The organism is Cloacibacterium normanense (genome assembly GCF_002943105.1).
In the GTDB taxonomy this organism is placed as follows: Bacteria; Bacteroidota; Bacteroidia; order Flavobacteriales; family Weeksellaceae; genus Cloacibacterium.
In genome coordinates this window covers 115,344-230,686 of sequence record NZ_PTPZ01000004.1, presented here as the reverse complement: position 1 = coordinate 230,686, position 115,343 = coordinate 115,344, and the positions used below count along the sequence as shown (strand labels likewise).

100 protein-coding genes, 1 tRNA gene and 1 riboswitch (2 of these 102 cut by a window edge) are annotated in these 115,343 nt (G+C 32.5%); of the genes, 55 read left to right on the top strand and 46 right to left on the bottom strand.

The annotated features are described in order from the left end of the window. Nucleotides 1–1,556 carry the 5' portion of a BamA/TamA family outer membrane protein gene (locus C3729_RS08765; protein WP_104793820.1) on the bottom strand. The gene continues 1,006 nt to the left of window position 1, outside the view, so 1,556 of the gene's 2,562 nt are visible here — the first part of the coding sequence; the start codon lies at nt 1,554–1,556; its stop codon lies beyond the left edge, outside the window. On the opposite strand from C3729_RS08765, the gene C3729_RS08760 reads away from it, so the two are divergent. Both C3729_RS08760 and C3729_RS08755 read left to right on the top strand, forming a co-directional pair. Beyond that, the gene (locus C3729_RS08760) at nt 1,542–2,270 is read left to right on the top strand and encodes a TrmH family RNA methyltransferase (RefSeq protein ID WP_069796918.1); all 729 of its coding nucleotides are present in this window, start codon (nt 1,542–1,544) and stop codon (nt 2,268–2,270) included. The genes C3729_RS08765 and C3729_RS08760 overlap by 15 nt on opposite strands. Nucleotides 2,271–2,392: 122 nt before the next feature. After that, nucleotides 2,393–3,322, top strand: coding sequence for a diacylglycerol/lipid kinase family protein (locus C3729_RS08755; protein ID WP_104793819.1), 930 nt, complete (start codon nt 2,393–2,395; stop codon nt 3,320–3,322). Nucleotides 3,323–3,326: 4 nt separating this feature from the next. On the opposite strand, the gene C3729_RS08750 is transcribed toward C3729_RS08755, so the two are convergent. From C3729_RS08750 to C3729_RS08725, 6 genes are all read right to left on the bottom strand, one after another. Beyond that, complete coding sequence (locus C3729_RS08750) at nt 3,327–4,184, bottom strand: mechanosensitive ion channel family protein (RefSeq protein ID WP_104793818.1); 858 nt, start codon at nt 4,182–4,184, stop codon at nt 3,327–3,329. Nucleotide 4,185: 1 nt separating this feature from the next. Beyond that, nucleotides 4,186–4,689, bottom strand: a complete 504-nt coding sequence (locus tag C3729_RS08745) for a phosphoribosyl-ATP pyrophosphatase (protein WP_104793817.1) — start codon at nt 4,687–4,689, stop codon at nt 4,186–4,188. 11 nt (nt 4,690–4,700) lie between these two features. Beyond that, entirely contained in the window at nt 4,701–5,012 is a 312-nt protein-coding gene (locus tag C3729_RS08740) for a phage holin family protein (protein WP_104793816.1), read from the bottom strand. Between the two features lie 82 nt (nt 5,013–5,094). Then, nucleotides 5,095–5,439 carry a YtxH domain-containing protein gene (locus C3729_RS08735; RefSeq protein ID WP_104793815.1) on the bottom strand — a complete coding sequence of 115 codons (345 nt, stop codon included), beginning with the start codon at nt 5,437–5,439 and terminating at the stop codon, nt 5,095–5,097. Between the two features lie 123 nt (nt 5,440–5,562). After that, complete coding sequence (gene cmk / locus C3729_RS08730; protein WP_104793814.1) at nt 5,563–6,237, bottom strand: (d)CMP kinase; 675 nt, start codon at nt 6,235–6,237, stop codon at nt 5,563–5,565. A gap of 80 nt (nt 6,238–6,317) precedes the next feature. Beyond that, nucleotides 6,318–6,767: a hypothetical protein gene (locus tag C3729_RS08725; RefSeq protein ID WP_104793813.1), complete on the bottom strand. Its 450-nt coding sequence runs from the start codon at nt 6,765–6,767 to the stop codon at nt 6,318–6,320. Between the two features lie 205 nt (nt 6,768–6,972). On the opposite strand from C3729_RS08725, the gene typA reads away from it, so the two are divergent. The 3 genes from typA to C3729_RS08710 all read left to right on the top strand — a co-directional run bounded on the left by typA (nt 6,973) and on the right by C3729_RS08710 (nt 10,798). After that, on the top strand, nt 6,973–8,775 hold the full coding sequence (gene typA / locus C3729_RS08720; protein ID WP_104793812.1) for a translational GTPase TypA: 1,803 nt from the start codon (nt 6,973–6,975) through the stop codon (nt 8,773–8,775). Between the two features lie 34 nt (nt 8,776–8,809). Next, nucleotides 8,810–9,901, top strand: coding sequence for a redox-regulated ATPase YchF (gene ychF, locus C3729_RS08715; protein ID WP_104793811.1), 1,092 nt, complete (start codon nt 8,810–8,812; stop codon nt 9,899–9,901). 108 nt (nt 9,902–10,009) lie between these two features. Continuing rightward, the gene (locus C3729_RS08710; protein ID WP_069798490.1) at nt 10,010–10,798 is read left to right on the top strand and encodes a TIGR00266 family protein; all 789 of its coding nucleotides are present in this window, start codon (nt 10,010–10,012) and stop codon (nt 10,796–10,798) included. A gap of 57 nt (nt 10,799–10,855) precedes the next feature. Here C3729_RS08710 and C3729_RS08705 read toward each other — a convergent pair whose 3' ends face one another. After that, nucleotides 10,856–11,560, bottom strand: a complete 705-nt coding sequence (locus C3729_RS08705; protein WP_104793810.1) for a DsbA family protein — start codon at nt 11,558–11,560, stop codon at nt 10,856–10,858. A 173-nt stretch (nt 11,561–11,733) separates the two neighbouring features. Between C3729_RS08705 and C3729_RS08700 the strand changes: the two genes are divergently transcribed. From C3729_RS08700 to C3729_RS08690, 3 genes are all read left to right on the top strand, one after another. Next, on the top strand, nt 11,734–13,611 hold the full coding sequence (locus C3729_RS08700; protein ID WP_104793809.1) for a DNA topoisomerase IV subunit B: 1,878 nt from the start codon (nt 11,734–11,736) through the stop codon (nt 13,609–13,611). Between the two features lie 64 nt (nt 13,612–13,675). Then, complete coding sequence (locus C3729_RS08695) at nt 13,676–16,279, top strand: DNA gyrase/topoisomerase IV subunit A (RefSeq protein WP_104793808.1); 2,604 nt, start codon at nt 13,676–13,678, stop codon at nt 16,277–16,279. Between the two features lie 10 nt (nt 16,280–16,289). Next, nucleotides 16,290–16,931, top strand: a complete 642-nt coding sequence (locus C3729_RS08690) for a rhomboid family intramembrane serine protease (RefSeq protein ID WP_104793807.1) — start codon at nt 16,290–16,292, stop codon at nt 16,929–16,931. Between the two features lie 695 nt (nt 16,932–17,626). Here C3729_RS08690 and prmC read toward each other — a convergent pair. Then, nucleotides 17,627–18,439: a peptide chain release factor N(5)-glutamine methyltransferase gene (gene prmC / locus C3729_RS08680; protein ID WP_104793805.1), complete on the bottom strand. Its 813-nt coding sequence runs from the start codon at nt 18,437–18,439 to the stop codon at nt 17,627–17,629. Nucleotides 18,440–18,523: 84 nt separating this feature from the next. On the opposite strand from prmC, the gene C3729_RS08675 reads away from it, so the two are divergent. The 3 genes from C3729_RS08675 to C3729_RS08665 are packed head-to-tail and all read left to right on the top strand — an operon-like array spanning nt 18,524 to nt 20,029. Further along, on the top strand, nt 18,524–18,898 hold the full coding sequence (locus C3729_RS08675; RefSeq protein WP_104793804.1) for an STAS/SEC14 domain-containing protein: 375 nt from the start codon (nt 18,524–18,526) through the stop codon (nt 18,896–18,898). A 24-nt stretch (nt 18,899–18,922) separates the two neighbouring features. Continuing rightward, nucleotides 18,923–19,480 (top strand): hypothetical protein, encoded by a 558-nt coding sequence (locus C3729_RS08670; protein WP_104793803.1) that lies wholly within the window; start codon nt 18,923–18,925, stop codon nt 19,478–19,480. Between the two features lie 42 nt (nt 19,481–19,522). Continuing rightward, complete coding sequence (locus C3729_RS08665) at nt 19,523–20,029, top strand: pyridoxamine 5'-phosphate oxidase family protein (protein ID WP_104793802.1); 507 nt, start codon at nt 19,523–19,525, stop codon at nt 20,027–20,029. 45 nt (nt 20,030–20,074) lie between these two features. Here the strand turns inward: C3729_RS08665 and pdeM are convergent, their stop codons facing one another. From pdeM to C3729_RS08625, 8 genes are all read right to left on the bottom strand, one after another. Beyond that, entirely contained in the window at nt 20,075–20,713 is a 639-nt protein-coding gene (pdeM, locus tag C3729_RS08660) for a ligase-associated DNA damage response endonuclease PdeM (protein ID WP_104793801.1), read from the bottom strand. A gap of 21 nt (nt 20,714–20,734) precedes the next feature. After that, nucleotides 20,735–23,212, bottom strand: a complete 2,478-nt coding sequence (locus C3729_RS08655) for a ligase-associated DNA damage response DEXH box helicase (protein ID WP_104793800.1) — start codon at nt 23,210–23,212, stop codon at nt 20,735–20,737. Nucleotides 23,213–23,279: 67 nt separating this feature from the next. After that, nucleotides 23,280–24,875, bottom strand: coding sequence for an ATP-dependent DNA ligase (locus C3729_RS08650; protein WP_104793799.1), 1,596 nt, complete (start codon nt 24,873–24,875; stop codon nt 23,280–23,282). 3 nt (nt 24,876–24,878) lie between these two features. Continuing rightward, a complete protein-coding gene (locus C3729_RS08645) occupies nt 24,879–25,916 on the bottom strand; it encodes a ligase-associated DNA damage response exonuclease (RefSeq protein ID WP_104793798.1) in 1,038 nt (345 codons plus the stop codon). A 63-nt stretch (nt 25,917–25,979) separates the two neighbouring features. Continuing rightward, nucleotides 25,980–26,570, bottom strand: a complete 591-nt coding sequence (locus C3729_RS08640; RefSeq protein ID WP_104793797.1) for a ferritin-like domain-containing protein — start codon at nt 26,568–26,570, stop codon at nt 25,980–25,982. Between the two features lie 100 nt (nt 26,571–26,670). Beyond that, complete coding sequence (gene yaaA, locus C3729_RS08635) at nt 26,671–27,432, bottom strand: peroxide stress protein YaaA (protein WP_104793796.1); 762 nt, start codon at nt 27,430–27,432, stop codon at nt 26,671–26,673. Between the two features lie 245 nt (nt 27,433–27,677). Continuing rightward, complete coding sequence (locus C3729_RS08630; RefSeq protein WP_104793795.1) at nt 27,678–28,289, bottom strand: L-threonylcarbamoyladenylate synthase; 612 nt, start codon at nt 28,287–28,289, stop codon at nt 27,678–27,680. 59 nt (nt 28,290–28,348) lie between these two features. Beyond that, nucleotides 28,349–28,421 (bottom strand) — tRNA-Met (locus C3729_RS08625). A 222-nt stretch (nt 28,422–28,643) separates the two neighbouring features. On the opposite strand from C3729_RS08625, the gene C3729_RS08620 reads away from it, so the two are divergent. From C3729_RS08620 to C3729_RS08605, 4 genes are all read left to right on the top strand, one after another. Then, nucleotides 28,644–30,056 carry a CotH kinase family protein gene (locus C3729_RS08620; RefSeq protein ID WP_133159966.1) on the top strand — a complete coding sequence of 471 codons (1,413 nt, stop codon included), beginning with the start codon at nt 28,644–28,646 and terminating at the stop codon, nt 30,054–30,056. A 179-nt stretch (nt 30,057–30,235) separates the two neighbouring features. After that, a complete protein-coding gene (locus C3729_RS08615; RefSeq protein WP_104793793.1) occupies nt 30,236–30,595 on the top strand; it encodes a BlaI/MecI/CopY family transcriptional regulator in 360 nt (119 codons plus the stop codon). Nucleotides 30,596–30,661: 66 nt separating this feature from the next. Beyond that, nucleotides 30,662–32,554: a M56 family metallopeptidase gene (locus C3729_RS08610; RefSeq protein ID WP_104793792.1), complete on the top strand. Its 1,893-nt coding sequence runs from the start codon at nt 30,662–30,664 to the stop codon at nt 32,552–32,554. 57 nt (nt 32,555–32,611) lie between these two features. Next, on the top strand, nt 32,612–33,472 hold the full coding sequence (locus tag C3729_RS08605) for a GLPGLI family protein (protein WP_104793791.1): 861 nt from the start codon (nt 32,612–32,614) through the stop codon (nt 33,470–33,472). Between the two features lie 63 nt (nt 33,473–33,535). Here the strand turns inward: C3729_RS08605 and fsa are convergent, their stop codons facing one another. Both fsa and C3729_RS13230 read right to left on the bottom strand, forming a co-directional pair. Further along, the gene (gene fsa, locus C3729_RS08600; RefSeq protein WP_069798232.1) at nt 33,536–34,189 is read right to left on the bottom strand and encodes a fructose-6-phosphate aldolase; all 654 of its coding nucleotides are present in this window, start codon (nt 34,187–34,189) and stop codon (nt 33,536–33,538) included. Nucleotides 34,190–34,231: 42 nt separating this feature from the next. Further along, the gene (locus C3729_RS13230) at nt 34,232–34,378 is read right to left on the bottom strand and encodes a hypothetical protein (RefSeq protein WP_165785749.1); all 147 of its coding nucleotides are present in this window, start codon (nt 34,376–34,378) and stop codon (nt 34,232–34,234) included. Between the two features lie 67 nt (nt 34,379–34,445). Between C3729_RS13230 and pepE the strand changes: the two genes are divergently transcribed. Next, nucleotides 34,446–35,138, top strand: a complete 693-nt coding sequence (gene pepE / locus C3729_RS08595) for a dipeptidase PepE (RefSeq protein ID WP_104793790.1) — start codon at nt 34,446–34,448, stop codon at nt 35,136–35,138. Between the two features lie 79 nt (nt 35,139–35,217). Here pepE and C3729_RS08590 read toward each other — a convergent pair whose 3' ends face one another. Beyond that, nucleotides 35,218–35,628 (bottom strand): acyl-CoA thioesterase, encoded by a 411-nt coding sequence (locus C3729_RS08590; protein WP_104793789.1) that lies wholly within the window; start codon nt 35,626–35,628, stop codon nt 35,218–35,220. 137 nt (nt 35,629–35,765) lie between these two features. On the opposite strand from C3729_RS08590, the gene dnaA reads away from it, so the two are divergent. The 3 genes from dnaA to C3729_RS08575 all read left to right on the top strand — a co-directional run bounded on the left by dnaA (nt 35,766) and on the right by C3729_RS08575 (nt 38,521). Then, nucleotides 35,766–37,217 carry a chromosomal replication initiator protein DnaA gene (dnaA, locus tag C3729_RS08585; protein WP_104793788.1) on the top strand — a complete coding sequence of 484 codons (1,452 nt, stop codon included), beginning with the start codon at nt 35,766–35,768 and terminating at the stop codon, nt 37,215–37,217. Between the two features lie 97 nt (nt 37,218–37,314). Next, nucleotides 37,315–37,773: a low molecular weight protein-tyrosine-phosphatase gene (locus tag C3729_RS08580; protein ID WP_104793787.1), complete on the top strand. Its 459-nt coding sequence runs from the start codon at nt 37,315–37,317 to the stop codon at nt 37,771–37,773. A 49-nt stretch (nt 37,774–37,822) separates the two neighbouring features. Further along, on the top strand, nt 37,823–38,521 hold the full coding sequence (locus C3729_RS08575; RefSeq protein WP_104793786.1) for an SAM-dependent methyltransferase: 699 nt from the start codon (nt 37,823–37,825) through the stop codon (nt 38,519–38,521). A 2-nt stretch (nt 38,522–38,523) separates the two neighbouring features. Here the strand turns inward: C3729_RS08575 and C3729_RS08570 are convergent, their stop codons facing one another. Further along, nucleotides 38,524–38,949, bottom strand: a complete 426-nt coding sequence (locus C3729_RS08570; protein ID WP_104793785.1) for a hypothetical protein — start codon at nt 38,947–38,949, stop codon at nt 38,524–38,526. 155 nt (nt 38,950–39,104) lie between these two features. Further along, entirely contained in the window at nt 39,105–39,578 is a 474-nt protein-coding gene (locus C3729_RS08565; protein WP_104793784.1) for a DUF962 domain-containing protein, read from the bottom strand. 98 nt (nt 39,579–39,676) lie between these two features. On the opposite strand from C3729_RS08565, the gene C3729_RS08560 reads away from it, so the two are divergent. Further along, nucleotides 39,677–40,381, top strand: a complete 705-nt coding sequence (locus C3729_RS08560) for a class I SAM-dependent methyltransferase (RefSeq protein ID WP_104793783.1) — start codon at nt 39,677–39,679, stop codon at nt 40,379–40,381. 3 nt (nt 40,382–40,384) lie between these two features. Here the strand turns inward: C3729_RS08560 and C3729_RS08555 are convergent, their stop codons facing one another. Then, on the bottom strand, nt 40,385–40,798 hold the full coding sequence (locus tag C3729_RS08555; RefSeq protein ID WP_133159965.1) for a hypothetical protein: 414 nt from the start codon (nt 40,796–40,798) through the stop codon (nt 40,385–40,387). Between the two features lie 309 nt (nt 40,799–41,107). Beyond that, on the bottom strand, nt 41,108–43,141 hold the full coding sequence (gene metG / locus C3729_RS08550; protein WP_104793781.1) for a methionine--tRNA ligase: 2,034 nt from the start codon (nt 43,139–43,141) through the stop codon (nt 41,108–41,110). A gap of 363 nt (nt 43,142–43,504) precedes the next feature. On the opposite strand from metG, the gene C3729_RS08545 reads away from it, so the two are divergent. The 17 genes from C3729_RS08545 (at nt 43,505) to C3729_RS08465 (ending at nt 67,666) form a co-directional block, all read left to right on the top strand. Further along, nucleotides 43,505–46,228, top strand: coding sequence for a SusC/RagA family TonB-linked outer membrane protein (locus tag C3729_RS08545; RefSeq protein ID WP_104793780.1), 2,724 nt, complete (start codon nt 43,505–43,507; stop codon nt 46,226–46,228). 20 nt (nt 46,229–46,248) lie between these two features. Further along, nucleotides 46,249–47,841: a RagB/SusD family nutrient uptake outer membrane protein gene (locus C3729_RS08540; RefSeq protein ID WP_104793779.1), complete on the top strand. Its 1,593-nt coding sequence runs from the start codon at nt 46,249–46,251 to the stop codon at nt 47,839–47,841. Nucleotides 47,842–47,864: 23 nt separating this feature from the next. Then, nucleotides 47,865–48,989: a SusE domain-containing protein gene (locus C3729_RS08535; RefSeq protein WP_104793778.1), complete on the top strand. Its 1,125-nt coding sequence runs from the start codon at nt 47,865–47,867 to the stop codon at nt 48,987–48,989. 13 nt (nt 48,990–49,002) lie between these two features. Beyond that, nucleotides 49,003–50,340, top strand: coding sequence for a SusE domain-containing protein (locus C3729_RS08530; RefSeq protein WP_104793777.1), 1,338 nt, complete (start codon nt 49,003–49,005; stop codon nt 50,338–50,340). Nucleotides 50,341–50,465: 125 nt separating this feature from the next. Beyond that, nucleotides 50,466–52,628 carry a glycoside hydrolase family 97 protein gene (locus tag C3729_RS08525; RefSeq protein ID WP_104793776.1) on the top strand — a complete coding sequence of 721 codons (2,163 nt, stop codon included), beginning with the start codon at nt 50,466–50,468 and terminating at the stop codon, nt 52,626–52,628. Between the two features lie 73 nt (nt 52,629–52,701). After that, a complete protein-coding gene (locus C3729_RS08520; protein WP_104793775.1) occupies nt 52,702–54,543 on the top strand; it encodes a glycoside hydrolase family 13 protein in 1,842 nt (613 codons plus the stop codon). Between the two features lie 31 nt (nt 54,544–54,574). Then, nucleotides 54,575–55,897, top strand: a complete 1,323-nt coding sequence (locus C3729_RS08515) for an MFS transporter (protein ID WP_104793774.1) — start codon at nt 54,575–54,577, stop codon at nt 55,895–55,897. Nucleotides 55,898–56,020: 123 nt separating this feature from the next. Then, nucleotides 56,021–56,743, top strand: coding sequence for a pirin family protein (locus C3729_RS08510; RefSeq protein ID WP_104793773.1), 723 nt, complete (start codon nt 56,021–56,023; stop codon nt 56,741–56,743). 325 nt (nt 56,744–57,068) lie between these two features. Next, complete coding sequence (gene purM / locus C3729_RS08505) at nt 57,069–58,058, top strand: phosphoribosylformylglycinamidine cyclo-ligase (RefSeq protein WP_104793772.1); 990 nt, start codon at nt 57,069–57,071, stop codon at nt 58,056–58,058. 69 nt (nt 58,059–58,127) lie between these two features. Continuing rightward, nucleotides 58,128–58,700: a phosphoribosylglycinamide formyltransferase gene (gene purN / locus C3729_RS08500; protein ID WP_104793771.1), complete on the top strand. Its 573-nt coding sequence runs from the start codon at nt 58,128–58,130 to the stop codon at nt 58,698–58,700. 64 nt (nt 58,701–58,764) lie between these two features. Beyond that, nucleotides 58,765–60,279, top strand: coding sequence for a bifunctional phosphoribosylaminoimidazolecarboxamide formyltransferase/IMP cyclohydrolase (gene purH / locus C3729_RS08495; RefSeq protein WP_104793770.1), 1,515 nt, complete (start codon nt 58,765–58,767; stop codon nt 60,277–60,279). A gap of 109 nt (nt 60,280–60,388) precedes the next feature. After that, nucleotides 60,389–61,627, top strand: a complete 1,239-nt coding sequence (gene purD, locus C3729_RS08490) for a phosphoribosylamine--glycine ligase (protein ID WP_104793769.1) — start codon at nt 60,389–60,391, stop codon at nt 61,625–61,627. A gap of 252 nt (nt 61,628–61,879) precedes the next feature. Beyond that, on the top strand, nt 61,880–63,409 hold the full coding sequence (guaA, locus tag C3729_RS08485; RefSeq protein WP_104793768.1) for a glutamine-hydrolyzing GMP synthase: 1,530 nt from the start codon (nt 61,880–61,882) through the stop codon (nt 63,407–63,409). A gap of 67 nt (nt 63,410–63,476) precedes the next feature. Further along, a complete protein-coding gene (locus C3729_RS08480) occupies nt 63,477–63,983 on the top strand; it encodes a hypothetical protein (RefSeq protein WP_260204505.1) in 507 nt (168 codons plus the stop codon). Nucleotides 63,984–64,092: 109 nt separating this feature from the next. Continuing rightward, nucleotides 64,093–65,226, top strand: coding sequence for a porin (locus C3729_RS08475; protein ID WP_165785747.1), 1,134 nt, complete (start codon nt 64,093–64,095; stop codon nt 65,224–65,226). A gap of 57 nt (nt 65,227–65,283) precedes the next feature. Further along, nucleotides 65,284–66,276 (top strand): hypothetical protein, encoded by a 993-nt coding sequence (locus C3729_RS08470; RefSeq protein WP_104793766.1) that lies wholly within the window; start codon nt 65,284–65,286, stop codon nt 66,274–66,276. 37 nt (nt 66,277–66,313) lie between these two features. After that, nucleotides 66,314–67,666 (top strand): DEAD/DEAH box helicase, encoded by a 1,353-nt coding sequence (locus C3729_RS08465; RefSeq protein ID WP_104793765.1) that lies wholly within the window; start codon nt 66,314–66,316, stop codon nt 67,664–67,666. 33 nt (nt 67,667–67,699) lie between these two features. Here the strand turns inward: C3729_RS08465 and C3729_RS08460 are convergent, their stop codons facing one another. The 4 genes from C3729_RS08460 to C3729_RS08445 form a co-directional block, all read right to left on the bottom strand. Continuing rightward, nucleotides 67,700–68,659 (bottom strand): tetratricopeptide repeat protein, encoded by a 960-nt coding sequence (locus C3729_RS08460; RefSeq protein ID WP_104793764.1) that lies wholly within the window; start codon nt 68,657–68,659, stop codon nt 67,700–67,702. Nucleotides 68,660–68,680: 21 nt separating this feature from the next. Then, nucleotides 68,681–69,340: a GDSL-type esterase/lipase family protein gene (locus tag C3729_RS08455; RefSeq protein ID WP_104793763.1), complete on the bottom strand. Its 660-nt coding sequence runs from the start codon at nt 69,338–69,340 to the stop codon at nt 68,681–68,683. A 45-nt stretch (nt 69,341–69,385) separates the two neighbouring features. Beyond that, nucleotides 69,386–70,756 carry an aminotransferase class V-fold PLP-dependent enzyme gene (locus C3729_RS08450; protein ID WP_104793762.1) on the bottom strand — a complete coding sequence of 457 codons (1,371 nt, stop codon included), beginning with the start codon at nt 70,754–70,756 and terminating at the stop codon, nt 69,386–69,388. 86 nt (nt 70,757–70,842) lie between these two features. Then, entirely contained in the window at nt 70,843–72,006 is a 1,164-nt protein-coding gene (locus tag C3729_RS08445; protein WP_104793761.1) for an iron-containing alcohol dehydrogenase, read from the bottom strand. 123 nt (nt 72,007–72,129) lie between these two features. Here C3729_RS08445 and C3729_RS08440 point away from each other — a divergent pair, with 123 nt between their 5' ends. Continuing rightward, a complete protein-coding gene (locus C3729_RS08440) occupies nt 72,130–74,676 on the top strand; it encodes a phosphoenolpyruvate carboxylase (protein ID WP_104793760.1) in 2,547 nt (848 codons plus the stop codon). A 76-nt stretch (nt 74,677–74,752) separates the two neighbouring features. On the opposite strand, the gene C3729_RS08435 is transcribed toward C3729_RS08440, so the two are convergent. Continuing rightward, nucleotides 74,753–76,348: a S8/S53 family peptidase gene (locus C3729_RS08435; protein ID WP_104793830.1), complete on the bottom strand. Its 1,596-nt coding sequence runs from the start codon at nt 76,346–76,348 to the stop codon at nt 74,753–74,755. A 105-nt stretch (nt 76,349–76,453) separates the two neighbouring features. Between C3729_RS08435 and C3729_RS08430 the strand changes: the two genes are divergently transcribed. Genes C3729_RS08430 through C3729_RS08420 form a run of 3 tightly spaced genes read left to right on the top strand, consistent with a single transcriptional unit; the run spans nt 76,454 to nt 79,078 of the window. Beyond that, nucleotides 76,454–77,578 (top strand): DegT/DnrJ/EryC1/StrS family aminotransferase, encoded by a 1,125-nt coding sequence (locus tag C3729_RS08430; protein ID WP_104793759.1) that lies wholly within the window; start codon nt 76,454–76,456, stop codon nt 77,576–77,578. A gap of 36 nt (nt 77,579–77,614) precedes the next feature. After that, complete coding sequence (galE, locus tag C3729_RS08425; RefSeq protein ID WP_104793758.1) at nt 77,615–78,634, top strand: UDP-glucose 4-epimerase GalE; 1,020 nt, start codon at nt 77,615–77,617, stop codon at nt 78,632–78,634. A gap of 6 nt (nt 78,635–78,640) precedes the next feature. Beyond that, nucleotides 78,641–79,078, top strand: a complete 438-nt coding sequence (locus C3729_RS08420) for an adenylyltransferase/cytidyltransferase family protein (RefSeq protein ID WP_069798309.1) — start codon at nt 78,641–78,643, stop codon at nt 79,076–79,078. Nucleotides 79,079–79,114: 36 nt separating this feature from the next. Here the strand turns inward: C3729_RS08420 and C3729_RS08415 are convergent, their stop codons facing one another. From C3729_RS08415 to pnuC, 4 genes are all read right to left on the bottom strand, one after another. Next, nucleotides 79,115–81,631, bottom strand: coding sequence for a TonB-dependent receptor domain-containing protein (locus C3729_RS08415; protein ID WP_411266655.1), 2,517 nt, complete (start codon nt 81,629–81,631; stop codon nt 79,115–79,117). Nucleotides 81,632–81,772: 141 nt separating this feature from the next. Then, nucleotides 81,773–82,810 carry an endolytic transglycosylase MltG gene (gene mltG, locus C3729_RS08410; RefSeq protein WP_104793756.1) on the bottom strand — a complete coding sequence of 346 codons (1,038 nt, stop codon included), beginning with the start codon at nt 82,808–82,810 and terminating at the stop codon, nt 81,773–81,775. An 87-nt stretch (nt 82,811–82,897) separates the two neighbouring features. Then, entirely contained in the window at nt 82,898–83,692 is a 795-nt protein-coding gene (gene dapF, locus C3729_RS08405) for a diaminopimelate epimerase (RefSeq protein WP_104793755.1), read from the bottom strand. 60 nt (nt 83,693–83,752) lie between these two features. Continuing rightward, the gene (pnuC, locus tag C3729_RS08400; RefSeq protein WP_104793754.1) at nt 83,753–84,415 is read right to left on the bottom strand and encodes a nicotinamide riboside transporter PnuC; all 663 of its coding nucleotides are present in this window, start codon (nt 84,413–84,415) and stop codon (nt 83,753–83,755) included. Between the two features lie 208 nt (nt 84,416–84,623). Here pnuC and C3729_RS08395 point away from each other — a divergent pair, with 208 nt between their 5' ends. The 8 genes from C3729_RS08395 to C3729_RS08355 all read left to right on the top strand — a co-directional run bounded on the left by C3729_RS08395 (nt 84,624) and on the right by C3729_RS08355 (nt 95,400). Continuing rightward, nucleotides 84,624–86,165, top strand: a complete 1,542-nt coding sequence (locus C3729_RS08395) for an APC family permease (RefSeq protein ID WP_260204504.1) — start codon at nt 84,624–84,626, stop codon at nt 86,163–86,165. Nucleotides 86,166–86,218: 53 nt separating this feature from the next. Continuing rightward, a complete protein-coding gene (locus C3729_RS08390) occupies nt 86,219–87,238 on the top strand; it encodes a WD40/YVTN/BNR-like repeat-containing protein (protein ID WP_104793753.1) in 1,020 nt (339 codons plus the stop codon). Nucleotides 87,239–87,693: 455 nt separating this feature from the next. Then, the gene (hemN, locus tag C3729_RS08380; protein ID WP_104793751.1) at nt 87,694–89,052 is read left to right on the top strand and encodes an oxygen-independent coproporphyrinogen III oxidase; all 1,359 of its coding nucleotides are present in this window, start codon (nt 87,694–87,696) and stop codon (nt 89,050–89,052) included. 83 nt (nt 89,053–89,135) lie between these two features. After that, the gene (locus tag C3729_RS08375) at nt 89,136–89,897 is read left to right on the top strand and encodes a hypothetical protein (RefSeq protein WP_104793750.1); all 762 of its coding nucleotides are present in this window, start codon (nt 89,136–89,138) and stop codon (nt 89,895–89,897) included. Between the two features lie 297 nt (nt 89,898–90,194). Then, on the top strand, nt 90,195–93,086 hold the full coding sequence (gene secD / locus C3729_RS08370) for a protein translocase subunit SecD (RefSeq protein WP_104793749.1): 2,892 nt from the start codon (nt 90,195–90,197) through the stop codon (nt 93,084–93,086). Between the two features lie 100 nt (nt 93,087–93,186). Next, complete coding sequence (locus C3729_RS08365) at nt 93,187–94,437, top strand: TCR/Tet family MFS transporter (RefSeq protein ID WP_104793748.1); 1,251 nt, start codon at nt 93,187–93,189, stop codon at nt 94,435–94,437. A gap of 28 nt (nt 94,438–94,465) precedes the next feature. Continuing rightward, nucleotides 94,466–94,825, top strand: coding sequence for a twin-arginine translocase TatA/TatE family subunit (locus C3729_RS08360; RefSeq protein ID WP_069798325.1), 360 nt, complete (start codon nt 94,466–94,468; stop codon nt 94,823–94,825). Further along, nucleotides 94,825–95,400: a phosphatase PAP2 family protein gene (locus tag C3729_RS08355; RefSeq protein WP_104793747.1), complete on the top strand. Its 576-nt coding sequence runs from the start codon at nt 94,825–94,827 to the stop codon at nt 95,398–95,400. The genes C3729_RS08360 and C3729_RS08355 overlap by 1 nt, the downstream gene beginning before the upstream one ends. Before the next feature lie 9 nt (nt 95,401–95,409). On the opposite strand, the gene rlmH is transcribed toward C3729_RS08355, so the two are convergent. Continuing rightward, nucleotides 95,410–95,883, bottom strand: coding sequence for a 23S rRNA (pseudouridine(1915)-N(3))-methyltransferase RlmH (rlmH, locus tag C3729_RS08350; protein ID WP_104793746.1), 474 nt, complete (start codon nt 95,881–95,883; stop codon nt 95,410–95,412). Nucleotides 95,884–95,976: 93 nt separating this feature from the next. Here rlmH and C3729_RS08345 point away from each other — a divergent pair, with 93 nt between their 5' ends. Next, nucleotides 95,977–96,921 carry a YihY/virulence factor BrkB family protein gene (locus tag C3729_RS08345; protein WP_185117738.1) on the top strand — a complete coding sequence of 315 codons (945 nt, stop codon included), beginning with the start codon at nt 95,977–95,979 and terminating at the stop codon, nt 96,919–96,921. A gap of 61 nt (nt 96,922–96,982) precedes the next feature. Here C3729_RS08345 and C3729_RS08340 read toward each other — a convergent pair whose 3' ends face one another. Both C3729_RS08340 and cdd read right to left on the bottom strand, forming a co-directional pair. Then, a complete protein-coding gene (locus tag C3729_RS08340; protein ID WP_104793745.1) occupies nt 96,983–98,899 on the bottom strand; it encodes a TonB-dependent receptor in 1,917 nt (638 codons plus the stop codon). A 113-nt stretch (nt 98,900–99,012) separates the two neighbouring features. Continuing rightward, nucleotides 99,013–99,219: riboswitch (cobalamin riboswitch) on the bottom strand. Nucleotides 99,220–99,300: 81 nt separating this feature from the next. Further along, on the bottom strand, nt 99,301–99,780 hold the full coding sequence (cdd, locus tag C3729_RS08335; RefSeq protein WP_069798332.1) for a cytidine deaminase: 480 nt from the start codon (nt 99,778–99,780) through the stop codon (nt 99,301–99,303). 108 nt (nt 99,781–99,888) lie between these two features. Between cdd and namA the strand changes: the two genes are divergently transcribed. Next, nucleotides 99,889–100,941: an NADPH dehydrogenase NamA gene (gene namA, locus C3729_RS08330; RefSeq protein ID WP_104793744.1), complete on the top strand. Its 1,053-nt coding sequence runs from the start codon at nt 99,889–99,891 to the stop codon at nt 100,939–100,941. 43 nt (nt 100,942–100,984) lie between these two features. On the opposite strand, the gene nhaA is transcribed toward namA, so the two are convergent. The 3 genes from nhaA to C3729_RS08315 form a co-directional block, all read right to left on the bottom strand. After that, entirely contained in the window at nt 100,985–102,157 is a 1,173-nt protein-coding gene (gene nhaA / locus C3729_RS08325) for a Na+/H+ antiporter NhaA (RefSeq protein WP_104793743.1), read from the bottom strand. Nucleotides 102,158–102,159: 2 nt separating this feature from the next. Then, the gene (locus tag C3729_RS08320) at nt 102,160–104,364 is read right to left on the bottom strand and encodes a RelA/SpoT family protein (RefSeq protein WP_104793742.1); all 2,205 of its coding nucleotides are present in this window, start codon (nt 104,362–104,364) and stop codon (nt 102,160–102,162) included. 133 nt (nt 104,365–104,497) lie between these two features. Beyond that, nucleotides 104,498–104,938, bottom strand: a complete 441-nt coding sequence (locus tag C3729_RS08315; protein WP_104793741.1) for a hypothetical protein — start codon at nt 104,936–104,938, stop codon at nt 104,498–104,500. A 241-nt stretch (nt 104,939–105,179) separates the two neighbouring features. Here C3729_RS08315 and dacB point away from each other — a divergent pair, with 241 nt between their 5' ends. Both dacB and C3729_RS08305 read left to right on the top strand, forming a co-directional pair. Beyond that, on the top strand, nt 105,180–106,529 hold the full coding sequence (gene dacB, locus C3729_RS08310; protein ID WP_104793740.1) for a D-alanyl-D-alanine carboxypeptidase/D-alanyl-D-alanine-endopeptidase: 1,350 nt from the start codon (nt 105,180–105,182) through the stop codon (nt 106,527–106,529). A 32-nt stretch (nt 106,530–106,561) separates the two neighbouring features. Then, complete coding sequence (locus C3729_RS08305; RefSeq protein ID WP_104793739.1) at nt 106,562–107,713, top strand: sensor histidine kinase; 1,152 nt, start codon at nt 106,562–106,564, stop codon at nt 107,711–107,713. Between the two features lie 137 nt (nt 107,714–107,850). Here C3729_RS08305 and C3729_RS08300 read toward each other — a convergent pair whose 3' ends face one another. The 7 genes from C3729_RS08300 to C3729_RS08270 all read right to left on the bottom strand — a co-directional run bounded on the left by C3729_RS08300 (nt 107,851) and on the right by C3729_RS08270 (nt 114,041). Then, nucleotides 107,851–108,402, bottom strand: coding sequence for a hypothetical protein (locus C3729_RS08300; RefSeq protein WP_133159964.1), 552 nt, complete (start codon nt 108,400–108,402; stop codon nt 107,851–107,853). Nucleotides 108,403–108,446: 44 nt separating this feature from the next. After that, a complete protein-coding gene (locus tag C3729_RS08295; RefSeq protein WP_104793737.1) occupies nt 108,447–110,054 on the bottom strand; it encodes a M1 family metallopeptidase in 1,608 nt (535 codons plus the stop codon). Between the two features lie 60 nt (nt 110,055–110,114). Continuing rightward, nucleotides 110,115–110,639: a hypothetical protein gene (locus C3729_RS08290; RefSeq protein WP_104793736.1), complete on the bottom strand. Its 525-nt coding sequence runs from the start codon at nt 110,637–110,639 to the stop codon at nt 110,115–110,117. 138 nt (nt 110,640–110,777) lie between these two features. Then, nucleotides 110,778–111,962 carry a sigma-54-dependent transcriptional regulator gene (locus C3729_RS08285; RefSeq protein ID WP_069798348.1) on the bottom strand — a complete coding sequence of 395 codons (1,185 nt, stop codon included), beginning with the start codon at nt 111,960–111,962 and terminating at the stop codon, nt 110,778–110,780. Nucleotides 111,963–112,002: 40 nt separating this feature from the next. Beyond that, a complete protein-coding gene (locus C3729_RS08280) occupies nt 112,003–112,458 on the bottom strand; it encodes a hypothetical protein (RefSeq protein WP_133159963.1) in 456 nt (151 codons plus the stop codon). A gap of 32 nt (nt 112,459–112,490) precedes the next feature. After that, nucleotides 112,491–113,378 carry a glycosyltransferase family 39 protein gene (locus C3729_RS08275; protein ID WP_104793734.1) on the bottom strand — a complete coding sequence of 296 codons (888 nt, stop codon included), beginning with the start codon at nt 113,376–113,378 and terminating at the stop codon, nt 112,491–112,493. A 9-nt stretch (nt 113,379–113,387) separates the two neighbouring features. Next, nucleotides 113,388–114,041 carry a YggS family pyridoxal phosphate-dependent enzyme gene (locus C3729_RS08270; protein WP_104793733.1) on the bottom strand — a complete coding sequence of 218 codons (654 nt, stop codon included), beginning with the start codon at nt 114,039–114,041 and terminating at the stop codon, nt 113,388–113,390. 88 nt (nt 114,042–114,129) lie between these two features. On the opposite strand from C3729_RS08270, the gene C3729_RS08265 reads away from it, so the two are divergent. Together C3729_RS08265 and C3729_RS08260 are read left to right on the top strand one after the other, a co-directional pair. Next, nucleotides 114,130–114,459 carry an ArsR/SmtB family transcription factor gene (locus C3729_RS08265; protein ID WP_104793732.1) on the top strand — a complete coding sequence of 110 codons (330 nt, stop codon included), beginning with the start codon at nt 114,130–114,132 and terminating at the stop codon, nt 114,457–114,459. A 187-nt stretch (nt 114,460–114,646) separates the two neighbouring features. Beyond that, nucleotides 114,647–115,343, top strand: the 5' portion of a protein-coding gene (locus C3729_RS08260; protein ID WP_104793731.1) for an arsenite methyltransferase. Its footprint extends 143 nt past the window's final position; 697 of the gene's 840 nt are visible here — the first part of the coding sequence; the start codon lies at nt 114,647–114,649; its stop codon lies beyond the right edge, outside the window.

Sequence of the window (115,343 nt, the reverse complement as noted above, 5' to 3'; positions counted from 1 at the left end):
AGTCGGTGAGAAATCACTTCATTCACGGTGATGAAATAATTCAAACCAGCGTTCACGTTGATTCTGTCCATCCCAATATTATTCTGTACAGAAGCACCTAAATTCACTGTAGAAACAGGAGAATATTTGTTTGGAACAAATTTTTCGGTGTTAAAGGGCAAGAGCAATCTTGGGAAATTCAGCCCAAATTGCAGGGAATATTCAGAAGCGTTAAACAACGAATTAGGATTTTTTTCATCGTAAACCGTACCAAAGGTTCCAGAAACACTTCCCGTAAAGTTTTCGGCGCCACCAAAAACATTTCTTGCCGTCAATTCGGCAGAAGGAGAAAACCCGAAGTTCAAAATTTGAGAATAATGTAAATCGAGCGCGGTTTTAAAATTGTATTTCGGTAACGGAATGAGTTTGTATTTTACATTGATAATCGTATCATTCGGATTACTGTATTTGTCTGGAGAAGCTTTATAACTGGCAATGCTGAAATTATTAAGCGCTAAGAAATTTCTTTTGGTAAGGTCTAGGTTTTTTTGGTTGTAAATTTCACCTTTTTTCAACGTAATCGGTCTCCAAAGTGCTTTTACCTTATATTGGTCATCTATTCTTTTGATGATGGCATTTTCGTATTCTTTTACGTCTACATTGGCAGTGTCGGTAAGTTTTTCTAAATATTGAATTTCTACGTTACCAATGGTGTATTGTTTGTAAGGTGTTTTGAGCGTGTCTTTCAAAATATCCATGGTGAGTGGAACTTGCTTTCTGCTTTGCAAAGTGTCTGCTGTAAAATAAATTTCGCCACCATCTCTATTGAAGCTATAATAACCTTTTTCTTGCATGAGTTCGGTAATTCTTTTGACCTCGTCTTCTAATTTTTCTTGGTCTAGAATAGCTCCTGATTTTACTTTAGATTCTGTAATTTTTTGTTCGTAAATATTACGGATGTTTTCGTAGGGAATATTGTAGTAATATCCGTTGATATAAGTAGGATCTTTGTACGTGATTTTGTAATTGGCTTGCGCTTTTTTTGCCGCCGAATCAAGTTTGTGAGAAAAATCTACATGAGCGTCCCAGAATCCTTTATACACCAAGAATTTTTTAATGGAATTAGCACTAGTTTCGGTTTTTCCTTGCTCTAAAATGATAGGAGGTTTCCCTAAAGAATGCCAAACTCTGTTCCAAAACAAACTATTGCCCTTCAATTCTGGATGATTGTATTTTACATAAAGAGAATCTCTGAGTTTTTGATTTCTCATTTGTCTCGGAAACGTTTGATACTCGTTTAGAATGCTGTCATATTTCGCATTCGCCATGTTATAAATCCATAAACGAGTAGGGAACAAATAGAGGTCTTTTTTATTGGGTTTTTGACTGACAAAATTCGGGATTTCTTCATCGAAATCTTTTCGGTCTACATATTCAAAATTATTTTTCGTCAATAAATACTCACCATTCGGAACTTTCTTGGTACTGTTACAAGCGTAAAGAAACCAAACGAGGATTGCAAAAGATAAAAATATGTGGTATTTTTGAAAATATTTAAAAAAATGCTTACTGCTCATAAAATAAAAGTTTTTCAGTCTCTGGACAAAAAGAAGTTCAGACAAAAATACAATTTGTTTTTGGTTGAAGGTAACAAAATAATCCAAGAGTTGAAACATTCTTCTTACAAAATTCAAGAAATTTTTTCTATTCAACCCGAAGATTTATCCTTCCCCGAAACAGAGATTCATCCGATTACAGAACGTGAACTGAAGAAAATTAGTTTTCTGCAAACACCAAAAGATTCTGTAGCGGTAGTAGAATTGCCTTCTCCTGAAATGCTAGAGCAACAGAAAATACAGATTATTTTAGACGGAATTCAAGACCCGGGAAATCTGGGAACCATCATCAGATTGGCGGATTGGTTCGGAATTGAGCAGGTGATTTGCAGTCAAGACACCGTTGATGTGTACAATCCAAAAGTGATTCAGTCCACCAAAGGTTCTTTTGCCAGAATCAATGTGGTGTATACCGATTTAACTGAATATTTGGCTAAAACAGACGCTGTAAACATCGGAACAGATATGGTAGGCGAAAATATTTATCATTTTGATTTTCCTGAAAAATTCAATCTTATTTTAGGCAATGAAGGAAACGGAATGCGACCAGAAGTTGAAAAATTGGTTTCCCAAAACATTACCATTCCACGATTCGGACAAAAACAATCTACAGAAAGCCTCAATGTTTCGATGGCGACAGGAATCATTCTAGGGCAGATTTTTTCTAAAATTTAGGGATTAGGATTTAGGATTTAGGGATTAGGAATTAATTTTGAGAAAAATGTTTATCTTTAAAAGCTAATTTTATATCAATTTTTACCTCAACCTTTACCTCAACTTTACCTTTACCTCTTTCAATGCCAAAAATCGCCTTTTTCATCAATCCTACGATTAGACATTTCAAGAAAATTGAAATTGACATTCAGCATCATTTTCTCAATCAAGACTATCAGTTTTTTATTTCAGAATATTCTGGGCATTTTTTAACCTTGCCAAAACGTGCGGTGGAAGAAGGTTTTACGCATTTTATTGCAGTAGGTGGAGATGGAACGCTGAATGAGATTGTGAATGGCATAATAGAAGCATTTCGTACAGAAAATGGCTATGATTGGGAAAAAATTTCTCAGATAAAAATTGGGATTTTACCATCAGGAAGCGGAAATGATTTTATCAAAAATCTAGGTTATCAAAATATAGAAGAATTGCAATTTCTTATTGCAAAAGATTCTTCCATACTTGTAGATGTAGGTTTTGCAGAATTTCTGAGCCGAGAAAAACAAAAAGCAGAACGTTTTTTCATCAATGTTTCAGATGTAGGAATTGGGGGAGAAGTAGTCATCAGTAAAGAAAGATTGCCTTTGGTTTTTCCGGGCGACGTGAATTATTTCATCGCCATTCTTTCTACTTTTTTAATGTACAAAAAGAAAACCATCAAGGTCACCGCCAAAGATTTTACATGGCAAGGAAAAGTGCTGAATTATGTAGTAGCCAATGCCAAATATTTCGGGAATGCTATAGGAATTGCTCCTCATGCAGAGATTTCTGATGGCGAATTTGCCATTACCAATGTGGGAGACATCAGTTTGTTAGATTACTTTAGAAATATTGGAACGGCTAAAAAATGCAAAAAAATCAATCATCCACAAGTTTCTTATACTTCGGCTCAGGAAGTTTTCATCGAAAATGCAGATGGTCTAGCTCTAACCATTGATATGGACGGAGAATTCATCGGTTATGCACCGGTAAAATTCACTTGTCTCCAAGAAAAATTGAGATTCTTGAAATAAAAAATTATTCTTTTACTGTTTTTCTTTCATCATCAGGATTGGGAGAATTCTCTTCGATTTGAATGTCTTGTTTTTTGATGTAATGAATAACCTTGAACAATATTTCAGATTTTAAACTGTTTCCGGGAGCGTTTACATCCGTCGTTTTGAACCAATAAGCGCCACGCAATTTTATTTTTTCGCCATCTATTTCCTGTACATAAACACTGGCGTGAGGATTTTTCTCTACTTCTTCAAACGAATTGATGATGTGTAAAATATCCTTCATTACTTTTTCTAAATCTTCGGAATAATCTACATTAATGAAGAATTCACTTCTCAAAAGTTGATTGTACGTGAAGTTTTCAAGTGGATTTTTAAGAATAATGGAATTGGGAATGAAAACATCTTTACCGTCAAGAGTTTTAATATTGGTTTCTCTGAGCGACATTTTTTTTACTCTTCCTCTCATTCCTTGCACTTCGATTAAATCACCGATTCTAAAAGGTCTTCTAAACGCCATAAGAATTCCTGCCAAGAAATTTTCGCCAATATCTTTTAAGGCAAAACCTACAATAAAAGTGGTGAGCGCTGTTCCTGCCAGAATTTTATCGGTAATGTTTCCGTAGCCCAAAATTCCCAAACAAACGATAACCAAAAAGATGGTGAGGATAAAAGAAACGATATTCACCAAGAAATCTGTAACGATAGAATCTTTTGATTTTTCGTCTATGAATTTAGTAACAACTTTTGAAAATAGTTTAATGGCGAAAATTCCCGCAATAAAAACCAAAATTGCCAACAAAATTGCAGGCAATTGACCAAGGAAATTTTCCCATGAATGTTGTATGGTAGTTCTAAAATCTACAAATTCCTTTTCCATATTATAAAATTTCTTCTAGGCTTTTTAAAACTTCACGTTCTTCGTATTCTTCTAATTTTTCTCTTAAAAATTTTAAAACCATGGGAGCCAAATAAATAAGCGCAATGCCGATTAATTTTTTCTTCCAACTGGTATGATAGAGGTTCTTCTTCGCAAAATTGGTCACTACGGCTGCCAATCCTATTTTGATGGCGTTTTCGGCGATGCTTCCTACTACGTTTTGAGTATTGATGCCAATTTTTTCTTCGCCGTATTGATTGATTTTGGTTTTGATATAATTTTCGGAAGCGCCACCAGTTGCAAAACTTAGAATTTCGGCTGGTTTCAGTTTTAATCGGTGTTCTCCGTTTTCGTCGGTCTTATCGACTAAAAATTGGTCGGTGAATCCATGAGTGATGGCACTTAAACTTTCTTTAGGATTTTTAAATGCTGCGATATCTTCCAACTCGGCAATTTCTTTTCTTAAAGTTTCCTTGCGTTTTCTTAAGTCTTCTAAGTTTTTCATGTCATGGAGTTTTAATCGTTAAACAGCATTTCTATGGCCTTGTTGGTAATGAATTTTTTAATGTAATTTCTCATTAAAAAGACCAATAAAATGAGCAATAAATAGAATCCTGCAAGAATGAGGAAGCCATAAGCAAAGTTGTGGAGCCAATTTCCTAAGAATAAACCTAAACTCACGTTTAACAAAAAGATAAAGAAAATGGCAAGAACAGAGATAATCATTACAGGTACTGAAACTCCAATGATTTTAAGAGATTTCTCGGTAGCATCTAGCTTTACGAGTTCTATTTTTTTTTCTGCGTAATCTTTGATGAGGTCTATCATGGCAAATTTCTTTGTTTAAAGGTACAAAAAAAGGAACTTTTATAATAAGTTCCTTTATAAAATTTTATAAAAACTTTACAGATTATTTTAAAGCATCTAGCTCTGTTTCTACTTCTTTTACTACTTCCGAAGCTTTATTGGCTGCGGTATGTTTGTATTTTTCGTAGCTATCTTTTACGCTAGAAACTACTTTATCTAAATTTTCTTTTGCCTTGTCTGATAGATTTCCGTATTCCGACTTTACTTTTTCAGATACTTTATCATATTCGTCTAATGCTTGATCTTTTAAATCATTTGCTTTAGCTTTTAGTTTTTTTCTGGTTTCTTTACCTTCTTCTGGAGCGTAAAGCATTCCTAGAACTACACCTACTGCAGCACCTGCTAGAAGACCTGCAATAATTCCTGCTGTATTTTTACCTTTTCCCATTTTGTAATAATTTAGTGTTAATAATTTATTTTCGTTTACCTCTTCATTCGCACAACTTCTATACCAAATATAAGGAAAATTTTCACAAATTTATGTTAAAATTGTATGAATAGATTCTATTTTTTATTTCGAAATATATGATAGAATCAATGCTATGGTTTCTTCTTTGTTCAGTAAAGTATTGTCTATCAAGATGGCATCATCTGCTTTTTTCAGCGGAGCTACAGCTCTTTCGCTATCGATTTTATCTCTGGTTTTTAGGTTTTCGTAAACTTCTTCTCTAGAAATATCTACGCCAGAATTTTGCAGTTCTAGATGTCTTCTTTTGGCTCTTTCTTCTGGACTGGCGGTGATGAAGAATTTATAATCTGCATTAGGCAAAATAACAGTTCCTATGTCTCTTCCGTCCATAATTACGCCACCTTTTTGAGCCAAATTTCGTTGAAAATCAAGTAAAAAAGCTCTTACTTCTGCTTGTTTTGCAATAAGGCTTACATGGTCAGAAACTCTAGGTTCACGAATTTCTTTATCAATGTTTTTGCCATTGAGGAAAAGCTCTAAAACGCCATTGTTTAAAATAAATTCCAAATGAATTTGCTCAAATTTTTCAAAGAGTGACTTTATGTCTATTTCTTGGCTGTCATTAAGGCAGTTTTCTAAAGCGAAATACGTGATTCCACGGTAGAGTGCACCTGTATCAATGTGGATGAGGTCAAGTTTTTGGGCAATCACTTTAGAAATTGAACTTTTTCCGGTAGATGAAAATCCGTCAATAGCAATAACTGGTTTTTTGTTCATGCTACAAATTTCGTTAAAGTTTTTTGAATTTGAAAATAATCAAAAGAAAAACCTTTTTGTGGTTGCTGAGTTTTTATCTTTTAAAAGGATTTATTTTTTGGATAGCCATGATAATAGTTAACTTCTATAATGAACGCTTTTCCATTGTTTGTTCTTTTAAAATTTTTTAGTCCAAGAGAATCCAAAATGCGATTTCCATGATTTAATATCAATTTGTCTAATGGTGAAAACTTTAAATAGATATTTTTGTCATAATCTTGGGGTAAATCTCCATCAAAAACAGTGTAAATCATTTGTTTTGAAACTTCACTAGTTTTTGTAATCTTATTAGGATAGAATTCGTAATAACTTCGAAATCCTAAACTATCAACCGAAGCATAAATATGTTGAATGTTGTTTTTTTTACTTTCGTTGTAAAATTTCACTTTCCCATAATGTGTATCGATTTTATCAACAAGTGTTTTGTTGCTTGAGCAAGAAACAAATAGAATTTGTAAAAGTATTATTCCAAAAAAACGTAGGTTGGTCATTTCGTAAAGTTAAAAATTACAACAAACTTGCAGACTTGCAAAGTTACCAAACCAAATATACAAAAGTTTTCTTGCTATTGATTTTCTAAAATCTAAAGTCTCAAAATGATTTCATTATCAATGTTTTAACGAATTGTTAATCTTGTATCTTCATACTTCCATCTTCCAATTTTTTTCACTACTTTTGCACCTTCAAAAAATATATATGCAAAATATCAGAAACATCGCAATTATTGCCCACGTAGACCACGGGAAAACCACATTGGTAGACAAAATTATCCATGCTACTAATGTTTTCAGAGATAATCAAGAATCTGGAGATTTAATTATGGATAATAATGATTTAGAAAGAGAAAGAGGAATTACCATTCTTTCTAAAAATATTTCGGTTACTTATAAAGATACTAAAATTAATGTAATCGACACTCCTGGTCACGCCGATTTTGGTGGTGAAGTAGAACGTGTTCTTAAAATGGCTGATGGTGTATTGTTATTGGTAGATGCTTTCGAAGGACCTATGCCACAAACTCGTTTCGTTTTGCATAAAGCTTTAGAATTAGGGCTTAAACCTATTGTAGTTATTAATAAAGTTGACAAAGAAAACTGTCGTCCAGACGAAGTTCATGATAAAGTTTTTGATTTATTCTTTAACCTAGATGCTACCGAAGAACAGTTAGATTTCCCTACTTTCTATGGTTCTTCTAAACAAGGTTGGTTCAATACTTCACTAGAACCTACGGATAATATTTTACCAATTTTAGATGGCATTTTACAATATGTTCCAGCTCCAAAAGTAGAAGAAGGGAACTTACAAATGCAAGTAACTTCTCTAGATTATTCTTCATTTTTAGGAAGAATTGCAGTAGGTAAAGTAACCAGAGGTTCTATCAAAGAATCTCAGTGGATTGGTCTTGCACAAGAAAATGGCAATATCCTTAAAGGTAAAGTTAAAGAATTATATATTTTTGAAGGTTTAGGCAAGAAAAAAGTTACAGAAGTTCAAGCAGGTGATATTTGTGCAGTAGTAGGTTTTGATGCGTTCCAAATTGGAGATACTTTCGTAGATTTAGAAAATCCAGAACCATTGACTAGATTGTCTATTGACGAGCCTACGTTAAACATGACATTCTCTATCAACAATTCTCCTTTCTTCGGAAAAGACGGTAAATATGTAACTTCTAATCACTTGAAAGAAAGATTAGAAAAAGAATTAGAGAAAAACTTAGCATTAAGAGTAGAACAAACCGAAGATGCAAATACATTCCTAGTTTTTGGTAGAGGTATTCTTCACTTATCTGTTTTAATTGAAACCATGAGAAGGGAAGGTTACGAGATGACGATTGGTCAGCCACAAGTAATTCTTCACGATGTAGATGGAGAAAGCCACGAACCATACGAAAGTTTAGTAGTAGATGTTCCAGAAGAGTATGCTTCTAGAGTAATCGATTTAGCTACACAAAGAAAAGGTGACCTTCACATCATGGAAACCAAAGGAGAAATGCAACACATGGAATTCGAAATTCCTTCAAGAGGTTTAATCGGATTGCGTTCTCAGATGTTGACGGCAACTGCAGGAGAAGCGATTATGGCGCACCGTTTTACAGATTATAAACCTTTCAAAGGAGCGATTCCTGGTAGAAATAATGGAGTTTTGGTTTCTAAAACTCAAGGTCCATGTACAGAATATTCTATCGCGAAACTTCAAGATAGAGGTAAGTTTTTTGTAGATCCGGGCGAAGAAATTTATGCAGGAATGATTATTGGTGAACAAAACAAACCTGGAGACTTAGTCGTAAATATTGTAGAAGCAAAACAATTGAATAACATGCGTGCTGCTGGTAAAGATAAAGACGGAAACATTGCTCCAAAAATCTTATTCTCGCTAGAAGAGTGTATGGAATATATTCAAGCAGATGAATGTATAGAAGTTACTCCAAACTTCATCAGAATGCGTAAAAAAATCCTTTCTGAAGAAGATAGAAAACGTGCGGAAAGAAACGCGAAATAAAATTAGAACTTCAAATTTCAAATAATAAATTACAATGAAATGTGGAATTGTAGGTTTACCAAACGTAGGTAAATCAACCTTATTTAACTGTCTTAGCAACGCCAAAGCACAATCTGCGAACTATCCGTTTTGTACAATCGAACCTAACTTAGGAACAGTTTCTGTACCAGATCCTCGTCTTTTTGAGTTAGAAAAATTGGTAAATCCAGAGCGTGTTTTACCAGCAGTGGTAGAAATTGTAGATATTGCAGGTTTGGTAAAAGGTGCTTCTAAAGGGGAAGGTTTAGGAAACCAGTTTTTGGCAAATATCAGAGAATGTGAAGCGATTATTCACGTTTTAAGATGTTTTGATAATGGAAATATCGTTCACGTAGAAGGTTCTGTAGATCCAATGAGAGATAAAGAAATCATCGACATAGAACTTCAGTTAAAAGACCTTGAAACACTTGGTAAAGCAGTTGAAAAAGCTAAAAAATTCATTAAATCTGGTAAAAAAGAAGATATTTTAACTTACGAAACGCTTCAGAATTTGCAAAAATTTGTTGAAGACGGTAAAAACGTAAGAGAATTCCCTACAGATGATTTTACTCAATCGATTATTGATGAGGTTCACTTGTTAACCAAAAAGCCTGTGCTTTACGTTTGTAATGTTGATGAAAATTCTATAAAAAACGGTAACGAATGGATTGCTAAAATCGAAGAAATGGCTGCTAAAGAAAACGCTGAAGTAGTTGTTTTAGCCGCACAAATCGAAGCTGATATCAATGAACTGGAAACTTTCGAAGAAAGACAAATGTTCTTAGAAGAATTAGGTCTTGAAGAACCAGGAGTTAACAGATTGATCAGAAAAGCATACGATTTATTGCACCTTCAAACGTATTTTACAGCTGGAGTTAAAGAAGTAAGAGCTTGGACAATTGGTAAAGGTTGGACTGCTCCACAAGCTGCTGGTGTAATTCACACTGATTTTGAAAAAGGATTCATTAGAGCAGAAGTTATCGGTTATGATGATTTCGTGAGCTATGGTTCTGAAGCGAAAGTAAAAGAAGCTGGAAAGATGAGAGTAGAAGGAAAAGAATACATCGTAAAAGATGGTGATGTAATGCATTTCCGTTTTAACGTGTAAAATTTTATAAGGAAAAACTTAACTATATTAAATCGAGCAAAGTAATTTGCTCGATTTTTTTGTAACGATTTCAATGGTTTCAAAACTAATTGTAAAAAAATAAAAATAATGAACAATCACGAAATAGACTACAAAATTCACGGTGAAGAATTGCAATGTGTTGAAATAGAATTAGATCCACAAGAAGCAGTGATTTCTGAACCTGGAAGTTTTATGATGATGACAGATGGTATCCAAATGGAAACTCTTTTTGGCGATGGAACAGAAACTGGCGGATTATTAGGAAAACTATTTTCTGCAGGAAAAAGATTGTTGACAGGAGAAAATCTTTTCATGACGGTTTATACCAATACTTCTTATCAGAAAAGACAAGTGACCTTTGCTGCGCCTTATTCTGGGAAAATTATTCCTCTAGATTTGTCTGATTTAGGTGGAAAAGTGATTTGTCAAAAAGATAGTTTTCTTTGTGCTGCAAAAGGCGTTTCTGTAGGGATAGAATTTCAAAGAAAATTAGGAACCGGGCTTTTCGGAGGAGAAGGTTTCATTATGCAGAAACTAGAAGGAGACGGAATGGCATTTGTGCACAGTGGTGGTTATGTGGTAGAAAAAGTATTGCAACCCGGTGAAATTTTAAAAATAGATACTGGTTGTATTGTAGCCTTTACCCAAACCGTTTCTTACGATATTCAGTTTGTTGGCGGAATTAAAAATACCATTTTTGGTGGAGAAGGTTTATTTTTTGCACAATTACAAGGTCCGGGAAAAGTTTGGATTCAGACGCTTCCTATCAGTAGATTGGCAAGCAGAATTTTACAATATGCAGGTCCTTCTGGAAGAAGAGAAGAAGGAAGTGTGTTAGGGAAATTAGGAAATATGCTCGATGGAGACGGATTTTAATATTTAACTATTGATTTCAAAAATAAAAGCGAACTTTTTAAGGTTCGCTTTTTTATTTTAATCGCAATTTCCATCTATGTCGCAAGAATCTCCAGAATTGATGAGTTGTAAACCTTTGTCACCATTTGAAAACTCTTCCCAAGTTTTTTCTAATGCTTCCAAGAACAATTCAGGTTGTTGTGCACCAGAAATTCCATATTTGTCATTAATCACAAATAAAGGAACTGCATTAATTCCTAATTGTGCAGCCAATTGTATATCTTGTTTCACGAGATAACCCAATTCATCAGATTGTAAGGCGTTTTTAGCCTCATCTTCATTGATTCCTATAGATTTTGCCAACTGAATCAATGTTTCCTCATCATCGATGTTTTTTCCGTCTAAAAACTGTGCTTCAAAAAGCGCTTCTTCCATTTCATTGGCTAAATTTTTAGTTTTTGACAACTGAATCAGCAAATGTGCTTTGTAAGAATTAGCCACTTTAGAATCATCAAAATTAAAGTCGATTCCCGCTTCTTTTCCAGCCATTGCTGCACCTTCATGCATGGCTTTTGCTCTTTCTATGGTAATTCCTTTCGCTTTCGCAAAATATTCATATGGACTCACTTCTGGCTGCGTTACCAATTGTGGGTCTAATTGAAAACTGTGCCAAGTGATTTCTAATTTTTCGGCGTGAGGAAATTTTTCTAATGCTTTTTCAAATTTCTTTTTTCCTACAAAGCAAAACGGACAACGAACGTCACTCCAAATATTTATTTTCATAATTTTCCTAATTTGAACTACAAATATAGTTTAGTTTATACGCTATTGCATTGATGTATGATAAATTCTCGCTAAAAAAAACTTTTCCACAAAATTTCTTCCATAAATTTAGTTTCGTTAAATTTGTGAGTTATTGGTTTTAATTAACTTTCACGCGGTAAAGCAGGAAATATATGAGTGAGAATCTACAGGTAAATTATTCAGAAGAAAACATACGAACGCTCGATTGGCAGGAACACATTCGTCTTCGTCCTGGTATGTATATTGGGAAACTAGGAGACGGTTCTTCTGCAGATGATGGGATTTATATTTTGTTAAAGGAAATCATTGATAACTCTATCGATGAATTCCGTATGAAATCTGGAAAAAGAATCGAAATTAAATTAGATGAAGGTAAAGTTACCATCAGAGATTATGGTCGTGGTATTCCTTTAGGAAAAGTTGTAGATGCAGTTTCTAAAATGAATACAGGTGGTAAATATGATTCTAAAGCTTTCAAAAAATCTGTAGGTCTTAATGGTGTAGGTACTAAAGCGGTAAATGCACTTTCTGATTATTTTAGAGTGCGCTCATTCCGTGATGGAAAAATGAAAGTGGCAGAGTTTTCTAAAGGAAATATCACCGAAAACCATCCTGAAACCGATACTTCAGACAGAAACGGAACCGAAATTTCTTTCATTCCTGATTACAGTATTTTCACGCATTTTAAATTCAGAAAAGAGTATATCGAAAGAATGCTTCGCAATTACGCTTATCTGAATCCTGGTCTTAAAATTATCTTTAACGGAGAAACGTATTACTCTGAAAACGGATTAAAAGACTTGTTAGAAGAAGAATTAGAAGGCGAAATTCTGTATCCAATTGTTCACTTGAATGATGAAGACATCGAACTCGCGATTACCCATTCTGATAAATCACAAACCGAAACCTATTTCTCCTTCGTAAACGGACAAAATACTACACAAGGTGGAACACACCTTAATGCTTTCCGTGAAGCGTATGTAAAAACGATTAGAGAATTTTTCAACAAGAACTTTGAAGCAGCAGATATTAGAAAATCTATTATTGCCGCTATTTCGATTAATGTAGAAGAACCTGTTTTTGAGTCTCAAACCAAAACCAAATTGGGTTCAAACGATATTGGTCCAAATGGTCCTTCTGTAAGAACTTTTATCATTGATTTCTTAAAAAATAAACTTGATAATTTTTTACACAAAAATCCAGAAGTTGCCGAAGCAATTTTAAGAAAAATCATCATTTCTGAAAGAGAAAGAAAAGAACTTTCGGGAATTCAGAAACTGGCGAGAGAAAGAGCGAAAAAAGTTTCGCTTCACAATAAAAAACTGAGAGATTGTAGACAACACTACAATGACCAAAAAGCTTCTAGAAAATCTGAAACCATGATTTTCATTACTGAGGGAGATTCTGCTTCTGGTTCTATTACCAAATCAAGAGATGTAGAAACTCAAGCGGTGTTTTCATTGAAAGGAAAACCTCTTAACTGCTATGGTTTGACCAAGAAAATTGTGTATGAAAACGAAGAATTTAACCTTCTTCAAGCTGCACTAAATATTGAGAATAGTTTAGAAGATTTGCGTTATAATCATGTTATCATTGCTACTGATGCCGATGTAGACGGAATGCACATTCGATTGTTGATGATTACGTTTTTCTTACAATTTTTCCCTGATTTAATTAAAAATGGACATTTGTATATTTTGCAAACTCCACTTTTCAGGGTGAGAAATAAGAAAGAAACCAGATATTGCTATTCTGAAGAAGAACGTTTGAAAGCACTGAATGAATTAGGCAAAAATCCAGAAATCACCCGATTCAAAGGTTTGGGAGAAATTTCACCTGATGAATTTAAACATTTCATAGGGAAAGATATTCGTCTAGAACCAGTAGTCATTGGTAAAGACAGTACCATTAATGATTTGTTAGAGTTTTACATGGGTAAAAACACTCCAGACAGACAAACTTTCATTTTAGAAAACTTAGTGGTGGAAGACCCAGATATTGATAAAAAAGAGGTTCTGAACGACGCATAATTGTTTCTAAGAATTGGAAATATTTGAAAAAAGCAAACAAAGAAGGTAAAACGCAAGGTTAATAATGGAAGGACACGAGCACAAGGAAGAATCCTTAAAAAAAGTATCAGGTTTATATAAAGATTGGTTTCTAGATTACGCTTCTTACGTAATTTTAGACAGAGCCATTCCGTCTATTTATGATGGTTTTAAGCCAGTACAGCGTAGAATTATGCATTCTATGCGCGAATTAGAGGACGGTAGATATAATAAAGTTGCCAATATTGTAGGAAATACCATGAAATACCATCCTCATGGTGATGCTTCTATTACGGATGCAATGGTGCAAATTGGCCAAAAAGAATTGCTCATTGATACTCAAGGAAACTGGGGAAATGTCTACACCGGAGATTCTGCAGCGGCAGCCAGATATATTGAAGCAAGATTGACTCCTTTTGCTTTGGAAGTGGTTTTCAACCCGAAAACTACAGAATGGAGCAAGTCTTATGATGGTAGAAATAATGAACCGATTGATCTACCTGTAAAATTCCCCTTGCTTTTGGCTCAAGGTGTAGAAGGAATTGGGGTAGGACTTTCTACCAAAATTATGCCTCATAATTTTAATGAACTTTTAAGTGCTTCTGTAGCTTATTTGAAAGGCAAAAAATTTGAACTCTATCCAGACTTTCAAACGGGAGGTTTATTAGATGTTAGCAATTATAATGATGGGCAACGTGGCGGAAAACTCCGTACTAGAGCCAGAATTATTCAAAAAGATAAAAACACCCTTTGCATTACCGAGCTTCCTTTTTCTAAAAATACAGGCGATTTAATAGATTCTGTAATCAAAGCCAACGAAAAAGGGAAAATCAAAATCAAAAAAATTGAAGACAATACTTCTGATAAGGTAGAAATTAATATTCATTTAGCGAATGACGTTTCTCCAGACAAAACCATAGATGCGTTATATGCTTTTACCGATTGCGAAGTCTCTATTTCGCCAAATGCGTGTGTTATTGTAGGCGACAAACCAGAGTTTCTTTCGGTTTCTGAAATTCTCAGAAGAAATACAGACCACACTGTTTCTTTGTTGAAAAAAGAATTAGAAATAGAACTCCATGAACTCGAAGAAAAGTGGCATTTTGCAAGTTTAGAAAGAATTTTCATTGAGAATGAAATTTACCAAGAAATTAAAGGTAAAAACTCAAAAGAAGAAGTTTATGAAGCGATTGATAAAGCACTGAAACCTTTTATTAAAAAGCTAATGAGAGAAGTTACGGTAGAAGATATCATCAAGTTGACGGAACTTCCTTTCATGAGAATTTCTCGTTATGACAGAGATAAAGCCGAAGAAAATATCCTCGCTCTAGAAAGTAAAATGGAACAGGTGAAACATCACTTAGCGAATTTGATTGCTTATGCCATCGATTATTTTACCAATATTCAGAAAAAATACGGAAAAGACAAAGAACGTAAAACAGAACTTAGAGTTTTTGATAATATTGATGCTACCAAAGTCGTTTTGGCTAACGAAAAATTCTATGTCAATAGAGAAGAAGGTTTCATTGGAACTTCGCTTAAAAAAGACGAATACGTTTTTGATTGTTCGGATATTGATGACATCATCACTTTCCAAAAAGATGGAACAATGAAAGTGGTAAAAGTAGAAGCCAAAACTTTCATCGGGAAGAATATTGTACACGTTGGCGTTTTCAAAAAAGGAGACAAACGTACCGTTTACAACATGATTTATCGTGAAGGAAAAGAAGGTCCTTACTACATGAAACGTTTTTCTGTAACAGGTGTTACCAGAAATACGGATTACAAATTGGCTTCAGACAAAAAAGGTTCGGAAATGTTGTATTTTTCTGCCAATCCAAATGGTGAAGCAGAAACGGTAACTGTTTTACTAAAGCCAAATTCCAGAGTGAGAAAAAATAAAATTGAGATTGATTTCTCAGAATTGGCGATTAAAGGAAGAGATTCCAGAGGAAATCTCGTAACCAAATATGCAGTGAAGAAAGTCGATTTAAAAGAAGAAGGCGTTTCTACTTTGGCTCCTAGAAAAATTTGGTTTGATGATACGGTTCGCAGACTGAATGCTGACGGAAGAGGTACATTATTGGGCAGTTTCAAAGGTGATGATAAGATATTAACCATAAATCAAAATGGTGAAGCCAAATTGGTGACTTTTGACTTGCTAAATCGTTTTGATGACGAATATTTAATTCTCGAAAAATGGAAGCCAGAACAACCGATTACGTGTATCTATTTTGATGGCGAAAAAGGAATCTATTTCATCAAACGTTTCTTGCTGGAAAACACTACAAACGTTCAGCATTTTATGCCAAGTGAACATCCGAAATCTTTCGTAGAATTTGTGGGAACTTCTGATGGTTGTACTGCAGAAATTATCTTCCCGAAAGATAAATCAGGCAAAGAAAAAGAGCCAGAAATCATCAATATTGATGAATTTATCGCCGTGAAAGGTATTAAAGCCATCGGAAATCAGTTTATCAAAGAAAAAGTAAAATCTATTAACATCACTATTCCAGAACCTTTGGAAGATGAAATTATTGAAGCAGAGGAATCTGAAAGTGAAGAAGCTAATGCAGATTCTGAAGTTAATGAAATTCCAGAAGAAGGTCAAATCGGAGATTTGTTCTCCATTGATGAAAATAATGAATAATTAAAAAAGTATGCATCCAATATTATTAATAATCATTGCCATTACTGTAGTCATCAGTATTATGGGATTCCAAAACATTCAACTTTTTGAAAAATATAAGTTCAATGTTTCTGCGATACAAAATCGAAAAGAATACATCAGACTGCTTTCTGCAGGATTTCTTCATGCAGATTGGGGACATTTGTTTTTTAATATGTTGACGCTGTATTTCTTTGCACCAATCGTTTTATATGTATATGGTATTTCAGGATTTTTGTTGGTGTATTTAGGCTCAATTGTTATTGGGAATTTATTTTCTTTGTATTTGTATAAAAGACAAAGTTGGTATTCGGCAATTGGAGCGAGTGGTGGCGTTTCTGGGATTTTATTTGCAGCAGTAGCTTATGCGCCCAACGAAATTGAAGTAAATTTCTTGCCTGGTTATATTTTTGGAGCCTTATATTTTGGGTATTCGGTTTACATGATGCTTAATCCAAGACCGCATGATAATATTGGTCATGCTGCACATTTAGGTGGTGCTGCTTTTGGATTGGTTTACGCGGTTGCGCTAGAACCAGAAATCGCCATGAATAATGCAGTTTATTTGCTTGTGATGTCACTTCCTTTGATTTACATGAGCTACCAAGTTTTTGTGAAGAAGAAAATTGGGTAGAATTTTTATTGATTTTATAAAATTTAAGATGATTAGTTTTGAATATAATCGCAAGAAAATGTTTTTGTGGATGTTATTTTCAATTTTAATCATTTTACTTTTTTCTTATGATTTTATAAACGCTGAAGATTTAACTTCAAAACGACCAGAATCATACAGCAAATACAGTTATGTAGGACATTTTTTCTATAAAAGTCCTAATTTATTAAGGTTTTTTTGTGGTTTTATTGTTTTTTTATTTTTGTACTTTTTTGTTTCGTTGATAAGAAAAATTATTAAAGGGAACGTTTTTTATGAAAATAGAAATGGTTTTTTAATCTGTGGTGATGTGAAAATCGTTAAAATTTCAGACATAAAAAATTTTGATGTAAAAAAAATCAATAGAAATATTTACATAAGAATTCACCTTAAAGATTCAAAAAAATTCATTAAAGAAGAAACAAATTTCTTGAAAAAATTAAATTTCCACTTAGTAAATTATACTGAAAAAACACCATTAATAATGAGTGTGGATTTTTTTCAGGAAAAACCAGATCTAATCCTAGATAAATTAAAGAAACTTGTTTTCAATTCTGAACTGAAATGAATTAATTTCAATAAATCATTAATTGTAAAATATAAATGATTTTTGTCCAATTGTGTAATTTATTTATAGATTATTCTGTGAAAATCTGTGTGATTTGTGAGAGATTAATCTATTTTTTTCCCATCACAAATCTATCATTTCCCGATAAATCTTTTATCAATTCGCTTTCTGAGAAATTTCTGAATAATTCGAGCGTTTCTTTTCCTAATTTTTGATTGATTTCAAGGAAAAATAAACCGTTTTCATTGAGATGATTTTCACAGTCTTTTGCAATTTTTCGGTAGAAAATAAGTGCATCAGAAGTTGGTGAAAATAAAGCGATATTGGGCTCAAAACCTTTTACCGAATCTTCGATTTCCGTATTTTCATCTATGCCTATGTAGGGAGGATTTGAGATGATCACATCATATTTTTCGGTCAAATTTGTATTCAGATAATCTGCTTGTAAAAATTTAATTTCAGTTTCATAAAAGTCTGCATTTTTTTGGGCAATTTCAAGTGCTTTTTCAGAAATATCCATCGCTGAAATTTCCGCATTTGGGAAATGTTTTTTCAAAGTAATTGGGATAATTCCGCTTCCTGTTCCAACGTCAAGAATTTTAAAATCTCGAATCTCGAATCTCGAATCTCGAATCTTATTAATCGCCAATTCTAGCAATTCTTCTGTTTCAGGACGAGGAATTAAGACGTTTTCGTCTACAAAAAATCTATTTCCATAAAATTCTGTATATCCCAAAATCTGTTGATATGGTTTTCCTTTTTTGAGTTCTTCAGTTACTTTTTTGAATTCCGCAGCTTGATTTTCTACTTTTCTTTCTTGAAAATCTTCTAAGAAATATCGGTAAAGAATTCTGCTTTCCTCTTTGGAATAAATAGTCGCTAAAACTTCGGAAAACGAGGGGAAATAATCTTGAAATTGCATTTTACAAAATTATATAAATTATCCTAAATATTCTGTAATATGTTTCGGAGCTTAATCTCTGAAATTTGTCAAAAAATAAAAGTAATGATTACTAGAATCAAAGAATTACCAGATAATATGGTGGGCTTTTTAGCCACGGACGAAGTTTCAGCAAAAGATTTTATAGACGTAGTAATGCCAGAAGTAGAAAAATTTATCGAGGAAAAAGATAAGTTGAATTACATGTTGGTCATCGAAACTGATTTAGCGAAATTTTCTATAGGAGCATGGTTTCAAGATGCTTTGATGGGAGTGAAAACTATAACCAAATGGCATCGAGCAGCTATTGTATATGATTCGCAATCTATACAAAATTTTACAGAAGTTTTTAGCAAAATTATGATTGGCGAGTTCAAAGGATTTGATAAAAAAGATTACGATACAGCCGTAAAATGGACTTCTGAACAAATTGACCTTTAATTTTTAACATCAAAAACTCTTGCTATGAACGAAAATAAAAATCCTCAAATTACCGTAACCAAAAGCAGTTCTGTTTCGGAAATTCTACTTGAAAACGACAACAATGCTAAAGAAATTTTTAAAAATTTAAAACAAAATCTCTACAACGTAGAGCATTGGAACTTGGTTAAAGACAAGGAACATTGTCATTTTCAACTCTGCAACAAGCATGGAGAAGAAAAAACGGGAAAAATAGAAAATGGCGACCTGATTAGAATCTGCGTGACCGATGAAAATCAGAAAACTACTTGCTATGATTGGTTTCAAATAAGAGATTTAGAAGAAACCAATTTTCCAGACGAACAAATCATTAGTTTTCATCTCAATCCGATGATGAGTTCTCAATTGGTCATTGAAAAAAAGAATAGAAGCAAAAAACGCTTGGCTATTAATTCTTTTTCTATTAGAAGATTGAGAAATAAAATTATAACAGAAATAGAAGAAACCAACGAAATGATTAATCTAGAAACGGTGAATTTTTATCACAAAATCAGAAATCTTTTCTTAGGATTTAATGGAATTTTAAACATTAAAACGTATTAAACAACACAAATACATTATATCAATCACCAAATCACAAAATTTATGTCAACCCAAAATTTATTTCAAAAAGAAGCTATAGAAAAGCTTAAAGAGCTTTCAGAAAAAGCGAGAACGTGTATGTTTGTGACCGAATTAGACCAATTACCATCCAATTCTAGACCGATGAGTTTGCAAGAATGCGATGATGAAGGAAATCTTTGGTTTATTTCGAGCAAAGAAAGCAATAAAAATATGGAAATCGAAAGAGATCCTAGAGTTCAACTTTATTTTATGAATAATAGCGACAGCGAATATCTTTCTGTATATGGCAAAGCGTTTATCTATGATGATAAATCTACAATAGAAGAAAAATGGAGTGTATTTGCCAACGCTTGGTTTGATAGCAAAGATGACCCGAATGTTTCTATTCTGAGAATTGCTCCAGAAGATGTTTATTATTGGGATACTAAAGCTGGTAAACTCGTTACTTTATTGTCATTTGCTACTGCGATTGTTACTGGTAATAAAACCGATAACAGTGATGGAGTAGAAGGACAAATTTCAATCTAGAAGCACTCAATATATATCGAAGTCCGCAATTTATTGCGGGCTTTTTTACCATTCAATTAACTTTTCACCGGTAATAATATATTTTTTAAAAGTGGAATTTTGCTTTTTCTCAAAATTGGTGTCAAGTCCCGTAAATTGAGAGAATGCAGGCAAAATAATTTGATTTTCCGAGACTAAAAAGCATGGAAATTTTAATTTCTGTCTGTTTTGTGCCATTAAGGTAACGCCTGGATGAATGTGCCCACCAATTTGTGGTTTTTGAATAGAGTCTAAAGATTCGTGAGAAAAAATAAGATTTTCGTTTTCATAAATTTCAGTTTCTTCAATTCCGAATTTTTTAGAAAATCTATCATGATTTCCTTTCACGAGCAACCATCTTATCGTGTTAAAATTCTCAAACCATTTTCTGAAGATTTCTATTTCAGAATTCAGTTCTGCGTGAAATAAATCGCCAACAATAATTATCTTTTCAGGCTCATAATGTTCTATTAATTTTTGGAGATTTTCTAAATCTTTTTCAATCACACCATTGGGTAAAGCAATGCCGTTTTTTCTGAAATGTGCTGTTTTTCCTAAGTGTAAATCAGACAAAATCAAAGATTTTTCTTTGTCCCAAAAAATACTTCGGTATTGGTTGAGCGTCAATTGTTCTCCAGCAAAATTGATAGAAATTTCAGAAATCATGTTGCAAAAATACGAGAAAAATTATCGAGAAAAGCGATTTCTTTTTTTAGGAATTCCAGCGGTTTTAATTCTTTCGATTCTGGTCAATAAATCTTCACTAGAAAGCGATTGACGAAGGCTGTCTACTTTTATAGGGAAACTCAGTGGTGTAAATTGTGTGGTTTTTTCGAATACAATTTTAGAGGAAGAAATTCTCTCAAAAGCTTCTCTTAATCGTACTTCTTCTAACTGATTGTTAAAAACTTCGGTGTAAGCTTGTCTCAAAAGCAAATTATCTGGTTCGTAATCTTCCAATACTTTAAAAATAAGGTTTGACGAAGATTGAATGCTTTTAAATTTCTTTTTATTGCCGTAATAATTTTGTAAAACCAAGCCAGAAATAACCGCAATATCTCGAAATTTTCTTTTGGCCATTTCCGCAGCATTGATACTTGCCATAACATCTTGAATGAGATTTTCTTTGCTCAATATTTGTTGCAAATGTTTTTCTTCTAAAGGAATCGGTTGGTCGCTACTCAGTTCGAAACCGTAATCATTCATCGCCATGATAAACGAAATGGGGAAAATTTTAGAAATTCTGTACGCTACCAAAGCAGACATCACTTCGTGAACCAATCTTCCTTCAAAAGGATACATAAAAAGGTGATTTCCGTATTTGTTTTCGATGAGTTCCACCATAAATTCATCAGATTTTGGTATGTGAGAAACGCCTTCTTGGTCTAGAAGCAACGGTTGTAGAAATTTTAGTTCTTTTTCTTTAGGATTTGGGGAAAGTGAATCATTTAATTTTTCTCGTAAAAAATGAGACAAATAGGAAGTCATGGGCAATCTTCCACCTGCGTAACTCGCTGCAATTCCGCGTTTTTTTGAGCTTAATTTTACCTGAACTTCCTGTTCTTTAATATTCACAATTTCTAAAACTCTTCCTGCTAAAATAAAAGCATCTCCTTTGTTCAAACGGGAAATAAAAAACTCTTCAATCATGCCAATGTAACCACCTCCGAAAAATTTCACTTTCATCATCACATCGCTTACAATTGCGCCTAAATTCATCCGATGAAGCATCGCAATTCTTCTGCTTTTGACGTTGTAAATTCCGTCTTCTATGACTACTTTTTGGAATTCTTCATAGCTTTTTAGGGATTTTCCACCAACAGTGATGAACTGTAAAATCCATTTCCATTCATCATCGGTCATTTCTCGAAAACAGAAAGTTTCTTTGACTTGTTTTTTGATTTCTTCTTCTCTAAAACCTTCACCAACAGCCAAAGTCACGAGAAATTGCACCAAAACATCAAAAGCTAAAACAACTGGCTCTCTTTTCTCGATTAGATTTTGCTTATGCGCTTCTTTCAACGCTGCCACTTCTATCAATTCCAAAGAATGGGTAGGAACGAAATAAATTTTAGAAGTTTCAAAAGGAGAGTGTCCGCTTCTTCCCGCTCTTTGTAAAAATCTTGCAACTCCTTTACTAGAACCGATTTGAATCACGGTATCCACAGGTTTGAAATCTACGCCCAAATCCAAAGAAGAGGTAGAAACTACCGCTTTCAAATAACCCGAAGCTAAATTATCTTCAATCCAATTTCTGAGTTCAAAGTCTATCGAGCTGTGATGAATCGCGATTTGACCTGCCAAATCTGGAGTGGCTGCTAATAAATTTTGATACCAATTTTCCGCCTGATTTCTGGTGTTGGTAAAAATGAGAGTAGTCTTGCTTTGGTCGATAATCGGAAGAATTTTTTCTGTCATTTTGCTTCCCATGTGTCCAGCCCAAGGCAAAAGTTCTAATTCATCTGGTAAAACAGAGAGGATTTCTATTTTCTTTTTTTCTTTGGCGAGAACTATTTTTTTGGGAGTTTCATAAGGAACTAAAACTTCTAACGCTTCTTCTAAATTTCCGATGGTGGCGGTTAATCCCCAAATTTTTAAATTTTTAGAAATGCTCCGTAAATGCGAAAGTGCCAATTCTACCATCACGCCTCGTTTTGAAGAGAGCAATTCGTGCCATTCATCTACAGCGACACATTGTAGATTTTCAAAAAATTTGGTTTTAGATTTTTGAGCGAGAAGCAAATGCAAACTTTCTGGAGTTACTACCAAAATTTCGGGCATGTTTTTGGTCTGTTTTTGCTTTTCTGATGCAGAAATGTCGCCGTTTCTTACGCCAACTGTCCAATCCAGACCGATTTCATTTATAGCAGTTTGCATGGCTTTTGCAATGTCTTTGGAAAGCGAACGAAGTGGAGTTACCCAAAGCAGTTGTAATTTGGACAAGTCTCGACTTGTCTTTACTTTTTCTGGATGATTGAGGAAATTATGGATAACAGCTAAAAATACCGAAAATGTTTTTCCAAAACCAGTTGGAGCCACTACCAATCCTGAAAAATTTTGAGCATACAAATCCCAAGTTTCCTCTTGAAAAGAAAACGGTTTTTGACCTTTTTCGTTCAACCAATTTTGGATTATTTGGTAACCTTGGGTTTTTTGGATTTTCATAAAATATTTCTCACAGATTTTACAGATTTGGCATTATTAATAATTTTCAATTCTCAAATTTCAACTTTCAATTAATTAAACTTTTTACTGTTTCTATGGTGTCAATTTCGTCAGCTGTTTTGTCTTTTCGCCATCTTAAAATTCTTGGAAAACGCACTGCAACACCAGATTTATGTCGACTGCTGTAACCAATTCCTTCAAAGGCAATTTCGAAAACCAATTCGGGTTTTACGGTTCTCACAGGTCCGAATTTTTCTAAAGAATTATTGCGGATAAATTTATTGATTTCCATAATTTCTTTATCTGTTAAACCAGAGTATGCTTTGGCAATGGTGACGAGTTTTTCGCCGTCTTTTATCGCAAAAGTGTAATCTGTATAATAAGCGCTTCTTCTTCCAGAGCCTTTTTGCGCGTAAATGAGTACTGCGTCAATCGTGAGTGGAGCAACTTTCCATTTCCACCAATCTCCTTTTTTTCTTCCCGCATGATATATAGAATTTTTACTTTTCAGCATTAATCCTTCTGAGTTGATTTCTCTAGATTTTTCTCGAATTTCATGAAGTTCTTCCCAATTATTGAAATCGATAATTTCTGACAATCTGAGATTTGAAATTTGAGATTTGAAATTTTCAGCATTTTGAATGAGATTTTCTAATTTCTGTCTTCTAATTTCTAATTTCTCATTTCGTAAATCTTCAAAATCAAGTTCTAATAAATCATAAACGTACACGCCTACTGGAATTTCTTCCATCATTTTTTTAGAAACATTTTTTCGATTCAGACGTTTTTGCAAGTCATTAAAGTTGAGAACTTGCCCTTCTTTAATGGCTAAAATTTCTCCATCTAAAACGAAGTTTCCAGAAATTTTTTTGATGTTTTCTACGAGTTCAGGAAATTGTTCTGTTACCAATTCTTCGCCACGACTCCAGATGAAAATTTCTTCATTTCTTTTAATAATTTGTCCACGAATTCCATCCCATTTATATTCTATTTGCCAATCTTTTGCTTCTCCTAACTTTTCTAGTTCGTTTTCTAATGGATATGCCAAGCAAAAAGGGTAGAGTTTTGATGCGTCTGTATTGATGTTTTCGCCATTAATCAATTCAGAAAATTGAGTTTCTTCTACTTTCCATTTTCCGATAATGGCATGCATTAAAGCGTTTTCATCAATTCCTGAATATTTTGAAAGTGCGTTCACCAATAATTTATGAGAAACGCCAATTCTGAAACTTCCGCCAATTAATTTGTTGAAAATCAATCTTTCTTGCGTGTCAAGGTTTTTCCAGGCATTTGTAACGAATTCTTTTTTTTCTTCATCGGTTTTATCATGTAACGCGATAATTTCTTTCATCCAAACGGAAAGTGATTGGTCAATAGAATTTTCAGAAGGTGGCAATAAAAGTGCGATGGTTTCGCCTAAATCGCCGACAGAAGCGTAACTTTCTAAAAATAACCATTCTGGAATTCCAGAAATTTCCATTGCCCAAAGTTTTAGAAAATTGGTTTTTACAGGTCTTTTTGGTCGTTTTCCTGTGAAAAGTGCAATCAGCCACAATTTGTCTTCTTCTGTTGCGGTAGTAAAGTAATGTACCAACGCCGAAATTTTGTCGTTGGTCTTATTAGACGTTTCTAACGTAGAAAATAATTGTGAAAATTGCTTCATGGGTTACAATTCTGAATTAGTATTTTCTTCTTGATTTTCGGGTTCTATATTGTCGTCTCCTTGTTCTTCTTCGCCAAATTTGGTTTTCACCACTTCGGCAGAAATTCCGATTTCATTTAAATATTTTGAGAAGATCTCAGTAGAACCATGCGTTACGTATACTTTTTCGGCTTCTGTAGATTTTATGGTTTGTAATAATCCGTTCCAATCGGCGTGATCCGAAATCGCAAAACCTGCATCTGCAGATTTCCAGCGTCTTCTTCCTCTCACTTGCATCCAACCTGAACAAATTGCGGTAGCAGCATTTGGAATTTTTTTAATCATATTCGTTCCCAATAAAGCTGGCGGAACGATGACGATTTGATTTTCTAATGCTTTCTTATCATCAATTTCTAAAAGTTGAGTTTCTGGTAAAATCAATCCTGTCGAAGTAATTGCCTCATTCAATCGATGAATCGAGGAATGTACATGAATGTTTGCGATTCCTTCTAAAGCTTTCATTAAACGTTGGGCTTTGCCTAGAGAATAACCAAAAAAGACAGATGTTTTGTTCATTTTTTGGTTTTCTATCACCCAATTTTGAATTTCTTGGTTGATTTTTTCTACCGATTTCCACTGATAAATTGGCAGTCCAAAAGTAGATTCAGTGACGAATTCATTGCATTTTAAAATTTCAAAAGGTGTAGAAATTCCATCATCTTGAATTTTATAATCTCCAGAAATTACCGTCACAAAACCTTTATATTCTAAACGGACTTGTGCAGAACCAACAATATGACCAGCAGGATGAAAACTTAATTTTACACCGTTGATTTCTAGTGTTTCACCGTAAGCTAAACTTTGTACCGAAATATCTTCTGAAATTCTAGATTTTAGGATAGGTTTTGTCTCGTGAGTACAAAGATATTCTTGCATTCCCCATCTTGCATGATCTGCGTGAGCATGCGTTATCACGGCTTTCTTTACAGGAAACCAAGGGTCTATGTAGAAATCTCCTTTCTTACAATAAATGCCTTCTTTGCGAAATTCTATCAGTTTCACGATTTTTAAAGTTAAAAAAAACCGATGTTGAAATCGGTTTTTTATGTAAAGTAAAAATATAAATTATTTTGCTTTAGTATTCAGATTGGTATCTGCAATTTGAGTTAAATGTTCGTCACATTTTTTCTCTTCTTCTAAAGTGGCTAATAATAATTTTAAGCTTTGTTTGTATCCTAATACTTTTGCAAAAGCTGCGAGTGTACCATAAGAAGCAATTTCGTAATGTTCCATTTTTTGAGCTGCAGCAATGATTCCTGCATCTCTTACTGCACCCATTTCTGTTTCTTCCATAATGCCTTTTCCTTCTTCTAATAAGCCTTTCATGGCATCACAAACAGCAGCTTGTGGTTTTTTTCCTAATTCTTTGAAACAATCTTCAATTCTTTTAATTTGATTTTCTGTTTCTTTCATGTGGTCTTCTAAAGACTTTTTGAGTTCTGCAGAACTTGCATTTTTATGCATTTTCGGCATGTTTTTTAGGAGATTTTTCTCTGCCCAATACAAGTCTTTTAGTCCATCTTCAAATAAATCTGTTAAATCTTTTGCAGCGTCTTTTTTAGCAGGAACTTTTTCTGCTTTTACAGTTTTTACTGCAGTAGTTTTAGGAGTTGAAGTTTTAGTTGTCGTCTTTTTTGTTTTTGTAAGAGTTGCCATACTTATCTTTTTTTAATTAATAATTTGTGATTGTGATATGGCAAATTTCTATCTTTCCAAAGGACTTTTTCTTATATTTTATTTGAAAATCATTATAAAATTACCTTACAAAAACCAATTTTTGGTCTGTTGATAATTCTTCGTTAATCAAATAATTTTCATAGTTAAACGCTTTTACATCATTCAATGTTTTGGCATTGGTTTCAGCGCAAAATCTAGCGACTAAACCTCTCGCATGTTTGGTGTAAACTACGATGGTTTTCAGTTTTCCGTTCGGTTGAGTTTGGTAAAATTCAAAATCTACAACAGGATTGTTGAGTTTTTTTCTGTTGATGACTTTCCCGTATTCATTACTTGCTAGATTGAGCAATAATTCATTTTTTTTAAGTTCTGAGTTGATTTGTTCTGTGATTTTTTCACTCCAAAATTCATATAGATTTTTATAATGCTCAAATTCGAAATTTCTTCCCATTTCTAAACGGTAAAGCATTACTTTGTCTGATGGTTTTAATAATCCATACAAACCAGAAAGTATTCTGTGATTTTTTTGAAGATAATCCACAGCGTCTTTGCTTAACGTTTTCGCATCAAGACCTCTGTAAACTTCTCCTGTAAAAGCAAAAAGGGCAGGAGCAGATTCTTTGGCAGTTGGTTTTGGTTTCCAAACTTGGTTTCTGTGCCAGTTTTCATCTGCTAATTTTGCTGAAATTTCCATTAATTCTGATAAATATTGTGGACTTTTTTCTTTGAGATAAGAATGTATTAAAGTCGCTTCTTCTATGAATTTTGGAGTGGTAGATTTCAAAAATTCTGTAGAATTTTCTACATTCATCAGTTTTGCTGGAGAAGTAATGATTTTCATAAAAATTTTAAATTATGAATTTTGAATTTTAGATTTTGAATGTTCAAAAATAAGACAAATTTTGATTTTTCCCGACTATTATTATCATAGACGAAAAATGCGCCCCGACTGAAACGGAACTCTTTTTGCGAAATGTAATGTAGCAAAAAAGTGGGAGCGGAAAGCGGAAACCTAACGAAGTGGTTCGACGACTTTAGGAGTCAAATTGACGCCCGAAGTTTTCGACTTCGCTCAGACTGACACTTTTACAGAATTCCTTTTCCTTCACGTAAAATTTCTGGTTCACCGCTAGTTAAATCTACAATGGTAGAAGCTACATTATCTCCATAGCCAGAATCGATGACAATGTCTACCAAATGGTCGTATTTCTCTGCAATGAGTTCTGGGTCGGTAGAATATTCTATGACTTCGTCATCATCTTTTATGGAAGTAGAAGCAATGGGATGACCTAATTTTTCCACAATTAACTGCGGAATTGGGTGGTCTGGAACTCTAATTCCTACGGTTTTTTTGCCTTTGTAAGTCAATGGTAAATTTTTATTGGCTTCTAAAATAAAGGTGAAAGGTCCTGGAATTTTAGATTTTAAAAGTCTGAAAGTAGACGTTTCGATAGGACGAGTAAATTCTGAAAGATGGCTGAGATTGTTACAAATAATAGAAAATTGCGCTTTGTCTAGTGTAGTATTTTTAAGTCGAGCGAGTTTTTCCATGGCTTTTACATTGTAAATATCACAACCCAACGCATAAACTGTGTCTGAAGGATAAATAATCAATCCACCATCTTGCAACGTTTTAATTACCTCATTCATGTAATTTTCTTGAGGATTATCTGGATATATTTTCAGGATTTTTGCCATACTCAAAGGTAAGAAATAAAAAAGAGAATCAAAAATTTTTGATTCTCTTCTTAACTTAGTAGCGAGAACAGGACTCGAACCTGTGACCTTCGGGTTATGAGCCCGACGAGCTACCTACTGCTCCATCTCGCGTTATTGTGGTGCAAAGATACGAATAAATTTTAAAATTGCAAATCTTAATTGAAAATTGAATTTAAGGAATTGAAAATGAGCTAGAAAAATTTTATTTCAAGTTTTAAAAATAAGAAAAAGTAGGCTAATAGAGTAGTGGAATACACAGAAAAGCCATTAAAAATCATTCAGAATTATTATTTCAATCATTTTCTTTGTCTTAATTTAGCTGAAAATTTAGCAATGAAAAAGTTTTTTCTGTTCAGTATTCTTTTACTTTTAGTCACTTGTAGAAATCAAGAAGAGAACAATCCTATCACTCCAGATCCTCCGTTGTTTCAACAGGCTTATCAACCGCCTTATTTTCAAACAGATTCTCAAAAATTCATTTATGATATTGATGCATTGCCCGAAATTACGGTAGAAGTTTCTCTTGCAGAATGGAATAAATTTTTGAATTATTACGACCAAAATCCCAATAATGAAGAATATGTAACCGGGAAATTCACTTGGCTTAAAAACGGAACTACAGAAATTTTAGATAATATAGGATTAAGATTGAAAGGAAATACCAGCAGAAGAAGACCGGAAGGAAATCCCGGAGAAACGCATAATGCGACCAATCCAGATTGGCATCATGCAAGTTTTACCGTGAGTTTCAAGAAATATAATAAATCCCAACTCTTTCATAATTCAGAAAAAGTAGTGTTGAAATGGTTTAAAGATGATGCCATGTATGCCAGAGAAATCTATTCTTATGATTTATTTGAGAAATTTGGAGTTTGGACTGCACCACAATCCAGTTATTGTAAACTCACCATTAAAGTGACTGGAGATAACAAAGCCGCTTATTTTGGAGTTTATCAGTTGCAAGAACCTGTTGACGATGTTTATTTAGCCAATAGAAGTACGTTTTTTTCTACGACTGGAAATTTATGGAAAGCAAATTGGGGAGCGAGTTTTAAAGATGCTTCCACTTCGAATATGGGAATTGAAGATGTGACTTTAACGTATACCAATACACCAATTTACGATTACAAAGGAAGTAAATCTAATTTGGAGACAGCCAAAACACAATTAGCAGATTTCATCACGAATGTTAATTCCAAAAATGGAGATGATTTTAAAACTTATATTTCACAAAAAATGGATGTCAATCTGTTTTTGAAAACTTACGCCGTAAATGTAATGGTAGGAATGTGGGACGATTATTGGAATAATTCTAATAATTTTTATTTCTATTTTGATGCTGCAGGAAAATTTTATTTCATTCCTTATGATTATGACAATACTTTGGGAACATCTCTTCTGATGACAGATTCTGGCATTCAGAATCCTTTAACTTGGGGAAAAAGTGACCAAAATCCTTTGGTTTCAAAAGTTTTATCTATTCCTGAATACAAAACTCAATATGTAAAATACCTCAATGATTTGATTGACAAAAAATACGATTTATTTTATCTCGATTACAGTCAACAAAGAATTCAAAAGTGGCAAAATATGATTTCCGCACACGTTTCAAATGATACTGGCGAAGATATGACCATTACAGATGTTCCTGCTTCTTGGGGGAATTGTGGTTTTTACCGATTAAGAGGCAATAGTTCTACCGATAATTATTTCGTGCGAAAGGCTTCAAGTATTCCTAAAAATTAATTTATTTCATTGATTTTCATTACATTATAAAAATTTAACAATATTTTAACTAATTTTTTAGTGATAAAAGAAAATCTTTTCTAAATTTGTATCACTAAATTATTAGTTATGATTTCTTTTTTGTTAAATTTGATTTTAGAAATAGTTAATTTTTTCTTATCAATAATGATGTAATGATTATGACAGCAAAAACACTTACAAAAGCAGAAGAACAAGTAATGCAATATCTTTGGGAGCTAGAAAAAGGTTTCTTAAAAGATATATTAGAGCTTTTTCCAGAACCGAAACCTCATACCAACACTGTTTCTACCATTTTAAAAATTTTGATGGAAAAAGAGTTTGTAGGGCATTATGTTCACGGAAGACAACACGAATATTTCCCGCTTATTTCTAAAGAAACCTACAGCGGAAAATCCATAAAAAGTTTGGTGAAGAACTATTTTGAAGGTTCTTACAGAAACGCTGTTTCATTTTTGGTAGAAAAAAATGAGATGAGTGTAGAAGATTTAGAGATGCTTCTAAAAGAACTGAAAAAATAATGAGTAAGAAGTGTAACAGCTTCGTCATTCGCAATTACTTATTAATCAACACTTAAAACAAAAACTATGGAAACAATATTCCTGTATTTCGGAAAGATGATTTTAGTTTCGGCAGTGATGTCGGCGTATTATCTTTTGTTTCTTCGCGACAAAACTTTTCACCATTATAACAGATTTTACCTTCTGGGAACGATGGTTTTAAGTCTTTTGTTGCCGCTTTTAAAAGTAGAATATTTTACTATAGAAACTGATAGTAGAATTTTATTATTGCTGAATCAATTCAACCAAAATTCTTCTCAAGAAGTTGGAATTTCTTTCAATTTTTGGAATTTTGGAGCTTTGATTTTAGGAATAGTTTCCTTTTTTCTTTTGGCTAAATTAACTTTAGGATTGGTGAAAATTCATCAACTCAAAAAAGAATTTCCGAAGGAAAGCATAGAAGGAATTACCTTTTATAACACCAATTTGCATGATGCTCCGTTTTCGTTTTTTAGAAATTTGTTTTGGAAAAAATCGATTCTGATCAACTCAGATTTAGGAAAACAAATCCTGAAACACGAAATGGTACACATAGAACAAAAACACAGTTTTGATAAACTGTTTGTCCAAATTATTCAATCGCTGTTTTGGTTTAATCCAATTTTTTACTTCATCAAAAAAGAAATCACCCTTATTCATGAATATTTGGCAGACAAGAAAGCTGTGAAAAACGCGGACACTAGAGCATTTGCGCAGATGCTTTTGGCGAGTAATTTCTCCGGAAATGTATTGCCTGCAACCAGTCCGTTTTTATCATCAAACCTTAAAAAACGACTAAAAATGCTTACACAAAAAAATACAAAATACAGTTATGCGCGTAGAATTTTGGCTTTGCCAATTCTTTTCGGGGTTTCCTTTGCGCTATTGGTTAATGCTAAAAATATAGAAATCAAAAAGCAAAATAAAGCCATAGAAGTTGCGGTTCAGGAACTTAAAAAAGATACTGTTAAAGAAAAAGATGTGCAAAAACTGTTAGAAGCTCAACAGGCGAAAATTAATAAAGCTTCTGAAAAAATTAAAAAAGAGAACGAAAAAATAGCTACACTTAGCGAACAAACTCGTAAAAAATCTGAAGAGTTACAGAAAATTGCTAAAGAAAAAGGTGCAGATAGTTATGATTATGAACTGAAAGCCAAAGAATTAGAAAATCTTGGAAACGAAATTGATAGAATTGCTAATTCTGATGGATATAAAGATGAAATATCTTTTTTGATGGAGATGAAAAACGGTTTAGATCAAATTGAAGGATTTAAACTAAATAATTTAGAATTTAATAAAGAATTAGATAATGGTTTAGAATATAAAATTTTTGTTGATAATACAAGTAATAATTTTTCTTCAATGAAAGAATTAGAGAAAAAGCTTAATTCTAAAGAATTTAAAAATGGAATAGTAAAAATTAAAAAAGTTGAATTTCATAAAAAAAATGATGGAAAAGTTCAGTCATTTCCGCCGATGAATATTGAGAATTTTAACTGGACTGATAAATCTAAACTTTCTAAAGCACAACAGAAAAAACTAGAAAAACTTTCAAAAGAAAGAAGAGATTTGGCACAAAAACAAGCAGAACTCGCCAAGAAACAAGCCGAAATTGCCAAACAACAGGCAGAAATTTCTAGAAAATATGCTCAGAACAATCCTTGGATAATTACTGTAGATGCTAATGTCCCAAAAGATGGAGTAGTAAATGTTTCCGCAGATAAAATAAAGTATAATTTAACAACTAAAAATAGTGAAGTTGAAGGATTAAAATCAATGAAAGTTTTCTCGGATAAATCGATTAAATATTATATCAATGGTAAACTTTCTACCAAAGAAGAAATGGATAAATTAAATCCTAATGATATCGCTACGGTAAACGTAAATAAAAACGTGAATAATGGCAAAGAAGAAGGCGAAATAAGAATTCAAACCAAATAAAAACTTAAAATCCTTCAAGTTTAAAAATCTTGAAGGATTTTTTAAATTAATACACCTATGAAAAAATTACTTTTTACTTTTTTATTGATTTCAGCAGTCTTTTCGGCGCAGAATAGATTTATCTATGATTATAAATTTGTGACGGATTCTACCAACAAAGCGGACGTGAAATCAGAACTTATGTATCTGGATATTTCGGAGAAAGGCTCTAAGTTTTACAGTAGAGAAGTTTATGTTTCAGATTCTATCATGACGGCAGCTTTTGAGAAGCAAATAAAAGCAACGGGAAGCATGAATGTAGATATGAAAGCTATGTCTATGAGAAAAGGCAGTGTACGCTATAAAATTCACAAAAATTATCCTTCTTTCGAAACGTATTCATTAACCAGAAGCGGAATGGATGCTTATAAAGTTTGGGACAAAAGAAAAATTCAATGGAAAATTCTTCCAGAAAAACAAAAAATAGGAGAGTTCGAAGCGCAAAAAGCGGTTACAGAATTTGCAGGAAGAAAATGGACAGTTTGGTTTACCGAGGAATTGCCTTTTCAAGATGGTCCGTATAAATTTAGAGGATTGCCAGGATTGATTGTGAAACTAGAAGATGCTACTCAATCTCACGTTTTTGAACTAAAAGCAGTAGGGAAATATAAAGAGGAAATTCAAAAAGTTTCTGAATTTGTAGGTAATGATAAATATATAGAAGTCAATCAAGAGCAATACAAAAAGATATTTCTAGAAGACCGAAATGATCCAGCAAAATCCATGAAAATGGCGATGGCAAATGGAGCAGTACTTCAGTTCAGAGACCAAAACGGAAACGAAATTTCTGCATCGGAAATGATTAAAAGAAGGGAACAACAAGTCAAAGAAAATAATAAGCGAGACAACAATCTTTTAGAGTTAGACTTGCTTCAATAAAAAATGAAAAATCCTGAAAATCTAAATTTTCAGGATTTTTTTATGTTTAATTTTTAGCAAAAATTACATCATCTTTTTAGAATCTGCAATAAACTGAGCTAAACCGTTGTCAGTTAAAGGGTGTTTTAGTAAAGATAAAATCGGAGCAAGAGGTGTAGTTACTACATCTGCACCAATCTTAGCACAGTTGATAATGTGCATAGAATGACGAATAGAAGCTGCTAAAATTTCAGTTTTGTAATCGTAGTTATCAAAAATAATTCTAATTTCTTCGATTAATGCTAATCCGTCTGTAGAAACATCATCTAATCTTCCTAAGAAAGGAGAAACGTAAGTAGCACCAGCTTTTGCAGCAAGAAGCGCTTGTCCAGCAGAAAAAATTAAAGTACAGTTGGTTTTAATTCCTTTATCTGTAAAATATTTTAATGCTTTAATTCCGTCTTTAATCATAGGAATTTTTACCACGATGTTTGGGTGAATTGCAGCCAATTCTTCTCCTTCTTTAATCATTTCTTCGTAAGTGGTACTTAGAACTTCCGCAGAAATATCACCATCTACGATTTCGCAAATCGTTTTGTAGTGATTTTTAATTGCTTCAGCTCCAGAAATGCCTTCTTTCGCCATTAAACTTGGATTGGTCGTAACACCGTCTAGAATTCCTAAATCTTGTGCCTCTCTAATTTGGTCTAGATTAGCTGTATCAATAAAAAATTTCATGTTAAAATTATTTTTTGCAAAGATAATGATTAGGGATTAGTTTTAAGGAATTAGTTTATAGTTTTTTTGGCGCACATTTCCAGCTTTCGCTACTCGCTTCCCAAAAAATCCAAACCAAAACCTTTGCTTTTTTTGGGAGAGCTCAAACATGCCGCTCAATCTGGGGCGCAATTTTGGTTCAATTTTCATATTTTTCACATAAATTTGCCGACTAATATTTAACATTTATAACTTATCACTCATCATTTATAACTCCATGAACGTTTTATTAGCTTCTACCTCTTCACTTTTTGGTGGGAAATATTTAGAATATATCAAAGAAGAAATTGCCGAATTATTCAGCGGAATAGACGAAATTATCTTTATTCCTTTTGCAAGACCCAGCGGAATTTCACATGAAGAATACACGCAAATTGCGAGAGATTTTTTTGAACAAATTAATATTAAGGTAAAAGGATTGCATGAATTCGAGGATAAAATGGCAGCGGTAAAAGAAGCAAAAGGCTTTTTTACAGGTGGAGGAAATACTTTTCTCCTCGTGAAAACCTTACACGAAGAAAATTTAATGACTGTTTTAGCAGAAAATGTAAAATCTGGTAAACCGTATTTAGGAACTTCTGCAGGAAGCAATATTGCAGGCCTTAACATGAAAACTACGAACGATATGCCAATTGTATATCCGCCAAGTTTTGACTGTATGGGATTGGTTCCGTTTAATATCAATCCACATTATTTAGACCCAAATCCAAATTTGAAGCACAACGGAGAAACAAGAGAAACCAGAATTAAAGAATTCCTTACTCAAAATGAGGTAAAAGTAGTTGGTTTAAGAGAAGGGAACTGGATTAGAGTTCTTGGTGATAAAATTACAACAGAAGGAACGCAATTGACTAGAATTTTTGAAAAAGGAAAAGAACCGTATGAATTAGAATCTGGAAAATTCTTGTAAAATCTTGATAAAGAATTTGGTAAAATAAAAAGTGAAATGATTTTTGTCATCTCACTTTTTTATTTTTGTTTTTTTTTGCTTATTCCTTCCAATTTTCTTGGATGAGTTCCATTAAGAAATCAGGACATCTAGACACTTTGTTGGTTGTAGCGTCTAAGAAAAATAGAGTAGTAGATGCTTCTGTGATTTTTTGTTTAGAATCATTATAAATTTCATATTCAAATTCTATTTTTACTCCCGGAACTTTTTTTACATACGTATGAATTTCTAAAATTTCGTCATAAAAAGCAGGTTTTAAATACTTGATTTTATACTCTGAAACAGGTAGCCAAATCCCACGTTTTTCGATTTCATCGTATGAAATTCCCAGGGTTCTAAACAGCTCAACTCTAGCAACTTCTAGGTATTCTGCATAGTTGCCATAGTAGACATATTTCATAGGATCTGTTTCTCCGTAACGTACTCGTAATGTGTGAGTTGTGTGTATCATTTTAACTTTTCTTTAATACATACAAATATATTTTTAAAAAAGCAATACCCCAAAAATTTTTTTAAGAAAAAATTATTTTTCATATTTGTCTTCCCGATAAAAATAATCAGAGAAAACTATTTAGCAGACTTATAATGATGGATCAAAACTTAGGCTTGATTTGGGAACGTTGTCTTAAATTTATGCGAGACAATTTGAGCGCTTCCGAACATGAAGATGTAAAAAAACTAGAACACTCGTTTGACTTATTGTTTGACAGAGTACAGCCTATGTCATTGATTAACCATAACCTTACGTTATTGGTTCCTTCTGACTTCTATAAAGAATATATAGAAGAAAATTACCTTTCTCTACTCTCTGCAGCTCTTAAAAAAAATATCGGAAAAGGAGTTAAATTGTGGTATTCTGTAATGGAAAATAAACCACAAGGATTAGAAAAACCTGCTACTCAAAATTATAAAGGAATTTCTGTACAAGCTCCGAAAGTTCAAGAGGTGCTTCCTACCTCAGTTTCTAAAAATTTAGTGAATCCTTTTGTAGTTCCAGGAATTAAAAAGGTAAACATAGATGCTAACCTTAACCCAAATTTATCATTTGATAATTTTGTGGAAGGAGAAAGCAATAAATTTGCATATACAGTTGCTAAAACCATTGCTAAAAGACCAGGTGCAACTTCTTTTAACCCATTATTCATTCATGGTGGAGTAGGTGTAGGAAAAACGCACTTAGCTCATGCAATTGGTTTAGATATTAAACAGAATCTTCCAGATAAAGTTGTCTTATATTTATCATCAGAAAAATTTATCCAGCAATTTGTTTCTGCGGCTAAGGCTCAAAATAAAACAGATTTTGGTAATTTTTACCAAATGGTAGATGTTTTGATTATCGATGATATTCAATTCCTTTCTGGTAAGGCTGCAACTCAGGATATGTTCTTCCATATTTTTGATCATTTACATCAAAACGGAAAGCAGATTATCTTAACTTCTGATAAAGCTCCTGCAGATATTCAGGATATTCAAGAAAGAATTGTTTCTCGTTTTAAATGGGGATTAAGTGCAGAAGTAAAATCTCCAGATTTTGATACGAGAAAGAAAATTATCGTAGATAAACTTCACAGAGACGGTATTGTTTTAAAAGATGATATGGTAGATTTTTTAGCTGGAGAAGTGAAATCTAACGTGAGAGAACTGATTGGTGTGATTAATTCTGTAATTGCGCATTCCATGATTTCTAAATCAGATTTAAGTCTAGATTTATTGAAAGAAACCATTAACAAGATTGCGGCAAATCAAAAGAAAACCATCAATATTCCATACATTCAAGAAGTGGTTTGCGAATATTTCGGGATTCAGAGAGAGCAATTGCTGTCTAAAACCAGAAAAAGAGAAATTGCATTGCCTAGACAATTAGCCATGTATTTTGCGAAAGAATATACCAATGCTACTTTTACCAAAATTGGCGAAGAAATGGGCGGAAAAGACCATTCTACGGTAATGTATGCTTGTGAAACCATCAGAGATGTTTCTAAAATTGACAAAGAACTGAAGAAATATCTAAAAGAAATTAAAGATAAAATCTTTGAATAAAATTTAGGTCTTTGACCTATTGATAATAAAAATATTGAGGAATTTTTTAAATGTTAGATTTGAAAAATTCCTTTTTTAATTAAATTACGACTTACTTATGAAAATTTTAATGGTTTGTTTAGGGAATATATGCAGAAGTCCATTAGCAGAAGGAATTTTGCGTTCTAAAATTTCAGAAAAACATACGGTTGTAAGTGCAGGAACGATTTCTTTTCATGAAGGAGAACATCCTGATAAACGTTCAACCAAAATTGCCAAAGAATATGGCGTAGATATTTCTCATCAAAGAGCTAATTACTTCACCGAAAAGCATTTAGAAGACTTTGATAAGATTTTTTGCATGGATTTAAAAAATTTAGAAGATGTATTGTCAAAAGCCAATTCTGAGGAACAGAGAATTAAAGTTTCTTTGATTATGGAAGAAGCTGGCGTTTTATCTGATGAAAAAATAGAAGTTCCAGATCCGTATTATGGCGATATGAGTGATTTCGAAAAGGTGTATCAAATGTTAGATCAAGCTTGTGAAGCGATTGCTGAAAAGTACAACTTGAAGTAAAATTTCTAAAAATTGATTACTTTTATCTCTAATTAAATTTTTTTAAAACATGTTGTTTCTAATCCCAGCTTATTTATCCGAAGAATCTCCGATAGACTATTTTGCACCATCGATTAAAGAATACATTCTAAAAACCGATTATTTTTTCGTGGAAAACGAAAAAACAGCCAGAAAAGTCATTAAATTTTTTGCCCCCGAGAAAAAACAAAGTGATTTAAAGCTTTTTCTTTTGGATAAATATTCTGAATCTAATGATTTAAAAGAAGCACAAAAACTCATGAAATCTGGTCAGGATTTTGGTTTGCTTTCTGAAGCAGGATTGCCTTGTATTGCAGATCCTGGAAATCTAATGGTGAAATGGTGTCATGAAAACAACATAAAAGTTATCCCAATTAATGGGCCGAGTTCTATCATTTTAGCTCTAATTTCGAGTGGTTTTAATGGTCAGGAATTTACCTTTCACGGATATTTGCCAATAGATAAGGAGCAAAAGAAAAAGCAGATTCTCTTTCTAGAAAATCAAGTTCAAAAGTCAGGATATTCTCAGATTTTTATGGAAACACCGTACAGAAATAATCAGCTTTTAGAAGATTTAATTAAATTTCTTAATCCAAATACCAAACTTTGCATCGCTGCAAATATCAATCATCCAACGGAAGAATTTATCAAAACCTTAAAAATCTCTGATTGGAAAAATAAAAAACCGGAACTTCATAAAATTCCGGCAGTATTTGTTTTGGGGAGATAAACTTATTTTTTCTTGTAAGTAGAAGTGTATCCGTTGTTTGCATCGTCACTCCAAACTAAGTTCACTCCATCATTATTGATAATCATTTTATCAGGATAATTAGAAAAATCTATATATAATCTATCTAAATGTTCTAGATTAGAAACGTTTTTGTAAAGTGAAAAAGTCCCTTCATTGGTAACTGTTCCGTTAGTAGTAATGGTGTATTTTTTATCTGCGCCAAAGTTGAAAACTATATTATTTCCAGTAGAAGTAGGCGTTTCAGTAGTATTTCCAACTCCACCTATAGAAGAAACCCATTCCCAATTTCCTACTAAAGGTGTTACATCTTCTGTGTCATCTTCTCCTCTACAAGAAATCACAGAAAATAATGCGATGAATAAAACAATTAAAGGTTTAATTAGGAAGTTATTTTGAGAATCTTTCATTTTTTAACTTTTTATATTTAAGACAAATTTAAATGTTTTTTTTGATAAATTCTTAATGAAATTTATCATATTTCATTTATGTGATAAAATAATTTGTGATTTTTGCATTGTTTTGATTAGTTTGATTTCATTTATTTTTGTGAATAATTAATTGATTAATATTTTATTCCGATTTTCTTTAATATAAAATGCAAAAGCCAAATTGGTCCAATCAACAAAAACTGTAAATCCTTTAAGAAACTCGGTTTTTTACCTTCAATTTTATGACCGATGAACTGAAAAATCCATGTGATAACAAAAATGTAGAGATAAATAATCCAAGAATTTTCTTTAAAATGTACATTGATTGCATACGCAAAATGTTCCATTAAAAGCATTATTAAAAGCATGATTAAAGAAATTCTCCATGAAAGAGTAAAGTAAAAAATACTTACCAAAACAAGCGCAACAATACTGGCAACGCTGATGCAACCAAAGTAAGACGCGCAAAAATGAGGCGTAGGAATAAGACTGATAAATCCTACTATAGTAAAGAAAATTAAAGGAACGCAAATCCAATGAATGAATTTATTCGTTTGGTTATGGTGACTTTCTGCGTATTCTGCGAAAAGTTGGTCTATTTTTCTCATATTTTTTTAAATTTTACTAAAAGTAATAAATCCTTTCTAAAGTCAGAATATTTTTTGAAATTTTAAATTATGTGATTCCTAATTAATATTTTTGCAAAATGAAAGACTTAATGGGACGCGCGATTTGGGATTATTATTACGATGAAAATCCTGAAGATTTACAAACCGAAACTTCTATCTCAGAACTGGATGATTTGCCAGTTTCTTATCTTTTCAGAGATTATCAAGAAATGAATGCTTTAGAAAAAAAAGCATTGGATTTATCTTTTGGTAAGGTTCTAGATGTAGGTTCTGGAGCGGGTTCACATAGCCTTTATCTGCAAAATGAAAGAAAATTAGAAGTAACTGCACTAGATATTTCTCCGAAATCTATTGAAGTTTGTAAAGCAAGAGGTGTGAAAAATGCCATCTGCGAAGATTTCCTTCAATTTTCTGAAAAGAATTTTGATACTGTTCTGCTTCTCATGAATGGTACTGGGATTTTTCAAAGTCTAGAACACATTGACCAATATTTGCAAAAACTGAAAAGTTTAGTTGCTGAAAACGGACAAATTTTCATAGACAGTACAGATATTCTGTATATGTATGACCAAGATGAAGATGGAGGAGTGCTTGTTCCTGCTACTGGTTATTACGGAGAATTAGATTATTATTTGCATTACAATGGAGAATCTGAACTGCCTATGAAATGGTTGTATTTAGATTTTGATACCTTAGAAAATGCTGCGATTGCTAATGGTTTTAAAATTCAAAAAATTGAACAACTAGAAGATTCTTATTTGGCTCAACTTACGTTAAAGTAAGGTTTATTCTACATTCCAAAGTAGAAAATTGATGATGTCTATTCTTTTTCTTTGGTTTTCATCAAATAAATCTTGAAAAATTTCAAAACGATAAGGAACCGTCAATGCAAATTTATCACGATTGATTTCATCTGTGATTTTAGAAAGTTCTATATAGGTTTCATTAGGGATTTGTTTAGAAATTTCTAGGAAAATAGCATTGTATTTTTGTTTTTCTTCGTCTGAGATTTTTTCATCAGATAAAAGATTTCCTCTGTTAAAGAAAACTGCGTTGATATCTGGATAAGATTCACCTAAAGACTTTAGAGTAATGGCTTTGTAAAGTTCATCGTCATTAGAAATTTTATTAATTATTTTTAACTCATTATTAATTTTAGCAAAATAATTTATACTTAATTTTTTTAAGTTTTGTTTCAATTCATATGATAAATTTAGACTTTTTCTTTTGTTAAGATAATTTGCTTTTAACTTATATTTTTGTTGCTGATAAAAATTAATTCTTCTATCAGAATCATTTAACAATAAATTTTGAGCTTTAAAATTCCCCAATCCAAAAAATAAAAAGCAAAGTAGAAGTGATTTTAAAAGTTTCAAGGTAATACATTTAACTTTGTCAAAGATTCCTTTGCTTCGCAAAAACTTTGACAAAGTGTGATATTCAAAAATAAAAAAAGATTTCGGAAATATCTCCGAAATCTTTAATTATTTAATTGATTAATTTTTTTATTATCCAACCTCAATTCCGTTTTCTACGGTTTCATCAGGAGTTACGAAACTCAATTTTCCATCAGGTTTGGTTGTTAAAAGTAACATTCCTTGAGATTCTATTCCACGTATTTTTCTTGGAGCAAGATTTAATAAAATCATCACTTGTTTTCCTACCACTTCTTCTGGAGTAAAACTCTCTGCAATCCCAGAAACTACGGTTCTTACATCCACTCCAGTATCTACTTTTAGTTTTAATAATTTATCTGCTTTTTCTACTTTTTCAGCTTCTAAAATAGTGGCAGTTCTTAAATCTATTTTGGTAAAATCGTCAAAAGTGATTTCTTCTTTCATAGGATTTGCTTTAGGATTGGTTTTTGCGTTTGATATTTTGGTGTTTTCTAATTTTTGGATTTGGAAATCTATGGTTTCGTCTTCAATTTTTGAGAAAAGAAGCGAACTTTCATTGATTGTGTGTCCAGTTTTTACAAGAATTTGAGCATTTTCCACTTCTTTCCAAGAAATTTTCTCGGTATTGAACATTTTTAATAATTTTTCTGAAGAAAAAGGCATGAAAGGCTCGCATAATTGAGCTAAACCAACCGCAATTTGTGCTCCTACAAACAATGTGTTTGCTGCTTTTTCAGGATTGTCTTTGATGGTTTTCCAAGGTTCTTCGGTTTGTAAATATTGATTTCCGAAACGTGCTAAATTCATTAAAGCTGATAATGCATTTCTGAATTCATATTTGCTTAAATATTCATTAATTTCTTTTGCGGCTTTAGAAATTTCAGAAAGTTCTTCTGCATTTTCATTTCCGGCAGGAATTACGCCATCATAATATTTGTGGATGAGCACAGCAACTCTATTGATGAAATTCCCGAAAATTCCAACTAATTCAGAATTATTTTTAGTTTGGAAATCCTTCCAAGTAAAGTTATTATCCTTAGTTTCTGGTGCTGAAGAAAGCAATGCGTAACGCAAAACGTCTTGTTGACCTGGGAATTCTTCTACATATTCATGCGCCCAAACTGCCCAGTTTCTAGAGGTAGAAATTTTATCATTTTCAAGATTTAAAAATTCAAAAGCAGGAACATTACTTGGCATAATATAATCTCCGTGAGCCTTCATCATTGCTGGGAAAATAATACAGTGAAACACAATATTATCTTTACCAATAAAGTGAATTAAGTCTGAATCTTCAGATTGCCAATAATCTTCCCAGTTTTTGCCGTTTTTAGCTGCCCATTCTTTGGTGAAAGAAATGTAGCCGATTGGCGCATCAAACCAAACGTAAAGTACTTTGCCTTCTGCATCTGGAAGTGGAACTTGTACCCCCCAATTTAAATCTCTGGTCATTGCTCTAGGTTTCAAGCCATCATTCAACCAAGATTTTACCTGTCCGTAAACATTGGGTTTCCAATCGTCTTTATGACCTTCTAAAATCCACTCGTTTAAGAAATCTTCATATTCATTTAATGGAAGATACCAGTTTTTAGTTTCTTTAAGTACAGGAATATTTCCACTCAATGCAGATTTTGGATTAATCAATTCTGAAGGAGAAAGCGTGGAACCGCATTTTTCGCATTGGTCTCCATAAGCTCCATCATTTCCACATTTTGGGCAAGTTCCTACAATGTATCTGTCTGCCAAAAATTCGCCAGCTTGCTCATCATAATATTGTTCTGAAACTTCTTCGGTGAATTGTCCGTTTTCGTACATTTTCAAGAAGAAATCTTGAGAAGTTTTTTTATGATTTTCTGAAGAAGTTCTAGAATATTCATCAAATGAAATTCCTAAGTCTTCAAAAGATTTTTTTATGATTGTGTGATATTTATCTACAATATCTTGAGGCGTTATGCCTTCTTTTTTTGCTCTAATGGTAATAGGAATTCCGTGTTCATCAGAACCACAGATAAAAGCGACATCGCTTCCTAATCTTCTTTGGAAACGTGCGAAAACATCAGCAGGAATGTATACTCCAGCTAAATGACCGATATGTACAGGACCGTTTGCATAGGGTAATGCAGCGGTAATCATTTTTCTCTTCTGCATGGAAAATTTTTTTGCAAAGATAAGATTTTGTTTGCCTTTTTGGAAAATTTTGACTTCTTGGTTGTTTTTTTGGTAAAAATTTTGGTTGTTAACATTTGTTTAACATGCGAATTTGCTAAACATTTGTTTGAAATATTGCGAAATTCTTTATTGTCTCACTGGTGAGATAATAGATTTTATTACATTGTTAATCAGTGTTTTATGGTTTAATTAATACAAAAGTGACTGATTCTTATCATGAATAATTAACAATTTTTATATAAATTTAATAAATATTTAAAAATTTCATAAATTGGCAGTGCCTAATTGTGATAGCAATTAAGCGATGTGAAAAATGAATATTAATCCTTAAATTTTATTTTTGTGAGAAACTATAGTAAAGTTTTAAAAATTGCTCCAGCTTTTTTATTGGCAGGAACAATTATGCTAGAAGCTCAACAAAGAGATTCAATTAAACAAAAAGACATTGAACAAGTTGTGCTTATTGGTTATGGAGCTAAAAAGAAGTCTGATTTAACAGGGTCTATTACAGCCTTAAGTGAAAAAGATTTTAATAAGGGAGCTATTACAAGTGCGGAAGGTTTATTAAATGGTAGAACCTCTGGGGTTGTTGTAACTCAGTCTGGTACACCAGGTAATGATGCCGTAATTAGAGTAAGGGGCGGTTCTTCTCTATTAAGTAGTAATGATCCTTTAATTGTTATTGATGGTTTGCCAGTAGAAGGCGGATTGTCCTCAATTAACCCTAATGATATTGAATCTTTTTCAATATTAAAAGATGCTTCTTCTACTGCAATTTATGGTAACAGAGGTTCTAATGGTGTAATTTTAATTACTACAAAAAAAGGTTCTAAAAAGAAATTACAAGTTTCTTTTAATTCTTTTACTACGTATAATACATTAGCTAAGAATGTTGATGTGTATAATGGAGATCAGTTCAGGGAAATTATTAATACAATGGCTCCTGATAAAGCGAATTTATTGGGGACATCTAATACAAATTGGCAAGATTTAATCTTTAGAAACACAGCTTCTTTTGATAGTAATTTGTCTTTAATGGGCAACTTATTTGATAAGATTCCATCTAGATTAAGTATTGGTCATACAGAAAATGAAGGTCTTCTTTTGACATCTAATTACAAAAGATCAACAGCTTCTTTTACTTTGAACCCAACTTTATTTGATAATCATTTAAAGCTTAATATTTCTGGTAATTATACTTATGCGTTTAGAACAAACGCTGATGAAGGTGCTATTGGTAGCGCAATATCTTATGACCCTACCCAAAGTCCTTATGATGCACAAACACCTTTTGCTGGTTATAGAGAATGGTATCAGCAAGATGGAGCTAAATACTTTTTCCGTGGTACATCAAACCCACTATCTCAGTTATTAGAGAGAAGAAATATTGGTAATCATCATAGATTTTATGGAAACATTAACTTAGATTATAAATTTCACTTTTTACCAGAGTTAAGATTAATTGTAAATGCAGGTATAGATAAACAAGAAGGTGATGGCAAAACAGAAATTAGTTCTTTTGCAAGAGCAGGTTACTGGAATGGTTTACCTGTAGGTAATTTTACTGAAACAAACTATGATAATTTTAACAAAAATCTCAATACTCAGTTAAACTATACTAAAAACTTTGGTAAACTAAGTTTTGATTTATTAGGAGGTTATGAGTATCAAAATTTTGATTATAAAAATTACAATTCTGCCAATCAATTATTATATGTACTAGATCCTAATAACAACGTTGCGGATACTTACACTGATCCAGGTGTTAACCTGCAAGCATTTTTTGGAAGATTAAATTTAGGATGGAATAATAACAGATATTTACTAACTGTAAATTATAGAAGAGATGGTTCTTCTAGATTTTCTAAAGATAATAGATGGGGTAACTTTGGAGGTGCAGCATTTGCCTGGAAGATGCATGAAGACTTATTTAAAGACAATAGTACTATTAATGAGCTGAAACTAAGATTAAGTGTTGGTGCTGTAGGTCAACAAGATATTGGTGGATATAAGATAGATTACTTTAAACAGTATGATGTTTCTACCAATGCCTACTATCAATTTGGTACGGGAGCGAATACATATTACTTAATAGCAAGGCCAAAAGGATACAATCAAAATCTAACTTGGGAATCTAGCACAAAATATAATGCTGGTTTAGATTTTTCATTATTTAGCAGAAGATTATCTGGAAATGTAGATGTTTATTTGGCAGATACTAAAGATTTATTATCCATAGTTGCGGAAGGAGCATTACAGAATTTAAGAGTCTTAGGTCCTAAAAACATTGGTTCTCTACAATCTAAAGGTTTAGATTTTAATTTAAACTATCAAATGTTTAAAAAAGAGAATTTTACTTTAGATGTTAACTACAACTTAAGTTATAATCATTTAGAAATTACAGAATTATTTACCGATAATATTCCACAAGGAGGAGTGGGACTTGGTGGTTATGTACAGACTCACAAAGTTGGTCTAGCTCCATTTTCTTATTGGGTATATCAACAGGTTTATGATAGTACAGGCAAGCCAATTGAAGGAGTGTATGTAGATAGAAATGGTGATGGTACAATAGACAGTTTTGATAAATATAATTACAAAAAACCTCAAGCAGACGTTACAATGGGCTTAATGATTGATGGTACATTTATGAAAAACTGGGATTACTCAATGGCTTGGAGAGCAAGTTTTGGTAACTATGTATATGATCAAGTAAATGCTGATAGAGCATACTTTTCAACAATTAATAATGTTGTAGATAATACCTTAGCAAATTCACCTTTAGATTTTGCAAAAACAGGATTTGCTTTTGCTAATAAAGAAAGTGATTACTATATTAAAAATGCAAGCTATCTAAAATTAGACAATGTTACTTTAGGTTATACCATTAAGAATAACAACTTCATTGGTGATAGAACCTCTTTAAGAATATACGGAGGTGTGCAAAACGCATTAATTATAAGTGATTATAAAGGATTAGACCCAGAAGTCTTCAATAATGGTCTAGATGGAGTAATTTACCCTAGAGCTAGAATGTATATGCTTGGAGTAAACGTTAATTTTTAATTTAATCAATTTAAAATAATATGAAAAATATATTAAAAAAAGTAAAATGGTTAGCATTTTCAGCATTATTATTTACCGCAGTTTCATGTTTAAATGATTTAGATGTTTCTTTGAAAGATGATGATTCTTTCTCGGTAGATAATTATTTTAACAATCCTGATAATCCAGAACTACCTTATAAACAGTTTTTAGCAAAAATTTATGGTGGTTTATCTTTATCTGGTCAAGCAGCTCCTACAGGAGATTCAGATTTACAATCATTAGTAGATGAAGGATTTTCTCAGTATTTAAGAGGTTACTGGCAGTTACAAGAGCTTACTACGGACGAAGCAATTATTGCTTGGGGAGAATCTGATAACCCAACAATTAAAGATTTAAACTTTAATACATGGAATGCAGATAATAAATTTAATGAAGCATTTTTTGCTAGAGTTTACTATCAGATATCTGTAGCAAACGAGTTCTTAAGAGAAACTACAGATGAAAAATTGAATTCAAGGAAAGTATCAGAAGATCTTAAAGCTAAAATTAAAGTGATGAGAGCTGAAGCAAGATTTTTGAGAGCTTTATCTTATTATCATGCTATTGATCTTTATGGGAACTCTCCTTTTGCAACAGAAGAAAATGCTTTAGGTTCTGTACCAGTAATGAAAACCAGAGCAGAAATGTTTGATTATGTTTTAAATGAACTTAATACAATTGAAGCAGATCTTCCTGCCCCAAGAGCTAATGAATATGGTAGAGCTGATAAAGGAGCTTTGTGGATGTTAAAAGCAAAACTTTTAATTAACGCAAAAGTTTACACAGGTCAAGATAAAAGCACTGAAGCTTTAGCTGCTGTAAACAGTGTATTAGGTGCGGGCTACAGCTTGTCACTTGACAGAAATAATTTATTTGCGGCAGATAATGATGTTAACGGAGCTCAAAAAGAGATTATTTTTCCTGTAAGATATGATGGCGTTAAAACTAAATCTTATGGAGGTATGACTTATTTAATTCATGGAAGTACTAATGATGCAGTTGCTAAAACCCTAGGTATTGATTTTGGATGGCAAGGTTTCAGAGCTAGAAAAGAATTTATACAAACTATTGCAGGTGACCCACGTGTAAATGTTGTTTCTGGTACCGATTCTGAAGACATTACAGACTATTTAAAATTTGCGCAAGGTAAAAAATTAATAAAATTTACTAATAAAACATCTGCAGGTGTTTCAGGTCAAGATCCTACTTTCCCAGATACAGATTTTCCAATGTTTAGATTGGCAGATGTATATTTAATGTATGCAGAATTAGCGGTTGTAAATGGTAAAGGAGACAAAGCTACAGCTCTAAATTATATTAATGATTTAAGATTAAGAGCTGGTGCAAATCCAGTAACTCTAGCTGCGCTTACTCCAGATTTTGTTTTATCGGAGAGAGCAAAAGAGCTTTATTGGGAAGGTCACAGAAGACAAGATTTAATAAGATTTGGAAAATATACTTCTGGTTATAACTGGCAATGGAAGGGTGGTTCATTGAATGGTTCTGCTATAGCTGATTATAGAGCTTTATTCCCAATTCCTACAAAAGAGATTAGTTCTAATTCTAATTTAATTCAAAATCCTGGTTATTAATCAGCTTTGACAAATATTATGTTATGAAAAAAAATATAATTAATAAAATTTTATTCGTTTTTATTGCAATATTTAGTTTTATTGCATGCGAAAATAGAGAGTTAATTACCGTGGATAATCAATCAGCGCCAATAATGCTAGATATATCTGCTGAAAAATTGGTGTTGGATAGAAATTTTCCAAGCAACCCTAGTTTAACTTTAAGTTGGGATGTTGCAACCTATACAGTTCCTACTGAAATAAAATATAAAATAGAAGTGTCTAAAGATGAGGCGTTCACTACTCCTTATACATTAGGTACAGTTGCAGGTTCTGTAAGAGCAACTACTTTTTCAGTAGAACAAATGAATCAGGCTGCTCAAGGAATTAATTTAGCACCTAATGTGTCTGCCAAAATGTACATTAGAGTTTCTTCTTACTTAGGTACAGTAAGTGAAAATTTAGTAGCTAAATCTAATGTTACCAGTTTAATGATTACACCATATGTATTAGAATATCCTGATTTTTATCTTGTAGGTGGTGCTACTTATGTTGGTTGGACCGCTGAGAATGCTCAAATTCTTCATAAAAAAGATAACTTATCTTATATCTATACATACTTAGAAAATAATCAACCCTTCAGATTTTTAGGTCAACAAAGTTGGAATCCTATTAATTATAGTGTTGATAAAGAAGGTACTAGAGCAAATTATAGATATTTCAAACAGCTTTCTGGTAACTTGCTTCAAGAAGGTGATGAAAACATGAAATTTACAGGCGATACAGGCATTTATAAAATAGTGATTGATGCAACTAAAAATATTCAGTCTTTAAATATTACCGCATCTCCTGTTTTAGGATATGATTTTCCTGAAGTTTATCTTGTTGGTACAATTAATGGATGGGATGCAGCAAACGCTATTGCTATGACTAAAGTTTCATCTGGAAAATTTGAATACACAGTGAAATTAGATAATGGAGCTGCTTTTAAAGTTCTAGGTCAAAAAGATTGGAAAGAATTAGAATGGGGTAATATTTCTGGTTCAGGAAATTCAGGCTTCTTAGGTCCTAAAGGTGATAGTGGAGATATCAAATTTGATGGTGGTGGAAACACGTATAAAATTACAGTAGATATTAAAGCTGGAGTTTATACCATTGTTCAACAATAATTCAATAACAATTATGAAAAATATAATAAAATTTTTATCATTGGTTCTATTATTGCCGTTCGTTCTTCATTCTTGTAACAACGAGGATTATAGAGACTGGACAAAAGCAGAGCCTTCTTTTAAATTATATGATACGAGTTTAGGAAGCAATGTATTATATTCAACAATGGAGAATAATCCATTCAGACTTACTTGGGATAATCTAAACGCGGCATCATCTTATGATATTGTGTTTTCTAATTCAAATGATTTTACAGTTAAAGTAAAGTTAGGTACATCAAATAAAAATACTTATACTACTACAATAGGTGCTCTTAATACCGCTTTATTGCAAGCTGGATATTCACCATATTCAATTAAAAAAGTCTATTTTAGAATAGAAGCAGGTTCTAATGTTTCTCTTCCTATTGCTTTTGATGTGCAACCTTATCCTGTAGAAGTGCCTGTAATTACGGCACCTACAGCAGGTAGTGTAATTACTTTGGATGCAAACAATCCAACAGGTATTGCAAAAACCATTACTTGGAACGATTATTCTTACGGAATTGATGTAAAATATCTTGTAGAGGTTTCATTATCAGGAGCAAATAAATTTAAAGAATTAGGGACTGTTAATAATCTTAAACTTATTAATGTAACCCATTTTGATTTAGATAAACTTCTTCTAAGTGTTGGTGGTACAATTGGTGTACAAGGTAATTTTGATATCAGAGTATCTGCGATTACGAAATTAGTAGATCCGGAGATTAAGAAATCTTCTGCAATTGTTACTTTCAAAGCAACTCCATATCAACTTTCATCATTTATTTATGCGCCTGGAGGCTATCAAGGTTGGAATCCTGGTACTGCAAACACGCTAGTTTCTGCTACAAGTAATGGTACGTATTTCGGATTTATTAATTTCCCTGCTGCTGGTATAGAGTTTAAATATACTCAAAACAGAAATTGGGATGTTAACTGGGGAGATAATGGTGCAGATGGTACCCTAGAACCTAACGGATCTAATTTACTTTCTCCTAGTGCAGGTTATTATAAAGTAACTGTTGATACTAATAATTTAACACACTCTATGGTACCTTATTCAGTAGGCCTTGTTGGTGGTTTCAACAGTTGGGGAGGTAGTCCAGATGCACAAATGGAATGGGATGATTCTATCCTTAAATTCAAAATAGTAGTTACTTTACCTGCTGGTGAATTCAAATTTAGAGTGAACAGCGATTGGGGAGAAAATTACGGTGATGATGGTGCAGATGGAACACTTAATGCAGGTGGTTCTAACTTAAACATTACTTCAGCTGGAACTTATACCATTACATTTGATCCATTCAATATGGTTTATACTATAAATTAGGTGTAATATATCATACAATTTTTACATAAAAACTGTTGCTTTATAGCAGCAGTTTTTTTATATTTAATGTTTTTTTATTTTTTATTGAAAAATTCATAAATAATTATAATACAAATATTTAAAGTATGAAATTGATTAAAACAAGTGCGCTTTTAGCTTTACTTTCTGTAGCAGCTATCAATGCACAATTGCTAAAGTCTCCCGACGGTAAATTCGAAATGAATTTCCAACTGAAAAATGGAGTTCCTTATTATCATCTGAATTACAAAGGAAAAACAGTCATAGAAGATTCTAAACTAGGTCTTAGATTGCTTAAAGATAATACCATCGCTTTTGACAATGTCAATAAACTTCCAGATGGTAAAAATCTCAATTCTGATTTTGAAAAAATTGCAGAAAACAGAGATTCTAAAAACGAAAATTGGGCTCCCGTTCTTGGAGAAAAAAAATATTACACCAATCATTACAACGAACTTTCGGTTACATTGAATCAACCCAATGAAGACAGAAAAATCATCGTTAAGTTCAGACTTTTTAATGATGGATTAGGTTTCAGATATGAGTTTCCTCAACAGAAAAATCTTAATTATTTCGTTGTAAAAGAAGAAGATACCGAATTTAATTTCCCTTATGATTTAAAATCTTGGTGGGTTCCTGCAGATTATGATACCCAGGAATATAAACCTACAACCAGTTTGGTTTCTCAGATTTCTACAAAATGGGAAAGCAGTTTTGATAGTAACGCATCTCAAACTTTGGTTAAAAATGCAGTTCAATCGCCTCTTATGTTAAAAAAAGAGGTTTCTGGTAAAGAAAAACCACTGTACATAAACCTTGCAGAAGCTGCTGTAATCAATTATCCAGCTTCTCAACTTGAAGTAGATTCAGAAAATTTTGACTTCAAAACCCATCTTACTCCAGATGCGCAAGGTGCAAAAGGTTATATGCAAACTCCTGCAGTTACACCTTGGAGAACCGTAATCGTTTCAGAAAAAGCAGAAGAAGTGCTAGATTCTAAAATGATTTTTAACTTAAATGAACCAACGAAATACACGGATACTTCTTGGATTCATCCAGTGAAATATATTGGAGTTTGGTGGCAAATGTTCGTTCCAAACCGTGGAACTTGGAATTATACCAATATCGATAATGTACATCTTGGCGTTACAGATTATTCTAAAACGAAACCAAACGGAACGCATGCAGCGAATAATGACAATGTTAAAAAATACATCGATTTCGCTTCTAAACATGGCTTTGATGCTGTTTTGGTAGAAGGTTGGAATGAAGGTTGGGAAGATTGGTTCGGAAAATCTAAAGAATTTGTTTTTGATTTTATTACACCATATCCAGATTTTGATATTAAAATGCTGAATGATTATGCGCATTCTAAAAATGTAAAACTCATCATGCACCATGAAACATCTGCTTCAGCTACCAATTACGAAAGATGGCTTGACCCAGCTTTTAAATTGATGAAAGAACATGGTTATGATGCGGTGAAAACCGGTTACGTTGGAAATATTATTCCTAGAGGCGAACATCACTATTCTCAGTGGATGATTAACCACTATCAAAGAGTAGTAGACAAAGCTGCGGAATATAAAATCATGGTTAATTCTCACGAAAGTGTTCGTCCTAGTGGTTTAAGCAGAACTTATCCGAACTGGATTGCTGCAGAAGCTGCTCGTGGAACAGAATTCGAAGCGATGGGAGGAAACAATCCAGATCACACTACCATTTTGCCATTTACAAGATTTATGGGTGGACCAATGGATTACACTCCAGGAATTTTCCAAACACAATACAATTATTATGATGCTAACAGTAAAAATTTTGCCAATACTACTTTAGCTAAGCAGTTAGGATTATATGTGGTGATGTATTCTCCACTTCAGATGGCTTGTGATTTACCAGAAAACTACGAGAGACATTTAGATGCTTTTCAGTTTATCAAAGATGTAGCAGTAGATTGGGATGATACCAAAATTTTATCAGCTGAACCTGGTGATTATATTCACACTGCTAGAAAAGCGAAAGGTTCAGAAAATTGGTTTGTAGGAGGTGTTACAGACGAAAACGCTAGAGATTTCACTGTAGATTTTTCATTCTTAGAGAAAGGAAAAAAATACGAAGCTACTATTTACGAAGATGGTAAAAATGCTGATTACGTAAAAAATCCGCAAGCTTATCATATTTACAAAAAAGTAGTAACTAATGGTTCTAAAATTAAGGTTCACCTTGCAAGAAGTGGTGGTTATGCTATTTCTTTAAAGCCTATTAAATAGAATCAATAGAGACGGGCTTTAGCCCGTCTAATAATAAAAAAATATAATTGGCTTTAGCCGAAACTTATCAAAAATGAAAAAACTAACATTTTTATTTCTGTTAATCACAACATTTTCCTTTGCTCAATTCCAAAGAGTAGAACCTGCTTTTTGGTGGAAAGGAATGAAGAATCCTGAACTTCAGATTTTGTTATATGGCAAAAATATTGCCCAACAAAATATTGAACTTTCAGATGGAATTCAGATTAAGGATTTAACGAAGGTAGAAAATCCTAATTATGTGTTTATCACCATTAATACTAATGAAATTAACACGCCTAAATTTAAAATATTCCTTAAAAATGGCAAGAAAACCATCAGTACATATCAGTATGAATTGAAGGAGAGAACGCCTAATTCATCTTCACGTGAATCTTATACTTCTAAAGATGTTTTCTACCTGATTATGCCAGATCGTTTTGCCAATGGCGATGAAAAAAATGATTCTAGCAAAGCTCTCATCGAAAAAGCAAACAGAAAAAGCGAAGGTGGAAGACATGGTGGTGATTTAAGAGGAATTATCAATAATTTAGATTATCTTAAAAATCTTGGAGTGACTACACTTTGGCTCACTCCAGTTTGCGAGGACAATGAAAAAGCGTATACGTATCATGGTTATGCACAGACTGATTTGTATAAAATAGATGCGCGATACGGAACTAATGAAGAATACCGTGAACTTTCTACAGAACTTAAAAAAAGAGACATGAAATTGGTGAAAGATTACGTAACCAATCACTGGGGAGTTTCGCATTGGTTGATTCAGGATTTACCTACTAAAGATTGGATTCACTGGTTTGAAGATGGGAAGAATGGTTTCAAACGTTCTAACTACAGAACCAATTCTCAAATGAATCCTTATGCTGCTGATGTCGATAAAAAAGTCGCATTAGATGGTTGGTTTGATACCACAATGCCTGATCTTAACCAAAGTAATCCATTGGTTTTAAAATATTTAATTCAAAATGCAATTTGGTGGATAGAATATGCGCAGTTAGACGGTTATAGAGTAGACACTTATCCATATAACGATAAAGATGGAATGGCAAAATGGTGTAAAGCGATTACAGACGAATATCCTAACTTCAATATTGTAGGTGAAACTTGGATGTATGACCCAGCTCAAATTGCTTTCTGGCAAAAAGATTCTAAAGTTGGCGAAATAGAAAATTACAATTCTAATTTGCCATCGGTAATGGATTTTATGTTGTATGAAAATCTTCCAAAAGCTTTACAGGAAGAAGAAAATTGGGACAAAGGTATGATTAGACTTTACAATTCTTTTGCGAGTGATTTCTTATTCCCAAATCCTAAAAACATGATGGTTTTCTTCGAAAATCATGATACTCCTAGAATCAATGAAATGTTCAACGGAAATCCTGCTTATTATAAATTGGCATTAACGATTGTTTCTACCATTAGAGGAATTCCGCAATTGTATTATGGTTCAGAAATAGGAATGCGTGGAGATAAAAACAAAGGAGATGCAGACATTAGAAGAGATTTCCCAGGAGGTTGGAAAGGTGATGCTCAAAATGCTTTTGTTTCTAGAACACCAGAGCAAAATGAGTTTTTTGATTATACCCAAAAATTATTAAACTGGAGAAAGTCTAAAGACGTTATCCACAATGGAAAAACCAAAAACTTTTCGCCAGAGAAAAATGTTTACGTTTATTTCCGTTATAATGATGAGGAAAAAGTAATGGTAGTCATCAACAGCAGTGATAAAGAGCAAACCATCGAAATGAATAGATTCCAAGAAATAGTTCCTTCTAGTTTTACAGCAAAAGATGTAATGAAAGATGCCGAAGTTCAAATTAAAGATTTGTTAACTATTCCTGCAAAATCTTCATTGATTTTAGAAATAAATAAGTAAATTCGTTAAAAACAAATAAAAACTATAGTATATGAGTAATACACAGAAAAAACCACTCTTGTCTTTCTGGCAAATCTGGAACATAAGTTTTGGTTTTTTGGGAGTGCAAATTGGTTATTCTCTTCAGAACGCGAATACCAGTAGAATTCTTTCGGCAATCGGTGCAGATGTACATCATTTAAGCTATTTTTGGTTAGCAGCTCCTCTTGCAGGACTTTTTGTACAACCTATTGTAGGTCTTTCTAGTGATAAAACTTGGACGAGATTAGGTCGTAGAATTCCATTTATTTTAGGTGGAGCAATTGTTTCTGCGTTAGCAATGTTTTTCATGCCAAATTCTGAACATTTCGCACAATTATTTCCTGCCGTTTTCTTTGGAGCGATGATGTTGCTTTTCATGGACGTTTCTTTTAACGTTACCATGCAACCATTCCGCGCTTTGGTAAGTGATATGGTAGACGAATCTCAAAGAAATAAAGGATATTCTATCCAAAGTTTTTTAATTAATGTAGGAGCTGTTTTCGGTTCACTGTTACCATTTTTATTGACTTGGTGGGGAATTGCAAACGAACCAGAAGCTGGTCAAAAAGTTGCACCTACTGTAATTTGGTCTTTCTATATTGGTGGAGCAGTTTTATTGGCTTCGGTTTTATGGACTTCTTTTAGAACGAAAGAATATCCGCCAGAAGAATACGCGAAATACAATAATTTAGAAGAAAAAGAAAACGAAAATCCAGAAAAAGTAAGTTTCTTTACTTTGATTAAAAATGTACCAAACGCCATGAAACAATTGGCTGTTACACAGTTTTTTTCTTGGTTTGCATTGTTTTTAATGTGGGTTTACACTACTCAAGGAATTGCTCAAAATATTTGGGGAACGACAGATGCTACCTCTAATGCTTTTAACGAAGCAGGAAACTGGACCGGTGTAATCTTTGCCGCTTATAGTGTTTTTGCCGCTCTATTTTCTTTAGTGATTACTCCATTAGCAAATAAATACGGAAGAAGAAATGTTTATGTTGTTTCTTTAATTTTAGGTGGTCTTGGTTTGTTATCTATTTTGTTTATCAAAGACAAAAACCTATTATTCTTACCAATGATTGGAGTAGGTATAGCTTGGGCAGCTATTTTAGCATTGCCTTATGCCATTTTATCTTCTAAACTTCCAGCAAAACAAACAGGAGTTTACATGGGAATTTTTAATGCTACCATTACTATTCCACAAATTGCTGCTGGTTTATTAGGTGGAGTTTTACTTTCTGCTTTAGGCGGAACAGCTATTAACATGGTTGCTTTAGCAGGTGTTTCTATGGCAGTTGCAGGAATTGCAGCGCTTTTAGTGATTAAAGAATAATCTTCTCAAAATATTCACTTCATAATCCACCAAATTTTGGTGGATTTTTTTATTATCTTACATCAATGACTTCTGCTTTTGATTAGGCTAACTTTGCAGTATAAAATTGATAAATATTTAAGTATGAAAACAATATTACATAAAGCCAACGAAAGAGGATTTCAAAATCACGGTTGGTTAGTTGCCAATCACAGTTTTTCTTTTGCAAATTATTACAATCCAGACAAAGTGCATTTCGGGAATTTAAGAGTTCTCAATGACGATTTTGTAGAAAAAGGAATGGGTTTTGGGATGCATCCACACGCAAATATGGAAATCGTGACCATTCCATTAAGTGGAGAATTACATCATCGCGATTCTATGGGGAATTTTGGAGCAATTAAAAAAGGCGAAATTCAGGTAATGAGTGCAGGAACAGGAATTCAACACAGTGAATTTAACGGAAGTAAAGAACAACCCGTAACTTTATTGCAAATTTGGGTGATTCCTAATAAAGTGGGAGTAGAACCAAGATATGACCAATTAAAAATTTCTGACAATGCAGTAGAGAATGAATTTCAACAGATTGTTTCTCCTAATCCTAATGATGAAGGAACCTGGATTCACCAAGACGCTTGGTTTCACTTAGGAAATTTCACCGTAAAATCTTCTAGAACTTATCAAGTCAAAAAAGAAGGAAATGGAGTTTACGTTTTCGTTATTTCAGGAAGCGTAAAAATTGGCGAAAATACTCTTGGGCAAAGAGATGCTTTAGGAATTACAGAAACAGAACATTTTGATTTAGAAATAGATAAGGATTCTGAAATTTTATTGATTGAAGTTCCAATGGAATTGCCTAAAATCTAAAAATTAAGTTAAAATTGAAGAGCAATGAAGAAAAAAAAATTTTTCTGTTGCTTTTTGTCAATAAAAAATATAATTTTGCGAAATCAAATTCCAAACAAATTGAATATTAAATCGCAACATTTTGGCTCTTGTACATTCCAAGAAATTGGGAAGCTAAAATACGCAGCAAAATAATTGAGGCCGATAATCAGAACGATTGTCGGCTTTTTTTATATCGTTTATTTTTGATTTTCAATACGTTTGCAGTTTGAAATAAATCTAGTAAAAACCTGAATCTTGCAGGTGAAAGTCCTGCAAGTTATTCAGAAAAAAAACAAAAAGAAAAATGAATAATACGTATAAATCAGCTGGCGTAGACAAAGAAGAAGGCTACAAAACCGTAGACAAAATAAAATCTGCAGTAGCCGAAACGCACAATAAAAATGTACTGAACAATCTGGGAAGTTTTGGAGCTTTCTATGAAATTGGTGGCTATAAAAATCCTGTTTTGGTTTCTGGAACTGATGGAGTAGGAACCAAATTAAAAATTGCATTAGATACCAAAAAATATGATTCTATTGGTGTAGATTGTTTCGCTATGTGTGCCAATGATATTCTGTGTCATGGCGCAAAACCTTTATTTTTCTTAGATTATCTAGCTTGCGGAAAACTAGATGCAGAGGTAGCAGCAGAAATCGTTCTGGGAATGGTAAATGCTTGCAAAGACAATGAGTGCGCATTAATTGGTGGTGAAACTGCAGAAATGCCGGGAATGTATCAACCAGGAGATTATGATGTGGCTGGTTTCTGCGTAGGAATTGTAGAAAAAGACCAAATTATTGATGGTTCTAAAATTAAAACGGGTGATAAAATCATCGCTTTACCAAGTTCAGGATTCCATAGCAATGGTTTTTCATTGGTAAGAAAAATTTTCCCAAATTTTGAAGAAGAATTCGAAGGAAAACCTCTTTACGAGACACTTTTAGTTCCTACCAAACTCTATTACAAAGACGTTTTTAAACTGAAAGAAAACGTAGAAATTTCAGGAATTGCACACATTACAGGTGGCGGTTTAATCGAAAACGTTCCGAGAATTATTCCGAATGGATTATGTGCGAAAATTGACACTTCTAAAATCCAAATTCCAAGCGTAATGTTAGAATTAGAAAAACGAGGAAACATCGAAAGAATGGAAATGTTTGGTACTTTTAACATGGGAGTAGGAATGGTTATCGTAGTAGATGAAAGTCTTGCCGAAAAAGCACTTTCTTTAATCGAAGACGCTTATTTAGTAGGTGAAATCGTAGAAAACGAAGAGAAAATTCAATTAATATAGAAACGAGATTTTAGATAAGAGATATCAGACAAAAATCTGAAATCTGAAATCTGAAATCTGAAATCTAACATGAAAAATATTACAGTTTTAGTTTCGGGTTCTGGTAGCAATTTACAGCGCATCATTGATTGTATTGATAATGGAGAAATTCCCAACACAAAAGTCAATTTGGTGGTTGCAGACAGAGATTGCTATGCTTTAGAAAGAGCCGAAAATCATCAAATTCCGAATCAACTTATCAAAAGAGGAAAAGATTTCTCTGAAAATTTAGAAAAACTTTTGCCCGAAAATACAGATTTGATTGTATTAGCTGGTTTTCTATCGATTCTGAGCAAAGAATTTTGTGAAAAATACAAAGGAAAAATCATCAATATTCATCCTGCTTTATTGCCAAAATTTGGTGGAAAAGGAATGTGGGGACATCACGTTCATGAAGCGGTAATTGCAGCCCAAGAAAAAGAAAGTGGTGCAACCGTTCATTTTGTAACTTCTGGAATTGATGAAGGTGAAATTATTCTTCAAGGGAAATTTGAAATTGCAGAAAATGAAACTCCACAAACTTTAGCACAGAAAGTGCATCAAATTGAGTACGATATTTTCCCAAAAGCGATTGATTTGGTTTTAAATAAAAGAGTTCCATAGGAACGACAGATTTTACAGAATTGGAATTTATTCCAAGGATTTAATAAAAAAAGTATAAATAAAAATGAAAAAACGAGCATTAATCAGTGTCTCCAACAAAAACAATCTTATTGATTTTGCCAAATTTTTAGAATCTAAAAATTACGAACTCATTTCTACTGGCGGGACCTTTAAACATCTTAAAGAAGCGGGACTTAACCCAATTCAGATTGATGAAGTGACCAATTTTCCTGAAATGTTAGACGGAAGAGTAAAAACCCTTCATCCAAAAGTTCATGGTGGACTTCTTGCGGTTCGTGATAACGAAGAACACATGAAAACTGTTCAGGAACATGGAATAGAACTGATTGATATGGTGATTGTAAACCTTTATCCGTTTTTCGAAAATGTAAATAAAGAAATTTCATTAGAAGAAAAAGTAGAATTCATCGATATTGGTGGACCATCAATGCTTCGTTCTGCAGCTAAAAATTTCGCTTCTGTGACTGTAGTTACCGATGTTGAAGATTATGCTAAAGTTCAACAAGAAATCTCTGAAAACGGTGATACTACAATTGAAACTCGTAAAAAATTGGCAGGTAAAGTTTTCAACTTAACTTCTGCTTATGATGCTGCAATTTCTCAAATGTTGTTGAATGAAGATTATCCTGAATATTTACAGGCTTCTTACCAAAAAATTTCTGATTTAAGATACGGCGAAAACCCTCATCAATCGGCAGCGTATTACGTTTCTACTACAGAAAACGGCGCGATGAAAGATTTCGAAATTTTAGGAGGCAAAGAACTGTCTTTCAATAATTTGAGAGATATGGATTTATGCTGGAAAGTGGTAAATGAATTCAAAGATGAAATGGCTTGTTGTGCCGTAAAACATTCTACACCTTGTGGAGTTGCCATCGGAACTACTGCTTTAGAAACTTATGCTAAAACTTTCGAATGCGACCCGATTTCTATTTTCGGAGGAATCATCGGAATGAATTACAAAGTTGATGCTGCAACTGCGGAAGAATTGAACAAAACTTTCCTTGAAATTGTAATGGCAACTGATTTTGATGAAGATGCGCTAGAAATTTTGAGAAAAAAGAAAAATCTTAGAATTATAAAAATCAAAAATCCAGTTTCAGACAAGAAAACTTGGGTGAAAATAGATGGCGGAATTTTGGTTCAAGATGTAGATGACCAATTTTCTACAGACTTTAAAGTAGTTACAGAAATTCAACCAACAGAACAGCAAGAAAAAGCACTTTTATTTGCTCAAAGAGTGGTTAAATATGTAAAATCTAACGCTATAGTAGTTTCAAACGGAATTCAAGCTTTCGGAATTGGAGGCGGACAAGTCAATAGAATTTGGGCTACAGAACAAGCGATTTCTAGAGCGAAAGAGAAATTTTCAGGAAATTTAGTTCTCGCTTCAGATGCATTTTTCCCATTCAGAGATGTGGTAGATTTCTGTGCTAAAGAAGGAATTACAGCGATTGTTCAACCTGGCGGTTCTGTAAAAGATGAAGATTCTATTGCAGCTGCAAATGAACATAAAATCCCAATGATGTTCACAGGAATGAGACATTTCCTACATTAATCAAATCAATTTTTTAGCAACTAAAAAATAAGTATATCGCAAATTTTATAGAAATTTTATAACAAATCGTTCATAGGATTTCGTAAATTTGTAAGAAACCAAGTATCATATGAAAGTATTAATAATAGGAAACGGAGGTAGAGAATCTGCTATTGCAAAAAAATTGTCAGAAGACAAAAGAATCAGTCAAATGTTTTTTGCAAAAGGCAATGCTACAACAGAAAATTTAGGTAAAAACTTACCTTATGACAGTGTAGCAGAGTTAAGAGATTTTGCTCTTAGAGAAAAAATAGATTTCACATTCGTAGGTCCAGAATTACCTTTAGTTAATGGTATTGTAGACGAATTTCAGAAACATAATCTCAAAATTTTTGGCCCTACAAAACGTGCCGCAGATTTAGAAGGAAGCAAAGCTTTTTCTAAAAAATTTATGCAAGATTATGGCATCAGAACAGCCAAAGCTGCTATTTTTGATTCTTATGTAGAAGCAGACCAATATATCCAAAATCATTCTTATCCTTTGGTGATTAAAGCAAGCGGTTTAGCAAGCGGAAAAGGAGTAGTGATTTGTGAAGACAAAGAAACTGCGCATCACACTTTGCACCAATTCATGATAGAAAGAATTTATGGAGATGCTGGAATAAAAGTGGTGATAGAAGAATTTTTACAAGGTTTTGAAGCGTCTATTATCGCTTTTTGGAATGGCGAAAAAGCTTTTCCATGTGTTTCTGCCAAAGATTATAAAAAAGTAGGAAACGGAAATACTGGCGCAAATACTGGTGGAATGGGAACTGTAGCTCCAAGTCCAGAATTTACGGTAGAGCATTTAGCAGATTTTAATAAAAATATTTTAGAACCTACCGTTAAAGGAATTAAAGACAAAGCACTTAATTTTGTAGGGATTATATTTTTTGGCGTTTTAGTACAAGATAATCAATGTTATTTGTTAGAATATAACATGAGATTTGGCGATCCAGAAACGCAAGTCATCATGGCACTTTTAGAGAATAATTTGCTGGATGTTATCCATGACTGTATCGAAGGAAAAGATTTAGATTTACAGTTTTCAGACAAGAAGGCGATTTGTCTCGTGATGTGTTCTGGCGGTTATCCTGGGAATTTTGAAATCGGTTACGAAATCCAAGGTTTAGATAAGGTAAAACACAGCAATGTTCTCTTTGCTGGAGCAGAGCAAATTGCAGGAAAAGTAGTCACCAATTCTGGTAGAGTGCTTAACGTGGTTGCAACTGGTGATACTTACGAAGAAGCCCGCGAAAAAGTCTATGAAGATGCTAAAACACTTCATTATGACTACGCATTTTACAGGGAAGACATCGGAAAATTTTAATAAAATGAGGGAATTTTCCCTCAATTTTTTTAGGAGCTAATCCTGCTTTCCTCTGCAATCTGTCATTGCGAGCAAAGCGAAGCAATCCCAAGTTTTTTGCTCACAATAACAGGATTTCCGTTGCAATCAGGGCTAGTTACGCTTAGAAATAATAAGTAATTTTTGTTTATTTAGTCGAGTTTCTAAGTCTTGAATTTTTGGTTCTTTTGGTTCAAGCCAAAAGAACATTAAAGTAATAAAATAGAAAAATAAATGAATAAAGGAATCATCATTTTGGACTTCGGTTCACAATATAACCAATTGATTGGTAGAAGAATACGCGAAATGGAAGTGTATTCGGAAATTTTACCTTTTAATACCTCTTTAGAAGAAATAAATTCCAAAAATCCTGCGGGAATTATCCTTTCTGGAGGTCCGAGTTCTGTAAATTCTCCAGATGCACATTTGGTAGAAAAAGAATTATTCGAATTGGGAATTCCAGTTTTGGGAATTTGCTACGGAATGCAACTCACAGCACATCTTTTGGGCGGAAACGTAAAAAAAGGTGAAAAAGGAGAATACGGAAAAGCAACTCTAGAAATCACGAAATCTAATCCACTTTTTACAGGAGTAAGCAGATTTTCTACCGTTTGGATGAGCCATTTTGATGAAGTGGAAACTTTACCAGAGAATTTTGAAATTTCAGCAAAATCTGGAGTAATTGCAGGGATTTTTAACGAAAAGAAAAATATTTATTGCGTTCAGTTCCATCCAGAAGTTTCGCACAGTGAATTTGGAGCTAAAATGCTCGAAAACTTCGTTTTCCAGATTTGTAAAGCAGAAAAAAATTGGAAACTGACCAATTATATTGAAAAAACAGTTGCCGAAATCCGCGAAAAAGTAGGAAATGACAAGGTAATTCTTGGGCTTTCTGGTGGTGTAGATTCATCGGTAGCTGCGGTTCTCATTCATAAAGCTATTGGTGACCAGTTGCAATGTATTTTCGTAGATACAGGACTTTTGCGTAAAGATGAAGGCAAAAAAGTAATGGAAAATTACGGAGAACATTTCCATATGAATATTGATATGGTAGATGCTTCAGAAAGATTTTTGTCAAAATTAGCTGGAGTTTCAGACCCAGAAGAAAAACGAAAAATCATCGGTAGAGAATTTGTGGCCGTTTTCGATGAAGAATCTCACAAATTTGAAGGCGCTAAATTTTTGGCTCAAGGAACTATTTATCCAGATGTTATCGAATCTCAATCGGTAAAAGGACCTTCTGCAGTGATAAAATCTCACCACAATGTAGGTGGATTGCCAGAAGAAATGAAACTTCAACTTCTAGAACCGCTTCGTGAATTATTTAAAGATGAAGTAAGAAAAGTAGGCGAAGAATTAGGAATTCCGCATCATTTGGTTTACAGACATCCATTTCCAGGACCAGGTTTAGGAATCAGAGTTTTAGGAGAAGTAGATGCCGAAAAAGTGAAAATATTACAAGAAGCAGATGATATTTTCATAGAAGAATTGTATAAAAATGAATTGTATGAAAAGGTTTCTCAGGCTTTTGTGGTGTTACTTCCCGTAAAATCTGTTGGAGTAATGGGAGACGAAAGGACGTATGAATACACCGCTGTAGTTCGTTCTGCGAATACTACAGATTTTATGACGGCAACTTTCAGCCATTTTCCTTGGGAATTTTTAGAAAATGTATCGAACAGAATTATCAATGAAGTGAAAGGAATCAATAGAGTCGCTTATGATATTTCGAGTAAACCACCAGCAACGATTGAGTGGGAATAAATTTTAAAATCTTTCATATTAATGAAAGATTTTTTTTATTTTTGAATTACACAAAACACAAATGATTATGAAAAAAATAGCTTCTATTTCGTTTTTTCTGATGGTTAATTTCTTGTTTTCTCAAACTTCTGAATTGAAGTTAGAAGGAGATTATAACGGAGATGGCAAAAAAGAACTTGCATATGCCACAGTTTCAGATTGTAGTGATGAATGCGAAGGAAATTGTATTACTACCATTCATTTTTCCGATGAAAAAATTAAACCGATTGCCATCAAAAATGCTAAAAACGGCGATATCTATAACCTGAAAGATTTAAACAATGATGGCGCAGATGAAATAGGATTTTATCCGAATTGGTGTACCAGTTGTTGGCATTCTTTTTACGTTTACACTTTTAAAAATAATGAATCGAAATTCTTGGTAAAACCTATTCCTACGCATTGTTCGCAGTGGGAAGAAAATAAATTTCCGATTGAAAAAGATCCTCTGAAAAAAGGATTTGTAAGAATTACTTCAAGCGTTTGGAAAAATGATGAAATCAAAGTAGAAACCAAATCTGTGAAGCTCAAATAATGATTTTTATCTTATTTTCTTAAATTATTCTCTGCTTAGCATAATTTAGTCCTTTTTGAATGATAATTTTGCATCTTCAAATTTAAATGATTGTTTAAAATTAATGAAGATGAAGAAAATTCTTTTATTCAGTTTTGTATTGTTCAGTTTGGCGATTTTTGCGCAAAATGTTTCTAAAAAAGATACTATTTCTAACTATTCTAAAATCTTAAGAAACACCAGTTTTAGCGGTTTATTGCAGACCAGATATTTGGTTTCTCTCACCGATAATGTAGATGTAAACGGTGTAAATATAGCAGACCAACAGAAATTAGTATCCAATAGTTTTAATGTAAGAAGAGCAAGATTTTTATTGAAATCTAAAATTAATGACCGTTTTGACTTGGGAATGATGCTTAATTTTGCGGAGTTTAACAGCAGTAACCTTACCGGAAAAGTATTAGAACAAGCTTTTGTAAGATATTCTCATAATAAGCATCTCAAAATTCAATTAGGGCAGTTTCGTCCGTATTTTGGGATAGAAGACGAAATTCCGAGTGAGTTTATCAAATCTGTAGATTTTTCAAATGGTTATTATTTATTGGGGAAAAACGGTTGGCAAAGTTTCCAAACCGGAATTGCTGTTTATGGTGATATCAATAATGCTAAAAATCCTTTGAAATATTATATCGGAGCTACCAATGGAAATTCTCGTGGTTCTGAAATCGATAATGACCAAAGCAAACACGTTTACGCCAGATTAGAAAAGGATTTTAAAGATGATTTAAAAATTGGAGTGAATGGCGGAATTGGCAGTTACATCAATCAATCAGGAAATGTAATCGGGGCCGATGTAGAAAAAACTTTTACCATCAATCCAAAATGGAATCTAGAAATCATCTCTGAATACAAAGAAGGAAACAATTTTTCAGAATTTGGAGTTTCTAAGCTTTCGCCAAAACCAGAGCTGAAAGACTTTAGATTCAGAAGTTTTTATATCAATCCTATTATTCGATATAATCTGAATTCACCAAGACTAAGAAGCATAGAATTCTCTAACCGATATGAATATCTAAATCCTAACTATCAATTAGAAGGCAATGTAAGAACTACTTTTACGCCAATGCTTACATTAGAATTCGCTGACCAATATTTTGCTTGTTTGCAAATAGGAGCAATGATTGATGATTATCAAAAAAATGTTCCACTTACTTCAGAGTATGATCATACTACAATGTTTGTGCAAGTACAAGCGAGATTTTAGTGATAAAAAGCATTTTTTAGTTTCTAAGAAAACCCTTATTTTTAGAAAAATTTTTAAATGAAAAAACTAATAATCTTATTTACCATTTTCAGCAATTCTTTACTTTGGGCGCAATCGCAAGAAAATAATACCATCACTTTTAATTTTGAAAATACGTCTGTTGCTCTTCCTCAATCTAGTTATTACAATACGATACAGATTTTAGATATTAGAAAGCAAAAAGAAGATGTAGGTTTTGTGAAATATGGAGGTCAAAATTCCAAGAAAAAATTATTGCTCTCTAAAACGATAGAAAATATTTTTAAAGATTATTTTAATCAATTGTTACCGCAAAATTCTGCTTCTAAAAATCTTACTTTTCTTTTGAGAGATTTCTATATTTCAGAAACGCCTAATCAAGCTAATTTTCTATTAAAAGGAGCATTTTTTGCTCAAGAGAATGAAACTTACCACTTAATCTCTAAAGTGGAAAAGAAAATATCATTTAATAGCACGGATAAACTCATATCACTTCAAAAACAAGTTAATAATTTGATTTCTACTGAAATTAAAACCGCTATGGAATCTAATACATTTCTAATGGAAAAAGCATTTACATTAAATGATATGATTTCTTATGATGACATAATGAAAAGTGAAATTCCATTGTATAGTAATAATAAATATCCAGACGGTATTTACAAAAGTTTCGAGTCTCTTAAGCATCTGAAACCAGATTTTCCTATTCAGGAAATTGTTTTGTCGCCTTCTGGAATTAAAAAAATTAAATACAAGGACAATTCTGGAGAAATTGTCAATGCAAAACCTATAGCTTATGCTATTGTTAAAGACAATAATATTTATATCAAAGGACTTAATTTCTACGGCGTAATCAAAGAAAAAAATAATTTTTACTTCGTAGGAGAAGTGGTTCAAGGTCCTTCTTTTGGCGATGTACTTCTAGGTACTGCAATTGGTGGAGTAGGAGGCGGAATTGCCATGTCACAATCTACTACACTTACTTATAAATACAGAATAGATTACGAATCTGGTGAGTTTGTAAGAGATTAAAATTTTTGCTCTATTTTAAAAATCGTATTTTTGCCAAATGAAAGTATCATTTGCAGATTTTGATTTGCCAAAACAACTCAACAGCGCTTTAGAAAAATTAGGAATTTCTGAGCCAACACCTATTCAGCTGAAATCCTTTTCACCAATTATGTCTGGAAAAGATGTAATGGGAATTGCACAAACCGGAACCGGTAAAACATTAGCTTATCTTCTTCCAGTTCTTAAAACTTGGAAATACAATAAAAACGGAAGTCCAACTGTACTTATCCTTGTTCCTACGCGTGAATTGGTGGTGCAAGTTGCCGAAGTTGTAGAAAAACTGACAGAAGATATGTCAACTAGAGTTTTAGGCGTTTATGGCGGTGTAAATATCAATACTCAGAAGCTTTTGGTTTATGAAGGTGTAGATATTTTGGTGGGAACTCCGGGAAGAGTAATGGATTTGATGAAAGATGCTGTTTTGAACTTGAAAGATCTAAAAAAACTGATTATCGATGAGTTTGATGAAATGCTTTCATTGGGTTTCAGAAGACAGTTAGAAGATATTTTCACGATGATGAGTGAGCGCAGACAGAACATTCTTTTCTCTGCAACCATGACGGATGATGTAGATGCCATGTTAGACGAATATTTCAAAAATCCACAGGAAATTTCTTTAGCAAGAAGCGGAACTCCACTCGAAAAGATTGCTCAATCTGCTATTCCCGTGAAGAATTTTAATACCAAATTAAATCTATTGGTTCACTTGTTAAGAACGCAGGATGAATTTGAGAAAATTTTAATTTTTGCCAATAATAAGAGACACGCCGATTTAATTTTTAATAAAATAGACGAAGAATTTCCGGGAGAATTTGGGGTGATTCACTCGAATAAATCTCAGAATTTCAGATTGAGAACCATGAAATCTTTCTCAGACAATGAATTGAGAGGAATTATCACCACTGATGTAATGGCGAGAGGTCTTGATATTCCTGATGTTTCTCACGTTTTTAACTTTGAAATTCCAGAAATTCAGGAGCAATATATTCACAGAATTGGTAGAACAGGTAGAGCAGATAAAGACGGAATTGCGATTTCTTTTTATACGCCAAAAGAAGAAGAACGTTTCATAGAACTAGAAATGTTTATGAACAAGGAAGTGAAAAGAGTAGAATTTCCAGAAGAAGTGAAGGTTTCTGAGGTGAAAATCGCTTCAGAAAAAGAAGTTGTAGTGATGAAAAATCCTGTTCAGTATAAAAAAATTGAACCAGGTTCTGCATTCCACGAGAAAAAAGATAAAAATAAAAAAGTGAATCTTGGTGGACCAAGCAAAAGAAAACCACCTAAAACCAAACCAGGAAACAGAGCTCAAGCAAAGGCAAAATCTATTGCGAAGAGAAAGAAGAAATAAAACAAAAACCGCTCCGAATTTCGGAGCGGTTTTTTATTTTGTATTAATGTTATTGGCTTTTAAAATTTCATAAAATTTGTCTTCCTTGCCAAGTTTTTTCATCTCTGCAAAATTGTATCTGATGATGTTTTCTGCATCTGCACGATAAGGAGAGTTATTTTTGATATAAAGATTAAAAGCTTTACACATATAATCTAGACTTTTTTCATATTCTTTTAAATACTGAAAGTAAATTTGACCAATTCCATAATAGATTTCAGGATTTTCGGAGTCTAATTTTTTGAGAAGTTCAAAGGTGTCAATAGCTTTTTGATATTCTTTTTTATAGGTGTATGCAACAGCCAAATTTTGAATAGGAAATGCATGATTTGGGTCTAATTCGATAGATTTTTTATAAGCTTCTATCGCTTCTTCATATTCTCCTAATTGTCTGTAGCAATATCCTAAATTATCCCATGCAAAAGGAAAATTGCTGTCTTCTTTTACTGCTAAAAGAAAATATTCTAATGCTTTTGTGTAGTTTTTATTGTTAGATTGATTTACACCTTTTGTATAATAATCTCTAGCTTTTGGATTTTGAGAAAGCGAATTCTCATTTTCTCTATCATTAGTCGCTAATACGAATTTCATCGATTCGCAATTTGCCATCAAATAATCTTCTAATTCTCTTTTTGAATCTAGGTAATTCTGGGATTTTTCGTCAAAGTTAATGTTGATATTGCTGTCTTTGGTTTTATCTACTGCTGCTAATTTTTTACCTAACATGTAAGCTCCAGTATATTCTTTTACGCAGCCGTTGATTCCTTCAATATTTTCTTTTCTTTTACGGTTAATGACTTCATCTTTTACAGAATCAATGCATTTACAAGTTTTGTCGGCAATTTCTTTTTTAATGCTTTCAATCATTTTATTAACATCTTCTTTAGTCTCTTTCTCTTGAGAAAAAATAGAAATGGAAATCACTGAAAAAAGGAAAATCATTAGTTTTTTCATGGTTATTGGTTTTTAAAGTTTTTATTTTAAATAAGGATACATCACTTTGGTCCAGATTTTATAGCCTTCAGGTTTCATGTGTAGCATGTCTTCTAAGTAAATGTCTTTTCTTACGTTGCCATTTTCATCATTCATACTTTCTGTAATGTCTATAAATTCTGCATTTTTCTTAGCATTCATGAAGTTTTTAATTTTTTTATTCACTTGCTTCATGGTCGGCCAATATTGTTCTCTACTTGGCGAATATTTGATGGAAACATAAACGATATTTGCTTCAGGATAATGAGCTCTTACCGTTTTATAAAATTGTTTAAATCTTTTAAATACTTCTTTTGCAGAAGGTTTTTCGGCATGTGCAATGTCATTTTCGCCGCAATAGATCACCACTTGTTTCGGTTGATAAGGATTGAGTAAATCTTCGGCATAGTAATTTAGATTAAGTAATCTAGAACCTCCAAAAGCTCTATTGATAATGGTTTTGTCAGGGAAATAATCTGCTACGTCTTTCCACATGGTAAAAGATGAACTTCCTAAGAAAAGGATAGCATCTTTTGGTGGCGTTTTTTCTACATCTAATTTTTTAAAATGTTGGATATCATCATAAAAATCTGCTTTTTGAGCAGTTAGAGAACCGAAAATAAATACAAAAAAGAGGAATGAAATTTTAAGAAAATTCTTCATGATAAAAATATTAGGATAAACTTTTCAAATTTAGGGAAACCCAAATTACTTATTGAGTAATTCTCTCATGAAATTCATCAGTTTATCAATATCATTTTTAGTTGTAGCAATTCCTACAGAAATTCTGGTTGCGCCACGCATTTTTCCTAAAAATTTAATCATGTCTTTGTAATCACCTTGTTCGTGAGAAGAGTAGTAGGTTGCTAATTCATTGTCTGTTAAGCAATTATTAACCTCGTCAATACCGGGATTGCAGAAACATCCTGAACGCAACGAAATGTTATGTTGATTCGCCATTTCTTCTATTTGCTCGAATTCATAACGAACGCCTTCTTGATTATAAAAACCTAAAATAATGGTTCCTCCAAGATTTTGATGGTCTTTTGGTCCGAAAATCTGAATTAATTTTCTGCCATTATCGTGTTGTAAACTTTCTAAATTTTCGAATAGATATTTTCTAAGTGAAGCAACTCTTTCATTAATGCGCTGAATTCCTATATTTTCGATATAATCTAAACCAATTTTTACCGCAGGAATGTCTAAATAATTGAGCGTTCCATCTTCAAATCTCTCATGGTTATTAATCAAAAAATGATGAATGGCATTTACCGAAACCAAACTTACGGTTCCACCTGCAAACCAAGGCTTTTGTAGTTTTTTAAACTTTTCTTTATTTACCAAAAGACAACCAATTCCTGTAGGATAACCAAAAATTTTATAAAAAGAAACACATACAAAATCTGGTTTCACTTCTTTTAAATCCAATTGATTGGTCGGGACAAATGCAGCTGCATCTAGTAAAACATCCCAACCTAAATCTTGAGCTTTTTTAATCCAACCTAAATCGTGTTTCACGCCAGAAACGTTTGACTGAGCAGGAAAAGCGAAGAGTTTATTTTCAAAATTTTCAGATTCTTGAAGTTTTTCCATCACGAAATTTTCGTCCATTCTTAAATCCTGATAATAGATAGGAGCGTAAGTAACTTTTCCGCCTTTTGATAGGCAAAATTGACGAATTCCATTTACTGAATTATGGTTGTCTGCAAGAAGTAAGAAATGTGATTTTTCGTTGAAAGGATAAGATTCTCCTACAATTTTCAATGCATTAGAAGCGTTTTGCGTAAAAATGCAGTAGTAATCTTCCGCATTGAAGTAGTCAATCACCTTTTGTCTGGCTTCTTCTACCAATTTTGTAGACAATTGAGAAGTAGGATTGGTAGAATGCGGATTGCCGAGAATATTATTAATCAACAAATCTTGATGTTCCAAAATCTGTGATTTAGCATAGAGATTTCCTCCCGTAAAATCTAGATAAACTTGCTTGTGTGTATCTAAACGTTTGTATTCTACATTTCTCAGAATTTCGAAGAAATCATTGTGTGCTAAAACGGTCTTATTCTCTGCTAATACATTCATTTTTACTTTTTTTCAAAAATAAAAAAAATCACAGAGAATTCTGTGATTTTGTGAAAGTTATTTTGAGCATATAATGAACGAGTTCTTTAGTACGCCATTTCTACAATTTTTTTAGCATCTTCTGGTTTTACAATACCTTTTTCGCCAATCGCTAACCAATTTCTAGCTATGAAAGCTTCTTGAATTTTTTCTGCTGTTCCTTGGTAGTTTTCGGTATACTCAGATAATTTGGTTTTTATCCCTAAACTTTGGAAGAAAGCTTCCATTTTTTCTATTCCTTTCAATGCTTTTTCTTCGGTAGTGCCTTCGGTTACATTCCAAACTCGTTCTGCATATTGTGCTAATTTTTCTTTTTTAGCCTCAAAATTATAACGGTAATGAGAAGGTGCAATAATGGCTAAAGTTCTAGCGTGGTCTATACCAAATTGAGCGGTTAATTCGTGACCAATTCCGTGAATTGCCCAGTCAGAAATGACTCCTTTTTGAATCAATCCGTTTAAAGCCATGGTACAACTCCACATAAAATTAGCAGCTGAATCATAATCGAATTCTTCTTCCATCATTTTTGGAGCAATTTCTTGTAAAGTTTGTAAAATGCTTTCTGCAAAACGGTCTTGAAGTGTAGCAGAAGTTTTTACGGTCATATATTGCTCTAAAACGTGAGTGTAAGCATCTGTAATTCCGTTTGCAATTTGTTTTTTAGGAATCGAACGAATTACTTCCGGATCTAAAATAGAAAACTGTGGGAATAAACCAGGACCTCCCATTCCTAATTTCTGACCGATTTCTCTTCTAGAAACTACTGCGCCAGAATTCATTTCAGAACCTGTTGCAGGAAGCGTAAGTACAGAAGCAAATGGTAAACCTTTTCCTTCTTCAGTTCTAATTCCATTTTTTAAAATATCCCAAGGTTCTCCTTCATAATTGGCTGCTGCAGAAAGGAATTTAACTCCATCAATTACAGAACCACCACCTACTGCTAACATGTAAGTGATGTTTTTTTCTTTAATAATTTTTAAAGCTTCTAATAAAACTTCGTATTCTGGATTTGCAGGAATTCCCCCGAATTCTTCCCACTGATAACCTTCAAGAGCAGATTTTACTTGGTCGTAAACGCCATTGGTTTTAATACTTCCGCCTCCGTAAAGCACTAATATTTTTTCTGTTTTCGGGATTTCTCTAGAAATTTTAGCGATTTCGCCTTTACCGAAAATAATTTTTGTAGGATTTTTAAATTCAAAATTTAACATATCAATAAATTTTTTCCCAAAATTACGAAATAAGATTCCGAAAGTGATGAAAATTAATAAAAATTTAAGATTGAAAATTTCAATAATATGCTATAAATAAAGAGTTTTTAATACCTTTGTTTCATGATTAATGAAGCCCGTTTAGAAAAATTTCGTCAGGTTGTAGAAAATAAATTTCAGATTTATAACAGCCTTTTTATGAGCCTTCCGTATGATAAAATGACCAACATCGGAATGCTTTTGCCGTTTCTTTATGAAGAAAGTAGAGATGGTTACGAAGAAGGAAAATCTCCAGAGGAAATTGTAGAAGAATTCTTCAAAAAACATACAGAAGTTACCACAGAAGAACAGAAGCAGGAACTGCTTTTTAAGATTATTCAATACATTGAAAGGCAAGTGGTGCTTTTTGACAGTATAGAAGATGCTGCTTTTCAACAGTTGCATTCAGAAAGTGATGCAGGAACAGTAATGCAATTGCATGAACGTGCTTTGCAAGAACATAAATTAGGAAAAGTTCGCGAAAAATTAGAAGATTTTGCCATAAAAGTGGTTTTTACAGCGCATCCTACACAGTTTTATCCGAATGCTGTACAAAGAATTTTGCATGATTTACGTTCTGCTATTTTAAAAGATGAAATCAATGAAATAGACCTTTTGCTTCAGCAGTTAGGGAAAACTCCTTTTGTAAATAAAGAAAGACCAACTCCGCTAGATGAAGCTTTGAGCATTATTTTCTACTTGAGATATGTGTATTATGACACCATTGGGGAATTGTATAAAAAACTGAAACAATCTTTCGGAAGTGAATCTTTTGATATTCACCAAGACGTTTTTCAATTAGGTTTTTGGCCAGGAGGAGACAGAGATGGGAATCCTTTTGTGACGGCAGATGTTACGCTGAAAGTTGCCAATGAACTCAGAAATTCTATTCTCAAAAATTATTACAATCATTTAAAAGATTTAAGAAGAAGATTAAGTTTTAGAGGCGTTTCAGAAGTTTTAGAAAAATTGAGCAATGAATTGTACAATAATATTTTCAAAAACGAAAACTCTATTTCTAGCGAAACGATTTTAAAATATTTATCAGAAGCGGAACATATTCTGAAAACTCAGCATAATGGACTTTTTACCAATATTTTGGTAGATTACAGAGACCGAGTTAAGATTTTTGGGACACACTTTGCAACTTTAGATATTCGTCAAGATAGCAGAATTCACCAAAAAGTAATAGATGAATTGGTGACTAAATATTCTAAGCAAAATGTTGCAGAACTTACCAATTCTGAAAAAGTAAATATCTTGATTTCTGAACATATTCTGGCTAATCCGAGTGATTTCGAAGATGAAATTATCAAAGAAACCCTAAAAAGTGTCATCAATGTTAAGGAAATTCAGGTGAAAAATGGTGAAAGAGGAATGCACCGTTACATCATTTCTAATTCTGATACCGTAGAAGATGTGATGAATGTTTTCGCTTTATTTAAAGTGTGTGGTTATCAAGATGAAGACATCAACATAGATATTGTTCCGCTTTTTGAAACTATGGAAGGACTTGCAAATGCAGAAAAAGTGATGCAGGATTTATACAATGATGAAGTTTATCAAAAACATTTGGCGAAGAGAAAAAGAGAACAAACGATTATGCTCGGTTTTTCTGATGGAACCAAAGATGGTGGTTATTTAAAAGCCAATTGGGAAATTTATGCTACCAAAGAAAGACTTTCTAAAATTTCTGAAGTGAATGATGTAAAAGTAATTTTCTTTGACGGTAGAGGTGGACCTCCAGCTCGTGGTGGTGGTAAAACGCACCAGTTCTACGCAAGCCAAGGAAAAACTATCGCCAATAACAAAATAGAATTGACCATTCAAGGTCAAACCATTACTTCGGTTTTTGGAAATAAAGATCAAGCGAAATATAATTTTGAGCAACTTTTGACTGCTGGAATCGAGAATGAAGTTTTTAAAAATCACAAAAAAGATTTAACCGAAAAAGAAAGAACTTTAATCGAAGAATTGGCAGAATTGAGTTATGTGAAGTATGTTGATTTAAAGGAAAATCCACTTTTTGTACCATATTTACAAGAAATAAGTACGCTTCAATATTACGGAAAAACCAACATAGGAAGTAGACCGAGTAAACGTGGTGCAGGAAATGAATTAAAGTTTGAAGATTTAAGAGCGATTCCTTTTGTGGGAAGTTGGAGCCAACTGAAACAAAATGTACCAGGATTTTTTGGTTTTGGAACAGCAATTAAAAAATTAAAAGACGAAGGCAGAATAGAAGAAGTAAAAGATTTATTCAGAAATTCTGATTTCTTCAAAACGTTGGTGCTTAATTCTATGATGGCGATGAATAAATCTTATTTTCCGCTTACGTATTACATGAAAAATCATCCTAAATTTGGTACGTTTTGGCAAGTTTTGTTCAGTGAGTATGAATTGTCTAAAGAAATGATGTTCGAAATTACAGGTTTCCATAGTTTGATGGAAGAAGAACCAGTAGGAAGAAAATCCGTGAAAATTAGAGAAAAAATAGTGCTTCCGTTGTTAAGTATTCAGCAGTATGCACTCATGAAATTACAGAAAAACGAAGGAGATAGAGATGTACTCGAAAAATTGGTAACTCGTTCACTTTTCGGTAATATTAATGCAAGTAGAAATTCGGCGTAAAAGAGTCAGGTAAAAAGAACCAAGTAAAAAGTAAGCCTTCAGATTTTCTGAAGGCTTTTTTTAGAGTTTATTTTTATTATTCTTTGATGAACTTTTCTACAGTTTCAGAAGAAGAGGTTTTGATTTTTAAAAAATACAGTCCTTTTTCTAATTTCTCAATATTAATTTGATTGGTTTTTGATTCGAATAAAAATTGGCCTAAACTATTATAAATAGATGTTTTTTCAATTTTTTCTAAGGAGGAAATATTGATTTCTTGATTTGCAGGATTAGGAAATACAATGAATTTATTTTTTAAGTTATAGTCATTTGTTTTTAAAAAAGAACTGTATGCTTGTCCAAAATTTAAAATTCCATATCCCAACTGGTCAGAATATCCTGGAGATAGTGATGCAGTACTCCTTAAACTATTTTTTACTAAATCTCTATTGGTAGAATTTGGAATCGCTTGAAGTAAACAAGCAATTCCACCAGCTGAAAGTGGTGTAGCATAAGAAGTTCCGTTTCCTGAGTAAGATGCATTGTTATAAGTATAATACGTACTTGTACCTCTAGCAGAAGCATCTGGTTTAATTTTTCCCACAGAATTAGGTCCAAAAGAAGTAAAAACTGAAGGATTTCCTGTGCTGTCTACGCCGCCTATAGTAAAAACTTTTTCATTATCAGCAGGAGTAATAATATATTTCCAAGTTTGGTTTCCTTCATTTCCTGCAGCTACTACTACTATTATTCCTTTTTCTGAAGCAATTTGTGCGGCTCTTGCAATAAAAGAAGTGTTACCATTCATTTGAGCGTAAGTATAATTGTAACGAGTATCATCAAAAAAATCTGCATAACCTAAAGATGTAGATATGAGGTCTACACCTTGTCTATCTGCTTCTTCAGCTGCCTGAATCCAATATAATTCTTCTTCTGGAATTTCTTCATCACCCACTTCCGTAGCATATAAATAAAAATTTGCATCTGGAGCTGAACCTACAAAAATACCATCAATATAACCACCAATAATTCCCAAACAATTTGTTCCGTGGCTATCAAGAGCAGTATTGTAAACATCGTTATTTTTTGAAATAAAATTATAAACGTGTTTAATTTGATTATTGCTTCTCATTCTAGCAAATGCAGAACCAGTATTTACTGTTGGAAATCCAGTATCTATGACTGCAATGGAAACTCCAACGCCTGTAAAACCTTGTACATGAAGTGTTCTCAAGTTTACTTGTTCTATTTGAGCTAAAGAATTTCCGTAATTAAAGTTAATTTTAGCAGATAAATTTTTTGGAAATTTCTCTTTTTTAGAAGTTTTACCAGAAGGGTTTTTCTTTACAAAACTTTCTACTTTTAGCACATAAGATTGAGCCTGTAATTGTGAAATTTGGGTAGAAGTAGCATTCACTGCAACACCATTGAGCCATTTTGATTTATCGTTAACCGTAAAACCCAGATTTTGAATATTCTGAATATAATTTGGTTCTATTGGTGCATCTTGAGCGGTAATAGCTATTCCAAGATTGGTCCTTCTATCAATTGCTTTTTGTGATAATTCTGAAAGAGGATTGGCTAAAAAAGCAGATGCATTTGGCTTATCTTTAAAATATACAAAAACTAGTTCTGTTTGCGAAAAAACAAAACTAAAAATGAAGAGAAAATATAAATGAATGATTTTTTTCATCGTTTCAAAATTTTCTACGAATTTAAAATATTCCAACAATATGTATTTTAAAAAATTCACTTATTTTTCCTTACAAATTCCGTATTTTTGCTAAAATTTTTAGAAATGAAAAAAATCCAAATGGTTGACTTACAAAGTCAGTATCAAAAAATAAAAAATGAAGTTGATGAAAAAGTGCTCAATGTGATGCAAAGTGCACAATTCATTAATGGTCCAGAAGTTCAGAATTTTCAAAAAGAATTAGAGCAATATCTTGGTGTAAAACACGTCATTCCTTGTGCTAATGGTACAGATGCGTTACAAATCGCTTTGATGGCTCTAGATTTACAACCTGGTGACGAGGTTATTACTGCGGATTTCACTTTTGCGGCAACGGTAGAAGTAGTTCATCTTTTAAAATTAAAATCAGTTTTAGTAGATGTAGATTATGATACTTTCAATATTGATATTGAAAAATTAAAAGCTGCGATTACTCCAAAAACGAAAGCGATTATTCCTGTGCATTTGTTCGGACAATGTGCTAATATGGAAGCTGTTTTAGAAGTAGCAAAAGAGCATAATTTATTCGTAGTAGAAGACAATTGTCAAGGAATTGGTGCAGATTATACTTTTTCTGATGGTACAGTAAAAAAATCTGGAACTATGGGAACTATTGGTACCACAAGTTTCTTTCCATCTAAAAATTTAGGTTGTTACGGAGATGGAGGTGCTATTTTTACCAATGATGATGAATTAGCGTACAAAATGCGTGGAATTGTAAACCACGGAATGTACAAGCGTTATTATCATGATGAAGTAGGTGTGAATTCTAGATTAGACAGTGTTCAAGCTGCAGTTCTAAGAGTGAAACTTCCACTTTTAGATTCTTACAACGCTGCAAGAAGAAGTGCGGCAGATTATTATGACAAAGCTTTTGCGAATCATCCAAATATTTTAACACCGAAAAGAGCAGAAAACTCTACTCACGTTTTCCATCAATATACACTCAGAATTTTGAACGGAAAAAGAAACGAATTACAAGCATTCTTAGCCGAAAAAGAAATTCCAGCGATGATTTATTATCCAGTGGCTTTGAGAAAACAAAAAGCCTATTACCAAGAGTCTAATGACGCGGATTTTGTAAATACTGATAAATTATTAGACCAAGTGATTTCTTTACCAATGCACACAGAATTAGAAGAGGAGCAATTGAAGTTTATTACGGATTCTGTATTGGAATTTATGAAATAAGTCTAATTATAATTCTGAAAGCATAACAAAATAATCATGACAATACTCGTAACAGGCGGATTAGGATATATTGGCTCTCATACTGTGGTAGAACTGCTCAATAATAATTTTGATGTAGTTATTATTGATGATTTATCCAATACTGAAAGATTTATCCTTAAAAATATAGAAGAAATCACGGGCAAAAAACCTATTTTCTATCCTTTTGATTTAAAAAGAAAGGAATTATTGAAACAAGTTTTTGATGCTCACAAAATCGAAGGTTGTATTCATTTTGCAGCGTATAAAGCGGTGGGCGAATCTCAAGAAAAGCCCATTGATTATTACGAAAATAACTTGTTTTCGCTGATTAATCTTTTGCAGGAAATGAAAGAAAGAAATATTTCTAATTTTATTTTTAGTTCAAGTTGTACAGTTTACGGACAAGCGGATAAAATGCCAATCGATGAAAATACACCTTTGAAATTGCCAGAATCTTCCTACGGGAAAACCAAACAAATGGGCGAAGAAATTCTGAAAGATTTTGCAACCGCTCATCAGAAAAAAATTACTTTGTTGAGGTATTTCAATCCAATTGGAGCGCATCCTTCAGCGAAATTAGGAGAACTGCCTATCGGAATTCCGAATAATTTGGTTCCTTATGTGATGCAAACCGCAGCTGGAGTTCGTGAGAAACTTTCGGTTTGGGGAGATGATTATCCTACAGAAGATGGAACTGCAATCAGAGACTATATTTATGTGGTAGATTTGGCAAAAGCACATGTAAAAGCTTTGCAGAAATTAATAAATGTGTCCAGCGACACGCTGGTAGATATTTACAATTTGGGAACAGGAAAAGGAAGTTCTGTTTTAGAGGTAGTTCATGCTTTTGAAAAAGCGAATGATGTAGCTGTTCCTTATCAAATTTGTGAAAGAAGAGCAGGAGATATTACCATCGCTTATGCAAATGCTGATAAAGCCGAAAAAGAACTCGGTTGGAAATCTGAAACTTCATTAGAAGAGGCTCTCAGAACTGTTTGGCAATGGCAAAAATATTTAGAAACCAGAGAAAAATAAAATACTATGAAAACTCAAAAAATAGGAATTACCTTTTCATCATTTGATTTGCTTCATGCAGGTCATATCAAGATGTTAGAAGAGGCAAAAACGGTTTGCGATTATTTGATTGTTGGGCTGCAATTAGACCCAGCGTATGATAGACCAACTAAAAATAAACCTACTCAAACGGTTGTAGAACGCTATATTCAGCTAAAAGCTGTGAATGCAGTAGATGAAATTGTTCCATATTACACAGAGCAGGATTTAGAAGATATTTTGAGGTCTTTTGTGATTGATGTGAGAATTATTGGTGATGAATATAAAGACAAAGATTTCACAGGAAGACAATATTGCGAAGAAAAAGGAATTGAAATTTATTACAATAAAAGAGACCACCGCTTTTCTTCCACAGATTTAAGAAAAAGAATCTACGAAGCCGAAAAAGCGAAGCTAGATAAATAAAAAAATCCGAGAAATTTTTCTCGGATTTTGTTTTTATTACATTGGTGGCATTTGGTCATCACCACCTTGGTCATTGCTGTTAATATCTTTTTTCTTCTTAGGTTGATCTACTTTTTCTCCTTGTTTAAATCTGTATGAGAAAGAAAGTGCAAATTGTCTTGGTTGCCACTGCATGTAGTTTTCACGTGTAAATTCTGCAGTTCTTGTTACATTTCTCATTGCTCTGGTATTAAATATATCCTGAATGTTAAATGTAATTGTTCCATTTCCTTTTAAGACTGTTTTAGAAGCACCAAAGTTAATGGCATACATATCTCTTCTATCGGTACTTTTGGTGTTTTCTGCACCTCTGTAGAATCCTTGTAACTGAAAATTAAAGGTTTTGTCTACTTTAAAACTTGTAGTAATTCTAGACCTTACAGATAATCCGCTTCCTTCAAAAGACATTGGTTCTGATAAAATATTACTATCAAAATATATACCTTTATTAGTATATCCAAATAAATCAAAATTACCCATTAGTCTTAACCATTTGGTTGCTTCCCAATTGAAGTTAAGGTCTAATCCATATCTGTCATTAGTTCCAAGGTTAATAGGTTTCGTGTTAAATACACCTTTGTCAGCAAATACAAGCATTTTAACATCATCTTCTGTATGTTTGAAATAAAGAGTAGGATTGATGGTTAATTTATTTTTTGAAATGCTGTATCCTAGTTCAAATGAATCTACATAAGAAGGATTTAAATCAATATTTCCTAAAAATATGTTTTGATTGTCAGAATAACTTGGATTAGGAATCATAAAGAAAGAACGAGGTCTATCTATTCTTTTAGAGTAGTTAACAAGAATTTGGTTGCTCTTGGTGATTTCATAACTTAAGAAAACACTTGGGAATAAATTATTATAACTCTTGTTTTTATCAATGTTATCTGTAGGAATAAGATTTTGATATTTAATATCGATATTAGAATATTCATTTCTAAGACCTAATTGATATCCTAGATTTCCAATTTTGCTTTTAAGCTGTATGTATGCAGCATTAAAAGTTTCTTTATAATCTGCATCATAAGTATATTTAGGTAGGTAAGCAAAATTAGAATTTGCAGATAATCTTTCTTGAACATCATTAGAGTAATTATTAGAGTTAATATCTAATCTATAACCAGCTTCTAATTTAGATTTATCACCAATCGGAAGTTCATAATCTACTTTACCAATGACGTTTTTGTTAGTAGTATTTTGGTTAATTTTATCTTCTAAGACTAAAATGTTATTGTCTTTTTCGTCTACGTGAGTGTCATTTTCTGACTTATTTTTTTGTAGACTTAATGATAATGAAATGTTTTGTCCGTTGTTATCAAATTTATGATCCAATCCGAAGTCTCCTTGTAATGCAAGATTGTCATTATTTCCTCTATTCTCTCTTTTAGTAAAAGATTGAGTTCCATCTAAGAAATAATAATCGTAGTTAATATCTCCAGCATTTTCACTGTTAAATTTTCTAACTGTTCCCGACATGTTTACAGAAGTCTTCTCATTTATATCATAAATGAATCCTGTAGATGCATTATAGTTTTTATTTTTATTCTTAGTAACAGATTCTAAGTCAAAAGAAGTTCTGTCTTTAGGATCTACTGCATTGAAATAATTAGCCTTGTTTGTATTAGTGTTTTTAGATTCTCTATAACCACCACCACCATTTAGAAACCAAGTTAGATTTCCTTTTCTAATGCTGAGATTAGTATTGAGATTGGTTTGTGGTAGATATCCTAAAGTTCCTGTAACGCTTCCGTTAAGACCAATTTTTTTATTCTTTTTTAAGATAATATTTAAAATTCCAGCTGTTCCACTTGCTTCAAATTTAGAAGAAGGATTGGTAATTACCTCAATTCTTTCTATTTGATCTGCGGGAATAGATTGTAATGCATTTGCACCATCATCTATACCAAGTAAAGCAGAAGGTTTTCCATTAATCAAAAATCTTACATTAGAGCTTCCTCTCATCGAAACTGTTCCATCTGTATCTACAGAAATTGAAGGTACATTTTGTAAAACATCTTGAAGGTTTCCACCTTTGCTGATAATATCTTGGTTTACATCATACGTTCTTTTGTCAAGCTCTATTTTGTATGGTTTTGCAGTAGAAGTAAGGGTAACTCCTTCTATATCTTTGGTTTTAGCGCTGGTAACTTGTTGCTCAGATTCTATTTTGATGTTTCCTAAATTAGGATTTTGCCCGATACTTTTGGTAACCACTAATTTTTTGAAATCTACTGCATCAATGGTGATTTCGTAGTTTCCAGGAATAAGGTTGATGGTAAAGTTTCCTTTTTCATCGGTTAAAGTAGCATCGCTAAAAAGCGCAGCATTTTCTTTTACGGTTTTATTGCTAAAAGAGATAGAAGCATAAGCAACAGCATTGTTTTGTGCATCTACAATTTTACCTGAAATTTGTTGTTTTTCTTGCGCAAAAGCCATTGCAGCAGCAGAAAGAACGAGAGTTAGACCTAGTGTTTTTTTGGTAATTAAATTTAGAATTTCTGTTTGAATCATCTTCATTAATTTTTGTGTTGTGAAGCTAAAGTTTTCGCTCCAGATTATTTTTTTAAATTTTTAATAAATAAAAAGATTTCTGTGAATTAGACGCAGAAATCTTAATTATGTTAAACTTAAAAAAGTTAAATTTTTGTTAATTTATTGGGTGATGTTCTTTGAATTGAGCCAATCTTGATAAGCTTTTGCATTAGCAGCATGTTCTATATCATTGTCTGTAAATTTATGATAACCCATTCTTTTTGGGTCTGCACACATGTAAATATAATTGTTATTTTCTGCGTTTAGAACGGCATCTACAGAACTTTTATCGACCACGCAAATTGGTCCCGGTGGAATTCCTTTTACTGCATAAGTATTGTAAGGAGAAGGGAAGGAAAGATGCTTGTAAAGCACTCTTTTAATATCTTGAGTAAAGTTGTTTTCCTTATTAATCGCATAAATTACAGTCGGGTCAGATTGTAGTTTCATTCCTTTTCTTACACGATTAAGGTATAATCCTGCGATGGTTTTTTGCTCGTCTGTTTTTCCGCCAGATTCTTTGTAAACAATAGAAGCTAGTGCATAAATTTCTTCTCTAGAAAGGTTGAGTTTTCTCTCTTTGGCAAGTCTTTCTTCGTTCCAAAATTCTTGATATTGATTTTCGAATTTTTCAAAAAATTCCGCAGGTTTTACCGTCCAAAAGAATTGATAAGTATCTGCAAAGAAATATTTTTTTAAGTCTTCGGCGTTATTATAACCTTTAGAAACTGCAATTTTATTGAATTCTTTTACAAAAGTTAAAGAATCTGCTTCTGTTTTTCTAGTAACTCTTCCTATCATTTGATAAACATCATTGAAATCTCCAATTCTGAAACTGCTTTCTGTTTGGTTTCCAGCCTTAATCATGTTTACCAAGTCTGTGTTGTCTGTTCCTGATTCAATTTTATAACGACCAGGCTTGATTTTTTGGTCAAGATTTTTCTTGAGCGCTACTTCTTTGAAACTTTCTTTATTTTTAAGATAAGGAGAAATAGAATCAAGCACTTGTTCGAAATTTGCACCTGTCGGAACAAGAATATATCCTTCTTTTGCTACGTTCCCGAGTTTATATTTTTTCAAAAAATTAAATACAAAGTATCCGCCAATCAAAAAAACGATTAGCCCAATAACGGCGATGATAGAACATCCTTTTTTCATAAATAATTATTGCTTTCTGCCTTCAGCTTTCAGCTTTTGGCATTTATTTTTAGTTAGCTGATTGCAGAATGCTGACAGCCGATTGTATTATAAATTGATTTTTCCTTTGAAAACTTGTTTTGCGGGACCTTCTAGCCAAACGTTTTTGAATCCGTTTTCACTTTGTTCTGCATATACTTTTAGATTTCCGCCCAGAACTTTTACGTCTACTTTTTCTACATGATTTTGAAGCATGTAAACCAGTGAACACGCAGTTACACCCGTTCCACAACTGTAGGTTTCGTCTTCTACACCACGTTCATAAGTTCTCACGAAGATTTTATTTTCATCCGTTTTTTCCACAAAATTTACATTGATGCCTTCTTGAGCGTATCTTTCAGAATTTCTGATGGAATAACCATTGTTGTAAACATCGAAATTTTCTAGATTTTCTACATATTTCACAAAATGAGGAGAACCCGTATTGAGTTCAAAATTTTCATCAATGTTTTTAATGTTTTTAATGTTTTCTACATCTATCATTTTCAGTTTAACCGTTCCGAAATTCATTTCAGCTTCATGTAAACCATCGATAGCCATAAAAGTACATTTATCTTCGAAAATGTCTAAAAAATGGGCAAACGATACAATGCATCTTCCACCATTTCCACACATGGTAGATTCATTTCCGTCTGAATTGTAATACACCATTTTGAAATCTGTTTTAAAATCTCCTTCTGCTGCATTTTCTAGTAAAATAAGTCCATCACCACCAATTCCGAAATGTCTGTCGCAGAGTTTTTTGATGATTTCTGTATCTTTTGGGAAACTCAAGTCACGATTGTCTATCATTACAAAATCGTTTCCTGTTCCTTGATATTTATAAAAATCTAGTGTTGTCATTAATTTTTAAAATTGAAATAATGAATAAGTTTGCAAATATATCTTAGAATATTAGAATTTTTACATTTTTTTGATTGATTTTTTCCATTCTAAATATCCTAAATAAGCCATTGCCGTAAAAACCAAATATTGCATCGAAGTAATTCCTAATCCTTTGTAGAGCATCATCGGAATGCAAATAAAATCACCGATGATCCAAAAAATCCAATTTTCTATTTTTCTCTTTGCCATAAACCACATTCCTACTAAAAATATAGAAGTGGTGAATACATCTAACCAATTTGCCCAATCGAGATGATGTAAACCTAAATTTACATTTTCGGTAGAAAAATGATTGTCAATTGCAGGTTTGTAATAATAAATAAGGGTAACTAATCCTAAACTGAAGACAAATAAAACTGTGGCAAAAATCCATTGTTTAAAGTTTGCCCACGAAACTTCTACGTGGATATTATCTTCTGAACTCGCTGACCAAAGAATCCAGCCATAAATGCTCATAATCGTATAATACACATTAATCATAGCATCTCCTAAAAGTCCAAAATTAAAGAGGATATACACATAAAGCGCAGTAGAAATAATACCTGTTGGATAAACCCAGATATTTTTTTTGATAGAAAAATAAACACTCAGCAACCCGAAAATAGCTGCGGTTGCTTCCAGAAAAATCTGAAAATTGGTGTAGGTTTCGTAAGGCTTGAAAAAAAGTTCGTACAAATTCATTGTTTCAAAGATAAAGATTTCGTTTAGAAAATAAGCGAGGAATTAAAAATTTAAAGATTCGCAAAAAAACAAATAAAAAAATGATAATCTTTCAATGCTATTGTTTAGGGAAATCTACCATCTCTGTTAAAAAATTGAATAAAAGTTCTTAATACTTCTAAAAAATTTATATTTTCGTGAATTCTAAAATGTAAAAAATTGATTTAATATGTCGAATATTTGGATTAAAAAGCCGATGGAAGCTTATGAGGCAGACATCAAAAAGAGTCAGCTGAAGAGAGTTCTCGGAAAATGGAGTTTAACAGCCATAGGAATTGGAGCCATTATTGGTGGTGGTATTTTTGTATTGACAGGAACTGGTGCTTATTATAATGCAGGTCCAGCTCTTGCACTTTCTTTCGTAATTGCGGGGATTGCTTGTGTATTTGCAGCGCTTTGTTACGCAGAATTTGCATCAATTCTACCTGTAGAAGGTTCTGCTTATGCGTATGCTTATGGGACAGTAGGAGAGATTTTCGCGTGGATTATTGGATGGGGATTGATACTAGAATACGCAATGGGTTCTATGACGGTAGCGGTTTCTTGGTCAGGATATTTTGGGAAATTACTCAAAATGTTTGGCTTGCATCTTCCAGCTTGGTTAACTACCGATCCTCAAACATATTTAGCAGCAGGAAACTCAGGTTTTTCTATGAATTTACCAGCGTTTTTCATCGTTTTAATAGTAATTTCTATCCTATTGAGAGGAACTAAAGGTGCTGCTAAAGCAAATAATTTTATTGTAATGCTTAAAGTAGCTGCGATTATTTTCGTAATTGTAGCAGGAGCATTTTTCATTGACCCAGCTAACTGGACACCTTTTATTCCAGAACCAACGGTGATTACTGAAAACGGAGTTTCGCATAGTGCATATGGTTATGCCGGAATTATTGCAGGTGCTTCTGCCATTTTCTTTGCTTATGTAGGTTTTGATGCAGTTTCTACACAAGCCGGTGAAGCGATTAATCCTAAAAAAGATGTACCATTTGCTATTATTGCTTCGTTATTAATTTGTACTTTATTGTATATTTTAGTTTCATTGGTTTTAACAGGAATGATGCATTATTCAGATTTCAATCCACTAGGGAAATATCCAGATGCAATTAAAGCTCCAGTAGCTTATGCGTTTGATATTGCTGGTCAAGCTTGGGCAGGATATATCATCACGATTGCTGCTACAGTAGGTCTTATTTCTGTATTGATGGTAATGATTATGGGACAATCTAGAATTTTCTTAGGAATGTCTAAAGACGGTTTAATTCCTAAAACGTTCTCTAAAGTAAATGCAGAAACAGGTGTTCCAAGTAAAAATTTAATGATTCTTGGTGGAGTTATTTCTGTAGTTGCAGCTTTTACACCTATTAACGATTTAGCACACATGACAAGTTTCGGGACGCTTTTCGCGTTTACGATGGTTTGTGTTGCAGTTTGGGTTTTGAGAGTAAAACAACCTAATCTTCAAAGAAATTTTAGAGTTCCTGCATTGCCAGTAATTGCAACTTTAGGAATTTTAATTAATATTTATTTGATTATTAATTTAAGTATAGAAGCACAAACATATTCTGCAATTTGGTTGTTGTTTGGTTTTGTGATTTACTTCTTATACAGTAGAAAAAATTCTAAACTTCAAAATGGTGGTTTCGGTGAAACTTTCAAAGCGGAACAAGAACCTTTAGAAGAAATAGAAATCGATATTGATAATAAAGATTAACAAATTAAATCCCACTTTTTGGTGGGATTTTTTATTTTTGTGAAAAAGTAAAAATGAAAAGAATAATATTAGCCTTTTGTTTATTGGCTCATGCTTTTATGATGGCTCAAAGTTTAGAATTTTCGGCTTTAGCAGAAAATTATAACATGAGTGTAAGAGCAATTCAGATTTGGCAAAACAAAGTGTATTACGCTGCTACAGATTCTAAATTTGGGTATATTCATTTGAAAGAACCAACGATTAGAAAGCAAATGAAATTATCAGATGCTAATCTTCAATTCCGAACTTTGGCACAAACTGACGATTTATTTTACACCGTAAACATCGAAAGTCCTGCTACTTTTTACAAAATTACAAAAAGTACTTTTACAGCAGAAGAAGTTTTTACCGATACCATAAAAACTGCATTTTATGACGCTTTTATGTTTGATGAAAAGGGAAGAGGATTGGCAATAAGTGACCCAAGAAAAGAAGGAAAACCTCATTTTAGAATTATTTCGAGCAAAAATTATAAAAACGAAGGCGGAATTATGCCGAAATATCAAGAAGGTGAAGCGCATTTTGCAGCGAGTAATACCAATATTGCAATGAAAGGAAATTCCGTTTGGATTGCAACAGGAGGAACGGTTTCTAGAATTTTTAAATTCAATTGGGATAAACCTTATTTTTGGAATGTTTACAATACGCCTTTTGTCAACGGGAAATCGTCTACAGGAATTTACTCTATAGATTTCTATGATGAGAAATTCGGGATTGCAGTAGGTGGTGATTATACCAAGCAAGCGGAAAATATCAATAACATTGCAACTACTTTTGATGGTGGCGAAACCTGGCAAATTCAAGCTTCTGGAAAAAATGGAGGCTATAAAACATGTGTTAAAATTCGTCCGAAATCTAAAGGAAAAGAAATCATTGCAGTGGGAGACCACAATATAGAATTTTCTAGCGATTATGGAAAAACTTGGAAGAGGATTTCACAAGAAAAAAATCTTTACGTTTGCGAATGGATAGATGAAAATAGTCTCGTATTTGCCGGGAAAAATAGAATTTTGAAGGCTGAATTTAAGAACTGAGATTACTAAAGATGAATTGATTTTTGAGAAATTTTATGAAAAAAAATTAATTAAGTATTCTTTAATTGTTGTTTTTTTGATAGTTGCAATTTATTTGCATCTAATATTCTATGTTCGATTTGCATTAATTGTAAAACCTCCGTTTGGAGTTTCTGAAAGTGAAACTTTACAAAATATGAAAGATTTTTGTTTTACGAATGGAATTTTAAATTTGTTATATAGTTTTATTGCGGCATTTATAGTTTTTTTTATTTCTAGGAAATTTATTTTTAAAAACTTTAAAGCATCACTTATACTTTCAATAATTTTTTTAATAATTATAATTTTAGGTAATTTTAGAGGAATTAATAATTATTACTTTGGATTGCAAGAAGAATTTAAATACCATAATTTTCAGAAATAGTTTTCTTATTTTTGCACTCTCAATCTCGTAACTCGAAACTCGTATCTCAAATATGAACTCACTTATCAATAAATATAATATTCCGGGACCTAGATATACTTCTTATCCTACCGTTCCTTACTGGGATAATGATGGTTTTACTTCTGAGCAATGGCAAAAAACTGTTATTCAGTCTTTCAACGAGAGCAATGCTCAAGAAGGAATTTCTATTTACATTCACCTTCCTTTTTGTGAGCAATTGTGTACTTTTTGTGCTTGTCATAAACGCATAACTAAGCAACATTCTGTAGAAACACCGTATTTAGAAAGTGTTTTGAAAGAATGGAATCTCTATCTAAATCTTTTTGAAGAAAAACCAAAACTTAAAGAATTGCATCTCGGTGGTGGAACTCCTACCTTTTTCTCTGCAGAAAATTTGAGAATTTTACTAGAAGGAATTTTTAGCACCGTAGAAATTGCCGAAAATCCTGAATTTTCTTTTGAAGGTCACCCAAACAATACTACAAAAGTACATTTGCAAACTTTGTATGATTTAGGTTTCAGAAGATGTAGTTTCGGAGTGCAAGATTATGATGCAAAAGTTCAAAAAGCCATCAATAGAATTCAGCCTTTCGAAAATGTGAAAAACGTTACAGAATGGGCTAGAGAAATTGGATATAAAAGTGTTTCTCATGATTTGGTTTTTGGTTTGCCGCACCAAACTTGGGACGCGATGGAATTTACCATCAGAAAGACTTTGGAATTAAAACCAGACAGACTGGCATTTTATTCTTACGCTCACGTTCCGTGGATAAAAGGCGTTGGTCAACGTGGTTTTGACGAAAATGATTTGCCAAGTGGTGAAGAAAAACGTAAACTCTACGAAAATGGCAAAAAACTGTTAGAAGAATTAGGTTATATAGAAGTAGGAATGGATCATTTTTCACTCGAAAAAGATGATTTGTACCAATCTTTAATTCATAAAAAACTTCACCGAAATTTCATGGGATATACTTCGAGTAATACTCAATTGATGGTCGGTTTAGGAATGTCTGCGATTTCGGATTCTTGGTATGCTTTTGCTCAAAACGAAAAATCGGTAGAAGAATATCAAAAAAGAGTAGAAGAGGGAATAATTCCTGTGGTGAAAGGACACATTTTAAATGAAGAAGATTTAAAATTAAGAAGACATATTTTGAATTTAATGTGCCAGTTAGAAACCACTTTTACACCAGAAAATTCTTTTGAAGAATTACCAGAAGCATTAAAAAAATTACAAGAAATGCAAGAAGATGGTCTGGTAGAAATTTCAGGAAATACTGTGAAAATTACCGAAAAAGGAAGAGTTTTCACCAGAAATGTAGCCATGGCTTTTGATTTAAGAATGATGAGAAAAATGCCTGAAACCAGATTGTTTTCGATGACGGTTTAACTTTCAATAAATAATTTTTTTTCGTTAAAATTTTAGAGATTTATAACTAAAATTTTTTTGTTATATTTGATAAAATTATTTGTATGAAGTTAATTTTTTCCTTTTTATTGGTATTGTTTTACACTTTTATCAATGCGCAAACTCTAGAAGAGACTATTGATTGGTTAAATACTAAAAAAAGTGATGTGATTTCTGTAGAAAGTTATCATCTTCCAAAAAATTCGACTAATACAATTCTTTTTTCATTTACTAAAATTAGGATTGATAACTCAAATGGTGGTTATACTTCTATTGGTTTTGATACTATTAATGATTTTAGAATCAGTGAAACTAATGAGTCTCCGGCTTTGTATATTGTTTCATCATATATTCATGAAGGTTTGCCTTTGTATATTAAAATGAATTTCCAGACAATTGAAATAAGAGATCGTTTCAAAAAAGCTTTTTCGCATATTGTTAATTTAAAAGGTAATGAAATGGTTACGTCATTAAGCTACGAAAAAAAAGATATGCTAGAGTGGTTAAACTCCAGATCTATTGATATTTTTGAAGGGGAAAATAAATTGAGATTATTATATGATGATGTTGGAATAAAAAAATACTATTTGAAATCTACTAATTCTATTCTTATTAATTGGTCTAAAATTAAGAGCATATCTTATAATGTATATGGTGAAAACAAAAAATACTATGTGTTTAATATTAAAAGTTCTGATTCTATTACAGGTAATTCTGAAGTTATTAAATTTTATGTTTATTCAGGAGTCGCAGAATCTTATGGTGAAATTCTAAAAGATTTAGCTATATCAAATGGAGCTCAATTAATTAATGAAGATTTATTTTAATAAAGTTTAATATAATTGCAAAAGTATTCAGAAATGAATACTTTTTTTTTAATAATTTCACTAGATATTTATAAAATTTATTTTAAATAATTTAATATATAATTTATTATTTTACAATCTGTAAATTATTATTTATACTAAAACGAATAATTGAAAGTTCTTCAACAATATTGAAAAAAATTAATAGCATTATTTTTTATTTCATTATTTATTAAAATCATGTAAACAAAATTTTTATTTCAACTGATAATCATTATATTTGCCGACTATAATTTTAAATGTTGTAAACTATAAACAATGCAAGGAAAAGGACTTATTACGATTGTAGCGATTGTTCTTGGGCTTATTTGTATCAATGAGTTGTTGCCAACTTGGTATGCAAGTAAAATAGAAAACGAAGCCAAAGCTATTGCTGGTGAAGACGAAGCAAAATATAATAAAGAAATTGCGCGTCTTTCTAAAGATACCATCCATTTAGGATTCACTCAGCTGAACTATCCTGAAGCTAAGCAGAAAGAAATGAAGCTTGGTTTGGACTTAAAAGGTGGTATTAACGTTCTATTAGAAATTAACCAAAGAGATTTAGTAAATGATTTAACCAATTATTCTACTAATCCTATCGTTATAGAAGCGCTAGACAGAGCTGACAAAGTTCAGAAACAGTCTACAAAACCTTATATTGAAGATTTTTTCACTCAGTTTGACTTAGTTAATCAAGAGAAAAAAGCTGGTCTTAAATTGGCTAGCCCAGAAGTTTTTGGAACTCAAAAATTAAGTGGTCAAATTAAATTCAATACTACAGATGATCAAGTAAAATCTATTATTAGGAATAAAATTGATGCTTCTGTAGGAACAGCTTTCGAAGTAATTAGAACCAGAATTGATAAAATGGGAGCGGTACAACCAAACGTACAGCGTGTTCCAGGAACTGGTAGAATTGCGGTAGAAATGCCAGGTATTAAAGATAAAGACAAAGTGAAAAAAATGCTTTCTACTTCTGCTAAATTGCAGTTCTGGGAAGTACAACAAATAAACGAAGTTGCTCCTTATCTTGAAACACTTTCTAAAATTGTTCCAGCAAAAGCAGATTCTCTTGGTGTTGCTAAAAACACTAATCTTATCAACATGCTTCAGTTGAATACATTGAGACAAGCTGGTGTAGGTAATATCAAGCTTTCTGATACTTCAGCAATGAACAAAATTCTGAATAGCGAAATTGCAATAAAACTAAGACCAGCAAATCTTAAATTTACTAAATTCATGTGGGCTTATAAACCAGATGCTGCTGATCCAGATAATTTAGTACTTTACGCTATCAGAGGTAATATCAATCAAAAAGCTCCAGTAGATGGTGCGGTAGAAACTGCTAGAATTAACTATGATAATCTTGGTAGAATTGTAGTAGACATGCAAATGGATACTGAAGGTACTAGAGACTGGAAAACACTTACTGAGAAAAACGTAGGAAAACCAGTTGCAGTAACTTTAGATAACATTGTTTACACTGCTCCAAATGTAAATGAACCAATTCCTTCTGGAAGATCTCAGATTTCTGGAAGTTTTACTCAAGAAGAAGCTAAAGATCTTACAGATGTATTAAGCGCAGGTAAATTACCAGCTTCAGCTAAAGTTGTTCAGGCAGATGTAGTAGGACCTTCTCTTGGTCAAGAATCTATTTCTGCAGGACTTTGGTCTTTCTTTATTGCATTCTTAATTATTGTAGCGTATATCATTTTCTACTACGGTGGAGCTGGTGTTTATGCGATTATAGCAATGATATTTAACCTATTCTACCTTTTCGGAATTATGGATTCTATCAATGCTACGCTTACTCTTCCTGGTATTGCAGGTATTGTATTAACCATGGCAATTGCGGTAGACACAAACGTAATCATCTACGAAAGAACTAAGGAAGAATTATTCGCGGGTAAATCTATTAAACAAGCATATACAGACGGTTTCAAACATGCATTAAATGCAATTGTAGATGGTCACCTTACTTCATTGCTAACAGCATTAGTATTATTTATCTTCGGTACAGGTCCTATTAAAGGTTTCGCGGTAACTACAGGTATTGGTCTTATCATGACTTTCTTTACCTCTGTATTGTTATCTAGAGTAATGATTTTCCATAGATTAAATAAAGGAAAAGGACTTTCTGTTTGGACTCCTATTACTAAAAACTGGTTCAGAAATATCTGGATTGATTTCATTGGAAAAAGAAAATATTCTTACATCGTTTCTGCAATTCTTACTGTTGCGAGTTTATTCTCCATTTTCAACTACGGTTTCAAGACTGGGGTAGATTTCAAAGGAGGTAGAAGTTATGTAGTAAGATTTGACAAAGATGTAGAAGCTTCTAAAGCTCATGAATCTCTTGCTAAAGTATTTGTTTTAAATGGCGAATCTCAAGCAGTAGATGTTAAAACTTTTGGTAATGCAAACCAGTTGAAAATTACAACTGACTATAAAATTGATGATGAATCAATCGAAGCTGACCAAGATATTGAGAAAAAATTATTTGAAGGTTTAAAACCTTTCTTATCTCCAAATACTACATTAGCAGATTTCAAAGATGCTCATGGTGCAGAATTAGGAATTGTTTCTTCTTCTAAAGTTGGACCTACAGTTGCAGATGATATTAAAACAGGTGGTACTTATGCAGTATTAGCATCGTTATTAGGAATTTTCATTTATATCTTATTCAGATTTAACAAATGGCAGTTCTCTTTAGGTGCGGTAGTTGCATTAGCTCACGATGCTATTATCATTCTTGGGGTATTCTCATTCTTTAAAAATATCATGCCATTCAACATGGAGATTAACCAAGACTTTATCGCTGCGATTCTTACAGTACTCGGTTATTCGATAAATGATACCGTAATTGTATTCGACAGAATTAGAGAATACTTGAAAGAAAAAAAATCTCTTACTCTAGCAGGATTGTTTGATGACTCTATTTCTAGTACATTAGGTAGAACTTTCAACACCTCTATTACTGTATTATTAGTAATTATGGCTATTTTCTTCTTCGGAGGAGATAACCTAAAAGGATTTATGTTCGCATTATTCTTAGGTATTTTCTTCGGAACTTATTCATCCGTATTCATTGCGTCGGCAATTGCATATGATTTCCTAAAAACAGGAAAAGAAGAAGCTCCACACGAAAGAACAACTACAGAAAAATAAATAGTAGCGCTCGAAAGAGCGCTTTTTTTATGAGATAAACTGATATATAAAAGTTAAAAAATTTCTAGAAAATCGAAAAAGGTGTATCTTCGCTTTCTGTATGAAAAATTCGAATAAAACAGCTGCGATTTGGTTTATATTTATCACCTTAATCATTGATATTACAGGTTGGGGAATTGTAATCCCAGTTGTGCCTAAATTAATAGAAGAATTGATTAATGGAGACGTAAGCGAAGCTTCTAAATATGGTGGTTGGCTTAGTTTTTTATATGCTTTCATGCAATTCCTTTTTGCGCCAGTTTTAGGAAATTTAAGTGACAAGTATGGTAGAAGACCGGTTATTTTATTTTCACTTTTAGGATTTTCTATTAACTTTTTTATTCAAGCTTGGGCGCCAACTATTTTTTGGCTTTTTGTAGGTCGTATTTTTTCTGGAATTACGGGAGCAAGTATCACTACCGCTTCTGCTTATATAGCAGATATTTCAGATGATAGCAATCGTTCTAAAAACTTTGGAATGATAGGTGCTGCTTTTGGTTTAGGATTTATCATTGGACCTGTAATTGGCGGATTATTAGGACAATTCGGTTCTAGAGTGCCATTTTATGCAGCCGCTGTTTTATGTTTGGTGAATTTCGCTTACGGATATTTTATATTGCCAGAAAGTTTAGATAAAGAGCACAGAAGACCTTTTGAATGGAAAAGAGCTAATCCAGTAGGTTCATTATTAAAAGTAAGAACACATCCTGAAATTTTAAAACTTTTTGTTGCTTGGTTTTTGGTGTATTTGGCGAGTCATGCGGTACAAACCAATTGGGCATACTTTACCATGTACAAATTTGCTTGGGACGAAAAAACAGTAGGGATTTCTCTTGGAGTAATGGGAGCTTTTACCGCTTTTGTTCAAGGTTTTTTAATTAGAAAAGTTCATCCTAAATTGGGTAGCGAAAGAAGTATTTTATACGGAATCATGTTTTATTGCACCGGAATGTTGCTTTTTGCATTCGCTCAAAAAGAATGGATGATGTACGCTATTCTAGCCATTTATTGTCTTGGTGGAATTGCTGGTCCTGCATTACAATCCGTTATTTCATCTAAAGTTTCCCCGAAAGAACAAGGGGATTTACAAGGTGCTTTAACAAGTGTCATCAGTATTACGTCTATTATTGGACCGCTTCTGATGACTCAGATTTTCTATTTTTTCACTCATCCAGATGCTAAAATTAAACTTTTAACCTTAGAATTAAAACCTCCATTTCAGTTTTCTGGAGCGCCATTTTTCTTAGGATTTGTGTTAATGGCAGTGAGTGCTTATTTTGTTTATTATGTTTTTCACAGAAAAAGTAAATAGTTATTAATTAATAATTTAAATTTGCAGAATGGAACTAAGTTTTGGAGAAATGCTGATGATTGCTTTGGTAATCGTCGTTTTATTTGGGCCTAATAAAATCCCTGAAATTGCAAGAGGATTAGGACAAGGAGTGCGTAAAATGAAAGATGCGATGGAAGATGTAAAATCGGAAATCATGAAGGAAACAGATAATCCAGTCTCGGAAATAAAGCGTGAAATAGAAAAAGTAAAAAAAGCAGCTCAAGAATACGATCCTACCGAAAAAATAAAACAAGAATTAGATTTAAGAAAACAAATCGAAGGAAAATCTTCTGATGAATTAATTCAAGAATCTAAAGAAGAAATCAATAAATTAAGCGACGAATATCAAGGCCCCGTTTCAAGATAATGGAAGAAATTATTTTAGAAGACAAACAAGCCATGATTTTCCTGAATAATTTAGGAAGTTCTACTTTTGATCCGTTCTGGATTTTCGTTTCAGAAAAATGGTTCTGGATTCCGCTTTATGTTATTTTTTTATATTTTTTGTATAAAAATTTCAATAAAAAATCATTGTTCTACATATTGCTTTTTGTTGCATTAGGAATTACTGCTTCTGACCAAATTGCCAATATTTTTAAATTTGGTTTTGAGCGATTAAGACCTTGTCATGATCCATCATTAGAAGGTCTGTTGAGAGAAGTAAAATGCGGTGGAAAATTCGGGTTTTATTCTGCGCACTCGTCTAATTCTTTTTTTGTTGCGACTTATCTTACCATACTTTTAGGCAAAAAAATAAAGCAATTGCCTTACTTTCTATTTGTTTGGGCAGCTATCGTTGCATACAGTAGAGTATATCTCGGAATGCATTTTCCTGGAGATATTATCATAGGTGCAATCATGGGAATTCTTCTGGCTTTATTCTTTGGAATTTTAGCAAAAAAAGTCATCAAAAAATCAGAAATTTTTACTCAAGACTCATAACTCATAACTTTAATCATTATGATACGGTTTTCCTTGTAGGATTTGGTCTGCTCGGTAAATCTGTTCTACAAAAAATAATCGAATCATTTGATGCGTGAAAGTCATTTTAGAAATGGAGATTTTTTCATTTGCTCTTTGATACATTTCTTCTGAAAAACCATAAGCTCCACCAACTAAAAAACAGATTTTTTTGATAGAATTATTTTGATAAGAATCTAATTTTTGAGCAAATTCTCTGCTGGTAAATTGTTTTCCTTTTTCGTCCAAAAGTACCACTAAATCGGTGTTTTCTATTTGATTGAGAAACAATTTTGCTTCTTCTTTTTTAAGCAAATCAGGCGTGAGATTTCTAGCATTTTTAACATCAGGAATTTCTGTAATTTCGAAATTCCAATGTCTGGGAAGCCTTGTAAGATAGTAAGTGATGAGATTTTTAATTTCTTTATCGTCAGTTTTGCCTATGCAGAGTAAATTAATTTTCATTCCTTATCTTTGTACAAATATAAAATAACGATTTTGAAACTTCCTACTTTCCTTAGAAAAATTCATCGTTTTTTAGATGGCATACATTTGCCCATGTTAGGCATTTCTCTTTGGGAAATGTTTGATATCTATGTAAGAGGAGTTTTTAAAAACCGTTTAATCGCGAAAGCTTCTGCCATTTCTTGGAGTTTCTTTTTGAGTTTATTCCCGTTTTTATTGTTTTTGCTTTCCATTTTACCTTATTTACCGCATTATGATAAGCTTCAGTTTTATATTTTTGAAGTATTAATGCATAATGTTTTTCCTGCACACATGCATGCAGATGTTACGAATTACATTACCAAAAGTATCGTTCCGAATATGAAGAGCATCAGTAATTTCACGATTATTTTTGCTTTGATTTTTGCGACTAATGGAACTTTTTCTCTCATTGATGGATTTAATGACCACACCGAAGAAAAACGAACCGATGTTTATGAATATATTTTGTCTTTTTTCATTACGATTGGTTTTATTGCGATTATCTTTTTAGCGCTTTTCGGAGTGTATTATTCTGAGGTCGTTCTCAAACTTTTTACGCCACAATATGATATTTCTTGGTTTGTAGATAATTTATCGAAAATCATTGGTTTTGTTTCCTTTCCATTGTTTTATTTCTTGTTGTTGGCTTTGTTTTATTGGGTAGGAACAGCCAAGATTGCCAGATTTAGACAAGCACTTCCTGGTGCATTTTTCACGACTATAGTATTTGTGATTACTACGTATTTCTTTGCGGTTTATGTAAGTAAATTTGCCAGATACAACGTTTTGTACGGTTCTATTGGCTCGATTATTTTATTAATGGTTTGGGTGAATTTAAATGTGATTTTACTTCTTTTAGGAAATGAATTGAATATCGCCATCAGAAAACTCAGAATTGAGAAAATTTTGGCAGATGAAATGAAACACGAATTAGAAGAATATCACCACGAAATCGAAAATTTACCCGAAGCAAGTTCTGAACATACCATCAACTTAGATTCTGATAAAAAATCATAAAAAAAACTTCAGCAAATAAATTGCTGAAGCTCGAAACACAAGTGGAATAAAAATTTAATCCTTAAAATTTATATTCAACTCCTAAAGTTATATTTCTAGGTTTTGTGGTAAAACCGATGACATCTGTATAACTGGTATTCAATACGTTTCCTACGTTTAAGTAAGTATCTAAAGATTTGGTGATTTTCTGATTGATATTGAGGTTAAACAAATGGAACGCTTCTAATTCTACATTTTTTGTACTGTAATCGGTTGAATCAAAGTACGCATCATTTCTTTTTGATGTATATTGATAAGAAATATTGATTCTGTTGTTTTTAATCGGTAAAATTTCTAAAAAAGCATTTGCTCTTTGTTTTGGCGAACGTAATCTTGTTGCAGGATTGTCTTTTTCAGCGAAAGAGAAATTACCACCTACATTTACTTTTTCATTAAAATGATATTGAACTCCTAATTCTACACCTTTTACTTTATTACTTTCTACGTTTAAAAATTTCCCAGCATAAGTGTTGAAATCTACAATATTATACACGAAAACATCTTTTTCTTTTCTGCTGAAAACACTTGCATTTACCACAAAAGTTCTGTCTTTCTTTCCAAAACTGAAATCCAATTCATGCGAAGCATTGGTTTCTGGTTTTAAATCAAAATTTGGCAAAACATAAGGCAATGAACCGTAAGATTGATATAGAGTAGGTGCGATAAATGCGGTTGCATAAGAATAGCCTATTTTTAGGAAATTATCGTCTAAATCTGTTAAAATAAATGGATTTATGCTGTAAACAAAGTGATTGTTATATTTAGAATGATTGTTCAATCGTGCTCCTAAATCCAAATGAAAAATTTGATAGGCTAAATTTGCATTGGCAAAAACATCAAAATTACTGATTTCGGTTTCGCCTAGAGTCAATACATTTTGCATAGAAGTTCCGCCCCAAGGTAAAGATTTAGAACCTAAATTCTGAGTTTCATACTGAATTCCCGCCACTAAATTGATATGTTCCGAAAATTGAGTCTGATTGTACAATTCGGCAAAAATATTTTGACCTTGATAGCTGTATTGATCTTGATAGGTATTGTTGTTGAGATTTCTCACGATTCTTTCATTCGCTGAAATTCTAGAATTAAACGTGATATTTCCTTTGTCGTATGAATATTGAGCATTGAGTCCGCTGAATTTTTGGGTGTCATTGCCTTTGTATTTTCCATCTTCAAAAGCACCATTATCAAAATCATAATAATGATGTTGATAACCAGCGTTTACATTTACATTGAAATTTTGAGTGCTGTAACCTACAGTAGCATTTGCATTTTGCTTTTCAAAGCCATCTTTATCGAAATTTTCTCCAAGAGCTGCCGAAATTCCGTCTGATTTTTCATTTGAGCCAGAAAATTGATAATTCCATTGATTGATTTTTCCTTGAGCGCTCAAATTTTGTCCGAAAGTTCCGAAACTTCCAATTCTTGCGCCAATTCTTCCTTCTGAAGCTTGTTGAGAAGATTTTTTAGTTTTAATATTAATCACAGAAACAGTAGCATTAGAACCATATAAAACCGAAGATGCTCCATTCAGAATTTCTATAGATTCTATATTTTCTGATGCAAAAAGTCTAAGGTCTGTAGCATTGTAATCATTTCCGGTAACGTCTTTTAACGGAATTCCATCTACTAGAATTAATACGTTGGCTAGTTTTCCTCCTCTAATTTTTAGAGATTTCGGTTCTGGACCATTGTTGAAGTTTCCAGTAATTTGATAACCAGAGACTTGGTTAAGGATTTCTGCAGCGTTTTGTCCTTTGAATTTTTCTAAATCTTTAGAAGTAAGGAGTTGTACATTTTTACCTGTTTTGTGAAGTTGTTGTTTAGCTTTTGCTGCGATGGTAACTTCTGGAATTAGTTTTTCTTCTTTTTCTTGAGCTGACAATTGTGAAATTCCCGTCACAAAGAGCATTCCTGCGAAGATTAAGTTTTTCTTCATTGTTAAATTTTAAAGTTAATGACTGTTATCAATAACTTTTGGAAAAGAAATAAAGAAAAACCACAGAAGAACTGCATTTTTTACAGGATTTCTCTACTTTTCCTCCGAAAGTATTGATTATGAATGTTTTTGGCAGGTCTCCTGACTTTCGCATTTTTTGCACCTTCTCATCTTTTCAAATAAGATAATGGCTTTTTTGCAAAAAATTCCTTCGATTTTCACCGAAGCACGATTTACAGTTGCGGGGACAGTTTCGGATTTTCACCGAATTCCCATTTTAATTCCGACAAACATCGGAAACCAAAAGCATTGCAAATGTACATTTAAACCAGAAATTGTGAAAATTTTTGGTCTATATATTTCAAAAAAAATAGAAAACCCTAAGGTTTTCTATTTAGATTTTATAAAAAAGAAGCATCAAACGAGAACGGAAGTAAATCTTTAATCGAATCACATTTATAAACCGCTCCATCAATTCCAGAAAAATAAATTTCTATCGGCTCATTTTGCTTCGTCTCATATTCTAGTAAGCTCTGTCTGCATGCACCACAAGGTGGAGTAGCGGTAGTAAAAGTCTCTTCTCTAGATGGTCCACCAATAACGTATAGTTTTTTAATTTTTACGTTCGGATAATTGGCGCCAATATTAAAAACTGTGACTCTTTCTGCACATAAACCAGAAGGATAAGCTGCGTTTTCTTGGTTGTTACCTGTAACAATTTCTCCGTTTTCTAGAAGAACAGCGCAACCTACATTGAAATGAGAATAGGGAGCATAAGCGTTTTTTCTAGCATTGATAGCTGCTTCATGAAGGGTTTTCTCTATATCTGAAAGTTCATTTCTTTCTATTTGAGAAAATTTAATTCTTAATTCTTTTTCCATTTTAAAAAAATCGGAGAGTAAAATTACAAAAATTTTGTGAAACCAAAGAATTAATCGTGATTTTCTGCGTAAAAATGATAAATTTGGGCTCAAATTAATTTTATAAATATGAAACTTTTTACCCCAATTAAGTTTAGAAATTTAGAAATAAAAAACAGAATAGTCATGGCGCCTATGTGTATGTATTCTGCAGAAAATGGCGTAGTAAATGATTTTCATTTGGTGCATTATGCCACTCGCGCTTTTGGTGGAGTAGGATTAATCATTGCAGAAGCTACTGGTGTAGTTCCAGAAGGTAGAATTACGGATAAATGTGCCGGAATTTGGAATGATGAACAAGCTGAAGCATGGAAAAAAATAGTAGAATTCATCCATCAAAATACAGAAACCAAAATTGGGATTCAATTAGGTCATGCTGGTAGAAAAGCTTCTACTTGGAATGGCAAACAAACTTCTTTGGAAGAAAACGGATGGATTACGGTTGCGCCTTCAGAAATCCCTTATCTAGAAGGTGAAAGAACACCTCATGCTTTAACAAAATCTGAAATTTCAGAATTGGTAAACGCTTTTAAAGAAGCTGCAATAAGAAGTGTGAAAGCAGGTTTTGATGTGATTGAAATTCATGCTGCACATGGTTATTTAATTTCTCAGTTTTTATCTCCTTTAAGCAATGTGAGAACAGATGAATACGGTGGAAGTTTAGAAAATAGAGCGAGAATTTTACTAGAAATCGTAGAGGCTGTAAATAAAGTTCTTAACGAGAATGTTCCATTGTTTGTGAGGATTTCTGCAACAGAATACGCTGAAAACGGTTGGAATGTAGAAGATTCTGTAGCGCTTTCTAAAATTTTGAAAGAAAAAGGTGTAGATTTAATTGATGTTTCTAGCGGTGGAAATATTTCTGGTGCTAAAATCAATGTTTTTTCTGGTTATCAAGTGCCTTTTTCTCATCAAATCAAACAAGAAGCAGAAGTGAAAACTGGTGCAGTAGGCTTGATTACGAATGTAACTCAAGCCGAAGAAATTTTGCAAAAAGATGAAGCAGATGTAATTTTGTTAGCAAGAGAACTTCTGAGAAATCCATATTTTGTAGCAAAAAGTTCTTGGGAAAATAATGAAGTAAGTTTCTTCCCTCCACAATACGAAAGAGGTAAACCTTAAAATAAAAAAGGGTTTCTAAATTTTAGAAACCCTTTTTTCATGCTTAAATATTTTCTTTATAATCAGAAACGCTTATTTTCTTTTTAGCTAAAAGTTTCAGTAAAAAATAACCAGAAAATCCAGAAATTGCAGAAGCTACCAGAATCGCAAATTTAGCTTCGTCTTGTATTTCGGTGTGTCCTTTGTAAGAAAGCAACGCGATGAAAATAGACATGGTAAAACCAATTCCTGCCAATAAACCGGCACCAATCATTTGAGACCAATTGCTTTTTTTAGGTAAATCACTTAGCTTTAATTTGATGGCAATGAAGGAAAAAAGATTAATTCCAATTACTTTTCCTAGAACTAAACCTAGAATAATTCCGTAGCCGAAATTGCTAAATAATCCCTCTATCATTCCACTTTTAAACTGAATATTAGTATTTGCTAATGCGAAAATGGGCATGATGAAATAATTAACAGGTAAGTGTAATTTTTCTTCTAATTTTTCTAAAGGCGAGATTTCTGTAGTGCTTTCGTTTGTAGGAATGGTAAATGCCAATAAAACCCCTGCAATAGTAGCATGAATGCCACTGTGATGCATAAAATGCCATAAAAATAATCCTGGAATGATGTAGAAAATATGTTTTTTAACTTTGAAATAATTTAAAAGAATTAAAAGGAGTAAAACTGCGCCACTCAAAGCTAAATAAGTGAATTCTAATTTCTCTGTATAAAAAATCGCAATCACAACAATTGCTCCTAAATCATCAACAATTGCTAGAGCAGTAAGGAAAATTTTAACAGAAGCTGGAACTCTTTTCCCCAGCATTGAAATAATGGCGAGAGAAAACGCAATATCTGTTGCCATAGGAATTCCCCATCCATTTTGGTATTCTGTTCCGTAATTAAAAAATACGAAAATTAATGCAGGAACCAGCATTCCGCCAATCGCTGCAAAAATAGGAAGAGAAGCGTTTTTGAGGCTAGAAAGTTCTCCTTCTATGAGTTCACGTTTAATTTCTAAACCTACCAATAAGAAGAAAATGGCCATTAAACCATCATTGATCCAAAGACTTGTAGAATAAGGCCCAATTGGATAATCTAATAGATTTTGAAAATCATCTCCTAAACTAGAATTGGCAATCATTAATGAGAGGATGACACAGATAATCAATAAATTTCCTGAAGATTGTGCTATTTGGAAAAACTTTCTAAAATAATTGGTAATCAGCATATTTACAGTCTTTTTACTTGGGTTACACTCAGTACATTTCTGAGTTGTTTTAATGTTTCTTCTAGTTGGCTTTTGTTTTTAACTTCTAGTGTGATGGTTCCTAAGAAAATACCGTCATTACTTTCGATAGAAATACTTTTCATGTCAATGTTCATGGCATTACTAATTACTTCAGTAATGTCGTTTACCAATCCTTTTCTGTCAATGCCTTCGATTTCTATTCTTACTCTGCTGCTGTAACGCTGTTCATTTACCCATTTTGCAGGCATAACTCTATAATCGTAATTGGCTCTAAGGTTAATTGCGTTCGGACAATTGTCATTATGAACTTTAATTCCGTCTGAAATCGTGATAAATCCAAAAATTTTATCACCTGGAATTACGGTACAACATTTGGCAAAGCTGTAATTCAGTTTTTCTTCATCTTTACCAAAAACGATTAAGTCTAAATCTGTAGTTGGACTTTCCTCGTAAGCCGTGTTTATGTTTGGTGATTTTCTAAATCTCTGGAAGAAGTTTTTTAGCGCACTTTTAGAATCTGCATATTTTTTTAAATCTGTGGTATCATAAGTGCCATCGTAGAATTTTAGAAATAAATCTTGAGAGGTTTTATGATTGAAAAATTTCTGAATATTATTCACTTCTTCCTCGGAAAAGGTAAGTTTTGCGTGTCTTAATTTTCTTTGGAAAATTTCTTTTCCTTCTGCAACTTGACCGTTCTTTTCGGAGTTAAGCGCGGCTTTAATTCTAGATTTTGCTTTAGAAGTGATGACGATATCTAGCCAATCTTGCTTTGGTTTTTGATTTTGAGAAGAAAGAATGTCTATTTGGTCGCCGTTTTGCAAAACGTAAGAAATAGGAACCAGTTTTCCATTGATTTTTGCGCCTAAACATTTCATTCCCAAATCGGTGTGAACTGAAAACGCAAAATCTAAAGCGGTAGAACCAACTGGTAAAATTTTAATTTCTCCTTTTGGAGTGAAAACAAAAACTTCTTTGGAATAAAGATTAAGTTTAATATTATCCAAAAGTTCAGTGGTAGAAAGGTTTTGCTGTTGTTCGATGACTTCTCTAATCTGAGAAACCCATTGTTCAAAATTCTTATCGTCACTGCTTTGTTTGAAGCCTTCTTTGTATTTATAATGCGCTGCAACACCTTTTTCGGCGATTTCGTCCATTCTTTCAGAACGAATTTGAACTTCAATCCATTTTTTATCAGGACCCAGAACCGTTAAGTGTAAACTTTCGTAACCTGTGGAACGAGGATTGGTAATCCAGTCGCGCATTCTTTGTGGATTACTGTGGTATAAATCGGTAACGATGGAATAGATTTTCCAAGCGATGAATTTTTCGTTTTTAGCGTCTGATTTATAAATAATTCTAATCGCGTAATTGTCAAAAACCTCTTCAAAAGGCACGTTTTGCTTCAGCATTTTTCTATAAATAGAATTGATGGCTTTAGCTCTGCCTTTGATGGTAAAATTAAGATGCTCTTCTTTAAGTTGCTCCGAAACTTCTTTTTTGAACTCTTCTACATATTTCTCACGAGTATCTTTGGCAAGTTCTAATTTATTAGCAATGTCGTAATAAACATCTGGATTGTTGTATTTTAAAGATAAATCTTCAAGTTCTGATTTTATGTTATAAAGTCCTAATCTATGAGCAAGAGGAGCGTAAATGTAAACCGTTTCTGAGGCGATTTTCTTTTGTTTATCATCTCTCATGCTTTCAAGCGTTCTCATATTGTGCAGTCTGTCTGCGATTTTGATGAGAATCACGCGGAAATCTTCAGAAAGCGTAAGAAGTAATTTTCTGTAATTTTCAGACTGAACCGAGATGTTTTGATGGTTCATCACCGAAATTTTAGTCAATCCGTTAACAATATCTGCTATTTTTTGACCAAAAATTTTCTTGATGTCTTCATAAGTATATTCAGAATCTTCAATGACGTCATGAAGCAATGCACAAGCAATAGAAGTGGCTCCTAAACCTATTTCATTGGCAACGATTTTTGCCACTTCGATAGGGTGGTAGATGTAAGGTTCGCCCGTTTTTCTTCTTTGGTCTTTGTGAGCGTCTAAGGCAATATCAAATGCTTTCCTGATGAGTTTATTCTGTTCTTCATCAAGAGTTCTGTATGTATTAGAGATTAAATCTTTATAGCGATACTGAATTTCTTTATTTTCTTTTTCTAAATCATAAACCATCTTTGAACCTCTTTAATTATCACGAAAATACAAAAAAAAAGCTTTAAAATAAAAGCTTTACTGTAATTCCTAAAAAGAAAACCCGAAAATAAATTTCGGGCTTCGTATGAAAAAATTAATTTGATATGAAGAATTATGTGTTTGAACTTACTTCAGAATTTATTCCAGTGCTCATCTCTGAGCTAGAAGTTTTAATTTCTGGCATTGCGTAAATAAGCGCTTTTGCTTTTAGGGCAACTACTTTTTTAATGTAATCTAAATCTACTGCTTCTGCAAAATCTACTTCTGGTAATTCATAAGTATTGACCACTTTGTTTTCTCTGAAAGCGTCTTTTGCCAATTGTAATTCAGTATCATTATTAATCGCCACACTAGTAATCAAAGAATCTACAGCAGTAGCTTCTTGGTCTATGTCATTAGTGAAAAGTTTGCTCCAAAATGATTTTTCTACTGGTTTACTTTGGTTAATGTAAACAATGTAATCAGAGTCTTTGAAACCTTTTTTTTCTAAACTTTCAGAAACTGCTTTTGCTTGATCTTGGCTTCCGAAGAGCCCTACAATTGTGTATGACATAATTTTAAAAATTTTAGTCGGTTAATTATGATGCAAATATATACTAAATAAATGATAATAAAATGTTAAAAAATAAAAATTTAATATAAAATTGATAAAAATCATTAATTATTTTATTAATTAAATAATTGTTTAATAAATTGACATTGCTAATAAATCATCTATTTATTTGTTTTTTTAATTATTTAGAAAGAAGTAATCCATTTTATTTTCTTTATATTTGAAAAAACAATTATTCTTTATGAAGAAATTTTTTGCCTTTATAACGGTTTTTTGCTTGCAAATATTTTATTCACAGTCGGTTACACAGAATTTAGATAAAGCAGTTCAGTCACTTTTGGCGTCTTCTCCTATGTATTCTGGGAATCTTTCTTTTTATGTAGCAGATGAAAGCGGAAACTTTGTTTATGAATATCAAGGAAACAAAGGATTGTCTACCGCTTCTACCATGAAAATCTTTACAGCTGCTGCTGCTTTAGAGACTTTAGGAAAGAATTATCAATACAAAACTCAAATAGCATTCGATAAAAATCTGTATATTTTTTCTAATGGAGATCCTACTTTGGGAAGTTGGCGATATGATGGTTATAAACCAGAACATTTTATTTCAAAAATCATAGAAACACTCAAGTCTAGAAATATCAAAGAAATTCCTGGAGATTTGGTGATAGATGACATGTACTTTGATTTTCAAAAAATTCCTGGAGGATGGCCTTATAATGACATTGGGAATTATTACGGAGCTGGAGTTTGGGGCGTAAATTGGCGAGAAAACCAATTTGACATCAATACTTTTGGTAAAGATTTTAAAAATTTCAATATCAATTTAGAAGGTGTACATTTTGTGAATGATGCAAGAACGGAAGGAACTTCAGACAGAAGCATTATTTTTACGACTCCTTATAATGATGTGGCGCATGTAACGGGAACGCTTCCAGCAAAAAATTTGACGATTTCTGGAGCGACACCTAATCCGCCAAAACAATTGGCGCTAGAAATTGTGGCAGAATTAAAGAAACAAAACATCGCTTTTAACGGAAAAATGATCATCAATTCTGAAAGATTGATTGAAGGGCAAAATCCTTTAGCATTTCCTAAAAATAAAGTGATTTTAGAATATTTATCGCCTACTTTAGATAAAATGGTCTTTTGGTTTTTGAAAAAAAGCATCAATTTCTACGGGGAAACTTTTGTGAAAACAATGGCTAAAGAAAAAACAGGAAATTCATCTTTTGAAAGTGGAATGAAATACCTTAAAAATTTCTGGAAACAGCGTGGAATAGATGAAAGAATGATTAATTTTGTAGATGGAAGTGGATTGTCTCCGCAAAATTATGCTTCTACCAGAGCTGAAGTTTTAGCTCTAATTTGGGCAAAAAAACAACTTTGGTTTGCTGAATATTTTGAAGGCTTCCCAGTGCAAGGAAACGGCATGAAAATGAAAAGCGGAAGCATAAAAGATTGCAGAGCTTTTGCAGGTTATCATACTTCTAAATCTGGTCAAAAATATGTTTTTGCAATTATTATGAATAATTATCAGGCCAATGATTTGAGTGATGCGCTGTATAAAGTTTTGAATCACTTGAAATAATTCTAAAAAATTAGATTTTAAATTATAAATTCTTGAGAAACAACTTTATTTCTAAGATAAACAACTGGTTTGTGTTTGTGCTATTAACGATAATAGTTGCAGGACTGGCTGTTTCTTCTAATTTCTTAATCAATCATCTTAGAAAAAAAGAAACCGACAGAATAAAATCGCTTGCTACGGCTGTAAAATATCTTCAAGACAATAATGTAGACTCTCGATTGAATGACTTGTCACTCAATGTTATCGATGAAAATAAAGACATTCCCATCATTATCACCGATAAAAATAGAAATCTGATTGAAAGTAAAAATATCGATGAAGAAATCTTAAACAATCCCGAAAAACTGAAACAGAAAATCGCCGAAATGGATGATAAATATCCTCCATTTGAAATTCAGTTGCCCAATTTTAATAACCAATTTGTGTTTTATGATAACTCAGATTTACTCAATTATTTGCGTTATTATCCTTATGCATTAGGTTTGTTCATCGGTTTGTATCTTTTGTTTTCTTTTTGGTTTTTGCGCACCATCAAAAAATCAGATGAATCCATGTTGTGGGCTGGTTTAGCTAAAGAAACTGCTCACCAAATCGGAACTCCGCTTTCTTCTATGATTGGTTGGGTGGAAGTGATGAAACTTGATGCCAATAGAAATGACGATGGTTTACTGGAAATCAACAAAGATATCAATCGTTTAAAAACCATTTCTGAGCGTTTTTCGAAAATTGGTTCGGTTCCAGAACTGAATGATTTGAATTTAAAGGAAACGGTTCAGCAAAACTTTGATTATCTGAAATCTAGAATTTCCAGAAAAGTAAATTTTGAACTCAAAGTTCCTTCAAGAGAAATTTTGATTCCTCACAATAGAATTTTGATGAGTTGGGTAATCGAAAACCTTGTGAAAAATGCGGTAGATGCAATGAAAGGAGAGGGGAAACTGGAAATTTCACTTTATTCTAAAAATAATTACGTGTTGATAGACGTAAAAGATTCTGGCTCTGGAATGACCAATACTCAAATTCGAAGTGCTTTTAAACCGGGTTATTCTACTAAAAAAAGAGGTTGGGGTCTTGGTTTGTCTTTGGCAAAACGTGTCATCAATGAATATCATAATGGCGACATCAAAATCGCAGAATCCGAAGTAGGAAAGGGAACTACATTTAGAATTGTGCTGAAATCATAGAATTTTTGTTTCAAGTTTCAAGTTTCGGGTTTCGCGTTCCGAGTTTATTGTACTAATTTATAATTCCGTAGGAATTGAAGGTTTGTAGAAAATTTGAAAAAAGAAAATAAGTTCGGCTCCGTTAGGAGCCGAAGGTTTTAGAAATCTTTTTCTACTTTTTTCAAAATATTTAAAAGTTCTTTAAATTCAGTTTTATCTAGTAATATTGGATTTTGAGAAGATGAATTAGGTAGTTTGAAGTAATAAATCCAAGAATTTAACTCATCATTAAATGAGCTCCCAACTTCTAAATAATTTTTAGTCAAATATTTATATTTGGTTTCTGTATTGGGTTTACTTGCTGTTTTTTGTTCTAAATTTTGAAGATTATTGATCAAAAGATTCATTTCTTGTTTATCAAAAGTGATGGTTCTTTTAGAAATAGAATCAAAAGTTTCAAAAAAAGTCATAATACCTAAAACCGAAAGACTTGAATTGTCTTTGGAGTCTTTTAAAATAATTTTTTGAAAATTCAAATTCTTGATTTTTCCGATATCAAAAATTTGTTTCTCTAAAAGTGTTTCTTTTTTGTTGTTAAAATTGTTGTACCCAGAATTAAATTCTGTATTTCTATTGAATGTTAATGGTGACTCTTGAGCAAATGTAGAAACAGAAATCATTGACAAAGCAATAAGAATTGAATATTTCATGTTTATAGTTTTAAATATTATAACTTAAATTTCTGAATATTATTTTAAATCTTCACAAAATTTACATAGTAATTATCATTAAACTTTACGTCTTTTTTGTCTTTCAGTTTAATGGTTTGCCAATTTTTAGTTGGAGTTAGAGTTGTGTTTTCTATTCTGATAGGCAAGTTGAAACCTTCTACAGTATTCGTCCATCTGTATTTTAACGTTTTTCCGTTTTGAGAAAATTCTAAAATTGGAATTTGAGTAGTTCTTAAATATTGGTCAAAAACAGTGGAGAAATTTATTCCAGATTTTTCAGAAATATAATTTTCAATTTGCTGAGTAGTTACCGTTTGATGATAAAAATCTTTACCAATTCCTCTTAAAATTTGTCTGAATTTTTCATCGTCGTTTATTACAGTTCTAATCGTGTGAAGCATGTTTGCACCTTTGTAATACATGTCACCACTTCCTTCGTTTCTTACACCGTATTTTCCAATAATTGGCTTGTCGTTTTCAATATTTTGTCTGATTCCTTTAATGTACAATTCTGCTTTTTCTTTGTTCAAATAATTTTGAGTAAAAAGCGTTTCTGAGTAACAAGTAAAACCTTCATGAATCCACATGTCAGCTTGATCTTTTGCGGTGATGTTGTTCGCAAACCATTCGTGACCAGATTCATGAATAATGATGAAATCCCAATTTAATCCAACTCCAGTTCCAGATAAATCTCTACCAAGATAACCATTTAAATAATGATTTCCGTAAGCTACATTAGACTGATGTTCCATTCCTAAATAAGGTGTTTCTACCAATTTATAACCATCTTCGTAGAAAGGATAAGGTCCAAACCAATATTCAAAAGCTTGAAGCATTGGTTTTACTTGCGTAAATTGTTTTTTGGCTTTATCTAAATTGTAAGAAAGTACATAATAATCGCAATCAAGTTTACCTTTTTCGCCATTATAAATTTCAGAAAAATGTTCAAATTTCCCAATGGTAGGAACAATGCTGTATAGATTTATAGGATTTTTTACTTCCCAAGTGAAGATATTTTTGCCCTTTTCTACGGTTTGAGAGATTAATTTGCCGTTTCCAACTCCTGTTAAATCTTTTGGCGTAATAATTTTCATTTCTATGCCTTCATCTGGCTCATCATTCCAAATATCTTTTGAAGGTAACCAAAGGCTGGTTCCGTCACCTTCTTGCGCTACAGAAATCCATGGATTCCCTTGTTCATCTTTGGTGAAAACCCAACCACCATCCCAAGGTGCGTGTTTTGCGATTCTCGGATTCCCGAAATATTCTAAAATCATGTAAAATCGTTCTCCTTTTTTAAAACTTTGTTGAGTTTCTATAAAAATGAAATCGTCTTCGGTTTTTACTTGGGTATAATTAAAATTTCCCATGAAATTTTTAGAATTCATAGGCTTTTGAAGGTCTAATTGAAACGTAGGATTTTCTACATCTTTGGTAATTTCGAAGAAAATGGTGTTTTTCCCGCTGACTGATTGATCCTCAATATTAGGTTCTACAGTGAGTTCATATTTTTTGACGTCCCAAAAATTTCTAAACGCCGTATCAGAACCTTTTAAAGTATCTTTTTTGGTAAAAGTTTGTGCAAAGGTGATTTGACTTAATAAAATAAGGAAAAAGCCTATTTTGTTCATAAAAATATATTTTAGATGTAAAAATAAGAAAAACGGAACAAAAACAGTTTTTGAATATATTTAATTTAAAGTTTTTTGATAGAGTAGTGTTTTGGAAGAGCCATCAGATAAAACTTCAGAATCGTAGAGTTTTTCTATACTTAAATTTTTATTTACTTCATTTTCAAACTTTTCTAGACCAATTGTTTGTTCGTCATTATTATGAATTTTATATATTTTTTTATTGGTCACAATTTCGATGCCGTTTTGACTTACTTTTTTGAGCATTTTTAATTCAAAATGACTGATACTTTCAACATCAATCCATTTCACGAAATCAAGAGTATTTCCTTGTTTGATGGAGAATCCATCATTTTTGTACTCGAAAATTCCATTGTTTTTTAATATTTTGTCAGTATTTTTTTCAACATTTTCAAAGGTTTCATCTCCCATTTTTTTGTAATCAGAATATATTTTGGAGGCAGAAAAAGATAAAACAATAAGACAAATGAGAAATCCCAATAATGGGTAACCTTTGTTTACAGGATAATTGTATATAATGTAAATTAATATTATTGAAGTAAAAAAAGTGATTACTTTAGCCATGAAATTTAGAGATTATTAGTTTTTAATTTAAAGTTTAAAAATAACAAAAACCACGCAAAATCACGTGGTTTAGTGTATAAATTTATTAAATTTTTCTAGTATCTAAGATCTAAAATCTAAAATATTGCATCTAACATACTATTTTCTTACAAAAGCTGCTACATCTTCTGCAGTTACAGGATTTCCGCCCAAAATGATTAAACGCTCTACTACGTTTCTCAGTTCACGAATGTTTCCTGTCCAAGAGAAATTTTGAAGTGCTTTTATCGCTTTATCATCAAATTTTCTAACTGCATTTCCTTGTTCATCTGCAATGATTTGAGCAAAATGTTCTACCAAAAGCGGAATGTCTTCCTTTCTAGCATCTAATGGAGGTACATAAATTTCTATCACAGAAAGTCTATGATACAAGTCTTCTCTGAATTTTCCGTCTTCTATTTCTTTTTGTAGATTTTTATTGGTTGCAGCAACCACTCTTACATCTACTTTAATTTCTTTGTCACTTCCTACTGGTGAAACTCTGCTTTCCTGAAGCGCACGAAGAACTTTAGCTTGTGCTACCAAACTCATGTCTCCAATTTCGTCTAAGAAAATTGTTCCTCCATTCGCTAATTCAAATTTACCTTGTTTGTCTTTTATAGCGCCTGTAAATGAACCTTTCACGTGACCGAAAAGTTCAGATTCTATTAATTCTGATGGAATTGCCGCACAGTTTACCTCAATCATTGGTCCTCTGCTTCTTTCACTTTGTGCATGAATAGAATGTGCTACCAATTCTTTACCAGCACCATTTGGACCCGTAATGAGAACTCTTGCATCTGTAGCAGCTACTTTTTCAATCATATTTTGAATTTTAGAAAGCGCTTCAGAAGTACCAATCATTTGGTATTTTTTGTTGACTTTTTTCTTGAGTTGAGTATTCTCTTTTTGAAGAACTTTAGTCGTTTGAACCAAATTTTTACGGTCAAGAGCATTTCTTACGCTGGTAATCAATCTATTGATATCAATAGGTTTTGAAATAAAATCGTAAGCGCCATCTCTTAAAGAATTTACAGCAGTATCAATATCAGCATGGCCAGAAATCATGACAAAAGTAGTGTCTGGTTTTAATTGAAGTGCTTGTTTCAAAAGTTCTGTACCAGAAAGTTTTGGCATTTTTATATCTGAAATCACCAATGCAAAATCATCTTTTTCGATGAGTTTGTAGGCTTCTAAACCATCTTCTGCAACCAAAACTTCGTAATTGGTTAATTCATCTGATAAAATACTGTGCAGTACACCAGAAATTGCTTTTTCGTCTTCTACGATTAATACTTTTTGCATAAGGCAAATTTATTTATTTTTATGGAGAACCTGTTTTAAATTATTTAATATCACTGCTAAAAATAACACTTTTTTTATTTTTAACTGTGTCTTTTAACAATAAATTAATTTCTGGTTTTCTTGAAATGATGATATTTCCATCAATAAATGGTTTTTGTTGATTACCATGTTCGTAATAAAAAGTTTTATTGATAATAGGGATTTTATATTCTTTACGCGATTTTTCTACTTTTTTAATATTGTCAAAATAGTACTTTTTGTCTTTTAAATTTACGATTTGATTCTCAACTTCTGCTTTTCTTTTAAGAAAATTTTGTGGAATTTTTATCAAGTAAGCTGCATTAAATAGAAGTGAAAATACAGCAAAATAAAAAATGATTTTTTTATTATAATCAGATTGAAAATATAGAATTATAGCACTAAGAAATAAAGGGAAACTGCTTTCGGAAAGCATTCTAGTATTGAGTTCTTCTATGCCTTGAAAAAATTTTGACATGATTACTAAAACCAAATAAGTTGCCGAAGAAATCAATAAAAATGTAATTGTAAAATCTGACTTCCAAGCTTTATTTTTTTGAAGAGATAGTAAAATAGATAAATAAAAATAAGATTAATAAAGAAAAGAAAAAACTCTATAATAATAGTGATGGGAGTAAAATGAGCAGGTTTTATTCCAAGAATTGGGTTTGCTAAGTTCATCACTCCAAGAAAATTTCTAATGATATCAAGACCAATACTGGATTTATCCACCGAAAATCTTTCATTTTCGCCCATAATTCCTCCGAAATTCAGAAAATTATAGAGCATGTAAGAGGCAATGAAGAAACCACTTAAAATTATAACAAAGAAAAAATCTTTTTTGTAATTCTTAAACGTTGGTTTTCTATAATTTATTAAGAAAAATATAAGTATTGCTGCGTAAATAAAAATCCCAGAATATCGGGTTAAAAATAACGCAAGAAATAATAAACTTGTTGGCAATATAAAAGACCAGCCTTTTTTATTTTTGGTAAAAAATTCATGAAAATAATAGATTAAAAAATAAAAAATTCCTAAAAATAAACCTTCAGATATGAGATTGTATATGCAAAAAACAAAAATTTTGGTACATAATAAAATAACGGTTTCTTTGAAATAAAATTTCTTATAATAAGAAAATACTCCAATAAGTAAAACAGTCAAAATGCTTATTATTCTTGCAGAAAAATAATAATCATCCGTTAATGAATGAAATAATCTAATAATTAAAGGATAGCCTAGTGGAAAAAGATTAGATTTTACATCAGGAATACTATCTGCAATTTTTATATAACTCAGCGTATCTGCAACTATTCCTCCATAAGAAATGAAAGATGGAATAAAAATTGCGAAAAATAAAATGGCAAAGTAGAGGTAAATATATTTTTTCTCAGACATCCTCAAATTTTAATAATTTCTCACTCCAAAAATGGCAGAACCTATTCTTACAGAAGTAGAGCCACATTCTATTGCAAGTGCAAAATCGTCACTCATTCCCATAGAAAGTGTTTCTAATTTTCTGAAGGTTGAAAGTTCATCAAATAAAGATTTTAGAACTAAAAACTCTGATTTTACTTGATTTTTGTTGTCTGTAAATGTTGCCATTCCCATCAAGCCAAGAATTTCAATATTTGGGTATTTGTGTTCTAAATAATTGCTGAAAATTTCTTTCGCTTCAGCGATTTCAAGACCATATTTGGTTTCTTCATCGGCGATTTTTACTTGAAGTAAAACTTTAATTTTTCTATTGTTTCTTGCTGCTTCTTTGTTGATTTCTAGTAATAATTTTTCAGAATCTACACTTTGAATGGTATCTATAAAAGGAGCAATGAATTTTACTTTATTGGTTTGTAAATGACCAATTAAATGCCATTGAATATCAGCAGGAAGTTCGTTTACTTTGGTTAAAAGTTCTTGCACTTTGTTTTCACCAAAAACACGTTGTCCGCAATCATAAACTTCTTTTATTTTTTCAATAGGATGAAATTTAGAAACAGCAACTAATTCTACGTTTTCTCGAATTTGGGCTTTTATTTTATGGTAATTTTCTTGAATAGACATGATTTTGAATTTCTTTTTCAAATTTATGAAGAAAATTTTGGTTTAGAAAATTATACATCGTAATATTGCAATATGAAAATATAAAAATATGGGAATTTCTAAAACTGAACATTTTACAGAAGAACAAAATGAAGTGGCAAAATTAATGAAGGCGCTTTCTCATCCTGCTAGAATTGCGATTGTAGAATATTTACTTTCTGTAGATTCATGTATTTGTAATGATATTGTAGACGAGATAAAATTGGCTCAACCAACAGTTTCTCAACATCTTAAAGAACTGAAAAACGCCGGAATTATACAAGGTGAAATAGACGGAAAAGCAATTTGCTACTGCATTAATCCTGAAACTTTGAAAAAAATGGAGCATTTTATCTCCGAAATTTTCAGAAAAATAGAAAAGCAGAAATCTTGCTGCTAAAGTTCTTTCAAAAACGAAAACGGAACTAGCCCTGATTGAGCGACATGTTTGAGCTCTTTTTATTTTTTCATTCTGAGCGGAGTCGAAGAATCTAAAAATAAAAAAGCGAGTAGCGAAAGCAGGAAATAGCTTCAAAAAAAATATCTAAAATTTATCATTTAAAATTTAAAATTTAAAATTTAAAAAAATGAATTCTAACGAAGAAATCAAAGAAATGGTAAAGCAAAAATATGCAGAAATTGCTTTGCAAAACCAAGATACTAACGCTTCATCTTATTGTGGAAGCGGTGGTTGCAGTACAGAAGTGTACAATATTATGACGGATGATTATGACCATTTGGAAGGTTATAATCCTGAAGCAGATCTAAAATTAGGTTGCGGTTTGCCAACAGAATTTGCAAAAATTAAAAAAGGCGATTATGTAGTAGATTTAGGAAGTGGAGCAGGAAATGACTGTTTCGTAGCTCGTGCAGAAGCTGACGAATCTGGAAAAGTGGTGGGAATAGATTTCACTCCTGAAATGATAGAAAAAGCTAGAAATAATGCAGATAAATTAGGCTTCAATAATGTAGAATTCCGCTTGGGAGACATTGAGAATATTCCTTTGATGAGTAATGTTGCTGATGTTGTGGTAAGCAATTGCGTCATGAATTTAGTTCCAAACAAACCAAAAGCTTTTGCAGAAGTTCAACGAATTCTGAAGCCAACTGGTCATTTTTCGATTTCGGATATTGTTTTGGTGGGAGATTTACCAGAAAAAATTAAAAATGCTGCAGAAATGTATGCTGGTTGTGTTGCTTCGGCAATTCAAATGGAAGATTATTTGAAAATTATCGAAAATTCTGGTTTCAAAAACATTACTTTACAGAAGAAAAAACCGATTA

Excerpts from the sequence above, each read along its gene's own strand:
- C3729_RS08760 (WP_069796918.1), top strand. The coding sequence starts at position 1,542 with ATGCTTACTGCTCATAAAATAAAAGTTTTTCAGTCTCTGGACAAAAAG.
- C3729_RS08755 (WP_104793819.1), top strand. The coding sequence starts at position 2,393 with ATGCCAAAAATCGCCTTTTTCATCAATCCTACGATTAGACATTTCAAG.
- C3729_RS08750 (WP_104793818.1), bottom strand. The coding sequence starts at position 4,184 with ATGGAAAAGGAATTTGTAGATTTTAGAACTACCATACAACATTCATGG.
- C3729_RS08745 (WP_104793817.1), bottom strand. The coding sequence starts at position 4,689 with ATGAAAAACTTAGAAGACTTAAGAAAACGCAAGGAAACTTTAAGAAAA.
- C3729_RS08740 (WP_104793816.1), bottom strand. The coding sequence starts at position 5,012 with ATGATAGACCTCATCAAAGATTACGCAGAAAAAAAAATAGAACTCGTA.
- C3729_RS08735 (WP_104793815.1), bottom strand. The coding sequence starts at position 5,439 with ATGGGAAAAGGTAAAAATACAGCAGGAATTATTGCAGGTCTTCTAGCA.
- cmk (WP_104793814.1), bottom strand. The coding sequence starts at position 6,237 with ATGAACAAAAAACCAGTTATTGCTATTGACGGATTTTCATCTACCGGA.
- C3729_RS08725 (WP_104793813.1), bottom strand. The coding sequence starts at position 6,767 with ATGACCAACCTACGTTTTTTTGGAATAATACTTTTACAAATTCTATTT.
- typA (WP_104793812.1), top strand. The coding sequence starts at position 6,973 with ATGCAAAATATCAGAAACATCGCAATTATTGCCCACGTAGACCACGGG.
- ychF (WP_104793811.1), top strand. The coding sequence starts at position 8,810 with ATGAAATGTGGAATTGTAGGTTTACCAAACGTAGGTAAATCAACCTTA.
- C3729_RS08710 (WP_069798490.1), top strand. The coding sequence starts at position 10,010 with ATGAACAATCACGAAATAGACTACAAAATTCACGGTGAAGAATTGCAA.
- C3729_RS08705 (WP_104793810.1), bottom strand. The coding sequence starts at position 11,560 with ATGAAAATAAATATTTGGAGTGACGTTCGTTGTCCGTTTTGCTTTGTA.
- C3729_RS08700 (WP_104793809.1), top strand. The coding sequence starts at position 11,734 with ATGAGTGAGAATCTACAGGTAAATTATTCAGAAGAAAACATACGAACG.
- C3729_RS08695 (WP_104793808.1), top strand. The coding sequence starts at position 13,676 with ATGGAAGGACACGAGCACAAGGAAGAATCCTTAAAAAAAGTATCAGGT.
- C3729_RS08690 (WP_104793807.1), top strand. The coding sequence starts at position 16,290 with ATGCATCCAATATTATTAATAATCATTGCCATTACTGTAGTCATCAGT.
- prmC (WP_104793805.1), bottom strand. The coding sequence starts at position 18,439 with ATGCAATTTCAAGATTATTTCCCCTCGTTTTCCGAAGTTTTAGCGACT.
- C3729_RS08675 (WP_104793804.1), top strand. The coding sequence starts at position 18,524 with ATGATTACTAGAATCAAAGAATTACCAGATAATATGGTGGGCTTTTTA.
- C3729_RS08670 (WP_104793803.1), top strand. The coding sequence starts at position 18,923 with ATGAACGAAAATAAAAATCCTCAAATTACCGTAACCAAAAGCAGTTCT.
- C3729_RS08665 (WP_104793802.1), top strand. The coding sequence starts at position 19,523 with ATGTCAACCCAAAATTTATTTCAAAAAGAAGCTATAGAAAAGCTTAAA.
- pdeM (WP_104793801.1), bottom strand. The coding sequence starts at position 20,713 with ATGATTTCTGAAATTTCTATCAATTTTGCTGGAGAACAATTGACGCTC.
- C3729_RS08655 (WP_104793800.1), bottom strand. The coding sequence starts at position 23,212 with ATGAAAATCCAAAAAACCCAAGGTTACCAAATAATCCAAAATTGGTTG.
- C3729_RS08650 (WP_104793799.1), bottom strand. The coding sequence starts at position 24,875 with ATGAAGCAATTTTCACAATTATTTTCTACGTTAGAAACGTCTAATAAG.
- C3729_RS08640 (WP_104793797.1), bottom strand. The coding sequence starts at position 26,570 with ATGGCAACTCTTACAAAAACAAAAAAGACGACAACTAAAACTTCAACT.
- yaaA (WP_104793796.1), bottom strand. The coding sequence starts at position 27,432 with ATGAAAATCATTACTTCTCCAGCAAAACTGATGAATGTAGAAAATTCT.
- C3729_RS08630 (WP_104793795.1), bottom strand. The coding sequence starts at position 28,289 with ATGGCAAAAATCCTGAAAATATATCCAGATAATCCTCAAGAAAATTAC.
- C3729_RS08620 (WP_133159966.1), top strand. The coding sequence starts at position 28,644 with ATGAAAAAGTTTTTTCTGTTCAGTATTCTTTTACTTTTAGTCACTTGT.
- C3729_RS08615 (WP_104793793.1), top strand. The coding sequence starts at position 30,236 with ATGACAGCAAAAACACTTACAAAAGCAGAAGAACAAGTAATGCAATAT.
- C3729_RS08610 (WP_104793792.1), top strand. The coding sequence starts at position 30,662 with ATGGAAACAATATTCCTGTATTTCGGAAAGATGATTTTAGTTTCGGCA.
- C3729_RS08605 (WP_104793791.1), top strand. The coding sequence starts at position 32,612 with ATGAAAAAATTACTTTTTACTTTTTTATTGATTTCAGCAGTCTTTTCG.
- fsa (WP_069798232.1), bottom strand. The coding sequence starts at position 34,189 with ATGAAATTTTTTATTGATACAGCTAATCTAGACCAAATTAGAGAGGCA.
- C3729_RS13230 (WP_165785749.1), bottom strand. The coding sequence starts at position 34,378 with ATGAAAATTGAACCAAAATTGCGCCCCAGATTGAGCGGCATGTTTGAG.
- pepE (WP_104793790.1), top strand. The coding sequence starts at position 34,446 with ATGAACGTTTTATTAGCTTCTACCTCTTCACTTTTTGGTGGGAAATAT.
- C3729_RS08590 (WP_104793789.1), bottom strand. The coding sequence starts at position 35,628 with ATGATACACACAACTCACACATTACGAGTACGTTACGGAGAAACAGAT.
- dnaA (WP_104793788.1), top strand. The coding sequence starts at position 35,766 with ATGGATCAAAACTTAGGCTTGATTTGGGAACGTTGTCTTAAATTTATG.
- C3729_RS08580 (WP_104793787.1), top strand. The coding sequence starts at position 37,315 with ATGAAAATTTTAATGGTTTGTTTAGGGAATATATGCAGAAGTCCATTA.
- C3729_RS08575 (WP_104793786.1), top strand. The coding sequence starts at position 37,823 with ATGTTGTTTCTAATCCCAGCTTATTTATCCGAAGAATCTCCGATAGAC.
- C3729_RS08570 (WP_104793785.1), bottom strand. The coding sequence starts at position 38,949 with ATGAAAGATTCTCAAAATAACTTCCTAATTAAACCTTTAATTGTTTTA.
- C3729_RS08565 (WP_104793784.1), bottom strand. The coding sequence starts at position 39,578 with ATGAGAAAAATAGACCAACTTTTCGCAGAATACGCAGAAAGTCACCAT.
- C3729_RS08560 (WP_104793783.1), top strand. The coding sequence starts at position 39,677 with ATGAAAGACTTAATGGGACGCGCGATTTGGGATTATTATTACGATGAA.
- metG (WP_104793781.1), bottom strand. The coding sequence starts at position 43,141 with ATGCAGAAGAGAAAAATGATTACCGCTGCATTACCCTATGCAAACGGT.
- C3729_RS08540 (WP_104793779.1), top strand. The coding sequence starts at position 46,249 with ATGAAAAATATATTAAAAAAAGTAAAATGGTTAGCATTTTCAGCATTA.
- C3729_RS08535 (WP_104793778.1), top strand. The coding sequence starts at position 47,865 with ATGAAAAAAAATATAATTAATAAAATTTTATTCGTTTTTATTGCAATA.
- C3729_RS08530 (WP_104793777.1), top strand. The coding sequence starts at position 49,003 with ATGAAAAATATAATAAAATTTTTATCATTGGTTCTATTATTGCCGTTC.
- C3729_RS08525 (WP_104793776.1), top strand. The coding sequence starts at position 50,466 with ATGAAATTGATTAAAACAAGTGCGCTTTTAGCTTTACTTTCTGTAGCA.
- C3729_RS08520 (WP_104793775.1), top strand. The coding sequence starts at position 52,702 with ATGAAAAAACTAACATTTTTATTTCTGTTAATCACAACATTTTCCTTT.
- C3729_RS08515 (WP_104793774.1), top strand. The coding sequence starts at position 54,575 with ATGAGTAATACACAGAAAAAACCACTCTTGTCTTTCTGGCAAATCTGG.
- C3729_RS08510 (WP_104793773.1), top strand. The coding sequence starts at position 56,021 with ATGAAAACAATATTACATAAAGCCAACGAAAGAGGATTTCAAAATCAC.
- purM (WP_104793772.1), top strand. The coding sequence starts at position 57,069 with ATGAATAATACGTATAAATCAGCTGGCGTAGACAAAGAAGAAGGCTAC.
- purN (WP_104793771.1), top strand. The coding sequence starts at position 58,128 with ATGAAAAATATTACAGTTTTAGTTTCGGGTTCTGGTAGCAATTTACAG.
- purH (WP_104793770.1), top strand. The coding sequence starts at position 58,765 with ATGAAAAAACGAGCATTAATCAGTGTCTCCAACAAAAACAATCTTATT.
- purD (WP_104793769.1), top strand. The coding sequence starts at position 60,389 with ATGAAAGTATTAATAATAGGAAACGGAGGTAGAGAATCTGCTATTGCA.
- guaA (WP_104793768.1), top strand. The coding sequence starts at position 61,880 with ATGAATAAAGGAATCATCATTTTGGACTTCGGTTCACAATATAACCAA.
- C3729_RS08480 (WP_260204505.1), top strand. The coding sequence starts at position 63,477 with ATGAAAAAAATAGCTTCTATTTCGTTTTTTCTGATGGTTAATTTCTTG.
- C3729_RS08475 (WP_165785747.1), top strand. The coding sequence starts at position 64,093 with ATGAAGAAAATTCTTTTATTCAGTTTTGTATTGTTCAGTTTGGCGATT.
- C3729_RS08470 (WP_104793766.1), top strand. The coding sequence starts at position 65,284 with ATGAAAAAACTAATAATCTTATTTACCATTTTCAGCAATTCTTTACTT.
- C3729_RS08465 (WP_104793765.1), top strand. The coding sequence starts at position 66,314 with ATGAAAGTATCATTTGCAGATTTTGATTTGCCAAAACAACTCAACAGC.
- C3729_RS08460 (WP_104793764.1), bottom strand. The coding sequence starts at position 68,659 with ATGAAAAAACTAATGATTTTCCTTTTTTCAGTGATTTCCATTTCTATT.
- C3729_RS08455 (WP_104793763.1), bottom strand. The coding sequence starts at position 69,340 with ATGAAGAATTTTCTTAAAATTTCATTCCTCTTTTTTGTATTTATTTTC.
- C3729_RS08450 (WP_104793762.1), bottom strand. The coding sequence starts at position 70,756 with ATGAATGTATTAGCAGAGAATAAGACCGTTTTAGCACACAATGATTTC.
- C3729_RS08445 (WP_104793761.1), bottom strand. The coding sequence starts at position 72,006 with ATGTTAAATTTTGAATTTAAAAATCCTACAAAAATTATTTTCGGTAAA.
- C3729_RS08440 (WP_104793760.1), top strand. The coding sequence starts at position 72,130 with ATGATTAATGAAGCCCGTTTAGAAAAATTTCGTCAGGTTGTAGAAAAT.
- C3729_RS08435 (WP_104793830.1), bottom strand. The coding sequence starts at position 76,348 with ATGAAAAAAATCATTCATTTATATTTTCTCTTCATTTTTAGTTTTGTT.
- C3729_RS08430 (WP_104793759.1), top strand. The coding sequence starts at position 76,454 with ATGAAAAAAATCCAAATGGTTGACTTACAAAGTCAGTATCAAAAAATA.
- galE (WP_104793758.1), top strand. The coding sequence starts at position 77,615 with ATGACAATACTCGTAACAGGCGGATTAGGATATATTGGCTCTCATACT.
- C3729_RS08420 (WP_069798309.1), top strand. The coding sequence starts at position 78,641 with ATGAAAACTCAAAAAATAGGAATTACCTTTTCATCATTTGATTTGCTT.
- C3729_RS08415 (WP_411266655.1), bottom strand. The coding sequence starts at position 81,631 with ATGATTCAAACAGAAATTCTAAATTTAATTACCAAAAAAACACTAGGT.
- mltG (WP_104793756.1), bottom strand. The coding sequence starts at position 82,810 with ATGAAAAAAGGATGTTCTATCATCGCCGTTATTGGGCTAATCGTTTTT.
- dapF (WP_104793755.1), bottom strand. The coding sequence starts at position 83,692 with ATGACAACACTAGATTTTTATAAATATCAAGGAACAGGAAACGATTTT.
- pnuC (WP_104793754.1), bottom strand. The coding sequence starts at position 84,415 with ATGAATTTGTACGAACTTTTTTTCAAGCCTTACGAAACCTACACCAAT.
- C3729_RS08395 (WP_260204504.1), top strand. The coding sequence starts at position 84,624 with ATGTCGAATATTTGGATTAAAAAGCCGATGGAAGCTTATGAGGCAGAC.
- C3729_RS08390 (WP_104793753.1), top strand. The coding sequence starts at position 86,219 with ATGAAAAGAATAATATTAGCCTTTTGTTTATTGGCTCATGCTTTTATG.
- hemN (WP_104793751.1), top strand. The coding sequence starts at position 87,694 with ATGAACTCACTTATCAATAAATATAATATTCCGGGACCTAGATATACT.
- C3729_RS08375 (WP_104793750.1), top strand. The coding sequence starts at position 89,136 with ATGAAGTTAATTTTTTCCTTTTTATTGGTATTGTTTTACACTTTTATC.
- secD (WP_104793749.1), top strand. The coding sequence starts at position 90,195 with ATGCAAGGAAAAGGACTTATTACGATTGTAGCGATTGTTCTTGGGCTT.
- C3729_RS08365 (WP_104793748.1), top strand. The coding sequence starts at position 93,187 with ATGAAAAATTCGAATAAAACAGCTGCGATTTGGTTTATATTTATCACC.
- C3729_RS08360 (WP_069798325.1), top strand. The coding sequence starts at position 94,466 with ATGGAACTAAGTTTTGGAGAAATGCTGATGATTGCTTTGGTAATCGTC.
- C3729_RS08355 (WP_104793747.1), top strand. The coding sequence starts at position 94,825 with ATGGAAGAAATTATTTTAGAAGACAAACAAGCCATGATTTTCCTGAAT.
- rlmH (WP_104793746.1), bottom strand. The coding sequence starts at position 95,883 with ATGAAAATTAATTTACTCTGCATAGGCAAAACTGACGATAAAGAAATT.
- C3729_RS08345 (WP_185117738.1), top strand. The coding sequence starts at position 95,977 with ATGTTAGGCATTTCTCTTTGGGAAATGTTTGATATCTATGTAAGAGGA.
- C3729_RS08340 (WP_104793745.1), bottom strand. The coding sequence starts at position 98,899 with ATGAAGAAAAACTTAATCTTCGCAGGAATGCTCTTTGTGACGGGAATT.
- cdd (WP_069798332.1), bottom strand. The coding sequence starts at position 99,780 with ATGGAAAAAGAATTAAGAATTAAATTTTCTCAAATAGAAAGAAATGAA.
- namA (WP_104793744.1), top strand. The coding sequence starts at position 99,889 with ATGAAACTTTTTACCCCAATTAAGTTTAGAAATTTAGAAATAAAAAAC.
- nhaA (WP_104793743.1), bottom strand. The coding sequence starts at position 102,157 with ATGCTGATTACCAATTATTTTAGAAAGTTTTTCCAAATAGCACAATCT.
- C3729_RS08320 (WP_104793742.1), bottom strand. The coding sequence starts at position 104,364 with ATGGTTTATGATTTAGAAAAAGAAAATAAAGAAATTCAGTATCGCTAT.
- C3729_RS08315 (WP_104793741.1), bottom strand. The coding sequence starts at position 104,938 with ATGTCATACACAATTGTAGGGCTCTTCGGAAGCCAAGATCAAGCAAAA.
- dacB (WP_104793740.1), top strand. The coding sequence starts at position 105,180 with ATGAAGAAATTTTTTGCCTTTATAACGGTTTTTTGCTTGCAAATATTT.
- C3729_RS08300 (WP_133159964.1), bottom strand. The coding sequence starts at position 108,402 with ATGAAATATTCAATTCTTATTGCTTTGTCAATGATTTCTGTTTCTACA.
- C3729_RS08295 (WP_104793737.1), bottom strand. The coding sequence starts at position 110,054 with ATGAACAAAATAGGCTTTTTCCTTATTTTATTAAGTCAAATCACCTTT.
- C3729_RS08290 (WP_104793736.1), bottom strand. The coding sequence starts at position 110,639 with ATGGCTAAAGTAATCACTTTTTTTACTTCAATAATATTAATTTACATT.
- C3729_RS08285 (WP_069798348.1), bottom strand. The coding sequence starts at position 111,962 with ATGCAAAAAGTATTAATCGTAGAAGACGAAAAAGCAATTTCTGGTGTA.
- C3729_RS08280 (WP_133159963.1), bottom strand. The coding sequence starts at position 112,458 with ATGTCAAAATTTTTTCAAGGCATAGAAGAACTCAATACTAGAATGCTT.
- C3729_RS08275 (WP_104793734.1), bottom strand. The coding sequence starts at position 113,378 with ATGTCTGAGAAAAAATATATTTACCTCTACTTTGCCATTTTATTTTTC.
- C3729_RS08270 (WP_104793733.1), bottom strand. The coding sequence starts at position 114,041 with ATGTCTATTCAAGAAAATTACCATAAAATAAAAGCCCAAATTCGAGAA.
- C3729_RS08265 (WP_104793732.1), top strand. The coding sequence starts at position 114,130 with ATGGGAATTTCTAAAACTGAACATTTTACAGAAGAACAAAATGAAGTG.